Annotated in this window: 106 protein-coding genes and 1 riboswitch (2 of these 107 running past the window's edge); of the genes, 52 read left to right on the top strand and 54 right to left on the bottom strand. The window is 66.5% G+C overall.

The genetic code is table 11. The features are described from left to right. On the top strand, positions 1-337 hold the end of the coding sequence (locus AC3WLC_RS06340; protein ID WP_493683068.1) for a trans-sulfuration enzyme family protein. Its footprint begins 818 nt before the window's first position; the window shows 337 of its 1,155 coding nt (coding positions 819-1,155); its start codon lies beyond the left edge, outside the window; it ends in the stop codon at positions 335-337. 25 nt (positions 338-362) lie between these two features. Here the strand turns inward: AC3WLC_RS06340 and AC3WLC_RS06335 are convergent, their stop codons facing one another. Both AC3WLC_RS06335 and AC3WLC_RS06330 read right to left on the bottom strand, forming a co-directional pair. Beyond that, complete coding sequence (locus AC3WLC_RS06335; protein ID WP_493683067.1) at positions 363-1,577, bottom strand: GGDEF domain-containing protein; 1,215 nt, start codon at positions 1,575-1,577, stop codon at positions 363-365. 145 nt (positions 1,578-1,722) lie between these two features. Beyond that, entirely contained in the window at positions 1,723-2,325 is a 603-nt protein-coding gene (locus AC3WLC_RS06330) for a glycoside hydrolase family 19 protein (protein ID WP_493683066.1), read from the bottom strand. A 134-nt stretch (positions 2,326-2,459) separates the two neighbouring features. Here AC3WLC_RS06330 and AC3WLC_RS06325 point away from each other — a divergent pair, with 134 nt between their 5' ends. Further along, positions 2,460-3,752, top strand: a complete 1,293-nt coding sequence (locus tag AC3WLC_RS06325; RefSeq protein WP_493683065.1) for an aminotransferase class V-fold PLP-dependent enzyme — start codon at positions 2,460-2,462, stop codon at positions 3,750-3,752. Between the two features lie 115 nt (positions 3,753-3,867). On the opposite strand, the gene AC3WLC_RS06320 is transcribed toward AC3WLC_RS06325, so the two are convergent. From AC3WLC_RS06320 to argH, 4 genes are all read right to left on the bottom strand, one after another. Further along, the gene (locus AC3WLC_RS06320) at positions 3,868-6,546 is read right to left on the bottom strand and encodes a TIGR02302 family protein (protein ID WP_493683064.1); all 2,679 of its coding nucleotides are present in this window, start codon (positions 6,544-6,546) and stop codon (positions 3,868-3,870) included. Between the two features lie 133 nt (positions 6,547-6,679). After that, positions 6,680-7,969: a diaminopimelate decarboxylase gene (lysA, locus tag AC3WLC_RS06315; protein ID WP_493683063.1), complete on the bottom strand. Its 1,290-nt coding sequence runs from the start codon at positions 7,967-7,969 to the stop codon at positions 6,680-6,682. 18 nt (positions 7,970-7,987) lie between these two features. Continuing rightward, a complete protein-coding gene (gene lptM, locus AC3WLC_RS06310) occupies positions 7,988-8,248 on the bottom strand; it encodes an LPS translocon maturation chaperone LptM (RefSeq protein ID WP_346358460.1) in 261 nt (86 codons plus the stop codon). Positions 8,249-8,324: 76 nt separating this feature from the next. Continuing rightward, positions 8,325-9,725 (bottom strand): argininosuccinate lyase, encoded by a 1,401-nt coding sequence (gene argH / locus AC3WLC_RS06305; RefSeq protein WP_493683062.1) that lies wholly within the window; start codon positions 9,723-9,725, stop codon positions 8,325-8,327. 31 nt (positions 9,726-9,756) lie between these two features. Here argH and tlpA point away from each other — a divergent pair, with 31 nt between their 5' ends. From tlpA to AC3WLC_RS06290, 3 genes are all read left to right on the top strand, one after another. Further along, the gene (gene tlpA, locus AC3WLC_RS06300; RefSeq protein ID WP_493683061.1) at positions 9,757-10,386 is read left to right on the top strand and encodes a thiol:disulfide interchange protein TlpA; all 630 of its coding nucleotides are present in this window, start codon (positions 9,757-9,759) and stop codon (positions 10,384-10,386) included. 170 nt (positions 10,387-10,556) lie between these two features. After that, positions 10,557-11,549, top strand: coding sequence for a hypothetical protein (locus AC3WLC_RS06295; protein ID WP_493683060.1), 993 nt, complete (start codon positions 10,557-10,559; stop codon positions 11,547-11,549). Between the two features lie 76 nt (positions 11,550-11,625). Beyond that, positions 11,626-13,356 carry a carbamoyltransferase family protein gene (locus tag AC3WLC_RS06290; protein ID WP_493683136.1) on the top strand — a complete coding sequence of 577 codons (1,731 nt, stop codon included), beginning with the start codon at positions 11,626-11,628 and terminating at the stop codon, positions 13,354-13,356. 88 nt (positions 13,357-13,444) lie between these two features. Here AC3WLC_RS06290 and grxD read toward each other — a convergent pair whose 3' ends face one another. From grxD to AC3WLC_RS06260, 6 genes are all read right to left on the bottom strand, one after another. Beyond that, positions 13,445-13,780 (bottom strand): Grx4 family monothiol glutaredoxin, encoded by a 336-nt coding sequence (gene grxD, locus AC3WLC_RS06285; RefSeq protein ID WP_091836387.1) that lies wholly within the window; start codon positions 13,778-13,780, stop codon positions 13,445-13,447. 47 nt (positions 13,781-13,827) lie between these two features. Then, positions 13,828-14,064, bottom strand: a complete 237-nt coding sequence (locus tag AC3WLC_RS06280; RefSeq protein WP_110491483.1) for a BolA/IbaG family iron-sulfur metabolism protein — start codon at positions 14,062-14,064, stop codon at positions 13,828-13,830. A gap of 137 nt (positions 14,065-14,201) precedes the next feature. After that, positions 14,202-16,412 (bottom strand): phosphoribosylformylglycinamidine synthase subunit PurL, encoded by a 2,211-nt coding sequence (gene purL, locus AC3WLC_RS06275; protein WP_493683059.1) that lies wholly within the window; start codon positions 16,410-16,412, stop codon positions 14,202-14,204. Positions 16,413-16,507: 95 nt separating this feature from the next. After that, entirely contained in the window at positions 16,508-16,948 is a 441-nt protein-coding gene (locus AC3WLC_RS06270) for an acyl-CoA thioesterase (protein WP_493683058.1), read from the bottom strand. After that, on the bottom strand, positions 16,945-17,832 hold the full coding sequence (locus tag AC3WLC_RS06265; protein ID WP_493683057.1) for a methyltransferase domain-containing protein: 888 nt from the start codon (positions 17,830-17,832) through the stop codon (positions 16,945-16,947). Before AC3WLC_RS06265 ends, AC3WLC_RS06270 begins: the two co-directional genes overlap by 4 nt. A 261-nt stretch (positions 17,833-18,093) precedes the next feature. Continuing rightward, a complete protein-coding gene (locus tag AC3WLC_RS06260) occupies positions 18,094-19,935 on the bottom strand; it encodes a M3 family oligoendopeptidase (RefSeq protein WP_493683056.1) in 1,842 nt (613 codons plus the stop codon). A 202-nt stretch (positions 19,936-20,137) separates the two neighbouring features. On the opposite strand from AC3WLC_RS06260, the gene AC3WLC_RS06255 reads away from it, so the two are divergent. From AC3WLC_RS06255 to AC3WLC_RS06245, 3 genes are all read left to right on the top strand, one after another. Then, positions 20,138-21,628 carry a sigma-54-dependent transcriptional regulator gene (locus AC3WLC_RS06255; RefSeq protein ID WP_493683055.1) on the top strand — a complete coding sequence of 497 codons (1,491 nt, stop codon included), beginning with the start codon at positions 20,138-20,140 and terminating at the stop codon, positions 21,626-21,628. A 149-nt stretch (positions 21,629-21,777) separates the two neighbouring features. Further along, positions 21,778-23,661 carry a L,D-transpeptidase family protein gene (locus tag AC3WLC_RS06250; RefSeq protein ID WP_493683054.1) on the top strand — a complete coding sequence of 628 codons (1,884 nt, stop codon included), beginning with the start codon at positions 21,778-21,780 and terminating at the stop codon, positions 23,659-23,661. A 188-nt stretch (positions 23,662-23,849) separates the two neighbouring features. Beyond that, the gene (locus AC3WLC_RS06245) at positions 23,850-25,670 is read left to right on the top strand and encodes a peptidoglycan L,D-endopeptidase MepK (RefSeq protein WP_493683053.1); all 1,821 of its coding nucleotides are present in this window, start codon (positions 23,850-23,852) and stop codon (positions 25,668-25,670) included. A 180-nt stretch (positions 25,671-25,850) separates the two neighbouring features. Here AC3WLC_RS06245 and AC3WLC_RS06240 read toward each other — a convergent pair whose 3' ends face one another. Next, entirely contained in the window at positions 25,851-26,459 is a 609-nt protein-coding gene (locus AC3WLC_RS06240; RefSeq protein ID WP_493683052.1) for a glutathione S-transferase family protein, read from the bottom strand. 78 nt (positions 26,460-26,537) lie between these two features. Then, positions 26,538-27,518 (bottom strand): LysR family transcriptional regulator, encoded by a 981-nt coding sequence (locus tag AC3WLC_RS06235; protein WP_493683051.1) that lies wholly within the window; start codon positions 27,516-27,518, stop codon positions 26,538-26,540. 184 nt (positions 27,519-27,702) lie between these two features. Between AC3WLC_RS06235 and AC3WLC_RS06230 the strand changes: the two genes are divergently transcribed. From AC3WLC_RS06230 to AC3WLC_RS06210, 5 genes are all read left to right on the top strand, one after another. Continuing rightward, the gene (locus AC3WLC_RS06230; protein ID WP_493683050.1) at positions 27,703-28,290 is read left to right on the top strand and encodes a nitroreductase family protein; all 588 of its coding nucleotides are present in this window, start codon (positions 27,703-27,705) and stop codon (positions 28,288-28,290) included. A 312-nt stretch (positions 28,291-28,602) separates the two neighbouring features. Then, positions 28,603-30,177 carry a Re/Si-specific NAD(P)(+) transhydrogenase subunit alpha gene (locus AC3WLC_RS06225; RefSeq protein ID WP_493683049.1) on the top strand — a complete coding sequence of 525 codons (1,575 nt, stop codon included), beginning with the start codon at positions 28,603-28,605 and terminating at the stop codon, positions 30,175-30,177. 10 nt (positions 30,178-30,187) lie between these two features. Next, positions 30,188-31,621 (top strand): NAD(P)(+) transhydrogenase (Re/Si-specific) subunit beta, encoded by a 1,434-nt coding sequence (locus tag AC3WLC_RS06220; RefSeq protein ID WP_493683048.1) that lies wholly within the window; start codon positions 30,188-30,190, stop codon positions 31,619-31,621. Between the two features lie 99 nt (positions 31,622-31,720). Further along, positions 31,721-32,062 (top strand): hypothetical protein, encoded by a 342-nt coding sequence (locus tag AC3WLC_RS06215; RefSeq protein WP_493683047.1) that lies wholly within the window; start codon positions 31,721-31,723, stop codon positions 32,060-32,062. Between the two features lie 431 nt (positions 32,063-32,493). Next, positions 32,494-32,829 (top strand): hypothetical protein, encoded by a 336-nt coding sequence (locus AC3WLC_RS06210; RefSeq protein WP_493683046.1) that lies wholly within the window; start codon positions 32,494-32,496, stop codon positions 32,827-32,829. Positions 32,830-32,962: 133 nt separating this feature from the next. Here AC3WLC_RS06210 and AC3WLC_RS06205 read toward each other — a convergent pair whose 3' ends face one another. The 3 genes from AC3WLC_RS06205 to pcaF are packed head-to-tail and all read right to left on the bottom strand — an operon-like array spanning position 32,963 to position 35,589. Then, entirely contained in the window at positions 32,963-33,625 is a 663-nt protein-coding gene (locus tag AC3WLC_RS06205; RefSeq protein ID WP_493683045.1) for a 3-oxoacid CoA-transferase subunit B, read from the bottom strand. Next, complete coding sequence (locus AC3WLC_RS06200) at positions 33,625-34,335, bottom strand: CoA transferase subunit A (protein ID WP_100963521.1); 711 nt, start codon at positions 34,333-34,335, stop codon at positions 33,625-33,627. Before AC3WLC_RS06200 ends, AC3WLC_RS06205 begins: the two co-directional genes overlap by 1 nt. Positions 34,336-34,380: 45 nt before the next feature. Then, positions 34,381-35,589 (bottom strand): 3-oxoadipyl-CoA thiolase, encoded by a 1,209-nt coding sequence (gene pcaF, locus AC3WLC_RS06195; RefSeq protein WP_493683044.1) that lies wholly within the window; start codon positions 35,587-35,589, stop codon positions 34,381-34,383. A gap of 187 nt (positions 35,590-35,776) precedes the next feature. On the opposite strand from pcaF, the gene pcaQ reads away from it, so the two are divergent. Next, positions 35,777-36,739 (top strand): pca operon transcription factor PcaQ, encoded by a 963-nt coding sequence (gene pcaQ, locus AC3WLC_RS06190; protein ID WP_493683043.1) that lies wholly within the window; start codon positions 35,777-35,779, stop codon positions 36,737-36,739. 113 nt (positions 36,740-36,852) lie between these two features. On the opposite strand, the gene AC3WLC_RS06185 is transcribed toward pcaQ, so the two are convergent. Next, the gene (locus AC3WLC_RS06185) at positions 36,853-37,095 is read right to left on the bottom strand and encodes a DUF2312 domain-containing protein (RefSeq protein WP_377799637.1); all 243 of its coding nucleotides are present in this window, start codon (positions 37,093-37,095) and stop codon (positions 36,853-36,855) included. 79 nt (positions 37,096-37,174) lie between these two features. Continuing rightward, the gene (locus AC3WLC_RS06180; RefSeq protein ID WP_493683042.1) at positions 37,175-37,960 is read right to left on the bottom strand and encodes an N-formylglutamate amidohydrolase; all 786 of its coding nucleotides are present in this window, start codon (positions 37,958-37,960) and stop codon (positions 37,175-37,177) included. A 234-nt stretch (positions 37,961-38,194) separates the two neighbouring features. Between AC3WLC_RS06180 and AC3WLC_RS06175 the strand changes: the two genes are divergently transcribed. The 5 genes from AC3WLC_RS06175 (at position 38,195) to AC3WLC_RS06155 (ending at position 43,977) form a co-directional block, all read left to right on the top strand. Next, positions 38,195-39,514 carry a glycerate kinase type-2 family protein gene (locus AC3WLC_RS06175; protein WP_493683041.1) on the top strand — a complete coding sequence of 440 codons (1,320 nt, stop codon included), beginning with the start codon at positions 38,195-38,197 and terminating at the stop codon, positions 39,512-39,514. Next, a complete protein-coding gene (locus AC3WLC_RS06170) occupies positions 39,511-39,948 on the top strand; it encodes a DUF1036 domain-containing protein (RefSeq protein ID WP_291676458.1) in 438 nt (145 codons plus the stop codon). The genes AC3WLC_RS06175 and AC3WLC_RS06170 overlap by 4 nt, the downstream gene beginning before the upstream one ends. A gap of 93 nt (positions 39,949-40,041) precedes the next feature. Further along, positions 40,042-41,481 carry a pyruvate kinase gene (gene pyk, locus AC3WLC_RS06165; protein ID WP_493683040.1) on the top strand — a complete coding sequence of 480 codons (1,440 nt, stop codon included), beginning with the start codon at positions 40,042-40,044 and terminating at the stop codon, positions 41,479-41,481. Positions 41,482-41,825: 344 nt separating this feature from the next. Next, positions 41,826-43,325 (top strand): SLC13 family permease, encoded by a 1,500-nt coding sequence (locus tag AC3WLC_RS06160; RefSeq protein WP_493683039.1) that lies wholly within the window; start codon positions 41,826-41,828, stop codon positions 43,323-43,325. Between the two features lie 46 nt (positions 43,326-43,371). Further along, positions 43,372-43,977 (top strand): histidine phosphatase family protein, encoded by a 606-nt coding sequence (locus tag AC3WLC_RS06155; RefSeq protein ID WP_493683038.1) that lies wholly within the window; start codon positions 43,372-43,374, stop codon positions 43,975-43,977. Here the strand turns inward: AC3WLC_RS06155 and AC3WLC_RS06150 are convergent. Beyond that, positions 43,932-44,894: a LysR substrate-binding domain-containing protein gene (locus AC3WLC_RS06150; RefSeq protein WP_493683037.1), complete on the bottom strand. Its 963-nt coding sequence runs from the start codon at positions 44,892-44,894 to the stop codon at positions 43,932-43,934. The genes AC3WLC_RS06155 and AC3WLC_RS06150 overlap by 46 nt on opposite strands. Positions 44,895-45,081: 187 nt before the next feature. Here AC3WLC_RS06150 and pncB point away from each other — a divergent pair, with 187 nt between their 5' ends. Both pncB and AC3WLC_RS06140 read left to right on the top strand, forming a co-directional pair. Continuing rightward, the gene (gene pncB / locus AC3WLC_RS06145) at positions 45,082-46,386 is read left to right on the top strand and encodes a nicotinate phosphoribosyltransferase (protein ID WP_493683036.1); all 1,305 of its coding nucleotides are present in this window, start codon (positions 45,082-45,084) and stop codon (positions 46,384-46,386) included. 68 nt (positions 46,387-46,454) lie between these two features. Then, on the top strand, positions 46,455-46,880 hold the full coding sequence (locus AC3WLC_RS06140) for a hypothetical protein (protein WP_493683035.1): 426 nt from the start codon (positions 46,455-46,457) through the stop codon (positions 46,878-46,880). A 132-nt stretch (positions 46,881-47,012) separates the two neighbouring features. On the opposite strand, the gene AC3WLC_RS06135 is transcribed toward AC3WLC_RS06140, so the two are convergent. Then, entirely contained in the window at positions 47,013-47,543 is a 531-nt protein-coding gene (locus AC3WLC_RS06135; protein ID WP_493683034.1) for a dihydrofolate reductase family protein, read from the bottom strand. Positions 47,544-47,799: 256 nt separating this feature from the next. Here AC3WLC_RS06135 and AC3WLC_RS06130 point away from each other — a divergent pair, with 256 nt between their 5' ends. Both AC3WLC_RS06130 and AC3WLC_RS06125 read left to right on the top strand, forming a co-directional pair. After that, the gene (locus tag AC3WLC_RS06130; RefSeq protein WP_493683033.1) at positions 47,800-48,420 is read left to right on the top strand and encodes a LysE family translocator; all 621 of its coding nucleotides are present in this window, start codon (positions 47,800-47,802) and stop codon (positions 48,418-48,420) included. 88 nt (positions 48,421-48,508) lie between these two features. After that, positions 48,509-48,653: riboswitch (FMN riboswitch) on the top strand. A gap of 76 nt (positions 48,654-48,729) precedes the next feature. Then, positions 48,730-49,164 carry a 6,7-dimethyl-8-ribityllumazine synthase gene (locus AC3WLC_RS06125; RefSeq protein WP_493683032.1) on the top strand — a complete coding sequence of 145 codons (435 nt, stop codon included), beginning with the start codon at positions 48,730-48,732 and terminating at the stop codon, positions 49,162-49,164. Positions 49,165-49,217: 53 nt separating this feature from the next. Here the strand turns inward: AC3WLC_RS06125 and AC3WLC_RS06120 are convergent, their stop codons facing one another. From AC3WLC_RS06120 to ykgO, 5 genes are all read right to left on the bottom strand, one after another. Further along, positions 49,218-50,018 carry an endonuclease/exonuclease/phosphatase family protein gene (locus AC3WLC_RS06120; protein ID WP_493683031.1) on the bottom strand — a complete coding sequence of 267 codons (801 nt, stop codon included), beginning with the start codon at positions 50,016-50,018 and terminating at the stop codon, positions 49,218-49,220. Between the two features lie 19 nt (positions 50,019-50,037). After that, the gene (locus AC3WLC_RS06115; protein WP_493683135.1) at positions 50,038-50,751 is read right to left on the bottom strand and encodes an RES family NAD+ phosphorylase; all 714 of its coding nucleotides are present in this window, start codon (positions 50,749-50,751) and stop codon (positions 50,038-50,040) included. Continuing rightward, entirely contained in the window at positions 50,745-51,158 is a 414-nt protein-coding gene (locus tag AC3WLC_RS06110) for an MbcA/ParS/Xre antitoxin family protein (RefSeq protein WP_493683030.1), read from the bottom strand. Before AC3WLC_RS06110 ends, AC3WLC_RS06115 begins: the two co-directional genes overlap by 7 nt. 178 nt (positions 51,159-51,336) lie before the next feature. Then, positions 51,337-51,978, bottom strand: coding sequence for a tetratricopeptide repeat protein (locus AC3WLC_RS06105; RefSeq protein WP_493683029.1), 642 nt, complete (start codon positions 51,976-51,978; stop codon positions 51,337-51,339). A gap of 166 nt (positions 51,979-52,144) precedes the next feature. Then, entirely contained in the window at positions 52,145-52,270 is a 126-nt protein-coding gene (gene ykgO, locus AC3WLC_RS06100; protein WP_038363015.1) for a type B 50S ribosomal protein L36, read from the bottom strand. A gap of 278 nt (positions 52,271-52,548) precedes the next feature. Between ykgO and AC3WLC_RS06095 the strand changes: the two genes are divergently transcribed. Then, on the top strand, positions 52,549-53,442 hold the full coding sequence (locus AC3WLC_RS06095) for a tellurite resistance TerB family protein (RefSeq protein WP_493683027.1): 894 nt from the start codon (positions 52,549-52,551) through the stop codon (positions 53,440-53,442). A 70-nt stretch (positions 53,443-53,512) separates the two neighbouring features. Beyond that, positions 53,513-54,826, top strand: coding sequence for an MFS transporter (locus AC3WLC_RS06090; RefSeq protein ID WP_493683026.1), 1,314 nt, complete (start codon positions 53,513-53,515; stop codon positions 54,824-54,826). On the opposite strand, the gene AC3WLC_RS06085 is transcribed toward AC3WLC_RS06090, so the two are convergent. After that, positions 54,827-55,159 carry an NIPSNAP family protein gene (locus tag AC3WLC_RS06085; protein ID WP_493683025.1) on the bottom strand — a complete coding sequence of 111 codons (333 nt, stop codon included), beginning with the start codon at positions 55,157-55,159 and terminating at the stop codon, positions 54,827-54,829. Between the two features lie 2 nt (positions 55,160-55,161). Then, positions 55,162-56,346: a pyridoxal phosphate-dependent aminotransferase gene (locus tag AC3WLC_RS06080; protein WP_493683024.1), complete on the bottom strand. Its 1,185-nt coding sequence runs from the start codon at positions 56,344-56,346 to the stop codon at positions 55,162-55,164. A 337-nt stretch (positions 56,347-56,683) separates the two neighbouring features. Here AC3WLC_RS06080 and AC3WLC_RS06075 point away from each other — a divergent pair, with 337 nt between their 5' ends. The 8 genes from AC3WLC_RS06075 (at position 56,684) to denD (AC3WLC_RS06040) (ending at position 63,967) form a co-directional block, all read left to right on the top strand. Beyond that, positions 56,684-58,519 carry an IlvD/Edd family dehydratase gene (locus AC3WLC_RS06075; protein ID WP_493683023.1) on the top strand — a complete coding sequence of 612 codons (1,836 nt, stop codon included), beginning with the start codon at positions 56,684-56,686 and terminating at the stop codon, positions 58,517-58,519. Between the two features lie 367 nt (positions 58,520-58,886). Further along, the gene (locus AC3WLC_RS06070) at positions 58,887-59,726 is read left to right on the top strand and encodes an isocitrate lyase/PEP mutase family protein (protein WP_493683022.1); all 840 of its coding nucleotides are present in this window, start codon (positions 58,887-58,889) and stop codon (positions 59,724-59,726) included. Beyond that, positions 59,723-60,049 (top strand): immunity protein CdiI family protein, encoded by a 327-nt coding sequence (locus AC3WLC_RS06065; protein ID WP_493683021.1) that lies wholly within the window; start codon positions 59,723-59,725, stop codon positions 60,047-60,049. The genes AC3WLC_RS06070 and AC3WLC_RS06065 overlap by 4 nt, the downstream gene beginning before the upstream one ends. Further along, entirely contained in the window at positions 60,046-60,720 is a 675-nt protein-coding gene (locus AC3WLC_RS06060; protein WP_493683020.1) for a GNAT family N-acetyltransferase, read from the top strand. Before AC3WLC_RS06065 ends, AC3WLC_RS06060 begins: the two co-directional genes overlap by 4 nt. Before the next feature lies 1 nt (position 60,721). Then, entirely contained in the window at positions 60,722-61,168 is a 447-nt protein-coding gene (locus tag AC3WLC_RS06055) for a GNAT family N-acetyltransferase (protein ID WP_493683019.1), read from the top strand. 26 nt (positions 61,169-61,194) lie between these two features. Beyond that, positions 61,195-61,941, top strand: coding sequence for an SDR family oxidoreductase (locus AC3WLC_RS06050; protein ID WP_493683018.1), 747 nt, complete (start codon positions 61,195-61,197; stop codon positions 61,939-61,941). Between the two features lie 19 nt (positions 61,942-61,960). Next, positions 61,961-62,953, top strand: a complete 993-nt coding sequence (gene denD, locus AC3WLC_RS06045) for a D-erythronate dehydrogenase (protein WP_493683017.1) — start codon at positions 61,961-61,963, stop codon at positions 62,951-62,953. 30 nt (positions 62,954-62,983) lie between these two features. Then, positions 62,984-63,967, top strand: coding sequence for a D-erythronate dehydrogenase (denD, locus tag AC3WLC_RS06040; RefSeq protein ID WP_493683016.1), 984 nt, complete (start codon positions 62,984-62,986; stop codon positions 63,965-63,967). Positions 63,968-64,057: 90 nt separating this feature from the next. Here the strand turns inward: denD (AC3WLC_RS06040) and AC3WLC_RS06035 are convergent, their stop codons facing one another. The 3 genes from AC3WLC_RS06035 to AC3WLC_RS06025 form a co-directional block, all read right to left on the bottom strand. After that, positions 64,058-64,873, bottom strand: a complete 816-nt coding sequence (locus tag AC3WLC_RS06035; RefSeq protein ID WP_493683015.1) for an AprI/Inh family metalloprotease inhibitor — start codon at positions 64,871-64,873, stop codon at positions 64,058-64,060. Next, on the bottom strand, positions 64,858-65,832 hold the full coding sequence (locus AC3WLC_RS06030; RefSeq protein ID WP_493683014.1) for a 2-hydroxyacid dehydrogenase: 975 nt from the start codon (positions 65,830-65,832) through the stop codon (positions 64,858-64,860). The genes AC3WLC_RS06035 and AC3WLC_RS06030 overlap by 16 nt, the downstream gene beginning before the upstream one ends. Before the next feature lie 177 nt (positions 65,833-66,009). Next, positions 66,010-66,771 carry a FadR/GntR family transcriptional regulator gene (locus AC3WLC_RS06025; RefSeq protein WP_493683013.1) on the bottom strand — a complete coding sequence of 254 codons (762 nt, stop codon included), beginning with the start codon at positions 66,769-66,771 and terminating at the stop codon, positions 66,010-66,012. Between the two features lie 246 nt (positions 66,772-67,017). On the opposite strand from AC3WLC_RS06025, the gene AC3WLC_RS06020 reads away from it, so the two are divergent. From AC3WLC_RS06020 to AC3WLC_RS06000, 5 genes are all read left to right on the top strand, one after another. Further along, positions 67,018-68,070 (top strand): ABC transporter ATP-binding protein, encoded by a 1,053-nt coding sequence (locus AC3WLC_RS06020; RefSeq protein WP_493683012.1) that lies wholly within the window; start codon positions 67,018-67,020, stop codon positions 68,068-68,070. 106 nt (positions 68,071-68,176) lie between these two features. Next, positions 68,177-69,484: an ABC transporter substrate-binding protein gene (locus AC3WLC_RS06015; protein ID WP_493683011.1), complete on the top strand. Its 1,308-nt coding sequence runs from the start codon at positions 68,177-68,179 to the stop codon at positions 69,482-69,484. Between the two features lie 61 nt (positions 69,485-69,545). Next, on the top strand, positions 69,546-70,499 hold the full coding sequence (locus AC3WLC_RS06010; protein WP_493683010.1) for a carbohydrate ABC transporter permease: 954 nt from the start codon (positions 69,546-69,548) through the stop codon (positions 70,497-70,499). Continuing rightward, entirely contained in the window at positions 70,492-71,397 is a 906-nt protein-coding gene (locus AC3WLC_RS06005) for a carbohydrate ABC transporter permease (protein WP_493683009.1), read from the top strand. Before AC3WLC_RS06010 ends, AC3WLC_RS06005 begins: the two co-directional genes overlap by 8 nt. Before the next feature lie 43 nt (positions 71,398-71,440). Then, positions 71,441-72,337: an NAD(P)-dependent oxidoreductase gene (locus tag AC3WLC_RS06000; RefSeq protein WP_493683134.1), complete on the top strand. Its 897-nt coding sequence runs from the start codon at positions 71,441-71,443 to the stop codon at positions 72,335-72,337. A 7-nt stretch (positions 72,338-72,344) separates the two neighbouring features. On the opposite strand, the gene AC3WLC_RS05995 is transcribed toward AC3WLC_RS06000, so the two are convergent. Then, positions 72,345-73,430, bottom strand: coding sequence for a LacI family DNA-binding transcriptional regulator (locus tag AC3WLC_RS05995; protein WP_493683008.1), 1,086 nt, complete (start codon positions 73,428-73,430; stop codon positions 72,345-72,347). A 104-nt stretch (positions 73,431-73,534) separates the two neighbouring features. On the opposite strand from AC3WLC_RS05995, the gene AC3WLC_RS05990 reads away from it, so the two are divergent. Further along, positions 73,535-74,437 (top strand): NAD(P)-dependent oxidoreductase, encoded by a 903-nt coding sequence (locus AC3WLC_RS05990; RefSeq protein ID WP_493683007.1) that lies wholly within the window; start codon positions 73,535-73,537, stop codon positions 74,435-74,437. A gap of 135 nt (positions 74,438-74,572) precedes the next feature. On the opposite strand, the gene AC3WLC_RS05985 is transcribed toward AC3WLC_RS05990, so the two are convergent. The 5 genes from AC3WLC_RS05985 to AC3WLC_RS05965 all read right to left on the bottom strand — a co-directional run bounded on the left by AC3WLC_RS05985 (position 74,573) and on the right by AC3WLC_RS05965 (position 79,509). Further along, positions 74,573-75,490, bottom strand: coding sequence for a DMT family transporter (locus tag AC3WLC_RS05985; RefSeq protein WP_493683006.1), 918 nt, complete (start codon positions 75,488-75,490; stop codon positions 74,573-74,575). 109 nt (positions 75,491-75,599) lie between these two features. Then, positions 75,600-76,073 (bottom strand): MarR family winged helix-turn-helix transcriptional regulator, encoded by a 474-nt coding sequence (locus AC3WLC_RS05980; protein ID WP_493683005.1) that lies wholly within the window; start codon positions 76,071-76,073, stop codon positions 75,600-75,602. Between the two features lie 93 nt (positions 76,074-76,166). Continuing rightward, on the bottom strand, positions 76,167-76,748 hold the full coding sequence (locus tag AC3WLC_RS05975) for an NAD(P)H-dependent oxidoreductase (protein WP_493683004.1): 582 nt from the start codon (positions 76,746-76,748) through the stop codon (positions 76,167-76,169). 8 nt (positions 76,749-76,756) lie between these two features. After that, positions 76,757-78,184, bottom strand: coding sequence for an FAD-binding oxidoreductase (locus AC3WLC_RS05970; protein WP_493683003.1), 1,428 nt, complete (start codon positions 78,182-78,184; stop codon positions 76,757-76,759). Beyond that, entirely contained in the window at positions 78,181-79,509 is a 1,329-nt protein-coding gene (locus tag AC3WLC_RS05965; RefSeq protein WP_493683002.1) for a cytosine deaminase, read from the bottom strand. Before AC3WLC_RS05965 ends, AC3WLC_RS05970 begins: the two co-directional genes overlap by 4 nt. Positions 79,510-79,732: 223 nt before the next feature. On the opposite strand from AC3WLC_RS05965, the gene folD reads away from it, so the two are divergent. Both folD and AC3WLC_RS05955 read left to right on the top strand, forming a co-directional pair. Further along, entirely contained in the window at positions 79,733-80,587 is an 855-nt protein-coding gene (gene folD / locus AC3WLC_RS05960) for a bifunctional methylenetetrahydrofolate dehydrogenase/methenyltetrahydrofolate cyclohydrolase FolD (protein ID WP_493683001.1), read from the top strand. Positions 80,588-80,688: 101 nt separating this feature from the next. After that, positions 80,689-81,480 (top strand): class I SAM-dependent methyltransferase, encoded by a 792-nt coding sequence (locus tag AC3WLC_RS05955; RefSeq protein ID WP_493683000.1) that lies wholly within the window; start codon positions 80,689-80,691, stop codon positions 81,478-81,480. A 145-nt stretch (positions 81,481-81,625) separates the two neighbouring features. On the opposite strand, the gene lpdA is transcribed toward AC3WLC_RS05955, so the two are convergent. The 12 genes from lpdA to AC3WLC_RS05895 all read right to left on the bottom strand — a co-directional run bounded on the left by lpdA (position 81,626) and on the right by AC3WLC_RS05895 (position 94,963). After that, positions 81,626-83,026 carry a dihydrolipoyl dehydrogenase gene (gene lpdA, locus AC3WLC_RS05950; RefSeq protein WP_493682999.1) on the bottom strand — a complete coding sequence of 467 codons (1,401 nt, stop codon included), beginning with the start codon at positions 83,024-83,026 and terminating at the stop codon, positions 81,626-81,628. Between the two features lie 21 nt (positions 83,027-83,047). Beyond that, positions 83,048-83,476 carry a VOC family protein gene (locus tag AC3WLC_RS05945; protein WP_493682998.1) on the bottom strand — a complete coding sequence of 143 codons (429 nt, stop codon included), beginning with the start codon at positions 83,474-83,476 and terminating at the stop codon, positions 83,048-83,050. Between the two features lie 8 nt (positions 83,477-83,484). Then, a complete protein-coding gene (locus AC3WLC_RS05940; RefSeq protein WP_493682997.1) occupies positions 83,485-83,889 on the bottom strand; it encodes an MAPEG family protein in 405 nt (134 codons plus the stop codon). Between the two features lie 100 nt (positions 83,890-83,989). Then, positions 83,990-84,373: a hypothetical protein gene (locus tag AC3WLC_RS05935; protein WP_493682996.1), complete on the bottom strand. Its 384-nt coding sequence runs from the start codon at positions 84,371-84,373 to the stop codon at positions 83,990-83,992. 12 nt (positions 84,374-84,385) lie between these two features. Then, positions 84,386-85,669 (bottom strand): 2-oxoglutarate dehydrogenase complex dihydrolipoyllysine-residue succinyltransferase, encoded by a 1,284-nt coding sequence (odhB, locus tag AC3WLC_RS05930; RefSeq protein ID WP_493682995.1) that lies wholly within the window; start codon positions 85,667-85,669, stop codon positions 84,386-84,388. Positions 85,670-85,765: 96 nt separating this feature from the next. Then, complete coding sequence (locus tag AC3WLC_RS05925; RefSeq protein WP_493682994.1) at positions 85,766-88,723, bottom strand: 2-oxoglutarate dehydrogenase E1 component; 2,958 nt, start codon at positions 88,721-88,723, stop codon at positions 85,766-85,768. A gap of 133 nt (positions 88,724-88,856) precedes the next feature. Continuing rightward, on the bottom strand, positions 88,857-89,741 hold the full coding sequence (sucD, locus tag AC3WLC_RS05920; protein ID WP_092156813.1) for a succinate--CoA ligase subunit alpha: 885 nt from the start codon (positions 89,739-89,741) through the stop codon (positions 88,857-88,859). 9 nt (positions 89,742-89,750) lie between these two features. Further along, positions 89,751-90,947, bottom strand: coding sequence for an ADP-forming succinate--CoA ligase subunit beta (gene sucC, locus AC3WLC_RS05915; protein WP_493682993.1), 1,197 nt, complete (start codon positions 90,945-90,947; stop codon positions 89,751-89,753). 73 nt (positions 90,948-91,020) lie between these two features. After that, a complete protein-coding gene (gene mdh, locus AC3WLC_RS05910; RefSeq protein WP_291680556.1) occupies positions 91,021-91,983 on the bottom strand; it encodes a malate dehydrogenase in 963 nt (320 codons plus the stop codon). Positions 91,984-92,227: 244 nt separating this feature from the next. Further along, positions 92,228-92,830, bottom strand: a complete 603-nt coding sequence (locus tag AC3WLC_RS05905; RefSeq protein ID WP_493682992.1) for a TetR/AcrR family transcriptional regulator — start codon at positions 92,828-92,830, stop codon at positions 92,228-92,230. A gap of 2 nt (positions 92,831-92,832) precedes the next feature. Then, the gene (gene zapE, locus AC3WLC_RS05900) at positions 92,833-94,011 is read right to left on the bottom strand and encodes a cell division protein ZapE (protein ID WP_493682991.1); all 1,179 of its coding nucleotides are present in this window, start codon (positions 94,009-94,011) and stop codon (positions 92,833-92,835) included. Positions 94,012-94,099: 88 nt separating this feature from the next. Then, positions 94,100-94,963, bottom strand: coding sequence for a LysR family transcriptional regulator (locus AC3WLC_RS05895; RefSeq protein WP_493682990.1), 864 nt, complete (start codon positions 94,961-94,963; stop codon positions 94,100-94,102). 97 nt (positions 94,964-95,060) lie between these two features. On the opposite strand from AC3WLC_RS05895, the gene AC3WLC_RS05890 reads away from it, so the two are divergent. Together AC3WLC_RS05890 and AC3WLC_RS05885 are read left to right on the top strand one after the other, a co-directional pair. Further along, a complete protein-coding gene (locus tag AC3WLC_RS05890; protein WP_493682989.1) occupies positions 95,061-95,657 on the top strand; it encodes a LysE family translocator in 597 nt (198 codons plus the stop codon). Positions 95,658-95,819: 162 nt separating this feature from the next. Continuing rightward, on the top strand, positions 95,820-96,437 hold the full coding sequence (locus AC3WLC_RS05885) for a GNAT family N-acetyltransferase (protein WP_493682988.1): 618 nt from the start codon (positions 95,820-95,822) through the stop codon (positions 96,435-96,437). Between the two features lie 157 nt (positions 96,438-96,594). Here the strand turns inward: AC3WLC_RS05885 and AC3WLC_RS05880 are convergent, their stop codons facing one another. After that, positions 96,595-97,311: an AprI/Inh family metalloprotease inhibitor gene (locus AC3WLC_RS05880; protein ID WP_493682987.1), complete on the bottom strand. Its 717-nt coding sequence runs from the start codon at positions 97,309-97,311 to the stop codon at positions 96,595-96,597. A gap of 175 nt (positions 97,312-97,486) precedes the next feature. Between AC3WLC_RS05880 and AC3WLC_RS05875 the strand changes: the two genes are divergently transcribed. Next, complete coding sequence (locus tag AC3WLC_RS05875; RefSeq protein WP_493682986.1) at positions 97,487-97,915, top strand: RidA family protein; 429 nt, start codon at positions 97,487-97,489, stop codon at positions 97,913-97,915. 10 nt (positions 97,916-97,925) lie between these two features. Here the strand turns inward: AC3WLC_RS05875 and AC3WLC_RS05870 are convergent, their stop codons facing one another. Beyond that, entirely contained in the window at positions 97,926-99,503 is a 1,578-nt protein-coding gene (locus tag AC3WLC_RS05870; RefSeq protein WP_493682985.1) for an OpgD/OpgG family glucan biosynthesis protein, read from the bottom strand. Positions 99,504-100,165: 662 nt separating this feature from the next. Between AC3WLC_RS05870 and AC3WLC_RS05865 the strand changes: the two genes are divergently transcribed. From AC3WLC_RS05865 to AC3WLC_RS05850, 4 genes are all read left to right on the top strand, one after another. After that, positions 100,166-101,311 (top strand): type III PLP-dependent enzyme, encoded by a 1,146-nt coding sequence (locus tag AC3WLC_RS05865; protein WP_346357010.1) that lies wholly within the window; start codon positions 100,166-100,168, stop codon positions 101,309-101,311. 231 nt (positions 101,312-101,542) lie between these two features. After that, positions 101,543-102,079 (top strand): GNAT family N-acetyltransferase, encoded by a 537-nt coding sequence (locus AC3WLC_RS05860; RefSeq protein WP_493682984.1) that lies wholly within the window; start codon positions 101,543-101,545, stop codon positions 102,077-102,079. A gap of 124 nt (positions 102,080-102,203) precedes the next feature. Then, complete coding sequence (locus AC3WLC_RS05855) at positions 102,204-103,004, top strand: phosphodiesterase (RefSeq protein WP_493682983.1); 801 nt, start codon at positions 102,204-102,206, stop codon at positions 103,002-103,004. A 93-nt stretch (positions 103,005-103,097) separates the two neighbouring features. Further along, positions 103,098-104,534, top strand: a complete 1,437-nt coding sequence (locus AC3WLC_RS05850; protein WP_493682982.1) for a homospermidine synthase — start codon at positions 103,098-103,100, stop codon at positions 104,532-104,534. A gap of 169 nt (positions 104,535-104,703) precedes the next feature. Here AC3WLC_RS05850 and AC3WLC_RS05845 read toward each other — a convergent pair whose 3' ends face one another. Together AC3WLC_RS05845 and AC3WLC_RS05840 are read right to left on the bottom strand one after the other, a co-directional pair. Next, positions 104,704-105,009, bottom strand: a complete 306-nt coding sequence (locus AC3WLC_RS05845; protein WP_493682981.1) for a hypothetical protein — start codon at positions 105,007-105,009, stop codon at positions 104,704-104,706. A gap of 122 nt (positions 105,010-105,131) precedes the next feature. Next, complete coding sequence (locus AC3WLC_RS05840; protein ID WP_493682980.1) at positions 105,132-106,211, bottom strand: hypothetical protein; 1,080 nt, start codon at positions 106,209-106,211, stop codon at positions 105,132-105,134. A gap of 448 nt (positions 106,212-106,659) precedes the next feature. Between AC3WLC_RS05840 and AC3WLC_RS05835 the strand changes: the two genes are divergently transcribed. Together AC3WLC_RS05835 and AC3WLC_RS05830 are read left to right on the top strand one after the other, a co-directional pair. Then, the gene (locus AC3WLC_RS05835) at positions 106,660-107,694 is read left to right on the top strand and encodes an aspartate-semialdehyde dehydrogenase (protein WP_346358188.1); all 1,035 of its coding nucleotides are present in this window, start codon (positions 106,660-106,662) and stop codon (positions 107,692-107,694) included. Between the two features lie 173 nt (positions 107,695-107,867). Further along, entirely contained in the window at positions 107,868-108,794 is a 927-nt protein-coding gene (locus AC3WLC_RS05830; RefSeq protein ID WP_493683133.1) for a DMT family transporter, read from the top strand. Positions 108,795-109,082: 288 nt separating this feature from the next. Here AC3WLC_RS05830 and AC3WLC_RS05825 read toward each other — a convergent pair whose 3' ends face one another. Continuing rightward, positions 109,083-109,751, bottom strand: coding sequence for a TetR/AcrR family transcriptional regulator (locus AC3WLC_RS05825; protein ID WP_493682979.1), 669 nt, complete (start codon positions 109,749-109,751; stop codon positions 109,083-109,085). A gap of 149 nt (positions 109,752-109,900) precedes the next feature. Between AC3WLC_RS05825 and AC3WLC_RS05820 the strand changes: the two genes are divergently transcribed. Both AC3WLC_RS05820 and AC3WLC_RS05815 read left to right on the top strand, forming a co-directional pair. Beyond that, the gene (locus tag AC3WLC_RS05820; RefSeq protein ID WP_493682978.1) at positions 109,901-111,094 is read left to right on the top strand and encodes an HlyD family secretion protein; all 1,194 of its coding nucleotides are present in this window, start codon (positions 109,901-109,903) and stop codon (positions 111,092-111,094) included. A gap of 167 nt (positions 111,095-111,261) precedes the next feature. Then, a protein-coding gene (locus AC3WLC_RS05815) for a DHA2 family efflux MFS transporter permease subunit (protein ID WP_493682977.1) crosses the window boundary here: on the top strand, positions 111,262-111,754 show its beginning. It continues 1,100 nt past the right edge of the window; only the first 493 of its 1,593 coding nucleotides appear in the window; its start codon is at positions 111,262-111,264; its stop codon lies beyond the right edge, outside the window.

Genomic DNA, 111,754 nt, shown 5'->3' with positions numbered 1-111,754 from the left:
GGCTCACCCGCTGGTCTCGCGCGTGCTCTATCCCGGCCTGCCGCAGCATCCCGGCCATGACATCGCCGCCCGCCAGATGGAAGGCGGCTTCGGCTTCATGCTCTCCGTCCAGGTCAGCGGCGGCGAGGCGGCGGCGGTCAAGTCGGCTGCCCATGTCGAGCTCTACAAGCGCGCCACCTCGCTCGGCGGCGTCGAGAGCCTGATCGAGCACCGCGCCTCGATCGAGGGCGCAGGCTCGCCCTGCCCGCCCGATCTGCTGCGCCTCTCGACCGGCATCGAGGATGTCGAGGACCTCTACGCTGATCTCGACCAGGCGTTGAAGGCCGGGCACGCCTGAGCGGCTCGGCTTTCGCGCCAATGCTCTAGCCGGCCTTGAGTCGAACGAGGTCGGCAGCATCGCGCCCATCCGGCGACGGCCAGCTGTGGGCCAGGAATTCCGTGTCGTCCGCGCTGACCGCAACTTGGTCGCGGCCGGCGCGCTTGGCTGCATACAGCGCCTTGTCGGCGTCGCGCAGGAGCGCGTCGAAATCGATGACGACGTCCTTGGAATAAGCGACGCCGGCGCTTGTCGTGCTTGTGAACGGGCCGCTATCCCCACTGAAATGGCGCTTGGCCAGGCGCCTGCGCACGCGATCGGCGAGTTTTGCTGCCGTGATGAGCGAGGCTCTCGGCAACAGCAGCGCGAATTCCTCGCCGCCAAGCCGCGCGGCAAGACCCTGCGATCGGCAAGACAGCGCCAGGATATTCCCGAAGCTTCGCAGCACGTCGTCGCCCGCCGGATGACCATGGACGTCGTTCGTCGTCTTGAAGTGGTCCATGTCGAACACGATCAGCGCAGCGGGGCCTTTGATGTCTTCCGCGATCCGGTTGAGCAGTGCCCGCCGGTTGAGCAAACCGGTCAGTGGATCGGTCTCGGCATCGCGCTTGTGGCTGCGTGCCAACCGCGCCTGGTTGAGCGCCAGGGAGAGAGCGCCGATCCCGGACAGGGTGATGAGGCAGACGACGATATTGAGATCCTCGGCCCAATTCGACGGCGCCTGCGACAGGCGCCACTCGCCGTCCTGCAACAGCAGGACGGCGCAGGGGACGAAGGAGAACCCCGTCACAACATAGAGAGCCGTCAGCAGCGGGATGGCCAGCCGGGCTTCGGCGCGCCCGAGCCAGTAGTCCCAGGCCGTGATGAGAAGGATGATCGTCGCTGCCGCATTGAGCATGACGATGGCGGCGCCGTTGTAGCCGGCCAGCATCGGCACGGCCATGACGAGCGACGATGCGGTGGTCATGATGGCCATGCTGCGCCAGGGCAGAATGCCGGTGCGGAACTCCCGGCCGGCGCCGAACACGAAGGCGAGGCCGGCCAGCAGGATCGTGTATCCGGCGGCACCGACGGCCGGCGACATGGTCTGGGCGTACCAGCTGTAGACGAGCACGCCGAGCGCCATGAACGCCACGCCGAAAGTCCAGGCGATCAGGAAGCGTTCCGTCCTGGAGGCAAGCCAGCTGACGAAAAAGGTGATCGCCAATCCACAGCCGGAAAGAGCAAAGGCCGTCAGCAGCGAATGGTAGTCCAGCGGCAAGGCATACTCTGCGGCAGTTGGCGGCGGGCGCGCAGGTTATGGACCGGCGGCAGTTGCAGAAAATTTAAGCCGATCGTGCGGATTCCGAACTATCGCGGTGGGAGCGATCAGGATCGGCTTCGGCGATGGGCTTTCCTGGCCTGGATTAAAACCAGATGCCCTTCGCCGTCGTCAGCAATTGCCGGCGCTCGGCGAGGCCGTTCAGGCCACCATTGATCAGCTGGGTGACCCGGGCCGCATCGTCGCGGTCGGCGGCGGCGTTGATCTTGCGGTCGCGCCAATAGGCGAAAGCGATCTGCACCGAGATGCGCGGATCAAGCGCCAGCTCCGGCCGCCCCTCCAGATCGACGTTCAGCATCCGGCCGATGCGCTTGTAGTTGGCCCGGCCGGTGAGCTGAAAGATGCCGCGCCCGTGATAGCGTGCGCCGTCGCCGGGCTCGGTGTTGCCGAGATCCTCGCGGCCTTCGTATTTGGCGAACTGCTTCTTCCCGCCCTTCTCTTCCAGCGTGCGGAAACGGTCAGTCTCGAAGGCCGCCTGCGCCAGGAAATGGCAGACGCGCAGCGGCGTCGTCAGGTCGGCCTCGGCGGCGAGCCGCGTGAAATGCAGGGCGATATTGCCCATGATATCGGCCTTGCCGATCGGCGCGAGGCGTGAAAGCCGCTCGAAGGTGACGGCGAGATCCGGCTGTCGCGGAGCCTGCGGCTCCTCGACCGGTACATCTTCGGCGGGCGATCCCTGCATCGACATAGCGGCACTCCTGTTGCGCGTTTGCGCGAGTATGCATCGGTTTCGCAGCGCGGGGATAAGTTCGCCCGCAGTACCGTCATGGCCCTGAAACAGCCGGCGTTTAGCGAGGTACACCGCCTCGGGGACAATCCGCCATGACCGACCACACCGCTCTCAGCCGCCGCACGCTGCTCGCCGCGCTCGGCACCGCCGCCCTCGCGGCGCCCGCCCTTGCGCGCTCGCTCCCGCCCGTGCCGGCAAACAACCTCGCCACCGACACCGGCTATTGGGATGCGGTCCGCCGCCTCTACAGCGTCACGCCCGAGATGGTGAACCTCGAAAACGGCTATTGGGGCATCATGGCTGAGCCGGTGAAGGCCGAATACAAGCGCCTCACCGACTTCGTGAACTTCGAGAATACCGTCTACGCCCGCAGCAAGATCGGCCAGGACCTCGACAATGTCCGCACGCCGCTGGCCGATTTCCTCGGCGTAGCGCGCGAGGAGATCGCGCTGACCCGTGGTGCCACCGAGGCGCTGCAGACGCTGATCGCCGGCTACAACAAGCTGAAGCCCGGCGACGGCGTCCTCTATGCCGATCTCGACTATGACTCGATGCAGTACGCCATGAACTGGCTGAAGAACCGGCGCGGCGCCGAGGTCACCAAATTCGACATCCCCGAGCCGCCGACCAAGGCCAATGTGCTCGAAGCCTATGAGGCCGCGCTCAAGGCCAATCCGAAGACCAAGCTCCTGCTGCTGACCCATATCAGCCACCGCACCGGGCTGATGATGCCGGTCAGGGAGCTCGCCGCCATGGCCAAGGCGCGTGGCATCGACGTCATCCTCGACGCCGCCCATAGCTGGGGCCAGGTCAACTTCAAGGCCAGGGATCTCGGCATCGACTTCATCGGCTTCAACCTGCACAAATGGATCGGCGCACCGCTCGGCGTCGGTCTGATCTATATCGCCCGCGAGAGGCTGGCCGATATCGACACCCATTACGGCGACGAGGATTTCAAACCGGACGATGTCCGCTCGCGCATCCACACCGGCACGCCGAACTTCGCCGCCCAGCTCACCATCCCGGCCGCGCTGGCCCTGCATCAGGAAGTCGGCCCGCAGGCCAAGGAGGCGCGCTACCGCCATCTGCGCAACTACTGGGTCGCGAGGGCCCGCGAGCTGAAAGGCGTCGAGATCCAGACGCCGGACGATCCCGAGATGGTCGCCGGCATCACCTCGTTCGCCCTGACGGGCAAGCGCTCGGCCGCCGACTGCAACACCGTCGTCGCGGCGCTGCGCGACCAGCACAAGGTGATGACGGTGCGCCGCGGCGGCGTCGCCAAGGGCAACACCATCCGCATCTCGCCGGCGCCCTATCTGACGGAAGCCGATCTCGACCGCTTCATCGCGGCGCTTGCGATCGTCTCGGGCAATCGGGCGGGGTAACTCTTGCCGTCATTCTCGGGCGGCGTGGAGCGCCGACCCGAGAATCTCATGACAAGAAGGCACTGGTTTCTGAGATGCTCGGGTCAAGCCCAAGCATGACGCGAAACCATCGCGTTCAATTCCGCCGCAGCAGGCGCTCGAGATAGTCGAGCTCTTCGGTCGGCCGCAGCGGGTCGCCGAGGCGACGCCTGAGCTCTTCGAGGATGCGCCGCGCACGCTGCGTCGCACTCTCGTCGGCGCCGGGCACCCGCACGCGGCCATCGGCCCAGTCGCGCTGGCGTTGCGGCCGTCCAAGCGGGTCGTTGTTGTCGCGCTGCTGGGCCGAGGGCCGGCCGGCCGGGCGTCCGTCCGGATCGCCATAGGCGTTGTCGTTGCCTTCGCCCTCGCCGGGCTCGCCTTGCATCTGCTGGGCGAGGTTCTGGCCGCCCTTGCGCAGCGCTTCCAGCGCCCGCCCTTGCGAGTCGACCGCCTGCCCCTCCTGGCCCTGGCCAAGCTGGCCTTCCGCCTCGCGCATGGCATCCTCGGCCTCGCCGAGCTCGCCGGGATCGGCGCCCATGCCGCGCATGCGCCGCTGCAGGTCCTGCAGCCGCTCGCGCAGGGCCTGCTGGCGCTGCGACAGGCCCTGCTGCCCCTGGCCCTGCCCACCTTCGGCGTTCTGGCCGTCCTCGCCCTCGCCATCCTCGCCCGGCTGCTGCCCGGGTTGCTGGCCGCGCTGCCCACGTTGGCCCTGCTGCCCTTGCTGGCGCTGGCCCTGCTGGCCGGGGCGCGCCTGCTGCTGGCCCGGGCGCTGGCCGCGCTGGGTCCGGTTCTGGTTCTGCTGGTCCTGCTGATAGGTCTCGTCGCGCAATTGCTGCTGCTCGCGCGTCATCTTGTCGAGATCGCCCAGCGCCTGGTTCATCTCGCGCTGGCGCGGGTCCTGCTGGCCAGGACGCGCCGTCTTGAGGTTGTTCAGGAGATTGTTGAGCTCCTCCATCAGGCGCTGCGCCTCGGCCATGTCGCCGCGCTTGGTCAGCTCCTCGATGCGGTTGAGCATGTTCTGCAGGTCGCGCGGCGTCACCGTGCGGAAATTCTCCGGCAATTGCGCCTGGTTCTGCTCGCCGTTCTGCTGCTGGCGCTGCCATTGCTGCGCGAGCTCGCGCATGTACTGATCCATGGCGCGGCGCAGATCCTCGGTGAGCTTCTTCATCTCCTCTTCGGAGGCACCGCGCTCCAGCGCCTGCGCCAGGTTCTCCTGCGCGGCCCGCAGCGCCTTCTCGGCATCCGAGAGGTCGCCATCCTCGAGCTGCAGCGCGAAGGCCCACATCATCTCGGCGGTATCGCGCAGCTGGTCGTCGCTGGCGGCCCGCCGCAGCCGTTCGCCGATCATGCGCATGCCCAAATAGACGCCGGTCTCCTTCATGAAGCGATCGGGCTCGATCATCAGCGCATCGAGCGCGAGCTGGACCTTCCTGCGGTTGTCGACGTCCATGACGAGCTTGCGCCGCTGCTCGACCAGCGCCTTGGCCAGCGGCTTGGTGAAGGTCCGTTGCGGCAGCACGACCTCGACGGTCTCGCTGCGCCCCTCCTGCCCGGTCTCGTCGCGCGCCAGGAGGCTCATATTGACCTTGGCGCCGGCCCAGGGATGGGCCGAGAAATCGACCGTGCTCTTCATCTCGTCTTCGCCGGAGCCGGAAGGCGGCACCGGCAGCACTTGCTTGGGCGCCTCGACCAGCGAGCGGCCGCCCGTGATCGGTCCGACTCGCGAGACCAGCACCTCGGCCGAGGCGATGCCGTAATCGTCCTTGGCGCGGTAGCTGAGGCCGAGCCCGCCTTGGACGCCGCTGACGGCCTTCGGCGGCTGGGTGAAGGCGATCTCCGGCTTCTGGTCGATGATCGCGTGCAGGCTGAGCGTCTGCGCCGGCGCGCCCGAGCCGGTGATGCGCAAGGTGCCGTCGCCGGCGACGAGATAGCGCTTCTCCGTCACCGCGACCGTATTCGTCGGCACGGCCTTGGTCTCGCCGGGCTTGCCCTCGACCGGGACGGCATCGAGCCGGCCGGTGGTCGCGACATCCATGCCGCTCTTGCCGGCGATGCGCACCACCACCGTCGACTTCTCGGGCACGTTGAAATTCGGACCGGCGAGCCTGCCGAAATCGATCAGGATCGGCGGCATGCGCGTATAGGACGGCGGATCGATCCAGGCATCGATCCGGACCGCGGCGGCCGCAAGCGCCGGACCGCGCCAGTCGAAGGCGGCGGTCAGCCGCGGCAGGGCCTCATGCCCGGCGACGAAGAAGCCGGCCACGGCCGCGACCAGCGGTGCCGCACGCAGGGCGCGCCTGTCGCGCCCGGCCATGTGCGGCTGCGGCGGCGCGACTTTCAGCGCCGCGACATGGGCGCTCTGGCGCTGCAGGTGCAGCGTCCACAATGCCTGCGAGACCGGGTCCTTGCCGCCGACCGCGAGCGTATCCTCCAGCGCGGTCGCCGGGCGATGCGCCCCGTCCATGGATTGGTCGAGCCGAGCCAGCGCCTCGCGGCGGCTGGGCCAGCGGCCGGTGACGGCCGGCCAGAAACTTCCGAGCAGGGCCAGGGCGAAGATGGCGGAACCGGCAGCCCGACCCCACCAGGGCAAATGCAGCCAGAGCCCGAACCAGGAGACGGCAAGGAAGGCGAGGACGACGCAGAGCGGCGCCCACAGCTTCGGCCAGAGACGCTCCCAGGCAAGAGACAGCCGCGACGCCGCTGTGAGGCGCTCCAGCCTCTTGCGGATCATACCGACCGGATCAAGCGCCGTGCGGCGCGGTGCTTCGCTCATCCGCTGCTCCGGGCCGCCCCCGCGGCGCCTCTCCTAGCTTCATCGATCGAAGGGAGAGGCTAACACGGGAATGTGGCGTGACCAGCGTCGAAGCGCCGAACCCACAGCTCGCTCCGGGGATTGTGAAGCAGGCTCAGGGCAGCCAGGGCGGCGCGCGATCCGTGCCGATCAGCTCTTCATAGCTCTGGCGCGGCCGCGTCACCGCGAATTTGTTGCCCTTCACCAGCACTTCGGCGACGAGCGGGCGCTGGTTATAGGTCGAGGACATGCTGGCGCCGTACGCTCCGGCAGTCATGAAGGCGATAAGGTCGCCGGGCTTCAGCGCTGAGAGTTCGCGCCCGGTGGTGAAGGTGTCGCCTGATTCGCAGATCGGCCCGACCACGTCATAGGCGATCGTCTTGCCGCCTTCCGCCGGCTCCGCCACCGGCCAGATCTCGTGATAGGCCTCGTACATGGCCGGCCGCATCAGATCGTTCATCGCGGCGTCTACGACGAGGAACTCCTTGGTCGGGCGCGGATTGAGGTGCAACACCTTGGTCAGCAGGATGCCGGCATTGCCGACGATCAGGCGTCCCGGCTCAAAGCCGAGCTCGGCGTCGAGCCCCTTCGTCACCCTGGCGACCATCGCGGCATAGGCCTCGATCAGCCCCGGGCCATGGTCGAACTCCCTGGGGATCTCATAGGGAATGCCGAGCCCGCCACCAAGGTCGAGCCGGTCGACGCGATGCCCTTCGGCCCGCAGCGCCAGCACGAGGTCGCGCATCTTGGTATAGGCCGCCTCGAAGGCGTCGACCTCGCGGATCTGGCTGCCGATATGCACGGCGAGCCCCATGATCCGGACGCCCGCCATGTTGGCGGCGCGGGCATAGAGCCGATGCACCTCCTCGAAGGAGACGCCGAACTTGTTGGCAGAAGAGCCGGTGGTGATCTTGGCGTGGCCGCCTGCGCCGATGTCGGGATTGACCCGGAACACCGCCTCCTGGCGCTTGCCGAGCCGCTGAGCCACCTTCGACAGGAGGTCGAGCTCGCCCTCGGTCTCGATATTGACCTGGTAGATGCCCGCCTCGACCGCAAAGGCAAGCTCGCTCTCAGCTTTGCCGACGCCGGAGAAGACGATCTTGCTGGCCGGGAAACCGGCGGCGAGCGCCTTGCGGATCTCGCCTTCCGAGACGGTATCGGCACCGGCGCCGAGCGCCGCCAGCGTCTTCAGCACGCCGAGATTGCTGTTCGCCTTCATGGCGTAGAAGACATGCGCCGGCTTGTCCGGAGCGATCGAGGCCATCGCCGCTTCATAAAGGCGGTAATGCCGCTCGATCGTCGCCGAGGAATAGACATAGACCGGCGTTCCGACCTCTGCCGCGATCTCGCGCAGGTCGACATCCTCGGCGAAGAGCGCGCCGTCGCGATAGGCGAAGTGATGCATCGAAGGTCCGGAAGACTGTCAGAGCAGCGGATCGAGGACGAAGGGCTTCTCGGGAATCTCGATCGCCTTGTTGCGCTTCGGCGCCTTGCCGAGCGGCGAAGCCTCCGTCGCGTTGAAGGTATTCTCGACCGCGCCGGTCTGCTGATCCGGCAGGTCGATCGCGTTCTTGGCGTTCGGCGGCGGCTCCAGCGGTCCGCGGCGGCCGCAAGCCGCAAGGGCGAGGCCGAGCAGGCCGACCACCAGAACGGTGCGGCCGAGTTTCAGGCGGGATTGCAGCACGAACGGTGATCCTTAGGCGAAGCTTCGAGACGAGTGTAGCGAATGGCGCGCAAGCTTGCGAGCCTTTGCGCCGGGATCATGACTGCGGCTTCGCGTCCTTGGCGAGCTGCTTCAGCCAGCGCTTGGCTTGCCGCTTCACATTGGCGGGAGCGGTGCCGCCATAGCTGGTCCGGCTCTTCACTGAGCGCTCCACGCCGAGCACGGCGAAGATCTCGTCGGAAATCTTCGGTTCGACCTCCTGCATCTCGGCGAGCGAGAGCTTCTCCAGTCCGACGCCCTTGGCCGAAGCGATGCCGACGAGGCGGCCGGTGACGTGGTGAGCGTCGCGGAACGGCATCTTCAGCACTCGCACCAGCCAGTCGGCGAGGTCGGTCGCAGTGGCGTAGCCGAGGCCTGCGGCCTTCTTCATCGTCTTCAGGTCCGGCTGCATGTCGCGGACCATGCCGGCTGAGGCGGCAAGGCAGAGCGACAGGGTCTGCACCGCATCGAACGTGCCTTCCTTGTCTTCCTGCATGTCCTTCGAATAGGTCAGCGGCAGGCCCTTCATCATCGTCAGCAGGCCCTGCAGCGCGCCGAAGACGCGGCCCGCCTTGCCGCGCACCAGTTCGGCCGCGTCGGGATTGCGCTTCTGCGGCATTATCGAGGAGCCGGTCGAGAACTTGTCGGAGAGCTTGACGAAGCCGAACTGCGGCGTCGCCCACAGCACGATCTCCTCGGCCAGGCGCGACAGGTGCATGGCGCAGATCGAGGCCGCGGAGAGCGTCTCCAGCACGAAATCGCGATCCGAGACCGAATCGAGAGAGTTCGCCGTCGGCCGCGCGAAGCCGAGCGCCTTGGCGGTCAAGTGCCGGTCGATCGGGAAGGAGGTGCCGGCGAGCGCGGCGGCGCCGAGCGGGCACTCGTTCATGCGCTCGCGCGCATCGCGCAGCCGGCTGCGGTCGCGCGCCAGCATCTCGACATAGGCGAGCAAATGATGGCCGAAGGTGACCGGCTGGGCCGACTGCAGATGGGTGAAGCCCGGCATCACCGCCCCGGCATAGGTATCCGCCTTTTCGGCGAGCGCGAGCTGGAGATCGGCGACCTGCTCGTCGAGCTGGTCGAGCGCGTCTCGCACCCAAAGGCGCATATCGGTCGCGACCTGGTCGTTGCGCGAGCGCGCGGTGTGCAGGCGCCCGGCGGCAAGGCCGATCCGGTCCTTGAGATTGCTCTCGATGTTCATGTGGATGTCTTCGAGCGCGCGCGAGAACGTGAAGCGCCCCGCCTCGATCTCGGCCTCTATGCCCTTGAGTCCGGCCGAGATGACGTCCACGTCGTCCTTCGTCAGGATGCCGGTCTCAGCCAGCATGGCGGCGTGTGCCAGCGAGCCGCGGATATCCTGGCGCCACAGGCGCTGGTCGAAATCGATGGAGGCGTTGATCTCCTCCATGATGGCGTCGGGACCTGTGGCGAAACGCCCACCCCACATGCGGTTGCTCACGGCGGTCTTTCCTGCTCTTCAAGGACGCGCGATGACGTCTCGGTCGAAAATAGTGGTGGCCTGCGGGGCTCTAGCGCTGCTGGTGTTCGGCGGCGCTGGCGCCTTCTACTCCGTCCGGGGTGGAGCCGGCAATTCCGTCTGCAGCGCTGCCGCGACGAAGGTTGAGACATTGCGCCCGCTGGCAAAGGGCGAGGTCGCGGCCGTCGAGGTCGCCAAGCAGCCGGCGCTCCTGCCCGATCTTGCCTTCAACGGCCCGGACGGCAAACCGACGACGCTGTCCGCCATGCGCGGCAAGACCGTTCTGGTCAACCTCTGGGCGACCTGGTGCCTGCCCTGCCTCACCGAGATGCCGGCGCTCGATGCGCTCCAGGGCGCGCTCGGCGGCCCCAATTTCGAGGTGGTGGCGATCAACATCGACACGCGCCACCCCGACAAGCCGAAGAAGTGGCTGGCCGACAAGAGCATCACCCGCCTCGCCTACTATGCGGACCCGCAGGCCAAGGTCTTCCAGGACATCCGCTCCGTGAAGAAGGTCGAGGGCATGCCGATCAGCCTGCTGGTCGATCCCGCCGGCTGCGAGCTCGCTTTGCTCCAGGGCCCGGCCGAGTGGGCCGGCGCCGACGCCAAGGCGCTGATCACCGCCGCGATCGGCCGGCGCTGAGCTCCCTCACCCGTCGATCACGGCCCTGACATCCACAAGAGTGACAAGCGGCTTCAGGCCTCATCCTTCGATCGAAAGGTCGCGGGATGTGAATCTGTATCCGCTCGAACCAGTTGCAGCATGACCCGCGTCGGCAACGCCGACACCACCGATCGTACAGGAGCGATGCGATGATCCGATTCGACTTGGGCCCAGTGCGCCACGTCGCCAGAACAGCCCTTCGACTGGCCATGGGCGGCTTGCTCGCCGCCGGGTTGACCGTGACGGCGCAGGCGCAGGATCGCACCGCGATCTCCGGAACCACGGTCTCGCTGGCACCGCTGAAGGGTTTCGTGCCGTCGAGCAAATTCGCCGGCCTCGAACATGCCGAAGCCAAGGCGTCGGTCCTCGTCGTCGAGATGCCGCCCGAGGCGCATGCGCAGTTGCAGGCGCTGTTCGGCAATGCCGAGGCCGCCAAGACCAATTTCGCCAAGCAGAACATCGTGATCGACGAGGCCGAGGACATCGAGACGGGCAGCGGCAAGGGCCGCATCCTGACCGGCCAGCAGAACGTCGCCGGCACCACCTTCGACAAGTGGATCGTGCTGCTCAAGGGCGCCAAGACCGTGATGATCACCGTGCAGGCGCCGGAGGATTCCGATCTCGACGGCGACGACGTCGTCGCCATGCTGAAGAGCGTCTCGCTCGGCGCCGAGCCGACGATCGAGCAGAAGCTCGCCGCCCTGCCCTTCCGCATCCGCGCCGCCGAGCCTTTCCGCGTCGTCGACACCTTCGGCGGCCTCGGCCTGCTGATGACCGTCGGCCCGCTGAACGTCGATCCCAAAGGCGCGCAGCCCATGCTGATCGTCAGCTACCAGACCGGCGGCCAGGTCCCGGCCGGCCAGTTGGCAGCCGTCGGCGAGAAGCTGCTGCAGACGACGCGCGGCTTCGAGAAGGCCGAGATCACCAAGCGCGACACGGTCGCCTTCGCCGGCAGCAAGGACGGAGTGCTGCTCTCGGGCAAGACGGCTGAGGGCGGCGCCGGCAAGCGCTTCGTCCAGTATATCGGCCTGGGTGCCGACGGCCGCTTCGTGCGCATGATCGTCAGCGCCGACGAAGCGACCTACCCCTCGCTCGAGCCGGCGATCAAGGCGATCGCCGACAGCATCGCCTTCGCCCAGTAATCGGCGATGCCGTAGCCAGCGTCACCGATCTGCAACATTTGCCATGGCCGGCCGGCTGCTCCATACGCTGCCGGCCATGAGCTACACGATCGGCCTCGCCACCACCTTCCACGATCCGGCCATCGCCATCGTCGACCCAAGCGGAGAGGTCCTCTTCGCTGAGGCGGCCGAGCGCTACCTGCAATACAAGCGCGCGCCGAACTGTGAGCCGGATACGGCGGCGCGGATGGAAAGCCTGGTCAAGCGCTACATTCCGAAGGGTGCGGAGATCCGACTCGCAACCAGCTGGGGCGAGGAGTTCACCGGCTTCCTCGACCAGATGAGCCGCGCCGGCTCCTTCAGCCTCGATTCGCTGCTGAAGCTTTCGCCCGCCTTCAATCGTTCGCTCGTGCCCGAGCGCAGCGAGCGCGCTTTGATCGCCAACCTGCACCATCAGCAGCAGCGCGCCGGCCTCGGCACCCTGCTCGGCCTCGACCGTGCCTTCGGCGAGGCCAAAATCACCGGGATGAAGCGCTATGGCCATCATCTCAGCCATGCCGCCTATGCTTCCTGGTCCTCGCCCTTCCGCGACGCCGCCTGCCTCGTCGTCGACGGCATGGGCGAGACCGGCGCCTCCGCCATCTTCGCGCTCAAGGACGGCCGCCTCACCGAGCTGAAGCGCCATCGCGGCCGCGAATCGATCGGCTTCTATTTCGGCTTCGTCACCGACCTCGCTGGCTTCGACCAGGCCAAGGGCGAGGAATGGAAGATCATGGGGCTCGCGCCCTATGGCCAGCGCGATCCTGAATTGCTCGCGCTGCTGCGCAAGCTCTATCGCGTCGAGGGCACCAAGCTCAGCTTTGCCGACGCCGCGACGGTCCAGAGCGTCGCCGACGAGATCCTGGCTCGCCGCCCGGCTGATGCGCTCGACAAGGGCTGGGCCGATCTCTCGCGCTGCGGCCAGGACGTCTTCGCCGAGATGATGGAGGCGCTGCTCGCCGAGACCGCCGCCCTCTGCCCGTCGGAGAATCTCGTGCTCGCTGGCGGCTGCGCGCTGAACTCCTCCTTCAACGGCAAGATCGTCGGCAGGCACGGCTTCAAGCAGGTTCACGTCCCCTCCGCTCCGGCCGATGACGGCAACGCGGTTGGCGCTGCCTGGCTCGCCCATGCCGAGGCGAATCCGGATTGGCAGGCGCCGAAGGGCCCGATGAGCCCCTATCTCGGCTCGTCGCTCTCGACCGAGCCGTTCGAGCGCATGGCCGCCTGGGAGCCGAGGCTGCAAAAGCTCTCGCCGGACGAGATCATTACCGCGACAGCGAAGCTCCTGGCGGACGGCAAGCTGATCGGCTGGGCGCAGGGGCGCGCCGAGTTCGGGCCGCGGGCGCTCGGCAACCGCTCGATCCTGGCCGATCCGCGTCCCGCCGACGCCAAGGACGTCCTCAACGCCAAGGTGAAGTATCGCGAGGCCTTCCGGCCCTTCGCGCCCTCGATCCTGGCCGAGCACGGCCCCGACTGGTTCGAGAACTACCAGGATGCGCCCTATATGGAGCGCACGCTGACCTGGAAGGAAGCGGTGCGCGACCGCGTCCCGGCGGTCGTCCACGAGGATGCGACGGGGCGCCTGCAGAGCGTCACGGCCGAACGCAATCCGCGCTATCACGCGCTGATCTCGGCCTTCCACGCGCTCACCGGCGTGCCGGTGATCCTCAACACCTCGTTCAACATCATGGGCAAGCCGATCCTGCACAGCAGCGAGGACGCGATCCTGATGTTCTATACGAGCGGGCTCGACGCGCTGGTGGTCGAGGACTGGCTGCTGGTGAAGTGATCGCCCGCTTCAGCGGCAGACGTATCCGGACATGAAAAAGGCGGCGCTCACGCGCCGCCTTTTCGATTCCATGATGGTGAAGAGAGGCTCAGCTCGCCTGCTTGACGGCGATGCCCTTCTCCTCGAGCAGCGCCTGCAGCTCGCCGGCCTGGAACATCTCGCGGGTAATGTCGCAGCCGCCGACGAACTCGCCCTTGACGTAGAGCTGCGGGATGGTCGGCCAGTTCGAATAGGCCTTGATGCCTTCGCGGATCTCCTGATCCTCGAGCACGTTGACGCCCTTGAAGGGCACGCCGACGTAAGAGAGAATCTGCACGACCTGGCCGGAGAAGCCGCACATCGGGAATTGCGGCGTACCCTTCATGAAGAGCACCACGTCGCTTGACTTCACTTCGGCGTCGATACGGGCGTTCACATCGCTCATGGCTTTATCTCCAAATGCGGGTTCAAGGCCCGCCGGATGAACTCGTTCTAATCTTGGGGAACCGTCGTCGTCAGCGCAAGGGCATGCAGCACGCCGCCCATGTTTCCTTGCAAGGCGGCATAGACCATCTGGTGCTGCTGCACGCGTGACTTGCCTTTGAAGGCGGCCGAGGTCACCGTGGCAGCATAGTGGTCGCCATCGCCGGCGAGATCCTTGATCTCGACGACGGCGTCGGGGAACGCCGCCTTGATCATGCGCTCGATCTCGCTCGCTTCCATCGCCATGATGCGTCTCCTCAAATCCGAACCGTTTCCGTCATTGCGAGGAGCGGAGCGACGAAGCAATCCAGGAGCGGCAGAGCTCTACGTCTCCTGGATTGCTTCGCTCCGCTCGCAATGACGGTGGTGTTCCTCGCAATCGATCAAGCAGCCTTGCCGGCCATGTAGTCGGGCAGCCAGCTTTCATGGGTCTTGCGAAGGGCGGCGACCGAGACGGCGGCTTCGCCCGGCAAGGCAAGCTCGCTGCCGCCGGTCTTGCCGATGATCTCAGCCGGCACGCCCGCGGCCTTCGCCTCGGCGACGACCGCCTCGGCGGCGCCAGCCGGCAGCGCAAGCAGATAGCGGCCCTGGTCCTCGCCGAACAGCACGGCATGGGCCGGCCCTGCCGGCAGCGCCTCGACCTTGGCGCCGATGCCCCTCGCCATCGCCATCTCGGCAAGCGCGACGGCAAGGCCGCCATCCGAGAGGTCATGGCAAGCGCTGAGGCGCCCCGCCGTGATCAGCGAGCGCACGAATTCGCCATTGCGGCGCTCGACAGCCAGATCGACCGGCGGCGGCGCGCCTTCCTCGCGGCCGCAGACCGTCGCGAGATAGGCGCTCTGGCCGAGCCAGCCCTTGGTCTCGCCGATCAGGACGATCGCCTCGCCCTCGGCCTTGAAGCCGACGGTCGCGTGCTTGGTGACATCGGCGAGCACGCCGACGCCGCCAATGGTTGGGGTCGGCAGGATCGAGACGCCATTGGTCTCGTTGTAGAGCGAGACGTTGCCGGAAACGACCGGGAAGTCGAGCGCCCTGCAGGCCTCGCCGATGCCGCGGATGCAGCCGACGAGCTGGCCCATCACCTCGGGCCGCTCCGGGTTGCCGAAGTTGAGATTGTCGGTGATGGCGAGCGGCAGGGCGCCGACCGCGGTGAGGTTGCGCCAGGCTTCGGCCACCGCCTGCTTGCCACCCTCGAACGGATCGGCCTCGCAATAGCGCGGCGTCACGTCGGCGGTCATGGCGAGGCCCTTCGGCCCATCCTCGATCCGGACGATGCCGGCATCGCCGCCCGGCGTCACCGCCGAGTTGCCGAGGATCAGCGTGTCGTACTGCTCGTAGATCCAGCGCTTCGACGAGAGGTCGGGCGAGCCGACCAGCGCGAGCAGCGCCTCGGCATTCGACATCGGTGGCTTGACGCTGGCGGCCTCAACCACCGGCCGCTTCGGCGTCTCGACCCAGGGCCGGTCATATTCGGGAGCCTCGTCGCCGAGTTCCTTGATCGGCAGGTCGGCCATCGTCTCGCCGTCATGCTTGACGACGAAGCGCAGCGTGTCGGTGGTCTTGCCGACGACGGCGAAATCGAGGCCCCATTTGCGGAAGATCGCCTCGGCCGGCTCCTCATGGCCCGGCTTGATCACCATGAGCATGCGCTCCTGGCTCTCCGAGAGCATCATCTCATAGGCGCTCATCTGCGCTTCGCGGCAGGGCACCGCGTTGAGATCGAGCTCGACGCCGAGATCGCCCTTGGCGCCCATCTCGACGGCCGAGCAGGTCAGGCCGGCGGCGCCCATGTCCTGGATCGCGTCGACATGGCCGGCGGCCATGATCTCGAGGCAGGCTTCGAGCAGCAGCTTCTCGGCGAAGGGGTCGCCAACCTGCACGGTCGGGCGCTTCTCCTCGGCGCCCTCGTCGAAGGCGGCCGAGGCCATGGTCGCGCCATGGATGCCGTCACGGCCGGTCTTCGAGCCGAGATAGACGATCGCCTTACCGACGCCCGAGGCCTTGGCGTAGAAGATCTCGTCAGCCCGGGCGAGGCCGACCGCCATGGCGTTGACCAGGATGTTGCCGTCATAGCGGCGATGGAAGCCAGTCGCGCCGCCGACATTGGGCACGCCGAAGGAATTGCCGTAGCCGCCGATGCCGGCGACGACGCCAGAGACCAGATGGCGGGTCTTCGGGTGCGACGGGTCGCCGAAGCGCAGCGCGTCGAGCACCGCGATCGGCCGCGCGCCCATGGTGAAGACGTCGCGCAGGATGCCGCCGACGCCCGTGGTCGCGCCCTGATAGGGCTCGATGAAGGACGGGTGGTTGTGGCTCTCCATCTTGAAGACCACGGCGAGCCCGTCGCCGATGTCGATGACGCCGGCATTCTCGCCCGGGCCCTGGATCACCCAGGGCGCCTTGGTCGGCAACGTCTTCAGATGGATCTTCGACGACTTGTACGAGCAATGCTCGTTCCACATCGCCGAGACGATGCCGAGCTCGGTGATCGACGGCTCGCGCCCGATCAGGTGCAGGAAGCGCTGATATTCGTCCGGCTTGAGGCCGTGCTCGGCGACCAGCTGCGGGGTGATCTTGATGTCGTTGGGAATCACGCGGCCTGTTCCTGACGGAGGGGGCGAGCCAGGGGCTCGATCTCAAGCGGGGGCAATAGCCTGAAAATGGCCGCTGACACAATCGCAGGCGACGCCTACCCCACCCCGATCTCCGCCATGGCCGCCCGCAGCTTGGCCGGGATCGGCACCGGCGTCTGCGGATCGCGCTCGACATAGACATGGGTGAAGAGGCCCTGTGCCGCCGTGAGCTGCCCGCCCTGCCGGAAGATGCCGATCCGGTAGGTCACCGAGGAGCGGCCGAGCTTCTCGACCGCCAGCGCCCCCTCGACGATCTCGGGGAAGGCGACGCTCTCGAAATAGTCGCAGCGCGTACCGACCACGAGGCCGACGATCTTGCTCTCCTTCGCGTCGAGGAAGCCCTGCTCGATCAGCCAGGCGTTCACCATCGTGTCGAACCAGTTGTAGTAGATCACATTGTTGACGTGGCCGAAGACGTCGTTGTCAGCCCAGCGCGTCGGGATCGTGCGGAACAGGCGGAAATCGGCCCGCCCCAGCCTGACTGGCTTCTCGCTCATGGCTTCTCCCCGCCCGCCTTGTCGCCCGTGCCGATCTCGGGAACGCCGAGCGCATCTGCCAGCCGCGCCTTGGCCGAGCCGGGCCGCAGCGGTTTCTGCTGGCTCTCATGCGGCGCCCAGCCGGAGAGCCAGACGATCTCGAAGGTCGCGCGCAGGCGCCCGTCCGGATCGGCGAAGCGCTCGGCATAGAGCTCGGCTGCCCGCAGCAGCACGGACCGCCGCAGCGGCTTGCGGCTGCGTTCGCTCAGCGCATTGGCCCAGCCCATGGCGCGCAGATCGCGCAGCAGGCCGAACATGTCGCCATAGCGCACGGTGACGCTCTCGCTGTCGATCACGGGCAACGCAAAACCCGCACGCTGCAGCAGCCCACCGAGATCGCGCAGATCGGCGAAGGGCGCGACACGAGGGCTCGCGCCGCCGGTCAGTTCGACTTCGGCCGCGAGCAATGATTGGCGCAGTTCGGTCAGGCTCTGGCCGGCGAGCAGGCAAGCGATGAAGAGCCCGTCGGGCCTGAGCGCCCGCTTGATCTGGATGAGGGCGCCAGGCAGATCGTTGACCGCGTGCAGCGCCAGCAGCGAAGCCGCGAGATCGAGTGATTCCGCCGCGAAAGGCAGCGTTTCGAGATCACCGACGACAGCCGCGCTGCCATCCGCGACCTCCGCCATGCGCAGCAGATCGCCCGCCCTCACCTGCAGCACCATCCCTGCCAATGGCAGCGGGGTGCCGAGATCGGCCGCCCGCTCGAAGCGCCGCAGCACGGCCGAAAGCCGCTCGTCGAGATCGCCGACGCAACGCGTCAGCAGGAAATCGGGATAGCCGGCAGCGAGCGCAGCCGAGAGGCGGCGGCGATAGAGCGAACGGTCGAAAACATGATGATCAGGCATGGCCGGGCGCCGCCGAGATGAAGAAGGCGCGAGGAACCCCTCCCCCTTGTGGGGAGGGGTAGGGGTGGGGGTCGCAAAGCCGGAGCGGGCGGAAGATCGCCATGGCGCTGTCGTAACTGCCAAGCCCTTCTTCCTGCCAACCATCACCAGGCGGAACCACCCCCATCCCCAACCCTTCCCCAAAAGGGGGAAGGGAGGCGCTCAGGCGATCAACCTTTCGCGGAATCCACACGGGAGAGAACTCCTGCGCCAACCTTCGCCCTACTCCATCCCCTCCAGCTCGATGATCAGCCCCTCGATCATCTTGAGCCCGATCTGCCAGAAGGCCGGATCGCGCGCATCGAGGCCGAACGGCTTCAGCAGTTCGGAATGGTGCTTGGTGCCGCCGGCCGAGAGCAGCGCGAAATAGCGCTCCTGAAAGCCCGAGGCCGAGTTCTGGTAGACGCCGTAAAGCGAGTTCACCAGGCAGTCGCCGAAGGCATAGGCGTAGACATAGAAGGGCGAGTGGATGAAGTGCGGGATATAGGCCCAGAAGGTCTCGTAGCCCGGCCCAAGCCGGATCGCCGGCCCCAGGCTCTCCGACTGCACGCTGAGCCAGAGATCGCAGAGATTCTCGGCCGTCAGCTCGCCCTGCCGGCGCGCCTCGTGGACCTTGCGCTCGAAGGAATAGAACGCGATCTGGCGCACGACCGTGTTGATCATGTCCTCGACCTTGGCCGCCAGCATCGCCTTGCGCTGCGTCTGGTCGCGCGTCTCGTCGAGCAGCTTGCGGAAGGTCAGCATCTCCCCGAACACGCTCGCCGTCTCGGCCAGCGTCAGCGGCGTCGGCGCCATAAGCGCGCCGTTCGGCCCGGCCAGGACCTGGTGCACGCCATGGCCGAGCTCATGCGCCAGCGTCATCACGTCGCGCGGCTTGCCCTGGTAGTTGAGCAGCACATAGGGGTGCGCCGACGGCACGGTCGGGTGCGCGAAAGCGCCAGGCGCCTTGCCCGGGCGGGCCGGCGCATCGATCCAGCTTTCGTCGAAGAAGCGCCGCGCGATCCCCGCCATGTCGGCCGAGAAATCACCATAGGCCGAGAGCACGGTGTCGCGCGCTTCGGTCCACGGAATCGTGCGCTGCTCGACCTTGGGCAGCGGCGCATTGCGATCCCAGTAGTCGAGCGACTCCTGCCCGAACCAGCGCGCCTTCAGCTTGTAATAGCGGTGCGACAGCCGCGGATAGGCCTCGCGCACTGCTGCGACCAGCGCATCGACGACCTCGCGCTCGACCCTGTTCGCCATGTGCCGGGAATCGGCGACGTCCTCGAACTTGCGCCAGCGGTCGGAGATCTCCTTGTCCTTGGCCAGCGTGTTGGTGATCAGGCCGAAGGTGCGCAGATGCTGGCGGAAGACGGTGCCGAGCACCTCCGCCGCCTCCTTGCGCACCGCGCCGTCGGCGTCCTGCAGCCGGTTCAGCGTGAGCTCGAGGGTGAGGTCGTCGCCGCCGACCTTGAAGCGCAGCGAGGCGATCGTCTCGTCGAAGAGCCGGTTCCAGGCGCCATGGCCGGTGACCGACTTCTCGTGGAACAGCTCCTCGATCCGGTCCTCGAGCTGGTGCGGCTTGTCCTTGGCGAGGTCTTCGAGCCACGGCTTCCAGTGGCTGAGCGGCGCCTGCGCCGCTGCCTTGGCCAGCAGCGCCTCGTCGATCCGGTTGAGTTCGAGCCCGAAGAACAGGAGCTCGGTCGAGATCGCGGTGACCTTGTCCTGCGTGTCGCCATAGAACTTGGCGCGCTGCGGGTCGGTGGTGTCGCCGGAATAGACCAGGCCGGCATAGGACATGATCTTGCCGACCAGATCCTCCAGCCCCTCATAGGCCTTGACCGCTTCGGCCAGAGCGACGCTGGCATCCTCACGCGCGGCGAGCGCTGCGAGCTTGCCGCGATAGAGCTCGGCGAAACGCCGCGCCTCCACCGCCGCGCGCTCGAGATCGGCGATGAAGGCCGGCGAATCCATCGTCGGGTAAAGATGCGTCAGATCCCACTCCGGCAAGGCGCCGAGCGCCTCGGCCGTGCCTCCGGCATGGGCGGCGCGTGCGATTGCGGGACGGTCGAAGGGGCGGGTCATGTCGTCTCTGCCTCGGCCTGTCGGGATCGGTTGTGGCCCCCTCATATGCGCGGCCTGCCGCTTCCGATCAACGGCAGCGCTGCCACAGGCGCCCGATTTCCCGCAGGCTTCGCCGGCTTAAGCGGCGCTTAACCGTTCTCCCCGACAGTGACCCGAAACGGAACAGCCGATTCCGGCTAATCGCCTGGCCTGCCGAGGTTTCATGTCCGCAACAATCCTCGTCGTCGACGACGATCCCGTCCAGCGCCGGCTGCTCGATGCGATGCTGAAGCGCTTCGGCTACGAGGTCGCGCTGGCGGAGGGCGGCGAGCAGGCGCTGGCGGTTCTCGTCGACGAATCGCGGCGCATCGACTGCCTGATCCTCGACCTCGTCATGCCCGGCCTCGACGGCATGGGCGTGCTCGCGGCGCTGCGCGAGCGTGGCAATGAGGTGCCGGTGATCGTGCAGACCGCCAACGGCTCGATCGAGACCGTCGTCGCGGCGATGCGTGCCGGCGCCGTCGATTTCGTCGTCAAGCCGGCCGGCGCCGAGCGCCTGCAGGTCTCGCTCAAGAATGCGCTCAAGCTCGGGGCACTCGAGCACGAGATCCGCTACATGAAGCGGCGCGCCTCCGGCCAGCTCGGCTTCCGCGACCTCGCCAGCAAGAGCCAGGACATGGGCCGCGTCGTCCAGCTCGCCGAGCGCGCCGCCCGTTCCAATATCCCGATCTTGATCGAGGGCGAATCCGGCGTCGGCAAGGAGGTGCTGGCCCGCGCCATCCAGGGCTCCAGCGACCGCAGGGGCAAGCCGTTCGTCACGGTGAACTGCGGCGCGATCCCGCACAACCTCGTCGAATCCATCCTGTTCGGCCATGAGAAGGGCGCCTTCACCGGCGCGACCGAGCGGCATATCGGCAAATTCGTCGAGGCCAATGGCGGCACCCTCTTCCTCGACGAGGTCGGCGAACTGCCGCTCGATGCGCAGGTCAAGCTGCTGCGCGCCATCCAGGAGAGCGAGGTCGATCCGGTCGGCGGCAAGAAGTCGGTGCGCGTCGACATCCGCATCATCTCGGCGACCAACAAGAGCCTACTGGAACAGGTCAAGCGCGGCGAGTTCCGCGAGGACCTGTATTACCGGCTCAACGTCTTCCCGATCACCCTGCCGCCGCTGCGCCGCCGCCGCGAGGACGTCGCCGACCTCGCCCGCGGCTTCCTCGCCCGCTTCGCCGCGGAAGAGGGCCGCAAGCTGCGCGGCATCAGCGCCGAGGCGTTGACCCTGCTCGCCGACTATGACTGGCCCGGCAATGTCCGCCAGCTCGAGAACGCGATGTTCCGCGCCGTCGTGCTCTCCGATGGCGACGAGCTCACCGTCGCCGAGTTCCCGCAGATCGCCGCGCAGATGGACGGTTTCGATGTCCGCATCCCGCCGGCGCCCGCCTCGATCGCCAGCGAGCCGCGCGGCGAGGCGCCGCCGCGCGTCATCCAGGTGCCGGTGCGCGATCCCAATGCGCTCGACCTCGTCGCCGGCTCCGACATGCGCACGCTCGACGAGCTGGAGCGAGAGATCATCAAGTTCGCACTGGCCCATTACCGCGGCCACATGTCCGAGATCTCGCGCAAGCTCGGCATCGGCCGCTCGACGCTCTACCGCAAGCTCAAGGATTACGGGCTGATCGAGGGCGAGGACGCCGCCGACGGCGTCGACGCCGCCTGATCGGACCGCATCGAAACACCGTCTGCAACCCACAGGGGACGGGTTGCAGAGGGCGAATATCGGCCGCTGTTGCAGGGCGGCATCTTGTCGAAACAGGCCGAGTCACGCAGTTATCGGCGTGGATCGGCCAGGGACCGGGGAAGTTATCGATGCGCCTTCGCCGCCTGGCGGAAACCGTCTCAGCCACCACGCTTGGCCTCTCGCTGCTTCTCGCCTCCGCGACTGCCCAGGAGGCCACGGGAGACATCAGTGTTCCGCTGCCCGAGCAGCCGGCTCTGGTCATCCTGAGCAGCGAGACCGGTCCGCAGAAGCTCGACATCCCCGCTCCCGCGGAGGTCACGCTCGACCTGCGCCCGTCCGCCGGCCCGCAATCGGCCGATGCGGCCGAGACCAGGGAGATCGTCACCGGCGCGCTCTCGACCAGGCCGGACAACAGCCCGGCAGAGCTTGAGCTCGACCTGCCCGAGCCGGAGATGCCGCCGGTCGATCCGGCCCTGGTTAAGCCGATCGAGCCTGCGCCGCAGCCGCAATTGGCCAAGCCGGCGCAGATCGACCTGCCGCCGATCCCCGACGTTGCGGTCACCATGCCGCCGAGGCTCGAACTCTCCGGCCGGATCGCGGCGCAGGCCGAGATCGCCGCCGCGCTGCCTCGCCTTTCCGCCCGCGAGCGCGCCGATATCGTCGCCGCCTATGCCGCCAACGAGAACCGGCCGTTCTGGATCGACGGCAAGGAACTCGGCGCAACCGGCAAGCAGATCGTCGCGCAGCTCGGCCACGCCGGCGATGACGGCCTGCGCGCCGGCGACTACCTGCTTCCGGTCTTCGAGGGCAGCGACAAGGATAGTCTTGCCGCTGCCGATATCCGGCTTTCGGCGCTCGCCGTGCTCTATGCCCGCGACGCCCGCGGCGGCCGCATCGACCCGCGCCGCCTCTCCAAGCTGATCACGCCGAAGCTCGAACTGCCCTCGGCGACCGAGGTGCTGTCCGAACTCGCCGGTGCCGCCGACGCCGGCGCCGAGCTCGCCGCCTATAATCCCCGGCACGCGGGCTATCAGCATCTCAAGGCCAAGCTCGCCGAACTGCGTGCCCACAAGCCGGAGACACCGGTCGCCCGCATCCCGGCCGGCCCGGCCCTCAAGGTCGGCATGCGCGATGCCCGCGTGCCGCTGATTCGCGCCCGGCTCGGCCTCGGCAGCAGCGAGGAGCCGGTCTATGACCGCTCGACCGCGCTGGCTCTGGCAGATTTCCAGAAGCAGGCCGGCCTGCGCGCCGACGGCGTGCTCAGCGACCAGACTGTCGCCGCCCTCGCCATGCCACGCTCGACCCGGCTGGAGAGCGACATCGTCGCCCAGATGGAGCGCTGGCGCTGGCTGCCGAGCGATCTCGGCGAGAACCGCATCGTCGTGAACATCCCCGAATACAAGATGCGCGTCATGCACGGCGACAAGCTCGCCTACGAGTCGCGTGTCATCGTCGGCAAGGCGGAATCGGCGACGCCGGTGTTCTCGCACCGGATGGAGCACGTCGTCGTCAATCCGTCCTGGTATGTGCCGCCCTCGATCCTGAAGAAGGAGTTCCTGCCCGGGCTCGCCAACGATCCGAACTACGCCGCCAGGCGCGGCTATGTCGTGACCCGCGGCAAGAACGGCAGCATCTCGGTGCGCCAACCGCCGGGCGAGCGCAACGCGCTCGGCTGGATCAAGTTCATGTTCCCGAACGACCATGCCGTCTATCTGCACGACACGCCCAACCGCGGCCTGTTCGGCGCCGGCAAGCGCGCCTTCAGCCATGGCTGCGTGCGTGTCGAGAACCCCTTCGCCCTCGCCGACCAGGTGCTCGGGCCGGAGTGGACGAGCGAGCGGCTGAAGCGGCTGATCGGCTCCGGCGAGCGCACCATCAAGCTGCCGCAGCCCCTGCCGATCCACTTGGTCTATGAGACCATCGTCGTAAACGAGGCCGGTGCCGTCACCACCTTCGACGATATCTACGGTTTCCACAGGCTGGTCAGGAACGCGCTCGAACAGCGGTCCTGACCGTTCCGGCCTGAAAAAAGTCCCATTCGGCACGGTTTCGCCACGATCTGCCGGTAGCGAGCAATCTTGATTGCCGAATTCCGGCGGGGAGTTGTCTCGCCGGTAACCTCCCGTTAAGCCTTCTCGGCAACTGTTCCTTCACGTTTATCGCTCCGGCTCGCCCGGCGCTTCGAGACGGGTCTGGCAGAGTGAGCAGGTCGAAAGCCGAGATTGCAGCACGGCTGCCGCGTTCTTTGCGGCTGAGCGCGCATGCCGGCTTCCTGCTGGTCGCCAGCGCGAGCTTCCTTGTCCTCGGGGTACGCAGCACGCAGAATGCCGTCGCCAACGGCGACACCCGCACGATCACGATCAAGCATATGCACACCAAGGAGGAGACGACCGTCACCTTCAAGCGTGACGGCCGCTACGACTCCGCGGCGCTGGAGAAGCTGAACTGGGCGCTGCGCGACTGGCGCATCGACGAGCCGATCCGGATGGATCCGCGCCTGTTCGACCTCGCCTGGGAAGCCCATCGCAAGGTCGGCTCCGACCAGCCCTTCCACGTCGTCTCCGCCTATCGCTCGCCCGGCACCAATTCGATGCTGCGCCGGCGCTCGCGCGGCGTCGCCAAGCACAGCCAGCACATGCTCGGCAAGGCGATGGACTTTTATTTGCCGGACACCCCCACCGCCCGCATCCGCGAGGTCGCGATGCGGATGCAGCGCGGCGGTGTCGGCTTCTATCCCGGCGCCCACACTCCCTTCGTCCATCTCGACGCCGGCTCCGTCCGCTCCTGGCCGCGCATGACCCGCGACCAGCTCGTCCGCCTCTTCCCCGATGAGCGGACCGTGCACCTGCCGGCCGACGGCAAGCCGCTCAGCGGCTACGAGGTCGCCAAGGCCGAGATCCTCTCCAGCGGCGGCTCGGTGATGGGCTATGGCGCCGGCGATTACGACGAGGGCGCGATCATGGCGTCCAGCAGCGGCGGCAAGAGCTTCTGGGCCGCGCTGTTCGGCGGCGACGACGAGGAAGCCGACGCCCGCCCGGCTCGTGGCCGTGCGGCCGCAGCCCGTCGCGCGCCGACGCCGCAGCCGACCGTCATGGCCTATGCCGGCGACAGCAACAGCGGCGATGGCGGCCGCTTCGCCGTGTTCAATGCGCAGCCGGCCCAGCCCGAGCCGAGCGGCCGTTCCGTGCTGCGCGAGCGGTCGAACCGCGCGACCACCACCGCGCCGCCCGCGCCGCCGCCTGAGGAGACGCAGGTCGCAGCACTGGCCCCAGCCCAGGTTGCACCGCCTGAGCCGCCGAAGCCCGCCCCGATCGCCACCGCCCTTCCCGTCGCGCGCCCGAGCGGCCTGACGCCGCCCGTGCCGAACCCGCCGGCCGGCTCGCCGCAGCTCGCCGCCCTGGCCGCAGAGGCGACGGCCCTGCCGCTGCCCGCATCCGAGCAGAAGCTCATCCTCGCCTCGCTGCCGCCGCGCCGGCCGACCGACCTGCCGGGCCCGTCGCTTGAAACCATCCTGACCGGCAAGGCCGTCTCGGCCCCGCTGCCGCCTTCCCGCCCGGTGGCGCTGGCGAGCCTGTCGACCGAGGGCCTGCGTCTCAACGACGACGCCGAGGATGCCGTAGCCCCTGTAGTCCCTGCCGGCGCGAAGCTGGTCGCGGTCAACCATCCCCTGCCGCCGATCCGGCCGCGCCCGCCGGGCGCCGCCCCGGAGCAGGCCGGCACGACGCAGATCGCCGCGCGGCCGCGCAGCACCCCGATCGCCGCCGAATACAACGCCGACCGGGCGGGCCTCGACTCGCTCTTCGCCGCCGTCTCGGCGCCGGAAGCGCCGCCCGCACGCCGTGCCACGGTCGCGACCGCCAAGGCGAAGGCCGGTTCGGAGGCGCATGCCAAAGGCTGGGTCGCCGGCGCGAGCCCGGCCGCCTCGCTCGGCTTCTCCGCCGCCGAGCCCAGCGATGTCGGCACCAGCGGCTTCAGCGGCCCGGCGGTCAAGGCGCTACCGACCACCTTCGTCCAAAACTGAGCGTCATTCCGGGGCAAGCGCGCAGCGCTTGAGCCCGGAACCCAGAACCGATGAACCTGATCGGGAGGCAAACCGGCTCATGAGCCCTTTGCGGGCACGCGCATCGGTTCTGGGTTCCGGGCTCGGCCCTGCGGGCCGCCCCGGAATGACGGCGCGGTTCATTGCGGATATCCCGCCCGCCTATTCCTTGTCGATCGGCCAGGCCTTGAACACCGGAAGTGCCTCGCAAGCCGCAGCCTGACGCGCCAGCGCCGGCCAGCGCTCCTCGGGGGCGAACTCCGGAATGACGAAGCGGCAGAAGCCCCAGGCGATCGCGGCAGCGATGTCGCCCGGCCTCGGCTCGGGTCCCGCAGCGATCTCACCGCGCTCGGCGGCCTGATCCAAAAGGTCCAAGGCCGTGTGGAGCTGCGCCAGGATGCGCTCCTGCCAGTTGTCATAGCGCTTCTCTTCCGGCCGCTTGCGTTCGTACTCGACCGAGACCGCCTTGTCGGCAGCGACGATGCCGATGCCGGTCAGGCTGAGATCCCTGACCCGCGCCGCCTTGTCGGCCGGCCGCAGCGAGCGCCCGGCGACATCCTCGAAATGCTGGATGATCAGCAGGGATTCGCTGAGCACGGTGCCGTCATCGGCGACCAGCGTCGGCGCCTTGATCAGCGGGTTGATCTTGCGGAACTCGGGCATATGCCGGAACACCGAGACCGAGCGATGCTCGAAATCGAGGCCGAGCAAGGTTCCGGTGATGGCGGCGCGCCGCACATAGGGGCTGTCGAGCATTCCAACCAGCAGCATGGCATTCTCCCGTTGTCGTCAGCGGAACACTGGAGGCTTGCAGCGGCATTGCCACGCGAATTCGGGTGAAGCTCGACTTCACGCCATTTGATGCTCGTCGGCGGGATAGTCCTCCGGTGCCAGTTCGCCGGCCGCGATCCTCGCCTGGACAGCCGCCTGGCAGGGATCCCAGGACGGCGTGTTGCCGAAGTGCTCGAGCATGAGATCGATCAGCACCCGCACCTTGCCGGGCACGTAAGGCCCGGGCGGCCGCACGACATGTAGCGCACTCTCCCGCATCGGATAGCGCCAGAGGATATGCTCGACCGTCCCGGCGCGGATCGCGTCGCTGGCGATGAAGGTCGGCAGCACGACGATGCCGAGCCCCGCCTCGGCCCATTTCAGCAACGTGTCGCCATTGTCCGAGCGTAAGCGGCCGGAGGGACGCACGGAGACCCAGCGCCGGCCCATGCAGAAGCCCCAGTCGACGACGCTGTTGCCGGAATAGACCAGGCATTCGTGCCGGGCGAGGTCGAGCGGCGTCTCCGGTCGGCCGCAGCGAGCAAGATAGTCGGGGCTGGCGAGCACCGCGGCCTTCACCGGGGCGATGCGCCGCGCCACCAGGGTGGAGTCCTTCAGCGCACCGATCCGGATCGCAGCATCGAAGCGCTCGCCGATCAGGTCGACCTGGCGGTCGCTCGCCTCCACGTCCAGTTCCAGCCGTGGGTACCGCTGCGCCAGCTCCGCCAGCACCGGCGCGAGATGCCGGTAGCCGAAGGAGAGCGGCATCGACAGCCGCAAGCGCCCCGCGACACCCTCCGACTGCTGCGCCACCGCCTCGCGCGCCTCGGCGAGCTCTGACAGGATGCGCTCGCCACGCGCCTTGAACTCCAGCCCCGCCTCGGTGGCGGCGACACCGCGCGTCGTCCGGCTGAGCAGGCGCGTGCCGAGATCGGCTTCCAAACGGGTAATACGGCGGCTGACGATCGATTTCGCCAGGCCGAGGCTATGCGCGGCCCGGCCGAAGCCGCCCGCGTCGACGACGGCGACGAAGCTCCTGATATCGTCGATCTCGGACATGAAGCGTTCCTGGATGAGCAACAGATTGGTGCCCAATATGGGCATTCTGGTGCGGCAAGTGAACCGCTACCTCTCCCTCATCAAATCCCGCTCTCGCAGGAAGGGCGCCTGAAGGAGGCGCTCCGAGACAACAACCCGTTTCATCGGCCTGCCAGCGCCACACGCGTTCACAGATGAGGAAGCCATGCTCGACAAGCTCAAGAAGCGCCGCACGCAATATGCCCTCGGCAAGAACCTGCCGATCTCCGAAACGCAGGTCGATGCCCTGATCCGGGAAGCGATCCGCCTCTCCCCCTCCAGCTTCAACTCGCAGAGCTCGCGCGCCGTGATTCTCTTCGGCCGGGAGAGCGACAAGTTCTGGAGCATCGCCAAGGAAGCGCTTCAGGCGATCGTGCCTGCAGCCGATTTCGCCGGGACAGCCAAGAAGATCGAAGGCTTCGCCAGCGGCGCGGGAACCGTGCTGTTCTTCGAGGACCAGGAGCCGGTCAAGGCGCTCCAGGCCAATTTCCCGCTCTACGCGCACAACTTCCCGATCTGGTCGGAGCACTCGACCGGCATGGCGCAGCTGGCGGTGTGGACCGCACTGGCAGACGCCGGCATCGGCGCGAGCCTCCAGCACTACCATCCGCTCGTCGACGCCGAGGTCGCCAAGACCTGGAACATCCCTGCGTCCTGGAAGCTCACCGCGCAGATGCCCTTCGGCTCGAATGAGGCGCCCTTCGGCGAGAAGACCTTCATCGACGACGAGGTCAGGTTCCGGACCCATCGTTGATCGGGCGCGGCTCGGGCTGATCGCCTGAAGCAACACCCCGAAGAATAAAGCGCCGCCCGGGAGGCATTCTCCGGGCGGCGTTTTTTTGGTGCGATGCACACCGATTCCGGCTGAAATGGGGCTGCTCTCGCCCGGATTGCGCGCGCCAGATGCTGGTCCCGGGCCCGCCGACCAGGCGGCTCGATCTGCCCGGTGCTCGCCTCGGCGCTTGCAAAGACGCCGCGCCTGTCGGATGCCATAGGGAAAGGGCTGCACGTTTCGCAGTTGCTCGCTAGGCTGAATGGCCGGGCTCACAGCAGGAGGGGGAGCATAGTGAAGATCGGTTCGCCTAAGGAACTCTTCGCGGGTGAGGCACGCGTGGCGATGACGCCCGACAGCGCGCTGCAGCTGCAGAAGCTTGGCTATGACTGCCTCATCGAGACCGGAGCCGGCATTGCCGCAGGCTTCACCGACGAGGCCTACCGGACCGCCGGGGTCACGGTGGTCGACAGCGCCGCCGCGCTCTGGGACGAAGCCGACATCATCGCCAAGGTGCGCCCGCCCGAGACCTCGGAAGTCGAGCGCCTCAAGGCCGGCAAGACGCTGATCTCGTTCTTCTATCCCGCGCAGAACAAGGAGCTCTTGGAGCTTTGCAAGGATAAGGACGCCAACGTCATCGCCATGGACATGGTGCCGCGCATCTCGCGCGCCCAGAAGATGGACGCGCTCTCGTCCATGGCCAACATCGCCGGCTACCGCGCCGTGATCGAGGCCGGCAATAATTTCGGCCGCTTCTTCACCGGCCAGATCACTGCGGCCGGCAAGGTGCCGCCGGCCAAGGTGCTGGTGGTCGGCGCCGGCGTCGCCGGCCTTGCCGCCATCGGTACCGCGACCTCGCTCGGCGCCATCACCTATGCCTTCGACGTCCGCCCGGAAGTCGCCGAGCAGATCGAATCGATGGGTGCGCAGTTCGTCTTCCTCGACTTCAAGGGCCAGCAGCAGGACGGCGCCGCGACCGGCGGCTATGCCGCCCCCTCCAGCCCCGAGTTCCGCGAGGCCCAGCTCAAGAAGTTCCGCGAGCTCGCTCCGCAGATCGACATCGTCATCACCACCGCGCTGATCCCCGGCCGCGACGCGCCGGTGCTGTGGACCAGGGACATGGTCGAGGCGATGAAGCCCGGCTCAGTCATCGTCGACCTCGCCGCCGAGCGCGGCGGCAATTGCGAGCTGACCAAGCCGGACGAGAAGATCGTCACGCCCAATGGCGTGACGATCGTCGGCTACACCGACTTCCCGAGCCGGATGGCGGCCCAGTCCTCGACGCTCTACGCCACCAATATCCGCCACATGATGACGGACCTGACGCCGGCCAAGGACGGCAAGCCCGTCCACAACATGGAGGATGACGTCATCCGTGGCGCGACGGTGACCTTCGAGGGCGCCATCACCTTCCCGCCGCCGCCGCCCAAGGTCGCCGCGATCGCGGCGCAGAAGCCGAAGGAAAAGGCCAAGGAGCTGACGCCGGAGGAGAAGCGGGCGCAGGAAGCGGCCGTCTTCAAGGCGCAGACCCAGTCCCAGCTGATGCTGCTCGGCGTCGGCACGGTGCTGATGCTGATCGTCGGCGCCTATGCGCCGGTGAGCTTCATGAGCCATTTTATCGTCTTCGCCCTCGCCTGCTTCGTCGGCTTCCAGGTGATCTGGAACGTGTCGCATTCGCTGCACACGCCGTTGATGGCCGTCACCAACGCGATCTCCGGCATCATCGTGCTCGGTGCGCTCTTGCAGATCGGCTCATCCAGCTGGCTCGTCACCTTCCTGGCGATGATCTCGGTGCTGATCGCCTCCATCAACATCGTCGGCGGCTTCCTGGTCACGCGCCGGATGCTCGCCATGTTCCAGAAGTCCTGAGGGGGCCGCAGTGAGCATCGGTATCGTTTCTGCGGCCTACATCTCCGCCGCCATCCTGTTCATCCTCTCCCTCGGCGGCCTCTCGAACCAGGAAAGCGCCAAGCGCGCGGTCTGGTACGGCATCGTCGGCATGGCGCTCGCCGTCATCGCCACGGTCTTCGGCCCCGGCAGCGGCAAGCTCTGGCTCGTCATCGTCATGTTCGCCATCGCCGCCGCCATCGGCTGGCAGGTGGCGATGAAGGTGCAGATGACCGAGATGCCGCAGCTGGTCGCAGCGCTGCACTCCTTCGTCGGCCTCGCGGCGGTGCTGATCGGCTTCAACGCCCATATCGAGCTCGCAGCGGTGATGAAGCTCGACGCGGCCGCCCGCGAGGCGCTGACGGGCTTTGCCGGCGTGCTGGCACACAAGACCGGGGTCGAAATCAGCATTCTGAAGGTCGAAGTCTTCCTCGGCGTCTTCATCGGCGCGGTCACCTTCACCGGCTCGATCATCGCCTTCGGCAAGCTCGCCGGAAAGGTCGACGGCAAGGCCAAGAAGCTGCCCGGCGGCCATATGCTCAACGCCGGCGCCGCAGCGCTCTCGCTGCTGCTGCTGATTGTCTATGTGAACGGCGCCGGCTTCTGGGCGCTGTTCCTGATGACACTGCTCGCCTTCTTCATCGGCTACCACCTGATCATGGGCATCGGCGGCGCCGACATGCCGGTCGTGGTCTCGATGCTGAACAGCTATTCGGGCTGGGCGGCGGCGGCGATCGGCTTCACACTCGGCAACGACCTCCTGATCGTCGTCGGCGCACTGGTCGGCTCGTCGGGCGCGATCCTCAGCTACATCATGTGCAAGGCGATGAACCGCTCCTTCATCTCGGTCATCCTCGGCGGCTTCGGCAACACCACCGGACCGGCGCAGGCGATCGAGGGCGAGCAGATCGCGATCGACGTCGACGGCGTCGCCACCGCGCTGAACGATGCCGACAGCGTCATCATCGTGCCCGGCTACGGCATGGCGGTGGCGCAGGCGCAGCAATCGGTCTCGGAGCTGACCCGCAAGCTGCGCTCCGCCGGCAAGGAGGTGCGCTTCGCCATCCACCCGGTGGCCGGCCGCCTGCCGGGCCATATGAACGTGCTGCTCGCCGAGGCGAAGGTGCCCTACGACATCGTCATGGAGATGGACGAGATCAACGAGGACTTCCCGTCCACGGACGTCGCGATCGTCATCGGCTCGAATGACATCGTCAATCCGGCGGCGCAGGAGGACCCGAACTCGCCGATCGCCGGCATGCCGGTGCTCGAGGTCTGGAAGGCGAAGCAGGTCTTCGTTTCCAAGCGCGGCCAGGGCACCGGCTATTCCGGCATCGAGAACCCGCTCTTCTACAAGGAGAACACACGGATGTTCTATGGCGACGCCAAGAAGAGCCTCGACGAGCTGCTGCCCAAAATCGCCTGATCGCACCCACCGTGCAGCCCGGTCTCATCGGGCTGCACGGTGTCCTGCTCGCTGGCTGATAGGTTGGGAGCGACCGGCAGAAACAAAAAAGCTCGGCAGATGATGACTGCAGATATCGCTGATCGCGTACGCGTCATTCGAGCGCTACCCGGATTCGATGTTCCAGATTGGTGGCTTACCTTCTACCTAACCGGCTCGCAGCCGCGCCTTGCATTGATGGCCGAGAAGTTGATGGCAATTAATGCGGTCAACCTTGAGGACATTGAGGGCGGGTTTCTGTACCCCAAGCTGGCTGTGCAGAGCCATCCAGACGCCGTCATTGCACTCGTCCGGCATATCCAAGAGCTTGCAGCAGCATCCGAAATTGAGATCCTCAACGTCGACGTGGACATCGCTGCCGACGTCCACTGCTCAGGATTCCAGGAGTTGATCCGCTCCTAGCTGGGAAATCTGCCTTCGACTCACAGTTGCCGTTTGAAAGTCGGCGTCTCGATTTTTCGTAGTATAAGAGGTGCATTGCATCAGACAGGTCTTGGATTGCTGAAATGCGATTTAACGTCGAGCTACATGACCTTGCCATTTTGCTTCCGATATATCTCGTAAGTTTTGCCTTCAGGAAACGCATTGGCGCATGGCTTCGTAAGGCAACCGGCCCTAGTCTAGAAACTTGGAATGAAACGGAATCCGGAAAGCCGCCTTCCGCGGAAAATTTGATGAAGGCATACTGGATTATATTATTTTTCGTATCTACTTTGATTGGGCTTTTAGTTTCCGACACGCTATTCAAGCCTTGGCAATCAAACTATATATCTCTCGATGAATACCGACGGCGATGGCCTGGTACCTAAAGGACCGAACGGGAACAGCAACACGTGAGGCTCGGCATCAACCTTCGGGGCGACCTCGCCAAACTCAGCGATGAAGCGTTAGCCTCGCATCTCGAAAAGAGCATCGCTTATCGCGAATGGCTTTCACCCCACGCCGGCGATGGTGCGAATCGATGGCTGTATAAGACCGGGGCTGCGATGCCCTTCGGCAGAGGTCCATTGCACGGTCGAATTTTTTATCGGGCCATGGGTCTCATGTATGGCGGGCCGTTAAATGGGCGCTCGCTGGGCGACCTTTATGTTCTGGATTGCGAGATCAAGGACATCATGGATGAGTTGGAGCGCCGAGTGCGTGCCGCTCAGCGGCATCGGCGTGGCTGACGCTCAAGGCCCGCATCCAACCCAATTGAGCCATTCGTAATGTCGTGCAGCCTGACACCCATGGCCCGATAGAAAAGCCCGCCCGGCGCAATCGCCGGGCGGGCTTTTCTGTTTCTTGCGCGAAGGTGCTGGTTCAGGCGGCCTTTGCCAGCTCCGGCGCCACAGCAAACGGGGCAGCCGTCTTGGCCTTGACCTCGTCGAGCGTGACGTCGGGTGCCAGTTCGATCAGGGTCAGCCCGCCGCCCTTGGCCTTGTCGCAGGCCATGACGCAGAGATCGGTGATGATCAGGTCGACCACGCCCTGCCCGGTCAGCGGCAACGAGCAGCGCTCCAGCACCTTTGATTCCCCCGCCTTGTTGGCGTGATCCATCACGACGATGACCTTCTTGACGCCTGCGACGAGATCCATCGCGCCGCCCATGCCCTTCACCATCTTGCCGGGAATGGTCCAGTTGGCGATGTCGCCATTCGCCGCCACTTCCATGGCGCCGAGGATGGTGAGGTCGATATGGCCGCCGCGGATCATCGCGAACGAGTCGGCCGAGGAGAAGAAGCTCGAGCTGGGCAGGACCGTGATCGTCTGCTTGCCGGCATTGATCAGGTCGGGATCGGCCTCGCCCTCATAGGGAAAGGGACCGATGCCGAGCAGGCCGTTCTCCGACTGGAGCGTCACGTCGACGCCTTCGGGGATGTAGTTCGCCACCAGCGTCGGGATGCCGATGCCGAGATTGACGTAGAAGCCGTCCTGCAGCTCCTTGGCGGCACGGGCGGCCACCTGTTCACGGGTCCAGGCCATCAGGCGGTCTCCCTTTTGCGCTCGGTGAGCTTCTCGATCTTCTTCTCGTTGATCGTGCTCTTGATCAGGCGGTCGACATAGATCCCGGGCGTATGGATCGCCTCAGGATCGAGCGAGCCGACCGGGACGATCTCCTCGACCTCGGCGACGGTGACCTTGCCGGCGGTCGCCATGTTCGGGTTGAAGTTGCGGGCAGTGCGCCGGTAGACGAGGTTGCCGGCGGTGTCGGCCTTCCAGGCCTTGACGATGGCAAGGTCGGCGCGCAGCCAGGTCTCGCGGACGTAGAGCTGGCCCTCGAACTCCTCGACCGGCTTGCCCTCGGCGACGACGGTGCCAACGCCGGTGCGAGTGTAGAAGGCCGGAATGCCGGCGCCGCCGGCGCGGATGCGCTCGGCCAGCGTGCCCTGCGGGTTGAGTTCGAGCTCGAGCTCGCCGGAGAGGTATTGCTGCTCGAACAGCTTGTTCTCGCCCACGTAAGACGCGATCATCTTCTTGATCTGCCGGGTCTGCAGCAGCATCCACAGGCCGAAGCCGTCGGCGCCGGCATTGTTCGAGATCACGGTGATGTTCTTCACGCCGGAATCGCGGATCTGCGGGATCAGGCTCTCGGGATTGCCCGACAGGCCGAAGCCACCCGACATGATCGTCATCCCGTCGAACAGCAGCCCATCGAGGGCCGCCGCCGGACTGTCATAGACCTTCTGTGTCATTCAGTTTCACTCCCGTTGTCGTTTGGTTGCCTTGGCAGCTAGCTGTCAGGCGCGTTCGAGTCCGATGGCGATGCCCTGGCCGACACCGATGCACATGGTGGCGAGCGCGCGGCGCTTGCCGGTGAGCGACAGTTCCAGCGCGGCGGTGCCGGCGATGCGGGCGCCGGACATGCCGAGCGGATGGCCAAGCGCGATCGCGCCGCCATTGGGGTTCACGAAATCCCCGTCTTCCGGGATGCCGAGTTCGCGCAGCACGGCGATGCCCTGGCTGGCGAAGGCCTCGTTCAGCTCGACGATGTCGAAGTCGCCGGGTTTGATGCCCAGCCGCTCGCAGAGCTTGCGCGTCGCCGGGATCGGCCCGAGGCCCATCACGCGCGGCGCGACGCCGCCGGTGGCACCACCAAGGACGCGCGCCAGCGGGGTCAGGCCGTATTTCGCCACGGCCTTCTCGGAGGCGACGATCAGCGCCGCGGCGCCGTCATTGACGCCCGAAGCGTTGCCGGCGGTGACCGTGCCGCCTTCCTTCCTGAAGGGCGTCGGCAGCTTGGCGAGCTTCTCCAGCGTGGTGTCGCCGCGCGGATGCTCGTCGCTCTCGACGCGGATCGGGTCACCCTTGCGTTGCGGGATGACGACCGGCACGATCTCCTTGCCGAGACGGCCGTTCTGCTGGGCTGCCACGGCCTTGAGCTGCGAGCGCAGCGCGAAGGCATCCTGATCGCCGCGGCTGATCTTGCAGTCGGCCGCGACGTTCTCGCCGGTCTCCGGCATGGAATCGACGCCGTACTGCGCCTTCATCAGCGGGTTGATGAAGCGCCAGCCGATGGTGGTGTCGTGGATCTCGGCATGGCGCGAGAAGGCGCTGTCGGCCTTGGGCAGGACGAAGGGCGCCCGCGACATGCTCTCGACGCCGCCGGCGATCATCAGTTCGGCCTCGCCGGCCTTGATCGCCCGGGCCGCGGCAATGACCGCATCCATCCCTGAGCCGCAGAGCCGGTTCATGGTCGTGCCGGGCACCTCCTTCGGCAGGCCGGCGAGCAGCAGCGACATCCGCGCAACGTTGCGGTTGTCCTCACCCGCCTGGTTGGCGCAGCCGAAGATCACGTCGTCGATGGCACCGAAATCAACGCCCGGATTGCGCTCGATCAGGGCCTTCAGCGGCACGGCGCCGAGATCGTCCGCCCGCACCGAAGACAGGGAGCCGCCGAAACGGCCGATCGGCGTGCGGACATAGGCGCAGATGAAGGCTTCGCTCATGCGGGAAAACCCTTGTTGTTTCCTCGAAGTCCACTCGTCGCCGGATGCGACGAAGGCGATCGTCTTTTTGCCTGGGCCGCCGGTGCCAAAGCTGCCGGCCTCTGCTTGTGCCGGGAATATGCAGCAGCGAAACTCTTATGTTAAATGAAATCACTGCCTAAGATAATAACCAGGGGGTTATCGAGCCATGGCCGAGCCGCTCCTGTCGGCGATGGATCGGCGCATCAAGTTCCGCCATTTGCGCTGCTTCATCGAGGTTGCGCGGCTGAAGAGCGTCGTCAAGGCGGCTGCGGTGCTTCATGTCAGCCAGCCCGCGATCTCCAAGACCGTGCAGGAGCTCGAATGTGTTCTCGGCATCGCCCTGTTCGAGCCCAATCGCCGGACCATGCTGCTCACCAGTTCGGGCGAGATCTTCCTGCGCTATGCCAGCGCCAGCGTCACGGCGCTGAAGCAGGGCGTCCGGATGGTGGGCGGCGACGAGATGTCGCCTGAGCACGCCCTCACCGTCGGCGCCCTGCCGACGGCGTCGGCCCGCATCCTGCCGGCCACCATCGCCCATCTGACGCAGCGCTATGAACGCCTGAGGCCCCGGGTCGTGACCGGGGCGAACGACGTGCTCATGACGCAGCTGCGGCTCGGCGATGTCGATCTCGTCATCGGGCGCATGGCCGCGCCGGAGACGATGACCGGCTTCAATTTCGAGCACCTCTATTCCGAGCGGATCGGCCTGGTGGTCCGGCCGGAGCACCCCTTGCTTCATGCGGAGGCTTTCGCCCCGACTGCGATCGCGCAGCATCAATTGCTCATGCCGCCGCCGGGCTCGGTGATCAGCTCGACGGTCGAGCGCTACATGATCGCCAATTCGATCCAACCACGCTCGGGCGTGATCGAGACCGTCTCGGACTCCTTCGCCCGCGGCTATCTCAGGCAGACCGATGCGATCTGGTTCATTTCAGAAGGTGTGGTCGCCGAGGACGTCGCCAGCGGCCTGCTGGCGTTGCTACCGGCCCATACCGAGGACACGCTGGGGCCGGTCGGCCTGACGACGCGCGCCGACGCCGTCCTGTCCCTGTCGGCCCAGATCTTCATCGCGGCGCTGAGGGAGATTGCCGCCGGCTGGCGCGCGGGGGAGCTGCCGGGCGGGCTCTAAGGGCGAGCCAGCTCGCCAAGGCGACCGGAACCGTCTTCCCTGCCCGTCAGTCGCGAGGTCGAGACGATTCCGGTTTGATCATGGCTGGTGCGCGAAAGCTCGCGCACTCCGCCTCAGGCGCTCTCGCCGACCGCCTGCAGATAGAGGTCGAGGATCGCCTCTTCCTCCTTGCGCTCGTCGAGGTCGCGCTTGCGCAGCGCGATCACCTTGCGCAGAACCTTGACGTCGTAGCCGTTGCCCTTGGCCTCGGCATAGACCTCCTTGATGTCGTCGGCGATCGTCTTCTTCTCTTCCTCGAGCCGCTCGATGCGCTGCACGATGCTCTTGAGCTGATCGCCCTGAACCGGATCGTCCATTCTCAAAACCCTTCTTCGGAAATTGGCCGCAGGGGTTCGCAAGGATGGGCGCCGAGGTCAAGCAGGAACGGCCCGAAGTTCACATCTCTCGCGCTGCAGCGAGCGCTCCCGGCAGCAATCGCGCCAGCCTGAAGCCCCAGGCACGGGCCGCATGCGGCTCGCCGATCAGGTCCTGCCTGATCTCGATCAGCGCATCGAGCAGGCCGCGGCGCGTGGCATGGCGGTCGATCGTGTCGCCCGGCAGGCCGCCGTTGTAGGGCTCGTTGTCGCCGACGATCAGATCGCCCTCCGCCTGCAATGCCGCGATCAGCGCCTGCGCGAGCCGCCCTTCCCTGTCCCAGAGAACGCCTGCATGCCAGGGCCGCGGCACGCCCTTCCAGAACGGCGTGAAGGAGTGCAGCGAGACGATCGCCGGCGGATGGCCGGCGGCGATAGCCGTCTCGATCGCGCCATCGATCGCTGCGTCATAGGGCGCGTAATAGCGCACGATCCGCTCGGCGATGCCGGCCTCGTCGATGCGGGCATTGCCCGGCACGATCGCGCCGTCCGAGATCCGCATCACCAGGGTCGGATCGTCGCGGCCACGATTGGGATCGATCAGCAGGCGCGAGAAATTGCTGAGCACGGCGGGAGCGCCGAGCGCCTGCGCCATCGCGCGCGTCATCTCGGCCGCGCCGATGTCATAGGCGATGTGGCGTTCGAGCTGCTGCGGCGGCAGGCCGAGCAGGCCGAGCTCGGCCGGAATCGCATTCGTCGCATGGTCGCACAGCAGCAGGATGCCTGTCGCCGGATCGCCGGGAATGATCTCGACATCGCCAGGCTGCCGCACCGGAACACCGCCCTGCAAGCCCTCGTCCGCACGCATCATGACCTCGGACCACCCCGTCACATCGCGAGCTGTGCCCGCGCCGGCGCGGCATAGCGCGCTTTCGGCTTGCCCGGAACGGCACGCGACAAGAATTCGCGCGACCACAACATCCTGGAACATATCCTGATCGCAAATGCGGTATCCACTTTCGCCGGACATGCTCTAGTAAGAGGCCGATAAGCGGCTAAGACGAAAGTCGATGCCACCAGCAGATTCGCACGGGGACGGCGCTTGGAGCAGCGGCAGGATGCAATCGCGGAGCGGCATCGGATCGCCCGCCGGATCTTCGACGCGGCCGTGGACAGAGCCCATCCGCGCAGCTGGCTTGCAGCGCATCTGCCGCCCCCGCCGCCGAACGGCCGCCTGATCCTGCTCGCAGCCGGCAAGGCCGCCGGCAGCATGACCCAGTTGGCGGAAGCCCATTACCTCGACACGCTGAAGCTCTCGCCGGACCGGTTCCTCGGCCATGCCGTCGCCCGCCACGGCTACGAGGCGCCGACCCGCCACATCCCGATGCTGGCCGCCGGCCATCCCGTGCCCGACGAAGGCAGCATCGCCAGCGCGACGCGGGCGCTCGAGCTCGCCGCGTCAGCCACCGCCGACGATCTCGTCCTGGTGCTGCTCTCCGGCGGCGGCTCGGCCAACTGGGTCGCGCCAGCCGGCACGCTCACGCTCGCCGAGAAGCAGGCGGTCAACAAGGCACTGCTGCGTTCCGGCGCGCCGATCGGCGAGATGAACATCGTCCGCAAGCGGCTGTCGCGCATCAAGGGCGGCCGGCTCGCCCTCGCCGCGGCACTGGCGAAGCTGCTGACCCTCGCCGTTTCCGACGTGCCGCATGACGACCCCGCTGCGATCGCCTCGGGCCCGACCGTGCCCGATCCGAGCACGATGGCCGATGCCCGCGCCATCGTCGCCCGCTATGGGTTGACGCTGCCTCCGGCCGCGCAGGCCCTGCTCGCCGACGATGCCAGCGAGACGCCCAAGCCCGGCGATCCCGCCTTCGCCGGCAGCGAGTACCGCATCGTCGCCCGTCCGGCCGACGCAATCGCCGCAGCGGTCAAGGCCGCGGCCGAGGCCGGCTACGAGCCGATCGATCTCGGCCCCGATCTCGAAGGCGAGGCGCGCGACGTCGCCGCCGCCCAGGCGAAGCGCGCGCGCGAGCTGAAGGCTGCCGGCCGCCGCGCCGCGCTGATCTCCGGCGGCGAGCTCACCGTCACCATCGCCGGCAATGGCCGCGGCGGACCGAACCAGGAATTCGCGCTGGCCCTGGCGATCGCCCTCGCCGGCGAGCCCGGCATCGTCGCGCTCTCTGGCGACACCGACGGCACCGATGGCGGCGGCGGCGAGGCGACCGACCCGGCCGGCGCGGTGATCGACGAGACGACGCTGGCGCGCGCCAGCGCTCTTGGCCTCGATCCTGCCCAATCGCTGGCCCAGAACGACTCGACCGGTTTCTTCTCGGCTCTCGGCGACCTGTTGCAGACCGGCCCGACCCTGACCAATGTCAACGATTGCCGCGTGATTCTGATCGATCCAAGAACCAATTCATGAGCCGAAGCGCACGTCTCCATTCGATCCTGCTCGCAGGAGGGCTGCTCCTGGCCGGCGCCGGCCCGGCGCTGGCGGATTTGCGCATGTGCAACACGACGGGCAGCCGCGTCGGCATCGCGCTCGGTTATCGCGATGCCCAGGGCTGGGTCACCGAAGGCTGGTGGAACCTGGCGCCGCGCGCCTGCGAGACCCTGCTGCGCGGAACGCTGGCGGCGCGCTTCTACTACGTCCATGCCGTCGACTACGACAAGGGCGGCGAATGGACCGGCAAATCCGTCATGTGCACGCGCAACAAGGAATTCACCATCCGCGGCATCGAGGATTGCCTGGCGCGCGGCTATGAGCGCTCCGGCTTCTTCGAGGTCGACACTGGCGAGCAGAAGGGCTGGACGATCCAGCTCACCGATACGGCCGGCGCCGCGCCGCGTCCGTGATGCGGTGCAGCAAATCGCTTGCCCTGATCGTTTGAATCGGCGAGGCCTGCCGGAAGCGGGCCCAAATGAGTTTTTTGAAGGGGGAATGACGTGATGAGGCGGGAACGGCGGATCAAGATCATCGCGACGCTGGGGCCAGCCTCGTCCACTCCCGAGATGTGCGCCGCCCTGTTCAAGGCGGGCGTCGACGTCTTCCGCATCAATATGAGCCATACCCAGCGCGAGGACTTGCCTGCCAGGGTCGCGATGCTGCGCGGGTTGGAGAAGGAATTCCGCCGCCCGGTCGGCATCCTCGCCGATCTGCAGGGGCCGAAGCTGCGCGTCGGCCAGTTCGGCGGCGATGGCGGCGTGATGCTGGAGAAGGATGCCCGCTTCATCCTCGACGCCGACCCGGCGCCCGGAACCGTCAAGCGCGTGCACCTGCCACATCCGGAGATCCTGTCGGCACTGGAGCCCGGTCATCACCTCATCCTCGACGATGGCAAGATCCGCCTCGTCGTCGAGAAGGCTTCGCCGAAGCAGGCGGTGACCAAGGTGATCGTCGGCGGCCGGCTTTCCTCGCGCAAGGGCGTCAGCCTGCCCGACACCACGATCCCGGTCTCGGCCATGACCGAGAAGGACCGCTCCGACGCCGAAGCCGCGGCCGAGATCGGCGTCGACTGGATCGCAGCCTCCTTCGTGCAGCGGCCGGAAGACATGGCGGAGCTGCGCAAGATCGTGAAGGGCCGGGCGCTGGCGCTCGCCAAGATCGAGAAGCCGCAGGCGGTGGCCCGGCTCGAGGAGATCATCGAGGCCTCCGACGCGATCATGGTGGCGCGCGGCGATCTCGGTGTCGAGATGCCGATCGAGAAGGTGCCGGGCACGCAAAAGCGCATGACCCGGATGGCACGGCGCATGGGCAAGCCGGTCGTGGTTGCAACCCAGATGCTGGAGAGCATGATCACCGCGCCGGTCCCGACCCGCGCCGAGGTCTCCGACGTCGCCACCGCCGTGTTCGAGGGCGCCGACGCCGTGATGCTCTCGGCCGAGAGCGCCGCCGGCCAGTACCCGATCGAGGCGGTGACCATGATGAACCGCATCGCCGAGGAGGTGGAGAGCGAGTCGATCTACCGCTCGATCCTCGAGTCGCAGAAGGCCGAGCCGGAGGCGACCGGCGCCGACGCCATCGCCAAGGCCGCGCACGAGATCGCCGACGCGCTCCATCTCAAGGCGATCGCCGCCTGGACTTCCTCGGGCTCGACCGCTTTCCGCATCGCCCGCGAGCGGCCGAACTCGACCGTGGTCGCGCTGACGCCGAACGCCGCCACGGCGCGCCGCCTCACTCTGGTCTGGGGCGTCCATTCTGTCGTCACCAAGGACGCCAGCGACGTCGACGACATGGCCTTCCGCGCCTGCAAGTTCGCGGTGCGCGAGGGCTTTGCCAAGGAAGGCGACCGGCTGATCGTTGTCGCCGGCGTCCCCTTCGGCACGCCTGGCGCGACTAATATGGTCCGCATCGCCTTCGTCGCCAAGGAGCATGTCGAGCAGGCGTGAGCCGTCCACCACCCGTCATTCCGGGACTTCGCGGAGCGAAGGGCCCGGAATCCAGAACCGATACCGGTTGCTGAGAGGCGCGGCGGCTGGTGTGGCTTGTTCCCGATCCCATCGGTTCTGGATTCCGGGCTCAGGCCTGTCGGCCTGCCCCGGAAAGACGCGAGACTAACATGCAGAAAGCGCCCGGATCGCCATCGATCCGGGCGTTTTTCATTGCCTCAGCCGCACCGAGGCTCCGCCCACAAGTTCATAGAGATCTATTATCAAGTAAATAAAGATATTAAATTTTTGTTTTGAATGCGCCACAGCTATCGTCCCGCAAAAGATGCTCCGGGGAGGGACGCATGAGCGGCGAGGCAGTGAAGAGCTTAGGCTCCGCGGATTTCTCCGGCGGCACTGAGGCCGGCGGCGGAAAGACCGAATCTGTTCTGAAGAAGATCGGCATCCCGCTCGCGATTGCTGTCTTCGCCTTGCTGTTGCTGATGCCGACACCGACGGGCCTCAGCTATTCCGGCCAGAAGGCGCTGGCGATCTTCTGCGCTGCCCTGACGCTCTGGGTTGCCGGCTCGATCCCGATCTACCTCACCTCGATGCTGGCGATCATCGCGCTGACCCTGACCGGGACGGTGAAGGAGCGCGTCGCCTTCGAGACACTCGGCTTCGACGTGATCTGGCTGATGGTCTCAGCCTTCGTGCTGACCGCGGCGATGGTCAAGTCCAACCTCGCCCGCCGCTTCGCCTTGTGGATGATCACCTCCTTCGGCGGCACGCCGAAGCGGACCTTGCTGGTCCTGATCTTCATCAATTTCGCGCTCGCCTTCTTCGTGCCTTCGACCACGGCGCGCGCCAGCCTGATGGTGCCGATCTGCGTCATCCTGCTGGAGATCTATCGCGCCGTTCCAGGCCAGAGCAATTTCGGCCGGCTGATGATGCTGCTCGGTGTCCAGGCCGACGCCGTCGCCACCTCCGGCGTGATGACCGGCACCGCCGCCAACATGATCGCGGTGAAGTTCATCAAGGAGCAGGCCGGAACCGACATCGGCTACATGGACTGGCTGCTCGCCGCGATGCCCTCGGCGATCCTGACCATGCTGCTGACCTTCTTCGTCGGCCTGAAGCTGTTCGACTTCCGCAGCGAGACCGGCTTCTCGGAGGGCATGGCCAAGCTCAAGGAACAGCTCGCCGACCTCGGCAAGCTGACCGTCGCTGAGAAGAAGGCGATGGTGATCTTCGTCCTGACGCTGCTGCTCTGGGCGACCGAGGACTATCAGGAAGCCTGGTTCAACGGCTTCGGCCTCTCCGTCTACATGACCGCCGTCATCGCCGCCACGCTCTGCCTCATGCCCGGGATCGGCCTGATCACCTGGAAGGAGGCCAACATCAAATGGGACCTGATGATCTTCGCCGCCGGCGCCTATGCTGCCGGCAACGCCCTCGAATCGACCAAGGGCGCGCAGTGGATTATTGGCAAGCTGGTCTACGGGCTCGGCCTCGAGACGATGGCGCCAGCGACCGTCTATGTCGTCGTGATCTTCATGAGCATGTTCAGCCACATGATCTTCACCTCGAAGACCGTGCGCACCACGATCATGATCCCGGCCTTCATCGCGCTGGCCAAGACGCTCGGCATGAACCCGGTGACGCTCGCCCTCGCCGCCTCCTTCACGCTGACCTACACGATCACCCTGCCGCCGCACTCGAAGGTCAACACGATCTACTTCGCGACCGGCTATTTCTCGGTGCTCGACCAGCTGAAATACGGGCTGGTGACCTGCTTCATCGGCGCCGTCCTGATCTCGCTGTCGGTGTTCACCTGGTTCCGGCTGCTGGGCTACGGCCTCTGACGCTTCGACGAACCGCAGCCAATCTCCCGACGACAGAGCCGATCCGATGAGACTGATCCTGCTTCGCCATGGCGAAACCCTCTGGAACACGCAGAAGCGTCTGCAGGGCCATGACGACTCGCCTCTCTCGGAGCGCGGCGTCGCCCAGGCGCAGGCGATCGCGTCGAACCTGCGCACGCTTGCCCCGGCCAGGGTCGTCTCCTCCGATCTCGGCCGCGCCCGCCAGACGGCCCGGCTCGTCGGCTATGGCGACGCCGTGCTGGAGCCGCGCCTGCGCGAGCTCGACATGGGTGCCTGGACCGGCCGCGCCAAGGACGAATTGATCGCCAGCCAGCCCGACGACTATGCCGCCTGGCGCGCCGGCCGCCTGACCCCGGCCGGCGGCGAAAGCTGGCAGCAGTTCACGACGCGCATTCGCGATGCGCTCGCCGACTGGGTCGGGCGCGGCGGCGGCGATCTCCTCGCCATCGTCCATAGCGGCGTCGTCCGCGCCGCCTGCAACGTGCTGCTCGGCCTCGCCCCCCACCAGATCCTGCCGGTGACGCCGGGCACGTTGACCATCTTCGATTTCGCCAATGGCAATGCGGCAGCGCCCCGGCTCGAAGCCTATAACCTCGGCGCCTTCACGCCCGATCTGGACGTGGCCGACTGATCACAGCGCAGCGCCGCGAACCGCCCCGGCAAGGGCTCGCTGACCAGAAGGTCGAGGAAGCGCGCCGTCGCCGGCGAGAGCAATTTGCCACGATGGTGCACGATCCTGATGCCTCGCTCGAAGGTAGCGCCCGCAACCGGAACTTCGGCAAGCAGGCCGCCGGCGATCTCCTGCGCCACCGCCATCCGCGAGACGATCGAGACGCCGAGACCGTGCATCACGCCCTGCTTGATCGCCTCCAGGCTGGAGATGTGCATCTCCGTGCCGAGCCTGATCCCGCAGCGGCGCATCCGTTCCGTCAGGAATTGCCGTGTCGCCGAAGGCTCGGGCTTGATCAGGAAGGTCTCCTTGGCGAGTTCCGTCGGTGTGACCTCGCCGCGCCGCGCAAAGGGATGGCCTGGCGCCGTGATCAGCACCTGCTCATCGCGGCAGAGCTCGCGGAACAGGAAGCGCTGTGGATCGAGCTCGATCTGGTCAGAGACGATCAGGAACTCGACGCTGTTGGCCTCGAGCCGGCGGATCAGCTCGGAGGAGGAGGCGATGTCGAGCTCGAAGGCCAGCTTCGGCGCACGCTGCTTGTGCTGGGCGATGATCGCCGGGACGAGATAGACGCCGATGAAATTGCTGGCGCCGAAATGGATGGTACCGCTCATCGGGTCGCCCATCTGGCGCAGATGCTCGCGCGCCGCGCCAAGTGCATTGACGACCTGCAGCGCATAGTCCCGGAAGGCCGTGCCCTGCTGCGTCAGGTGCATCCGCTTGGCGATCCGGTCGAACAGCACCGTGTCGAGTTCCTGCTCGAGCATGCGGATGCGCATGGTCACGGCCGGCTGCGTGCAATGCATCCTCCTGGCGGTCTCGGTGACGCTGAGGCACTCCGCCAGCACCAGGAAGGCTTCGATCTGGTTGATGTTCACCGGCTCGTCCCGACGGCTGCACGATGCTCCATCGTTGTTTATCAACCGAAGAAGATCAATCAGGGATGATTATGACCTGAACGGCCCCCGCCGAGACCGGAAAGTCCCGGCCTCGCCGGCCACCATTCCCCTTGGCCCTCCCCTGCTCTACTGCTGGGATAGTCAGCCTCTGCGAGCCAGCGAACCCATGGCCCTCACCGACATCGCCACCCGGACCTACAACCACAGCTGGCGGCTCGATCCGATCATCCGCAGCCTGCTCGACACCGATTTCTACAAGCTCTTGATGCTGCAGATGATCAGGAGCTTCCATCCGGAGGTGCAGGTCACCTTCGGCCTGATCAATCGCTCCAAACAGATCCGCCTCGCCGACGTGATCGAGGAAGCCGAGCTGCGCGCCCAGCTCGACCACGCCCGCGGGCTGCGCTTCACCAAGAAGGAGCTGATCTGGCTCGCCGGCAACAGCTTCTACGGCAAGACCCAGATGTTCACGCCGGACTTCATCGCCTGGCTCGCCGAATTCCGCCTGCCGGACTACGAGCTGCGCAAGGTCGACGGCCAGTACGAACTGACCTTCGCCGGCCCCTGGACCCATTCGATGATGTGGGAGATCCCGGCGCTCGCCATCGTCAACGAACTGCGCTCGCGCCAGGCGCTCAAGACCTGGGACCGCTTCGCCCTCGACGTGCTCTATGCCCGCGCCAAGTCGAAACTCTGGGACAAGGTCGAGCGGCTGAAGAAGCTGCCCGATCTGCGCATCTCCGATTTCGGCACGCGCCGCCGCCATGGCCATCTCTGGCAGCGCTGGTGCGTCGAGGCGCTGAAGGAGGGCCTCGGGCCGACCTTCACGGGCACCTCGAACGTCCTGCTCGCCATGGAGAACGATCTCGAGGCGATCGGCACCAACGCCCATGAATTGCCGATGGTGCTGGCGGCGCTGGCCGACAGCGACGAGGAACTCAAGCGCGCGCCCTATCGCGTGCTCGACGAATGGCGCCAGGTCTATGGCGGCAACCTCCTGATAGTGCTGCCGGACGCCTTCGGCACCACCGCCTTCCTGCGCGACGCGCCCGCCTGGCTCGCCGACTGGACCGGCTTCCGGCCCGACAGCGCCCCGCCGATCGAGGCCGGCGAGCAGATCATCGCCTGGTGGAAATCCCAAGGCCGCGATCCGAAGAGCAAGCTGCTGATCTTCTCCGACGGCATGGACATCGACTCGATCGAGGAGGCCTATCGCCATTTCCACGGACGGGTCCGCACCGGCTTCGGCTGGGGCACCAACCTGACCAACGACTTCGTCGGCTGCTCGCCGGTCGGCACGCCCGATCTCGACCCGATCTCACTGGTCTGCAAGGTCGTCAGCGCCAATGGCCGCCCGGCGGTGAAGCTCTCCGACAACCCGAACAAGGCGACCGGCGACCCCGCCGAGATCGCACGGTATCTCAGAGTGTTCGGTGGGGCGGATCGGAAGGCGAAAGCGGTACGGGTTTAGGGCGGACTCTTGCGCGGTTGCTTTTGGCCGATGTCGGACATTGAGAAGGTCTGCTAATGGATTCGCTGATGAGCGCGAAAGCCGACTGCGAAGAGCTGATGAATGCCGGCCTACCCTTCGCGGGGGAAATGCTCAGCAAACACGGCGAGTTCTTCCCATTCGGAGGTGCGATGCGCCTTGATGGTGAGCTCGTGTCGGTGACCGGATATGATGGTCGGGAACAGCCTCCCTCACTAGACATCATTCGACTGATCAAAGAGGCGTTCATCAAAGGCGCGGTCGAGGAAAACTACAAGGCGACAGCCTTGTTCTATGGCGTGCGCGTCGCATTGCCCAGGGACAGAGTAATGTCCGACGCCATTGCGGTTTCTCTGAATCACCGGGACGCGTACTCGGTGATAGTGATGTTTCCCTACACGCTTAAGGGACAAGAGGTCCTGTTTGGCGAAGCGATTGCCCAAGTCGGCAAAGCCGACGTCTTTTCGCCCCCATAGGCGTCACGCTAGCGGCAAATCATCGCCTGAGAACCCGCCGATAGGTCCGGTTACGAGAGCTATCCCAACTTCCGCATTTGACCCGAATTAGGCCTGCCGTGGAGACACACACCAGCAAGCGCTGGGGTGCAGCTAGCCAGGAACATACGTCAACCTGATCACGCTCTCGCCGATGCGATCGCTGGCGACGAGGCGGAGCGGCGGCCGGGGACCTGCGAAGAACGGCGCGCCGTGGCCGAGCACATGCGGGTGGAAGTAGAGCCGATACTCGTCGATGAGGCCAAGCTCGGTCACGCTTTGCGCCAGCTTCGGCCCGGACACCGTGATCTCGCCGGCCAGCTCATCCTTCAATCTGCGGATCGCCGTCGCCAGGTCATCGGCGACGAGTGTCGCGTTGGGGCCGACCGACGTCAGCGAGCGCGACACCACCCATTTCGGCAGGCGCTGCCATGCCGCGGCGAAGTCGCGATGATCTGCGGTCCATTCGGGCTGGTCCTCGTCCCAATAGCGCATGATCTCGTACATGCGGCGACCATAGATACTGCCCGCCAGGCCCCGCACATGCTCGATCCAGTGGCGGAAGAGCACGGCATCGGGCGCAAAGGCCTCGTGATCGACATAGCCGTCCAGGGACAGGTTCATTCCGAAGATGAGCTTGGCCACGCTGCAAAACCTCCGCTCCAGGTCTTTCGGAACAGCTCGAGCCGCGGCGGCTCCGAAGCGAGCTTCGACATGATCCTGGCATGGCTGGCGTCGCCAGGATGACAGCAGCAAGGGCCTGGGCCACGACGAACTCAAGCCCCGCCGATGCGGGAACGGCCCCGCCGGCCACGCAGTCGACGCTGCCGGTCCCAAGGCTATGTTGCCTCATGACAGCAGCCGGCCACGCGCCGCACGATGCGACAGAGGAAGCACGACGATGGATTGGCTGGTCTGGTCTTCCTTCGCCCTGGTCTGTGCGGTCAACATCGTCACGCCCGGGCCGGCGATCCTGAACACGGTCCGCCGGGCGACGCAGCTCGGCTTCCGCAGGGTCCTGCCGACCATTTTCGGCAATACCGCCGGGCTCATCATCGCCGGGTCGTTCTGCGCCGGCGGCGTCGCCACCTTCGTGCTCGCCTCCGAACTGCTCTGGACACTGTTCCGCTGGCTCGGCGTCGCCTATCTCGCCTTCCTCGGCCTGCAATTGATCCTGAAGCGCGAGACGCTCGATCTTGGCGGCAGCGTGGCGCCGCAGATTTCCGGCAAGAACCTCTTCGGCGAGGCGATGCTGCTCGCGGTCGCCAATCCCAAGGCGGTGCTGTTCTTCGTCGCGCTGTTCCCGCAGGTCATCGATCCCGCCAAGCCGATCCTGCCGCAGGCGGCGCTGATGATCGCAACCTATTGCGCGATCTCGATCCTGTCGCTGAGCTCCTATTCGGCACTGGCGAGCATCCTGCGCACCCGCTTCATCACGCAGACACGTTACCGCGTCTTCCGTATCGTCTCCGGCGTGATCCTGCTGGGCTTCGCCGGCAAGCTCGCACGCGAGGTGCGGTGAGGCTGGAGGCCACGCATTCACCGCGATGCTCCCGCTTCCAGCGCATGGCGGCTGTTCCTTGCCGCGGCGTGCCAGTCGGGTAACGTGGCTCCGTTCTCAGGGCGGGGCGAAATTCCCCACCGGCGGTATGCGGCCTCGGCCGTGAGCCCGCGAGCGCCTTTCGCGAGAAAGGGTCAGCAGATCAGGTGCGATGCCTGAGCCGACGGTCATAGTCCGGATGAAAGAGAACGTGCTGTCGTCCGCGCCTTCCGGCGCGGCGCGCAGCCGTGATCGCCTTGGGTGACGTGTCTGTCGCGAAAGGAGATCACTGTGACACTCGCCCGTTATGCCTTCATCAAAGCTGCCTGGCACGCCGATGTCGTCGGCCAGGCCCTCAAGGGCTTCCTCGAGGTCATCCCTCCCGGTCAGGTCGATGTGTTCGACGTGCCGGGAGCATTCGAGATGCCGCTGCTCGCGCGCGACCTTGCCTCGACCGGCCGCTACGCCGCGGTCGCCGCTGCGGCCCTGGTCGTGGACGGCGGCATCTACCGCCACGAGTTCGTCGCGCAGGCCGTGATCGATGGATTGATGCGAGCCGGGCTCGATACCGGCGTGCCCATTCTTTCGGTCTCGTTGACCCCACACCACTACCGGGAGGGGCCGCATCACGCCGAGATCTTCAGGGCGCATTTCGTGACCAAGGGTCGCGAAGCGGCAGAAGCCGCATTGATGATCGGGCGCACGCGCGCCCGCCTCGCAGCCTAATCGCATCAATGCATGGGCTGCCTCCCACGCGATCGGGAGGCAGCCTCGAACGCCTAGATGTGGAGCAGCAGCGGCCTATGGTCGGAAACCTCGGGCTGCCCGACGACCGCGAAGCCGAGGACATCGACCGCTTCATTCACCAGCATGTAGTCGGCATAGCGGCCCGGCTTCCTGTAATGGGATGTCCGCGTGTCGGAATGGCCGCGGCCGACGACGAGGTCCGCCAGTCCCATCCCAGCCAGAACCTCGAAGGTCCGGCTGCCGGGCTCGACATTGAAGTCGCCACAGACGACGAGCCGATCTCCCGGCTGTACCACCGTCTCGATCAACGCGACGAAGCGATGGGCCTGTTGGAGACGCTCCGGCGTGTCGATCTTGCCCTTCAGGTCTCTCAAACCGTGCATATGCGCGATGGTGATCGGCCAGCCGCGGTCGAAATCGTGGATCCGGACGACATGAGCGCTGCGCGAGCGCGGATGCTCGCCATAGCCGTCCGGAGAAAATCCCTTGTGCACGAAACCCTGCACCTGCCCGATGATGGGAAAGCTGCGGTGAACGAACGTCGCGAGCCCCCATTGCGATGGCACGGTCTCATCGCCATCCCACAGAACGCCCTGAGCCGCTGGGCAGAAGGTCGCAACATGCTCCGGCAGCGCTTCCGACACGTCCCGGAAGAAGTTGGCGCGCTGCGGCAGGACATGATCGCCGTCGCGATAGTCCAGCCATTCCTTCGACGTCGCTGGCGTATGGACGACCTCCTGAAGGCAGAGGACATCCGGCGCTTCCCGCGCGAGATAGGCTTGCGCCTCCTCGTGCAGCGTTCCGCCCCAGCCGTTCAGGCACATGATACGCAAGACGATCCTCCTCGGCCGTCTACCCGATGCGAAAGACCTTGCCGGTCCCCGCCTCGCGGTAGAGATCGACCCGCTCGCCGTCCCAGTGATAGTCGAGATGCCGGCCCTGCATGGGATTGCCGGCGAGGTCGGGCCAGAACAGCCCGGCGCACTCCCCGCCTGGCCGGCGCACGCTCGGATAGGCGACGCCATCCGAGCCGGCAGCGCGCAGCCTCGAACCCAGCGCCTGGCTTTCCGCATAATCATCAGGCCGCAGCAGCGCGCTCTCGCCTGCCCGCTCGCCGCGCAGATCGTGCAGGGCAGCGTCGATCGACAGGACGAGTTCCCGGAACTGCGAGGTCCAGCCGGGTGGCTCCTTCGTCCGCGCCATGAAGCGGCCATGGTGGTGGATCGTCTCGAACAATGCCGTCTCGAAGCCCTCGGCGACATAGAGCACGCCGAAGGAACCGTCACTGAACCGGCTCGGCCGGTCGCGGCTGACATGGGTGAACGGCGCCATCAGCCAGCTCGCCCCCGCCCCGGAGACGCGGCGGGACGCCGGCACCAGATCGAGATTGCCGATCGTCTCCATCAACCGCGGATTGGTCTTCATCTCCGCCAGGATCAGCAGCGGCCAGTCGGCGGGGTCGGCGATGTCCTCGAACAGGTCGATCGGCGGAAAGGCGCTGCGGATGATGCGAACCGCGCCAGGCCACTGGACCTGCGCGACCGGAAAGTCGCCGGGGCTCACCAGAGCCCGCGCTCCGCGTCGAGATAGCGCCGCACCCGCATCAGGTCGGTGAGCTCGCCGCCGAGCATCACGTCCAGCGCCGACTTGCCGGCGAAGGCCTCGTTGCCCGCCTTGATCCAGGCATAGCCGCGCTGCGGCTCGCGGAAGATCAGGCGCAGCGCCTTGTGGATGCCCATCAGGTTGGAGAGCCGGGCCCGCGCATCGCGGTCGATGCGGCCGATCTCGCCAGCCTTCCAGCGCCGATAGCTGCGCACCGGCTGGTCGAGCAGCACCGCGGCCTCCTCGTCGGTCAGCCCCCAGAGGCGAAAGAGGTTCACCGACGCGCGGAACATCGCCGCAGCCTCGGCCTCCGTGATCGCGGCGGGCGAGAAGGCATCGGGCGAGGTCGGAACCGGCGAGAGCTGGCTCATCGGGCAATCTCCATTTGGCAGAAGATAGATAAAATGCTGCCAAATGGCAAGAGCAAGTACGCGCGTCATTCTCGGACGCAGCGAAGCGGAAATCCGAGAATCTCAGGATGAGAAAGCGCTATCGGAGTTTCATTCGGCCGGGGGTGCTCGGGTCAAGCCCGAGCATGACGCCAAAAACTCAGGCGTCGCGGCCGTCGACCTCGAGCTTGAGCGATTCGACCGCGTCCTTGACCCCCTCCAGCTGCGGATAGACCGCAAGCGCCCGCCGATAGGCGACCATGGCGCGCTTGTCGTCGCCCTGCTGGCGCAGGATCGTGCCGAGCCCCATCATTGCGCCGTAATGGCGCGGCTCGCGCTTCAGCGTCTCGGCAATGTCGAGCAGCGAGCGAATCGGATCACCCGCGAGGAACAGCGCATTGGCCCGCTGATTCCACCCTTCCGCCCAGTCGGGTTCCAGGGTGATGACGCGGTCGAGCAGTTCGATCGCCAGGGGCAGCTCGCGCGCCTTCAGCGCGTCCTGCGCCCGCGTCATCAGCAGGTCGGCCGTATCCGAGCCCGAACGGGCCCAGCGCCGCTGGATCAGATTGGCGATTCCCTTGGCCTCTTCCGCGGTCTTGGCGGCGGCAAGACGCTCGAACAGCTTGTCGAGCGTCACGGCCTGACCGCGCGGCGGCGCTTCCGGCAGATTCGGCTTGTCGTCGCGATCGGCGTTTGGAACCGCGCCATCGCGCAGCGGCTTGTCCTGTGCGAGCGCGACCGGCGCAACCGCGAGGAGCAGCCCCGGAATCAGTGCGATACGGGCAAGGCGAAAGAACCTCATGCTCTCAAGGTGGGCCTGATGCAGCCCGAGGTCAATTCACGGCCCAGCGAGATCGCTGGAGAACACGGCCATGTGCAAGCCAAAAAAGCGGGCCGCACAATGTGCAGCCCGCTTTTTCAAACTCGACAAGGAAGCTTCCAGCGCGGCCTAACGGCCGCGCGAAACCTCAGCCCTGACGCGCCTTGAAGCGCTTCTGGACCTTGTTGATGATGTAGACGCGGCCCTTGCGGCGCACGAGCTGGTTGTCGCGATGGCGCGCGCGCAGCGACTTCAGCGAATTGCGGATCTTCATAGCCCGTACTCCCATCGGCCCGCCCTGCGGCGAAACCGGTCAAAAAACTGAAGGCGACGCGAGCCGGCGGGCCGGCCCTCATCGAGCAAACGACATGCGTGCCTGATGCGATGGCCGGCTGTATAAGGATTTTGCCGGGATTGGCAAGGCCCCGGCGCGTTTTTCCGCCACGCGATCGCATGCGTCATGCTCTCGTCGCAATCGCATGGCGGCCCTAGCGTCCCGGCCGGTGCATACCTAGATTGCGGCGGCAGCAGACCTATCAGGGAGCTCTCTCGATGTTCAACGCCAAGTCCCTCCTCGACGCCCTCGTCAATGCGGGCAGCCAGGCTGGCGCCCAGGGCGGGCAGGCCGGCGGGCTGGGCGGCGTGCTCGGCAATCTCGCCCAGCAGGTCCAGCAGGCTGGCGGCGCCGGCGGCCTCGCCGGCATGGCCGGCCAGATCTTCGGCCAGGCCAGCCAGGGCGTGCAGGACGCCGCCCGCAACACCGGCCTGCAGCAGGGCGCCACGGACATTGTCGGCCAGCTCTCCGGCGGCAAGACGCCCGAGCAGTTGATCGAGCAGGCCAAGGGCATGCTCGGCGGCAACCAGCTCGCGGCCGGCGCCGTGCTCGGCGGCCTGGGCGCGCTGATCTTCGGGACGTCCGCGGGCCGCTCGATCGCCGGCTCCGCAGCCAAGCTCGGTGGGCTGGCCTTGGTCGGCGGCCTCGCCTACAAGGCCTATCAGAACTATCAGGCTGGCAAGCCGTTGCTCGGCGCCGATCAGCAGCCCGCGCTGCCGGCTCCCGCCGGCTCCGGCTTCGAGCCGGAAGCGGCGAAGAACGAGCATGCGCTGCTCTTCATCCGTGCCATGATCGCGGCTTCCGCCTCCGACGGCCATATCGACGACGCCGAGCGCAACGCTATCCTCGGTGGCCTGCGCGAGGCTGGGCTCGACGCCGAAGCCAATCAGTGGCTGACTAATGAGCTTGCGAACCCGGCGAGCGTCGATGCGCTGGTCGAGGGCGCCGAGACGCCCGAGCTCGCCGCGCAGATCTATACGGCCGCCCGGATCGCCATCAATCCGGACACCCCGGCCGAGAAGGACTTCCTCGCCGGCCTCGCCGGCTCGCTGGGCCTCGATGCCGAGCTGGTCGCCAACATCGACGCCGCGGCGAGCGCCGCGAAGGCCTGACCTGTAACGCAGGTCTGCAGTGCGCCGGGCGCGGATTGACCGCCCGGCGCGCCCAGCCATCCAATGCGGGATGCAATCACCAAACCCGCATTGGTCGGCGCGCCTGCCGTTCTATTATGGCTGGCTCGTCATCGGCATCGCCTTCGTCACCATGGCGGTGGCCGTCAACGCGCGCACGGCGTTCTCGCTGCTGCTGCCGCCGCTGATCGACGAGTTCGGCTGGGATCGCGGACTCGCCTCCGGCGCCTTCTCCTTCGGCTTCCTGCTCTCGGCCGTGACCAGCACCTTCGTCGGCCGCGTCATGGACCGGCACGGCCCACGCGTCGTCATCGAGATCGGCGTCGCGATGCTGGCGGCGGGCCTATTGATCGCGCCCGCGATCGGCGCCGCCTGGCACCTCTATCTGACGCTCGGCGTCCTCGTCGGCTGCGGCGCCAATCTGATGAGCTTTTCGGCGCAGTCGCTGTTCCTGCCGAACTGGTTCGTGCGCCGTCGGGCTTTTGCCATCAGCATCGCGTTTTCCGGTGTCGGGGTCGGTGCGTTGCTGCTGCTGCCCTGGCTGCAATCGATCATCAGCCGGGATGGCTGGCGCGCCGCCTGCTGGATCATGGGCCTGCTCGTGCTCTTCCTGCTTGGCCCGCTCAACCTGCTGGTCCGGCGCAAGCCGCAGGATCTCGGCCTGCAGCCGGATGGCGAAACCGGCCCGGCTGGCGCCGTCGCCGCGCAGCGCAAGGCGGCGGTGGTCGATCCGGCCTGGGTCGCGGTCGAATGGACACTGGCGCGGGCGCTGCGCACGGCGCGCTTCTGGTGGATCATGATCGGCTATTTCTGCGCGCTGATCGCCTGGTACGCCGTGCAGGTCCACCAGACCAAGTACCTGATCGAGGTCGGCTTTTCTCCGCTGATGGCCGCCTGGGCGCTGGGCCTGGTCAGCGCCGTCGCCATCCCCGGCCAGATCGGCCTCGGCGCCCTGTCGGACCGCATCGGCCGCGAATGGATCTGGATGGCGGGCTGCCTGGGCTTCGCCATCTGCTATGCCGCCCTGATCGCACTGGAGCACACCCCCTCGCCCGTGCTGCTCTATGTGATGGTGATCGCGCAGGGCTTCCTGGGCTATGCGATCACCTCGGTATTGGGTCCGATCGTCTTCGAGATTTTCGAAGGGCCGCATTTCGGCGCGATCTTCGGGACGGTCACGGTGGCGCTGCTCGGCGGCGGCGCGGCCGGGCCCTGGCTCGCCGGCACGATCCATGACGCGACCGGCAGCTATCGCTTCGCCTTCCTGCTGGTCATCGCCTGCTGCGTCGTCTCGGCGGCGGCGATCTGGCTGGCGGCGCCGCGCAAGGTGCGGCTGGTGCCGGGCCGCGTGAAGCCTTCAAGTTGATCAGGGCGCGCGCTTGACGCCCTGGTCGTCCTCGAACACCGGCCGGAAGAAGCTGCGCTCATAGCTGATGATGAAGCGGTGCTTCTCGTTCTCGGCGACCACTGCAAGGCACTCGGCGTCCTTGAACGAGGCCTCGCGATAGGCCTCGTATTCCGCGAAGGACGGGAAGCTGAACATCGCCAGCGCGACGTTGGAGGTCCCTTCCGACGGCATGAAATAGCCGTGGTGCTTGCCGCCGAACCGCTCGACCAGCCGGATCCAGGCCTTGCCATAGGCCTCGAAGGCTGGGAGCTGATAGGGGTCGACGACGTAGCGCAGATGGCAGGTGATCATCCTCAGGCCGCCTTCGCGCTCTTCAGGAACTCGCCCATCCGCCCCAATGCCCGCTCGATATTCTCCAGCGAATTGGCATAGGAGAGCCGGATATAGCCTTCGCCATGGACGCCGAAATCCGGCCCGCCGATCGTGGCGACGCCGGCCTCGTCCAGCAAGGCGGAAGCCAGCTTCTTCGCCTTCCAGCCGGTCTGCGAGACGTTCGGGAAGGCGTAGAAGGCGCCCTTGGGCACGATACAGGAGACGCCCGGCAGTCCGTTCAGACCGGTGACCACCGCCTTCCGGCGCCGGTCGAATTCCGCCAGCATCATCGCGACCTCGTCCTGCGGGCCGGTCAGCGCAGCGAGGCCCGCCCATTGCGCGGGAGCGTTGACGCAGGAATGCGAGTTCACCGCGAGCTTGCGGGCATTGTCGTAGAGCGGCTTCGGCCAGACCGAGAAGCCCATACGCCAGCCGGTCATGGCATAGGTCTTCGACCAGCCATTGAGCAGGATCAGCCGGTCGCGGATCTCCGGATAGCTCAACAGGCAGACGTGCTTCTCGCCGTCATAGAGCATCTGGTCATAGATCTCGTCCGACATCACGGCGACATCGGGGAACTTCGCGAGGCCGGCGACGAGCTTGTCGACCTCGGCCTTGGGCGTGACGCCGCCGGTCGGGTTCGCCGGCGAGTTGACGATCAGCAGCCGCGTCTTCGGCGTGATCAGCGACAGCGTCTCCTCCGCGGAGAAGGCAAAGCCGTTCTCCTCGCGGATCGGCACCGGCACCGGCGTCGCGCCGGTATACTCGATCATCGAGCGATAGATCGGGAAGCCGGGATCGGGATAGAGAATCTCGGCGCCGGGCTCGCCGAACATCAGGATCGCCATGAACATGGTGACCTTGCCGCCCGGCACGATCATCACCTCCTCCGGCGAGACCTCGACCTGGAAACGCTTATGCAGGTCGGCGGCCACCGCCTCGCGCAAGGGCAGGATGCCGTTCGCCGGCGTATAGCCGTGATGGCCGTCGCGCAGTGCCTTCACCGCCGCCTCGACGATGTGCTCCGGCGTCGGAAAATCCGGCTGGCCGATGCCGAGATTGATGATGTCCTTGCCCTGGCGCTGCAATTCGGTGGCCCGAGCGAGCACGGCGAAGGCGTTCTCCTCGCCGATCCGGCCGAAAGATGGGACGACGTGCAGCGTCATGGCGGTTTCCTCTTCGCTCGCGGCAGATCTTTCGTCGCCGCGCGTTCAATCTGTCTTGGCCGCAAAGCCGGCAACCGCGCAAGCCCGCCGCGTGCGTCCCGGTCGCGACGGGGACGCATTTGGAACACTTGCAAACTGCGCCGCAGCGACCTTTGCTGGCGAAGGCGCCGACCAAGCGATTGGCACGGCACCTCAAGTCGTTGTATGCAGCATACAGCAACTGCGGCAAGTGTTCTTGCCACTTCGCTTGCGATCGGCATGATCTGCCGATCAAATCGATTTAAAGACGATGCCGAAGCGGCGCGAACGCCGCCTGGCTGCGAGAGGGAATGACGGGATGGCCAAGACGCCGACGAGCAAGACGCCTGGGAAGAAGCCGGTCCGCAAGATCAAGCCGGAGCAGTTGCGCTCGAAAGCCTGGTTCGACAATCCCGCCAATGCCGACATGACCGCGCTCTATATCGAGCGCACCATGAATTTCGGCCTGTCGCGCGAGGAGTTGCAGTCCGGGCGCCCAATCATCGGCATCGCCCAGACCGGCTCCGACATCGCCCCTTGCAACCGCCACCACCTCGAACTCGCCTCCCGCGTCCGCGACGGCATCCGCGAGATGGGCGGCGTGCCCTTCGAGTTCCCGATCCATCCGATCCAGGAAACCTGCAAGCGGCCGACCGCTTCGCTCGACCGCAATCTGCAATATCTTTCGCTGGTCGAGATCCTCTACGGCTACCCGATCGATGGCGTCGTGCTGACCACCGGCTGCGACAAGACCACGCCGGCCCAGATCATGGCGGCCGCGACCGTCGACATCCCGGCGATCGCATTGCCCGGCGGCCCGATGCTGAACGGCTCCTTCCGCGGCGAGCGCACCGGCTCGGGCACGATCGTCTGGAAGGCGCGCCAGATGATGGCCGCCGGCGAGATCGACTATCGCGGCTTCGTCGACCTGGTCGCTTCGTCCGCGCCATCCGCGGGCCATTGCAACACCATGGGCACGGCCTCGACCATGAACGCGCTCGCCGAGGCGATGGGCATGACCCTGCCCGGCGCCGCCGCGATCCCCGCGCCCTATCGCGACCGCTACGAGATGGCCTATCTCACCGGCCGCCGCATCGTCGAGATGGTCTGGGAGAACCTGATCCCCTCGAAGATCCTGACGCGCGAGGCCTTCGAGAACACCATCGTCATCAATTCGGCGATCGGCGGCTCGACCAATGCGCCGATCCACGTCAACGCCATCGCCAAGCATATCGGCGTCAAGCTCGACAATGAGGACTGGACCAAGATCGGCTACGACACGCCGCTGCTGGTCAACATGCAGCCTGCCGGCGAATATCTCGGTGAGGATTACTACCGTGCCGGCGGCCTGCCCGCCGTGATCGCCGAGCTGATCGCCAAGGGCAAGCTGAAGCCGGCGATCACCGCCAACGGCAAGACCCATATCGAGAACTGCGAAGGCGCCTTCTCGGGCGATCGCGAGGTCATCAAGGCCTATGACGAGCCGATGAAGAAGGAAGCCGGGTTCCTCAACCTCTCCGGCAACCTGTTCGACTCGGCGATCATGAAGACCTCGGTGATCACGCCGGAGTTCCGCAAGCGCTACCTGGAGAACCCGAAGGACCCGATGGCCTTCGAGGGCAAGGCCGTCGTCTTCGACGGGCCGGAGGACTATCACCATCGCATCGACGATCCCGCGCTGGCGATCGACGAGCACACCGTGCTGTTCATCCGCGGCGTCGGCCCGGTCGGGTATCCCGGCGCGGCCGAGGTCGTGAACATGCGGCCGCCGGATTACCTGATCAAGAAGGGTGTCACTGCCCTCGCCTGCGTCGGCGATGGCCGCCAGTCCGGCACCTCGGGCTCGCCCTCGATCCTCAACGCCTCGCCGGAAGCGGCGACCGGCGGCGGTCTCGCGCTGCTCAAGACCGGCGACAAGGTCCGCATCGACCTGAAGAAGCGCACTGCCAACATGCTGATCTCGGACGAGGAGCTGGAGAAGCGCCGCGCCGAGCTCAAGGCGGCCGGCGGCTACAAGTATCCGAAGAGCCAGACGCCCTGGCAGGAGATCCAGCGTAAGATCGTCGACGAGCTCTCCGAGGGCATGGTGCTGAAGCCGGCGGTCAAGTACCAGAAGATCCACAAGAAGTTCGGCATTCCGCGCGACAACCACTGACGTCGTCCTTTCGGAAGATCGCGCGGAATCCCCTCCCCCTTGTGGGGAGGGGCAGGGGTGGGGGTCGCAAAGCCGGAGCGGTCGGCAGAAGCTGATGGCGCTGTCGCTGCTGCCAAACCTTGTTTCTGCTGCCGGTCGCCAAGCGGCACCACCCCCATCCCCAGCCCTTCCCCACAAGGCGGAAGGGAGGAGCCAGGGCGATCGGCCTGTCGCGGAGACGCGCAGGGAAGAAGTTCTCCGGTTCCAACCGTTGCGGGACATGAAGCCCGCGCATTGGCGTCACCCCCGAGATGCGCGGCAGTAGGGCTGACAAAACCGTTCAATGCGGCCAGTATGACGCCCCTGAGCTCATTTGAAACGATTTAAAATGACTTACAGCCCGCAAGTCGACGCGTTTCGCAAACTCCACGAATCCGGCTGCTTCGTCATGCCGAACCCCTGGGACGAGGGCTCGGCCCGCTGGCTGCGCGGCCAGAGCTTCAAGGCGTTGGCCTCGACCAGCGCCGGCTTCGCCTTCACGCAGGGGCGGGCCGACCAGGACGTGCCGCGCGACATGATGCTGGCCCACCTCGCAGAATTGGTGAAGGCAGTGCCCGATCTGCCGGTCAACGCCGATTTCGAGAACGGCTATGCCGATACGCCCGACGGCGTCGCGGCCAACGTCAAGCTCTGCATCGCGACCGGTGTCGCCGGCCTCTCGATCGAGGACGCGACCGGCCGCAGCGACGAGCCGCTCTATCCCTTCGAGCTCGCCGTCGAGCGCATCAAGGCGGCCCGTCGCGCTGTCGACGAGACCGGCACCGGCGTCGTGCTGACCGCGCGCGCCGAGTGCTTCCTGACCGGGCATCCCGATGCGCTGAACGAGTCGGTGCGGCGCATCAGGGCCTATGCCGAGGCCGGCGCCGATGTGCTCTACGCCCCCGGCCCGAAGACGGTGGCCGACATCAGCGCCATTGTCGCGGCGGCCGGCGGCAAGCCGGTCAACACGCTGGTCTATAATGATGCCGGCCTCAGCGTCGCCGATATCGCCGCGACCGGCACGCGCCGCATCTCGATCGGGGCGGCCCTCGCCCGCGCTGCCTGGGCGGCCTTCATCGAGGCAACACGCCTGATCAAAGACGAAGGCAGCTTCAAGGGCTTCGCCGGCAACGGCGCCTCGGCGCCACTCAATCCGTTCTTCAGCGCTGATCTCAAGGCGCGCTCGTGAGCGGGCAGCTTCTCATTGCCCCGGAATGGCTCGGCAAGAGCGGGCTCTGGCAGATCGACGCCAAGGGCAAGCGCAAGCCGGTCGATGCCGACGATATCGACCTCTCCGACGAGCTCGCCGACCGGCTGGAAAGCTGGATGGACACCTTCGACGCGATCTATGACGAGGCGAACGAGGCCGCCTCCGACTTCGCCGGCGAGGCCGAGCGCAGCGCTTGGGAAGCGGAAGGCGCGGCGCTCGCCGCGGCCATCGCCGCCGAGCTCGGCCCGGACTGGCAGATTACCCACGACTTCACCGCCTGGCGCAGGACGATCAAGGCATGACGACGCTGAACTGGACGCCCCGCTCCTTCCCGCCGGCCAAGGTGCTGAAGGGCCGCTATTGCCGGCTGGAACCGCTCGATCCCGCCCGCCATCTCGACGATATCTGGCAGGCCATGGAGGGCCATCCTTCCGTCTGGGACTGGCTGCCCGCAACGCTTCCGCCGAGCCGCGAGGCGTATCGCGAACTGCTGACGATGATGGCAAGCAAGGCCGGCATCATCGCCTTCGCCGTGATCGACGAAGCCGACGGCAAGGCCAAGGGGCATCTCTGGATGATGGAGATCAGGCCCGAGCACGGCGTCTTCGAGGTCGGCTGGATCACCTATTCCCTGTCGATGCAGCGCACCCGCATGGCGACGGAAGCGGTCTATCTCGTCGGCGAATACGGCTTCTCGCTCGGCTATCGCCGCTATGAGTGGAAGTGCAATAACCGCAACGAGCCCTCCAAGCGCGCTGCTCTGCGCTTCGGATTCCAGTACGAAGGCCTCTTCCGCCAGCACCAGGTGGTCAAGGGCGAGAACCGCGACACCGCCTGGTTCTCGATCCTCGACAGCGAGTGGCCGAAGGTCGGACAAGCCTTCCGCAACTGGCTCGCACCGGAGAACTTCGACGCGCAAGGCCAGCAGAAGAGCTCGCTGGGCGACCTGATGAAAACCGCCGGGGCTGCCTGAGATGGCCCTGCGTCGCGCCACGACCGAGGATATTCCGGCGATCGTCGCGCTGACTGAGGCCGCTTATCTGCCGAACGAGAGCATCATCGGCGTGCCCTCGCTGCCGCGCATCGCCGACTACCGGCAGGTGCTGGCAGAGCACGAGGTCTGGCTCGCCGAAAGCGAGGGGACGCTCGACGGCGTCCTCGTGCTCGAGGAGGAACCGGCGAAGTTCACGCTCTGGAGCATCGCCGTCTCGCCCGCCGCCACAGGCAGGAAGATCGGCTCGCAATTGATGGACTTCACCGAGGAGCGGGCCAGGGCGCTCGGCCACGACGCGGTCCATCTCTACACCCACGTCAAGCTGGCCGACCGCATCGGCTGGTATGAGCGGCTCGGCTACCGGACCACCCATTACGAGGATCTGCCGGATCGCCGGCTGATCCATATGCGCAAGAGCCTTCGATAATTGGAAAACCAAAGGGAAGAAACGACATGGCAGGACGTTTGAAGGGCAAGGTCGCGGTCGTCACCGCCGCCGGCCAGGGCATCGGGCGCGCGATCGCCGAGGCCTTCGTTGCCGAGGGCGCGACCGTCTGGGCGACCGACAAGGACGTCGCCCTGCTCGACGGCATCCCGAAGGCGAAGAAGCGCAAGCTCGACGTGCTCTCGACCAAGGCGGTCGAGGCCTTCGCCGAGAAGGTTGGCCCCATCGACATCCTCGTCAACGCCGCCGGCTTCGTCCATCACGGCACCGTGCTGGAGTGCGACGACAAGGCCTGGGAGTTCTCCTTCGACCTCAACGTCAAGTCGATGCACCGCACGATCAAGGCCTTCGTCCCCGGCATGCTCGCCGCCGGCAAGGGCTCGATCGTCAACATCGCCTCGGGCGCCGGCTCGGTGCGCGGCATCCCGAACCGCTATGTCTACGGCGCGACCAAAGCGGCGGTGATCGGCCTGACCAAGGCGGTCGCGGCCGACTTCATCAAGAAGGGCATCCGCGCCAACGCGGTCTGCCCCGGCACGATCCAGTCGCCCTCGCTCGACCAGCGCATCGTCGACCTCGCCAAGGCGACCAAGACGACCGAGGCCGCCGCCCGCCAGGCCTTCATCGACCGCCAGCCGATGGGCCGGCTCGGCACAGCCGAGGAGATTGCGTGGCTTACGGTCTATCTCGCCTCGGACGAAGCGAGCTACAGCACCGGCCAGATCTATCTCGCCGATGGCGGCTTCGCGCTCTGAATAGCGCAGGAGAAGTGCCATGCACGTCCTGATCAGCGGCGCCGCCGGCATGATCGGCCAGAAGCTCGCCGCGCGCATCGCCCGCGAGGGTGCCTGTGCCGGCAAGCCGCTGACTCGGCTGACGCTGACCGACGTCGTGGCGCCGCCGCGGCCGGCCGGCTTCGACGGGCCGATCGAGGCCCGTACCGAGGATTCGAGTTCGGCTGCGGTCGCATCCGAGCTCGCGGCCTTGCGGCCCGACATCATCTTCCACCTCGCCGCGATCATCTCCGGCGAGGCGGAGCGCGATTTCGACAAGGGCTACCGCATCAATCTCGACGGCATGCGCAACCTGTTGGAGGCGATCCGGCAGGAGAGCGCGAAGAATGGGCCTTATGTACCCAAGCTCGTCTTCTCCTCATCGAGCGGCATCTTCGGCGCCCCCTTCCCGCCGGCGATCTCCGACGAATTCCATGTCACGCCGCTGACCAGCTACGGCGCGCAGAAGGCGATCGGCGAATTGCTGCTCACCGACTATTCGCGCCGCGGCTTCGTCGATGGCGTCGGCATCCGCTTCCCTTCGATCGTGATCCGGCCGGGCAAGCCCAATGCCTCGGCCGGCGGTTTCTTCTCCGGCATCATCCGCGAGCCGCTGCAGGGGTTGGAGGCGCTGCTACCGGTCGACGATAGCGTCATCTTCACCCATGCCTCGCCGCGCTCGGCCGTCGGCTTCCTGCTGCACGGCGCCTCGCTGACCCGCGAAGAACTCGGGCCGCGCATCAACCTCAGCATGCCCGGCGTCTGCGTCACCGTCGGCGAGCAGATCGAGGCGCTGCGCCGCATCGCCGGCGACAAGGCGGTGAAGCTGATCCGGCGCGCACCCGACAAGGCCGCGGCCGACATCGTCAAGGGCTGGCCGACCCGCTTCGATGCGAAGCGCGCGCTGTCGCTCGGCTTCAAGGCCGAACGGGATTTCGACGAGATCATCCGCGTCCATATCGAGGACGACCTCGGCGGCCGCCTCCCCAACTGAACGTTAAGAAGCGAAAGATCGGACAAAGACATGCATATCCTCGTCATCGGCGGCGCCGGCATGGTCGGCCGCAAGTTCATCGAGCGCCTGGCGCGCGACGGCGGCCTCGGCGGCAAGGTGATCGACAAGGTGACGGCGCAGGACGTCTTCCCGGCTGCGGCGCCGGCGAACGCGCCCTTCGCCTTCGAGTCGCTGACATCGGATCTGTCGCAGCCGGGCGAAGCCGAGAAGCTGATCGCCTCGCGTCCCGAACTGATCGTCCATCTCGCCGCGATCGTCTCCGGCGAGGCCGAGGCCGATTTCGACAAGGGCTACCGCATCAATCTTGACGGCACACGCTATCTCTTCGACGCGATCCGCCTCACCGGTGACGGCTACAAGCCGCGCGTGATCTTCACCTCCTCGATCGCCGTCTTCGGCGCGCCCTTCCACGACAAGATCGAGGACGAGTTCTTCACGACGCCTCTGACCAGCTACGGCACGCAGAAGGCAATCGGTGAGCTGCTGCTCAGCGACTACTCGCGCCGCGGCTTCTTCGACGGCGTCGGCATCCGCCTGCCGACGATCTGCGTCCGGCCGGGCGCGCCGAACAAGGCCGCCTCCGGCTTCTTCTCCAACATCATCCGCGAGCCGCTCGCCGGCCAGGACGCGGTGCTGCCGGTCTCCGATCAGGTCCGCCACTGGCACGCCTCGCCGCGCTCGGCCGTCGGCTTCCTCGTCCACGCCGCAACCATGGATACCGCTGCGATCGGCCCGCGCCGTGCGCTGACCATGCCGGGCTATTCCGCCACCGTCGCCGAGCAGATCGAGGCGCTGCGCAAGGTTGCCGGCGAGAACGTCGTGAAGCGCATCAAGCGCGTGCCCGATCCGGTGATCGACGCCATCGTCGCCGGCTGGCCGCGCAATTTCGACGCCAAGCGTGCGCCGGCGCTCGGCTTCAAGGCGGAATCGAGCTTCGAGGAGATCATCCGCGCCCATATCGACGACGAGCTCGGCGGGACGTTCGTCGCGTGACGTAAGGCGTCATGGTCGGGCTTGACCCGACCATCTCTTTCCAGATGAGCGAGAGATGCTCGGGTCAAGCCCGAGCATGACGACAATGGTCTAAGGCAGCTTCTTCAGCAGCAGCGGCGCGCCGACCGCAGGGTCCTTGCGCCACTGCCCGCCTTCGAAGACCAGCTCGACCTTGTGGCCCTTGCGGGCGATCAGTTCGAGCCGGCCGGCCTCATAGCGCCAGGCGACCGGCGAGAAGATCGTCAGACCGGTGTCCGGGCAAAGCCCGTCGAAGCTCGCGACCGATGCGCCGGCATTGGCCGAGGGATTGGTGGAGAGCACCAGCTTGCAGACATCGCGCCCAGTCTGTCGCATCACCGTATAGCGGCCGGGGACACTGCCTGCCGCAGGCGCGCTCGCAGGATCGACCGCAGTCGGGCGCGCCGCCGCCGTCGCTGCAAGCTCGGCCTGGCCCGGCGCCGGGCGCTGCTGCGCCCGGACATAGCCAGCCGGATCGAGCCCGTAATCCGCGCCATCGCTGCCCTTGCCGCGGCGGCCCGGGTCGGCCTTCCCGCTGAAGACGATCACCGCCTTGCCGTGGCCGTCGAGCAGCCTCGGCGCGCCGTCGGCCACATCCCAGGCGACGACCCCGGTGAGAATCGGCAGGGCGCGCCGGCAGGTCGCCGGGAATCGGACCTGCCGCCCCTGCCCGGCCACCTCCGTCCCGAAGGTCACCGTGCACTCGCGCGACGCGCCGAGCTTCTCGATATCCCAGGAGCCGATGAAAGGCTTCAGGGCCTCAGGCGCCTTTTCGGCGCCGCGCGGCAGCGATTGCGTTTGCGCTCCCACCGGCGAGCCGATGAGCAGCGCTAGCGCGGCGGCAGCCGCGCCGTGCCGTATTCCCGTCGTGATCAGGCTTTTGTCCATGGCGTCTCGGCAACCGGTGTCAAAGGACCCTTGCCATCGAACCATGAAACTAGATTGTCGACCAGAAGCTGGCCCATCTGTTCGCGCGTATGCACAGATGCCGAGCCGACATGCGGCAGCAGCACGACATGATCCATCGCGATCAGCTCGGCCGGCACGCGCGGCTCGTCCTCGAACACGTCGAGGCCGGCGGAGAGGATGGTCTTGGATTTCAGCGCCTCGATCAGCGCCTGCTCGTCGATCACCGTGCCGCGACCGACATTGACGACGATGCCGTTCGGCCCGAGCGCCTTCAGCACCTCGGCATTGATGATGTGGTAGGTCGAATCGCCGCCCGGCGCGACCGAGACCAGCGTGTCGACATCGGCCGCCATCTCGGTGAGCGAGGGATAATAGCGATAGGCGACGTCGGCCTGGCGCGAGCGGCCGTGATAGACGATCGGCACGTCGAAGGCTTCGAGCCGGCGCGCCACCGCCTTGCCGATCCGGCCGAGACCGACGATGCCGATCTTGCGCTTGCGCAGCGAAGTGGTGAGCGGATAGGCGGCCTGCAGCCACTTGCCGGCGCGCAGATAGCGGTCGACCTGCGGCAGCTGGCGCACCGTCGCCAGCAGCAGGCCGATGGCGAGGTCGGCAACCTCGTCGGTCAGCACATCCGGCGTATTGGTGACGATGATGCCGCGCTTGCCGGCGGCCTTGGCATCGACATTGTCGTAGCCGACGCCGAAATTCGAGACGACTTCCAGCTTGGGCAGCGCATCGAACAGCGCATCGTCGATGCGCACATGCGCGCCGCCGCCAGCGACGCCGCGCACCCGGTCCCTCACCGCAGCCAGCGCCGCCGGGCGATCCTGCTCCTTCCAGAGCTCGTGCACGGTGAAGCGCGCCTTCAGCTGGTCGGCGGCATAGGCCATCAGCGGCCCGGTCATGACGATCTCGATCTTGTTCTGCGCGGTCATGGTCCTGCTTTCCTGGAACGCTGCGTGGCTTGATTTCAAATTCTTAAAACGATTAGATCAACCTAGCTGCTGGAGCGCCGCCGGGGAATTACCACCGCCGCAGACTGGGGCTGCTTGCAGAGCCGGTTATGCCATCCCGGCTTGGCTGTCGATTCAGCCAGATATAGTATGATTTAATCACGCGATTTTGCTCGCATTCGCATCAGCTCGCGCCGCGAGCAGACCCAGAGTGCTGTTCAGGCTGTCGATCACCAGCCCGCTCATCCGCGCTGCCGCGAGGTCGCCGTCGCGCTGCACGATCGCATCGAAGACGCGTTCGTGATCGATCAGCGACGCCGTGAAGAAGAAGCGATCGTCAGGCGCCTTGAGGAACAGCGACCACTGGATCGTCGCCGAGACTGCCGGCGCCAGGCATTGCAGCGGCGGGTTGCGGGTCGCGGCGAAGATCGCCTCGTGGAAGGCAAGGTCGGCGCGGACCGTCGGCTCGGCATAGGGCGGGTTCTCGACCATGCCGCGAAAGGCCGTCTCGATCAGCCTGAGATCGGCATCGCTGCGCCGCTGCGCTGCCAGCCGCGCCGCGCTCGGCTCGACGAAGAGCCGAAGCTCGAACAGATCACGGATGAATTTCTCGTTGGGGTCGGCCTCGAAATGCCAGGCGAGCACATCGGGATCGAGCAGGTTCCAGGCCTCGCGCGGCGCCACCCGCGTGCCGCTCTTCGGCCTGGCCTCGACCAGCCCCTTGCCGCTCAGGAACTTCACGGCCTCACGATAGGCAGTGCGCGAGACCGAGATCTCGCCCTTCAGATCGTCCTCGTTCGGCAGCAGCGAGCCAGCAGGAGAGGCGCCAGTGATGATCGCGACCGCGAGCCTGTGCGCGACCTGGCCGAACAGCCGGTCGGGGTTGAGCCTCGTCGCGCGCGCTTTGACGTGAAGCTGCATCGGACCGCGCATTTTCCTCCGTGATCGGCGGCGCTGGAGGAGCTCTCCCGTCGCCTGCCCGGCGCTTGACACGCCTGTTTCTATCGTATGACTTTATCCGGGAACGAGGTTGACGCAACAGGCGGCTCGCCTGGGTTGCGGGGCCTCGTGTCGATCGGCCGTCAGAAGCCGATGTTCTGCAACGCCGCCGGCGGGGATCGTGTCAGGCACCCCGGGGCAAACCAAAGAGCGGGAGAAACAACCAAGATGGCATCCGTCCAGATTGCCGACGTGCGCAAGGCCTATGGCTCGACGCAGGTCATTCACGGCGTCGACATCGACATCAACGATGGCGAGTTCGTCATCCTCGTCGGCCCCTCGGGCTGCGGAAAATCGACCTTGCTGCGCATGATCGCCGGCCTCGAGAACATCTCGGGTGGCGAGATCCGCATCGGCTCGCGCGTCGTCAACGACGTGCCGCCGAAAGAGCGCGACATCGCCATGGTGTTCCAGAACTATGCGCTCTATCCGCATATGACGGTCGCCGACAACATGGCCTTCTCGATGAAGCTGCGGAAGGCGCCGAAAGCCGAGATCGACGAGCGCGTCAGCAAGGCCGCCAACATTCTCGGCCTCACCAACCTGCTCGACCGCTTTCCGCGCCAGCTCTCGGGCGGCCAGCGCCAGCGCGTCGCCATGGGCCGCGCTATCGTGCGCGATCCGCAGGTCTTCCTCTTCGACGAGCCGCTCTCGAACCTCGACGCCAAGCTGCGCGTGCAGATGCGCACCGAGATCAAGGAGCTGCATCAGCGCCTCAAGACCACCACGGTCTACGTCACCCACGACCAGATCGAGGCCATGACCATGGCCGACAAGATCGTCGTGATGCATGACGGCATCGTCGAGCAGATGGGCGCCCCGCTCGATCTCTACGACAACCCCGCCAATCTCTTCGTCGCCGCTTTCATCGGTTCGCCCTCGATGAACCTGCTGAAGGGCACGATACGCGCCAACGGCTTCGAGACCGAGGGCGGCGTGATCTGGCCGGTCGGCAAGCACCCGGCGGATTCGAACGATCGGGCCGCGGTGCTCGGCATCCGCCCCGAACATCTGATGCTCGATCCGAACGGCCTGTCCGCCGAAGTGGTGGTCATCGAGCCGATGGGCTCGGAGACCCAGGTCGTCGTCCGCTGCGGCGGCCAGGACCTGACCTGCATCTTCCGCGAGCGCATCGGCGCCAAGCCCGGCGAGACGATCAAGATCCGGCCCGACACCTCGGTGACCCATCTGTTCGACGCCGCGACCGGCAAGCGGATCTGATTTCCGGCGCCGCCGCACGGGGAACACCCCGGCGGCGGCGCTGTCCGACAAAAAACGCGACGAGGCTCCCATGCAGGGCCTCGCGGCAACCCGGAGGAGACAAGCGATGAGCATTTCCAGACGTGACGTATTGATCGGCGGCGCGGGCCTTGCGGCCGGCGCCACCCTTGCCGCGCCCTCGATCGCCCAGACCGCCAATATCGAGAAGGGCGCGACGCTGCGGGTGCTGCGCCCGACCAAGTTCGTCGATCCCGACCAGACGATCTTCAACGAGAACACCGAGGCTTTCACCAAGGCGACCGGCGTCCCGGTCCGTGTCGATTATGCCAGCTGGGAGGATCTGCGTCCGCAGACCGCCGTCACCGCCAACACCGGCGCCGGCCCCGATGTCGTCGTCGGCTGGGCCGATGATCCGCACATCTTCGCCGACAAGCTGGTCGACCTGACCGCGGTCGCCGAGGATCTCGGCAAGAAATACGGCGGCTGGTACCCGGTCGCCGAGAAATACGGCAAGAAGGACAAGACCAATACCTGGATTTCGATCCCGATGGGCGGCTCCGGCGGCCCCGCGGTGTACCGCGAATCCTGGGTCAAGGAAGCGGGATTCGACAAGTTCCCGACCGACCATGCCGGTTTCCTCGATCTCTGCCGCAAGCTCAAGGCCAAGGGCCATCCGCCCGGCTTCGCGCTCGGTAACGCCGTCGGCGACGGCAACTCGTTCTGCAACTGGCTGGTCTGGTCGCATGGCGGCTACATGGTCGACGAGAACAACAAGGTCGCGATCAACAGCAAGGAGACGATCGAGGCGCTGAAATACGCCAAGGCTCTCTACGAGACCTTCATCCCCGGCACGCTGTCCTGGCTCGACATCAGCAACAACAAGGCGCTGACCGCCGGCGAAATCGGCCTGACCCAGAACGGCGTCTCGCTCTACTTCTCGATCAAGAACTCGAAGGACGAGAAGACCGCCGAGATCGGCAAGGATCTCAACCACGCGCCGATGCCGATCGGCGCCGGCGTCGGGCGGCCGACCGAGACGGCGCTGGTGATCAACGCCATGGTGTTCAAGCACACCAAGTTCCCGAACGCGGCCAAGGAATATCTCCGCTTCATGATGGAGAAGGAGCAGTACGACAAGTGGCTGACCGGCTGCTTCGGCTACTGGACCCAGCCGCTGAAGGGCTATGCGCAGAGCAAGGTCTGGGAGAGCGATCCCAAGATCCTGGTCTATCGCGATACCTGGGAGCGGGCTCTGTGGAGCGGCTACAAGGGCGCGATCACGGAAGCTGCCGGCACCGTCAACGCCGAATACGTCATGGTCCAGATGGTCGCTTCCGTCTGCGCCGGCCAGGCGACGCCCGAGCAGGCGGCCGCTGAAGCCGAGCGCCGCGCCAAGCGCTACTACCGCACCTGATCCGTCGACACCGTGCCGCCGGGACGACCGGCGGCGCGGCTCCATCACGGGATAAAGCGCCATGACGATTGCGGCGGAGGCCCGGCCCAGACCCCAGCCCGAACAGAGCTGGCTGGTCAGGCTGTTCGACTACAAGCCATTCCTGATCTTCATCTGCCTGCTGCCGGCACTCGGCCTGCTTTTGGTCTTCCTGAGCTATCCGCTCGGCCTCGGCGTCTGGCTCGCCTTCACCGATACGCGCATCGGCCGCAGCGGCATCTTCATCGGCTTCGAGAATTTCGAGTCGCTCTGGAACGACCCGGTCTTCATCACCTCGGTCTGGAACACGCTGCTCTATACGGGCGTCGCGACCGTCGGGAAGTTCGGACTCGGCCTCTGGCTGGCGCTCCTGCTCAACAACAACCTGCCGTTCAAGTCGCTGCTCAGGGCGCTGATCCTGGTGCCCTGGATCGTGCCGACCGTGCTCTCGGCGATCGCCTTCTGGTGGATCTACGATCCGCAGTTCTCGATCATCTCCTATGTTCTGGTCGACGTGCTCGGCTGGCGCGACACCTATATCGATTTCCTCGGTGCCCCCTGGCCGGCACGCTGGTCGCTGATCGCCGCCAATGTCTGGCGCGGCATCCCCTTCGTCGCGATCTCGCTGCTTGCCGGCCTGCAGACCATCTCGCCAACGCTCTACGAGGCGGCGATGCTCGACGGCGCCAATGCCTGGCAGCGCTTCCGGCATGTCACGCTACCGATGCTGATGCCGATCCTGGCGATCGTGCTGACCTTCTCGGTGTTGTTCACCTTCACCGATTTCCAGCTCGTCTACGCCATCACCCGCGGCGGCCCGATCAACTCGACCCATCTGATGGCGACCCTCGCCTTCCAGCGCGGCATCCCGGGCGGCCAGCTCGGCGAGGGCGCGGCGATCGCGGTGGCGATGATCCCCTTCCTCGTTATGGCGACGCTGTTCAGCTACTTCGCGCTCGCCCGCCGCAAATGGCAGCAGGGAGAAGACAATGACTGACCAGGCCGCCCCTGCCCCGCGCCCGCATCTCGTCGACGAGGAGCGGACCGGCGTGATCGACTGGTCCTCGGGACCGCGCCGCTTCATCACGCTCTATCTGCCGCTGTCGATCTTCGTGATCGTGCTGCTGTTCCCGTTCTACTGGATGGCGATCACCGCGATCAAACCGAATGGCGAACTGCTCGACTACAAGAACAACAACCCGTTCTGGGTGAAGTCGCCGACCTTGGACAACATCAACAAGCTGCTGTTCCAGACCGACTACCCGCAATGGCTGCTGACGACGATGACGGTGGCGACGGTCGCGACCGCGCTCTCGCTCTTCGCCAGCGTGCTCGCCGCCTATGCGATCCAGCGCCTGAAGTTCAAGGGCTCGAACTATGTCGGCCTCGCCATCTACCTTGCCTATCTGGTGCCGCCCTCGATCCTGTTCATCCCGCTGGCGACGCTGATCTTCCAGTTCGGGCTGTACGACTCGCAGCTCGCGCTGATCCTGACCTATCCGACTTTCCTGATCCCGTTCTGCACCTGGCTCCTGATCGGCTACTTCAAGTCGATCCCCTACGAGCTCGAGGAATGCGCCATGATCGACGGCGCGACCCGCCTGCAGACGCTCTGGAAGATCACCTTGCCGCTGGCGCTGCCCGGGCTGATTTCGGCCGGCATCTTCGCCTTCACTTTGTCCTGGAACGAATTCATCTACGCGCTCGCCTTCATCCAGTCGGCCGAGAAGAAGACGGTTCCGGTCGCGGTGCTGACCCAGCTGGTCGAGGGCGACGTCTACCATTGGGGCTCGCTGATGGCCGGCGCGCTGCTCGGCTCGATCCCCGTCGCGATTCTCTATTCCTTCTTCGTCGACTACTACGTCGCCTCGATGACGGGTGCGGTGAAGGAGTAGTTCCCGGCGGGCGGCCAGGCCGCCCGCCTTCCAACCAAGGCAAATCGTTGTGACTTCCATCGCCTTCATCGGGCTCGGCGCCATGGGCGCGCCGATGGCCGAGAATCTCGTCAAGCGCCAGTTCCACGTCACCGGCTTCGACATGCGGGAGAGCGCCCGCGCCGCGCTCGTGACAGCCGGCGGAAACGGCGCCGACAGCGCCGCCGCAGCGGCGGAGGACGCCGAGACGCTCGTCCTGATGGTGGTCAACGCCGCCCAGGCCCGCTCCGTCCTGTTCGAGGCCGGCGCGCTCGATGCGCTGGCTCCCGGCGCGGCCATCATCCTGATGGCGACCTGCCCGCCCGGCGAGGTCGAGGCCATTGCCGAGGCCGTCACCAAGACCGGTCGGCATTTCGTCGATGCGCCGGTCTCCGGCGGCGTGAAGGGGGCTCAGGGTGGCACGCTCACCATCATGGTCGGCGCCCCCGCCGACAGCTTCGCCAAGGCCAAGCCCGTACTCGACGCCATGGGCGACAAGGTCTTCCATGTCGGGCAGAAGCCGGGCCAGGGCGCGACGGTGAAGACCGTCAACCAGCTGCTCTGCGGCGTGCATATCGCGGTCGCGGCGGAGGCGCTCTCGCTGGCGCAGAAGGCCGGCATCGACGGCGCGCTGCTGTTCGAGATCATGGGCGGCTCGGCCGCCTCGTCCTGGATGCTGAGGGATCGCGGCCCGCGCATGCTCGAGGACGAGCCACCGGTCGCCAGCGCCGTCGACATCTTCGTCAAGGATCTCGGCATCGTCCTCGATGCCGGGCGCGCCGCCAAGGCGGCCCTGCCGCTCGCTGCGGCCGCGCACCAGATGTTCCTCGCCGCCTCGGGCCTCGGCCATGGCGGACGCGACGACTCGCATGTGGTCCGCGCCTATCGGGCGCTGAACCGCAAGCCGGACAATGATGCTTGATCCAGCTTCAGCGCCGCGCCTTCGGCGGCGCCGTGGTCCCGCGCACCACCAGCTCCGGCGTCAGCACGGCGCGCTGCGGCGGCGCCGACGGATCGGCGATCCGGTTGATCAGCATCTCCGCGGTCCTGCGGCCCATCTCGTCCTGGAAATTCTTGATCGTGGTCAGCCCAGGATACCACTGCGCCGCCTCCTGCACGTCGTCGCAGCCGATCAGCGAGAAATCGCTGCCGGCCTCGAGCCCGCGATGGCGCAGCCCGAGCATGGCGCCGAAGGCGGCGAGATCGTTGAAGCAGACCGCGGCAGTCGGCGGATTCGTAGCGTCGAGCACCTTCTGGACGCCCTTCAGCCCGTTCTCGCGCGTGCCATAGGCCGAGTAGACGATCGTCGGATCGAGCGGCAGGCCATGCTTGGCCAGGGTCTCGCAATAGCCACGATAGCGGTTGCGCCCGGTCGAGATCAGCGGGCTCTCGCCGAGGAAGGCGATGCGGGTGTGGCCGAGGCCGATCAGATGCTCGACCGCCAGCACCGTGCCGTGCCGGTCGTCCGAGCCGACGAAGTCGAGCCCGATGCCGGGGATCTCGCGCGAGAGCTGCACCAGCGGCACTTGCGCCGCCATCAGGTGCTGCAAGGTCTCGGCCGTGGTACCGCCGGCCGGGCAGATGATCATGCCGTCGGGGCGATATTCCTTGAGCGTGGTGAGGACGCGGTCCTGCCGCTGCAGGTTCTCGGCATAGGTCCCGAGCAGGATCGAGCGGCCATGCGCGGCCGCCGTTTCCTCGATCGCCGCGAGCAGCTCGGCGAAATAGGGATTGGTGATGTCGTGGAAGCCGACGCCGAGGATATTGGTCCGGTCGGTCCGCAGCGAAGCCGCACTGCGATTGTAGCTGTAGCCCATCTCGCGCGCGATCTGCTGCACCCGCAGGCGTGTGCCGTCGGCGACCAGCGGGCTTTCGCGCAAAGCGAGCGAGACCGTCGCGGTCGAGACCTCCAGCCGGTCGGCGATGATCTGCAAGGTAACGCGACCTCGGCCACCCGGTTTGACGCCCGCCTTACCCGCCCCCGAAGGGTCGCGCGAGTGTCCGTCATTCGCCATCGATCGCTTCTCCTGAAGCCGGTAAGCCGATGCATTCAACCAGTTCTTGGCCAAATCGTTCCGCATTGCATTGTTCCATCTCATAGAATTCGGAGAAACTGAAGATGAGCGCGACTAAAGAATCGATCGGCTTCATCGGTGTCGGTTACATGGGTCAGGGCATGGCGAGTTGCATTCTCGCCAAGGGCTTCCCCCTCACCGTCATGGGCCACCGCAATCGCAGGCCCGTCGAAGAGCTCAAGGCGGCGGGTGCGGCGGAGGCCGCCACGCCGAAGGAGCTCGCCGGCAAGGCAAGCATCATCTTCCTCTGCGTCACCGGCTCGCCACAGGTCGAGCAGGTGATCAACGGACCGGACGGCATCGCCGCCGGCGCCAAACCCGGCACGGTCATCGTCGACTGCTCGACTTCCGACCCGGTCTCGACGATCGCTCTGGCGGAACGGCTGGCTGCCATCGGCCTGCACCTCTGCGACGCTCCGCTCGGCGGAACACCCGCCCAGGCGAAGCTCGGTCAACTCTCCACGATGATTGGCGCGGACAGTGGCGTTTTCGAGCGCATCCGCCCGGTCTGCGAAGCCTGGGCCCAGAAGATCGTGCATCTCGGCCCCGTCGGCGACGGCCACAAGATGAAGCTGCTCAACAACTTCCTCTCCCTCGGCTACGGCGCCATCTACGCGGAGGCGCTGACGCTGGCACAGAAGGTTGGCATCACCCCGCAGACCTTCGACAGCGTCATCACCGGCGGGCGCATGGAGTGCGGCTTCTACCGGACCTTCATGCAATACGTGCTGGAGCGCGATCCGGATGCGCACAAGTTCACGCTTTCCAACGCGCTGAAGGATGTGCGCTATCTGGAGAGCCTCGCCAACGCCGCCGGTGTTCCCAATCCGGTCGGCGGCGCCGTCAAGAACGTCTATGCGGCGGCCGTCGCCAGCGGCAAGGGCGAGGACTATGTGCCGATGCTCTCTGATTTCGTCGCTGCGCAGAGCAAGGTCTCGCTCGGCTGAGCCCGGCGCCTGTGCCATGGCGGGACGCGCCCGGGCCACATCTGTGCCGAACGCGGTAGCCGGTAGCCAGTTGCGGTGCCAAACCGTCATCATGGCCTCCATCCACGGATGGAGGCTTCAAGAACCGTGCCTGGGTCAGTCGAGCCGGGCCGAGCCTTCGGGCACGTGCCGCACGCGCTCGCGATAGAGCAAATAGAGGCCCGACGCGATGACGATCGCCGCTCCGATGAAGGTGAAGCGGTCGGGGATCTGGCCGAAGACGAACCAGCCGAGCAGGATCATCCAGACGATCTGGGAATAGATGAACGGCGCCAGGATCGTCGCCGGCGCCCGCTGATGCGCCAGGATCAGGAGCCAATGGCCGAGCGCGCCGAAGAAACCGGTGCCGCACATCAGCAGCCAGCTCTGCCAATCCTGCGGCCATGACCAGTACAGCGGCAGCAGCGGCAACATGATCACCACCCCGCCGATGCCGGAATAGAACATCGTCGTCTGCGGCGAGTCGCTTGAGGCCAGCATCCGCGTCGACAGGGCATAGAAGGCGTAGCAGAAGCAACCGCAGACGCTGAGCAGGGCTGCGGGATGCAGGCCGCCGAGCCCCGGCCGCGTCACTACGAGGACACCGAGGAAGCCGACGCCGATCGCGATCAGCCGGCGCGGCCCGGCCCACTCCCCGAGCAAGGGCCCCGCCAGCAGCGCGACCAGCAGCGGCGCCGCGAACATGATCGAGACCGTCTCGGCCAATTGCAGATATTGCAGGGCGACGAAGTTGAGCGCGGTCGAGCCGAGCAGCAGCAGCGAGCGGAAGCCCTGCAGCCAGGGCCGCTTGGTCCGGGTGATACCGGGATGGCTCCAGGGATTGAGCAGGAGCGACACCAGCGCGACGCTGATCACATAACGCGCCAGCACGACCTGCATCGGGTGCATCGTGCTGCCGAGCCATTTCGCACAGGTGTCGAGCAGCGAAAAGCAGACGATCGCCCCACTCATCAGGGCGATGGCGGTCAGGCGTGTCCGGCGCGTATCCGGAAGCGGAGCGGGAGCGGCCGACAAGCGCGGGTTCCGTCATGCTCTGGAGGAATGACGGACCATCAATGAACCGATTTAAGACTTGAAACCAGCCCGCCAGCGCATGCGAGTCATGCCGCTGGCGCGTTCGGTCTCAGGCCGCGTCTTCGGCCTCGTCCTCGGCATCCTCGACATCGGCGCCGGCCTTGGACAGGCCCTTCGATGCCTTGCGCAGCAGCTTGCGCAATTGCTTGCGCTCCTTGGCGTCGAGCTTTTCGAGCAGCTCTTCCTCGACCTGGTTCCAGACCGCATCGAGCGCCGCCGCGGTCTTCTGACCGTTCTCGGTCAGCGCCACCTGCACCAGCCGGCCGTCGCGGCCGCCGCCCTCGCGCGTCACCAGCCCCTGCAGCGAGAGCCGGCCGATCGTCTTGGACACGGTCGGCGGCTTGACCCGCAGCAGCGTCGCAAGCTCGCCCATCGTCATCGGGGCGCTTTGCAGGGATTTCAGCGCCTGTTCCTGGCCCGGAAAGAGCCCGAGCGCATTGAGGCGCTCGCCCATCCGTGCCCTGTGGAGCCGCGCCGTCACCAGCAAGGCACGGCCGACGCTTTTTTCGAGGGACTTGGTCATGAGCCGGCCCTTGGAAAAGGTTGCGGATACTTTTCGCCGGCTGTGCAATCGCCCGCCTTCATGACAGGCCGATGACAATTGTCAGACAGGCTCTTAAATCCGTGCGATTTCCTGCTCGACCCTGGCGAGAAAAGCCGCCCGGCTCTGCGGCGTCGACCGGTTCATGTCGTAATGCGCGAGATAGGAGACCTGCGCCGCCGGATGGCAGACCGCCCGCAAGCCGCGCTTGATCTGCCGGCGTGGCGGATCGCCCATCAGTAACGTCCGCCAGCGCGAGCCGCCATAGCTCGTCACTGTCATCAGCCGGCGAATATTCCAGAGATTCGGCCGAACCGAGCCGTCGACCAGCTTGAACGAAACGCCCGGCAGGAAGACGCGGTCAAAATAGCCCTTCATGATCGCGGGATAGCCGTAGTTCCATACCGGGAAGCACAGGAACAGCGCTTCCGCCCGCAGTAGACGCTCGACATAGCCGGCTACATTTGTCCGGTTGCTGGCGAGATCATGATAGCCGACGCGCTCCTCGCGGCTCAGCACCGGATCGAAGCCTTCGGCATAGAGGTCGCAATCATCGACCTCGTGCCCAGCCCGGCGCAAGCCGGAGACGAGCGTCTCATGCACCGCCGCCCCGAAGCTGTTGGGATCGGGGTGGGCGTAGAGGACGAGCGCGCGCATCGGCTAGCTCAGGCGCCCACGCCGGCTTCGCCGAGCGCCTTGAACAGGAAGGTCTTGCCCGAGCGGTAGTCGTAGTTCGGGTCTTCCCAGGCGATCATCTTGCCGGGATTGAGCAGCCCCTGCGGATCGGCCTCGCGCTTGAAGGCGAGCTGGACCTCGTCGGTCTGCTTCATCCCGCCCTCCTCCAGCGTGTAGCGGTGCGGGTTGAAGATCGGGGCGCCCATCTCCTCATGGATCGCCATGATCTCCTCCAGCCGCTCCTCGCTGGTGAAGCGCACCAGCGGCAGGCCGAAGCAGGTGATCTTGCCGTCGAAGCGGACGAATTCGAGATGGCAGGTGACCTCGTCGCCGAAGCGGGCATGGATCTTGTCGACGAGATCGACCTGGTTCGGGAAGGGATAGAGCACCTGCAGATAGGTGATCGACGGATCGACGCGCAGCGCCCGCAAGGTGGTGTGGTTCCAGCCGAGCTCGAAGGTCGGAGGCAACCCCTTTGCCTCCTCGGCCGTCAATTTGTCAGAGCGCATCAGCAGCTGCGAGCCGCCGAAGCGGCGGGCGAAGGCGAGCATGGATTCGACCGCGAAATCGGCGACCATGATCATGACGCAATGGCTGTCGCGCGGCAGGAACTTCCTGTGGCGCAGGAAGTAATCGTGCGGCGCGGGTGCGGCGACCACGGCAAGGTTCTTCAGCGCCAACCCGTCCTGTTCGCCGAGCGCGTTGGCAAATTCCGCCGCAGCGCGCAGATCGCCAAAACCGAGGATGACGTCGACCCAGGCATAGGCCGGGCCGAGCGGCATCTCGACCTCAGTGATGATGCCGTTGGTGCCATAGGCATGCGCGACCTTGTGCAGGTCTTCGCCCTGCAGCTCGAGGATGCGCGGCGCTCCTTCCATGGTCGCGACGCGCAGCGAGATGATGTTGCCCCAGTCGCGCAGACCGCCCCATTTGATCGAGCCGACACCGCCCGAACCACCAGCGATGAAGCCGCCGATCGAAGCGGTATGATAGGTCGAGGGATGCAGCCGGATCTCCTGGCGCGAATGAGCCCGCGTCTCCTGGTCGATCTTCGCCAGCACGGCGCCGGGCTCGGCGACATAGCGGCCAGCCTCGATGCTGGTCACCTTGTTGAAGCCGGCAAGGTCGAGCACGATCCCGCCCGAAAGCGGCATCGCCTGGCCGTAATTCCCGGTGCCGGTGCCGCGCGGCGTCACCGGAATGCCGAGGGCATGCGCGGCTGAGAGCGTCTCCAGCACCTGCGCCTCGCTCGTCGGCGAGACGATGATGTCGGCGACGACGTGGTCGAGCTGGCGCTTCAGCTTCGGCGAGTACCAGAAGAAGTCGCGGCTCTTCTGCTTGACCAGAGCCGGATTGTCCTCGGTGCGGATGCCGTTCAGGCGGCGCTTCAGGGCGTCGATGTCGTAGCGTGCGGTCATGCGGAGCGGCTCATCAGGTGATCGAGTTCACGGTAATCGGGCAAGGTTCGGTCGATCGCGCGGCCATCGACCAGGACCGTCCGGTCGGCCTGCGGCCTGGCGAAGAATTCAGTCCAGTCGCGGGCGCGGGTCAGGATCAGGTCGGCAGGACCGCCCACCGCGGTGCGACCCGCGCTCGCAAGCCCCATGATCTCGGCCGGCGTCGCCGCGACCCCCCTCGCCCAGTCGCGGTCGGAATGGTCGAGCTGGAGAATGCGAGTGCCCTCGCGCAGCGTCTCGACAAGGTCGAGATCGCCATAGGCGTAGAACGGATCACGGGTGTTGTCCGAGGCGATCGTCACCGGCACGGCCGCCGCCTTCAGTTCATGTAGCGCGGTGACGCCGCGCCAGCGTGGCGTGCGCCCACGCTGGCGGTCCTGCAGGTACATGTTGCACATCGGCAGCGAGACCACGGCGATGCCGGCTTCGCGGACCTTGGCGATGATGCGCGCCTCGTCTTGCGGCTGCTGCAATGAAAGCGAGCAGCAATGCCCCGCCAGGATCCGGCCCTGGAAGCGATGGCGCAGCGCCGCATCGGCGATGTGCTCGAGCGAGCGTGCTGAGGGATCGTTGGTCTCGTCGACATGGAAATCGAGATCGAAACCGTTTTCGATCGCCGTCCGGAACAGCGTGTCGAGGGCGGCGTCCAGCTCCGGCACCATATAGGTGACGGCGCCGAGCAGACTGTCGCCGTGATCGGTCACGGCCTTCACGATCGCCTGCATATGCGCGGGATCGGCGACAGCATCGATGCCGAACAGTGGCGAAGCCTGCAGCGCAATCCGCCCGGCCCATTCGGCGCGCAACTCGGCATAGACCGGCCAAGAGATGCCGATCTGCTTGCCGAGCGAGTCGAGATGGGTGCGGATCGCCGCCGTGCCATGGGCATAGGCACAGCGCAGGCCGAATTCCATGCGCGCCCGCACGTCGTCAGCCGACCAGTTCGCCTCTCGATCGGCCGCGACCGCGCTCAGCGCGCCCATGAAGCTGCCGTCCGGATTGGGCCGGCGCGGCCAGATATGGCCCTTGTCGAGATGGGTGTGGATATCGACCAGCCGCGGCAGCGCGATGCCGCCATTGAGATCGAACGAAGGCAAGGCATCGAGTGCAGGCGTGCCCGCCGGCAGGAGCGAGGCGATGCCGCCATCCTCGACGGCGATGTCCAGCAGCGCCAGGCCGTCGCGATCACCAGCCAGGCTGCTCGCCTCGACCAGGCAGGCAGGCGCCCTGGCATTGCGCAGCACATAGCTGCCTGAGGCCGGGATCGCTGCAAAGCCGGTGGTCACGTCAGTCGTCTCCGGCTTGCAAGCCGCCTTCTGAATCACCTGAGGACCATGCTGGCTCGGCGCGCCCCGATCAAGCGGCGCCGGCGACATCCCCGCCCGCTTCGCATTCAAGGCACGACGGCCCTTGTCCGTTCTGTCGCGATGCAGCAAGAGAGCGGCGCAGGGCATCAAACCGGAAACAAGGATCCGCTTTTCGATCCGATGCCTCACCAAGGAGTTGGTCATGACGGCACGCATCATCGACGGCAAGGCCGCGGCTGCAGAGTTGCGGGCCGAAATCGGCCGCGAGGTCGCGGCTCTCAAGGCCGCCGGCAAGCCAGTGCCCGGCCTGCATGTCGTGCTCGTCGGCGAGGACCCTGCCAGCAAGGTCTATGTCGCCTCCAAGGAGAAGCTTGCGGCCGAGATCGGCATGAACTCGGTCGCCCATCGCCTGCCGGCGGAGACGACCGAAGCGGCGCTGCTCGCCAAGATCGCCGAGCTCAACGCCGATGACGGCGTCGATGGCATCCTCGTCCAGCTGCCGCTGCCCAAGCATATCGACACCGGCCGCATCATCGATGCCATCGACCCCGCCAAGGATGTCGACGGCCTCCACCCGATCAATGCCGGCCTGCTCGCCGGCGGCAAGAACGGCCTTGTGCCCTGCACGCCGCTCGGCTGCATGCTTCTGCTGAAGCAGACGCTGCCCTCGCTGTCGGGGCTGGAAGCAGTCGTCATCGGCCGCTCCGAGCTGGTCGGCCGGCCGGTGGCGCAATTGCTGCTGCAGGCCGACTGCACCGTCACCATCGCCCATTCGCGCACGCGCGACCTGCCGGCCGTGGTGAAGCGTGCCGACATCGTCGTCGCTGCCGTCGGCCGGCCGCGCATGGTCAAGGGCGACTGGATCAAGCCGGGCGCGACCGTGATCGATGTCGGCATCAACCGCATGCCCGACGGCAAACTCGCCGGCGACGTCGATTATGCCGAGGTGGCGCAGGTCGCCGGCGCGATCACGCCGGTTCCCGGGGGCGTCGGCCCAATGACCATCGCCTGCCTGCTGCGCAACACGCTGACCGCCTATCGCACCCGGCGCGGATAGCTCGGATGTCGACGCTCGCGTTAACTATAGATTAACCAAGAATTTGTGCGGCGCCGCAGGCGGGAGCATGGTCGGGCTCTCGAACGAAGCGGAGGCGCGCCATGCACGCCACGACCATCGACATCGCCCGGCACAATGCCGACCTGTTCGACCGAAGCGAGATCGCCGAATGGTACGGCGGGCAGAGTCTGTTTGCCTCCGAGGCGGTGATCCTCGAGCGCTTCCGAGACGCCTATGCCGGCAAGCGCCTGCTCGATCTCGGCGTTGGCTCCGGTCGCACCACGGGAGCGCTGCTGCCTGACGTCGCCGACTATGTCGGGATCGACAAGGCCGAGGCGATGCTCGCCGTCGCCCGGCGTCGCTTTCCGGGTGCGACCTTTCTCGACATGGATGTCCGCGCGATCAGTGAGTTCGGGCCGGGACGCTTCGATTTCGTGCTCGGCGCCCTCGCCATCCTCAGCGCCTTCGATCACGCCGAGCGCCTCGGCGTCATCGCGAGCGTGCACCAGGTGCTGGCGCCCGGCGGCGTCTTCGCCTTCTCCTTCCACAATCGCACCTGGAGCCGCGCCGGCGGCATGCCGCTGCACGCTCGCTCCTGGCATCCGCGCGAGATCGTGAACTCGGTGCATCCGCAGAGCTGGATCAACTATCTGCGCCTGCGGCCCTTCGCGCATGAAGAGGCCGACTACGCCATCCATGTCGACCCTGCCCATCGCTGGAGCGGGCTGTTCTATTTCATCGACCTGGCGACTCAGGAGCGCCAGCTTGAGGCAGCCGGCTTCGAGATACTCTCTCGCTTCGGCGAGGACGGTCGCCCGCTCGCCGCGGGCGACGATACCAGCCGCGACGGGCTCCTGAACCTCGTCTGCAAAAAGGCCGGCGCGCCACACTGACGCGCCTGTCGCGCCGGGCGGAATTTGTAAGCTCCGTCATGGTCGGGCTTGACCCGGCCATCTCAGGACGAGAAGCCGCTCTATTCTGCACGAGATTCCCGGGTCGGCGCTGCGCGCCGCCCGAGAATGACGTGAATACCCGCGATCACATATGAATCGGGCGCTTGTCGACGGCGAGCGCCGCTTCCTTGACCGCCTCGGCCAGCGTCGGATGGGCGTGGCAGGTGCGGGCGAGGTCCTCGGCCGAGCCGCCGAACTCCATCAGCACCGTCACCTCGGCGATCAGGTCGCCGGCATGCGGGCCGATGATGTGGCAGCCGAGCACGCGGTCGGTCGTCGCGTCCGCGAGGAACTTGACGAAGCCGTCGGTGTGCCGCATCGCGCGCGCCCGGCCATTGGCCGTGAACGGGAACTTGCCGACCTTGTAGGCGATGCCTGCGGCCTTGAGCTCCTCCTCGGTCTTGCCGATCGCGGCGACCTCGGGGGCGGTGTAGACGATGCCGGGAATGGCGTCGTAGTTCACATGGCCATGCTTGCCGGCGAGGATCTCGGCGACGGCGACGCCCTCATCCTCGGCCTTGTGCGCCAGCATCGGCCCGCGCACCACATCGCCGATCGCATAGATGCCCGGGACATTGGTCTGGAAATGGTCATCGATGACGACGCGGCCGCGCTCGGTCGCGACGCCGGCCTTGTCGAGGCCGAGTCCGTCCGTGTTCGGACGCCGGCCGATCGCGACCAGCACGATGTCGGCATTGAGAGTCTTGGCTTCGCCGCCAGCGGCCGGCTCGACCGTGACGGTGGCGCCACCCTTCTTGGCCACGTCGACCTTGGTGACCTTCGAGCCGAGATGGAAGGTGAAACCCTGCTTCTGCAGGATGCGCTGGAACTGCTTGGCGATCTCGTCATCCATGCCGGGCAGGATGCGGTCGAGATACTCGACCACCGTCACCTTCGCGCCGAGCCGGGCCCAGACCGAGCCGATCTCCAGGCCGATCACGCCGGCGCCGACCACCAGCAGCTCCTTCGGCACGCCGGAGAGTTCGAGCGCGCCGGTCGAGGTCACCACCGTCTTCTCGTCGGTCGTGACGCCCGGCAGCGCCGCCGATTCCGAGCCGGTGGCGATGACGATGTTCTTGGTCTCGAGTTCCTGCGTCTTGCGGTCCTCGCTGGTGACGACGACCTTGCCGGCAGCCGGGATCGAGGCGGTGCCGTGGAACGGGTCGATCTTGTTCTTCTTCAGCAGGAAGGCGACGCCGTTGACGTTGGCATCGATGGTCTCCTGCTTGTGGACCATCATCTGCTTCAGATCGAGCTTCGGCTTGCCGACATTGATGCCGAGGCTCTCGAAGGTGTGGCCGGCCTCCTCGAACATCTCGGAGGCGTGCAGCAGCGCCTTGGACGGGATGCAGCCGACGTTCAGACAGGTGCCGCCATGGGTCTTGCGCTTCTCGACCACCGCGACCTTGAGGCCGAGCTGGGCGGCGCGGATGGCGCAGACATAGCCGCCGGGGCCGGTTCCGATGACGACGAGATCGTAGGACATGGTCTCTCTTTCAGTCTGTTCTTATGAGTTTTGCGCCAATGGCGCGTTGAAGGCCCAGATATGGCCGAAGAGGTCGCGCACGCGCGCATAACGGGCGCCCCAGAACACATCGCTCGCCGGCATGACGACATCGGCACCGACCGCCTGCGCCCGGGCGATCGCGGCATCGACATCGGCAGGCGTCGGCAGGTTGATGCTGATCGTCACGCTGGCGCCGCTGCGCGAATTCGGCGCCAGCACATCGCCGCCGAATTCGGGGAACTCGTCATGAAGCATCACCTCGCCGCCGAACAGGGCGAGGTTGGCATGCATCACGCGGTGGCCGTCATCCGCCATCGCCTTGAAAGTGCATTGCGCGCCAAAAGCCTTCTCGTAGAAGGCAATCGCATCAATGCCGCCCCTGACGCAGATATGCGCCTGGATCGGCGGCGGGTTGGGTCCGAAAGCCATGCTCCGCCTCAACCCATCAGCCTGATCAGCATCATCACCAGTCCGATGATCGAGGCGAGCCAGACGAAGGTGCGGATGACAGGAATACCGGTGGCGTAAAGCCCGACATAGACAACCCGGCACGCCAGATAGAGCCAGGCGCCGGTCGCGCCGATGCCGCCGGCCTTGCCGGTGACCGCCAGCGCCAGCGCCAACGCGACGAAGGCCGGATAGCTCTCGAGCAGATTGGCGAGCGCGCGCTTCAGCCGCCGCGCCAGGATGCTGGCGCTCTCGCGCGCTTCGTCGCGTGGGCTGAACAGATATTGCGGGCCGAGGTCTCCGGACGTCCCGGCCTGCAGCACGATCTGGAGCAGCAGGAGCACGACGCTCCAACCGAGAACCGTGATTTCCGTCGTTGCAGCGATCGCAGTCATGCCAACCTCCCCGCCTCATGCCTCACCGGCACAGTCCGCACTGACGTCGCCCACGATAGCGCTGCGATCGGATCGCGGACCATCTGGCGGTCACCCAACTTCAACGCGTCGGCATCAAACGTGTCAGGGCCGTCGGCGCGAGCGCCAGAAGTCCGACGATATCGGCGATCACGATCTTCGTAATGGCAGGGCCATAACCGCCGACCATGAACGCTATCACGATGAAACTCGCCATGCTTGCGCCCGCAACGAGCACCGCCACGGTGCGCAGCCCCGGGCGAAGGGCGGCTGCCAGCAGCAACAACCCCACAAGGCCGAACAGGACGGCACGGTGCCGCAGCAGGATTTCGAGATCGGGATTGGCGATCTCGAAACCGTAGAGCGCACGCAGCCAGCTGGCCCCGGCTACGCCGATCGTCGGCAGCAGGTTGACGATACCGGCAATGACCAGACCGATCGGGACCAGTTTCGCCGGTATTGCCATCTCAGCAAGGTCTCAGAGGTCGAGCACGAGACGCGCCGGATCCTCCAGGCCTTCCTTGACACGGACGAGGAAGGTCACGGCTTCCTTGCCGTCGATGATGCGGTGGTCGTAGGAGACCGCCAGATACATCATCGGGCGGATCTCGATCTTGCCGCCGACGACCATCGGCCGCTCCTGGATCTTGTGCATGCCCAGGATCGCCGATTGCGGCGCGTTCAGGATCGGGGTCGACATCAGCGAGCCGTAAACGCCGCCATTCGAGATGGTGAAGGTGCCGCCCTGCATCTCCTCGATCTTGAGGGCGCCGTCGCGGGCCTTCTTGCCGAACTCGCCGATCTTCTTCTCGACGCCGGCGATGGAGAGCTCGTCCGCATCGCGCACCACCGGCACGACCAGGCCCTTGTCGGTGCCGACGGCGACGCCGATGTGGTAGTAGTTCTTGTAGACGATGTCGGTGCCGTCGATCTCGGCGTTGACGGCCGGGATCTCCTTCAGCGCCTGCACGCAGGCCTTCACGAAGAAGCCCATGAAGCCGAGCTTCACGCCGTGCTTTTTCTCGAACACGTCCTTGTACTGGTTGCGCAGCGCCATCACGTTGGTCATGTCCACCTCGTTGAAGGTGGTCAGCATGGCGGCGTTGGTCTGCGCTTCCTTGAGGCGGCGCGCGATGGTCTGGCGCAGCTTGGTCATCTTCACGCGCTCTTCACGCGAGGCGTCGTCCGGAGCCGACGGGGCGCGAACCTGGACCGGAGCGGCGGGCGCCGCTGCGGTGACGGCCGGGCCGGCCGCGATCGCAGCCAGCATGTCGCCCTTGGTGACGCGGCCATCCTTGCCGGAAGCAGCGACCTTCGAGGGGTCGACGCCGCTCTCGGCGGCGAGGCGCGAAACGGCCGGGCCGGAATCGGCCGCCTTGGTTGCCGGTTTCACAGGCGTGGCACCGGCGACTTCGCCGGCCTTCTTCTGGGCGTCGGCCGAGGTCTCGGCGCCGGCCTTGCCAGCGGCCTGCGCCACGGCTGCATCCGCCTTCTTTTCGGCCGGAGCGGCTGCCGCCTTGCCGTCGCCGGCGGCGATGGTGCCGAGCAGCGCGCTGACGCCGACGGTCTCGCCTTCCTTGGCGACGATCTCGCCGAGCACGCCCGCGGCCGGAGCGTTGACTTCTAGCGTCACCTTGTCGGTCTCGAGCTCGACCAAGGGCTCGTCCGCCTTCACCGCGTCGCCGGGCTTCTTGAACCACTTGCCGATGGTCGCCTCGGAGACGGATTCGCCGAGGGTCGGAACGCGGATTTCGGTCGCCATGTCAGGCCTCTTCTCGTGTCTTTATTGTCTGAGCATGATCCCGAAAAGTGGAAACCGGTTTTCGGAAAAGATCATGCTCCGCTGAGTAAATCCGGATCAGGCCGCGAAGGCCTCGTCCAGGAAGGCGTTGAGCTGGGCGAGATGCTTCGACATCAGGCCGGTCGCGGTCGCGGCCGAGGCCGGGCGGCCGACATAGCGCGGCCGCTTCGACTTCGAGCCGGCATGGCCCAGCACCCACTCTAGATAGGGCTCGACGAAGGTCCAGGAGCCCTGGTTCTTCGGCTCTTCCTGGCACCAGACGACGTCGGCGCTCTTGAAGCGCGCCAGTTCCTGCGCCAGCGACTTCAGCGGGAACGGATAGAGTTGCTCGACGCGCATCAGGTAGACATCGTCGAGCCCACGCTTCTCGCGCTCCTCCAGCAGGTCGAAATAGACCTTGCCCGAGCAGAGCACGACGCGGCGGATCTTCGAATCCTTGACCAGCTTGGTGGTCGACTTGCCGCGCTCGGCATCGTCGTGCAGCACGCGGTGGAAGGTCGAGCCCTCGGCCAGCTCGCTGAGATCGGAGACGCAGCGCTTGTGACGCAGCAGCGACTTCGGCGTCATCAGGATCAGCGGCTTGCGGAAGTCGCGCTTCAGCTGGCGGCGCAGGATGTGGAAATAGCTCGCCGGGGTCGAGCAGTTCGCCACCTGCATGTTGTCTTCGGCGCACATCTGCAGGAAGCGCTCCAGGCGGGCCGAGGAGTGCTCGGGGCCCTGGCCCTCATAGCCGTGCGGCAGCAGGCAGACGAGGCCCGACATGCGCAGCCACTTGCGCTCGCCCGAGGAGATGAACTGGTCGAACACGACCTGCGCGCCATTGGCGAAGTCGCCGAACTGCGCCTCCCACATCGTCAGCGCATTCGGCTCCGACAGGGTGTAGCCGTATTCGAAGCCGAGCACCGCCTCTTCCGAGAGCATCGAGTTGATGACCTCGTAGCGGCCCTGGCCCTCGCGGATATGGTTCAGCGAGGTGTGACGAGCCTCGGTCTCCTGGTCGATCAGCACCGAATGGCGCTGCGAGAAGGTGCCGCGCTCGCAATCCTGGCCGGAGAGGCGGACCGGGTTGCCGTCGAGCAGCAGCGAGCCGAAGGCCAGCGCTTCGCCCGTCGCCCAGTCGATCCCCTGCCCGCTCTCGACCGCCTTGCGACGGTTGTCGAGGAAGCGCTGGATCGTCTTGTGGACGTTGAAGCCTTCCGGGACCTCGGTGATCTTCTGCGTGATTTCCTTGAGCGTCGCTTCCGGCACGCCGGTGGCGCCGCGGCGCGGATCGTCCTCGTCGGCGCGGATCGCCTTCATGCCGGCCCAGCGGCCGTCGAGCCAGTCGGCCTTGTTCGGCTTGAAGGCCTGGCCGGCGTCGAACTCGACCTCGAGCCTGTCCTTCCAGGCGGCGCGCATCTGGTCGAGCTCGCCCGGCTGGATCACGCCCTCGGCTTCGAGCTTGGCGCTGTAGAGCTCCAGCGTCGACTTGTGGCCGCGAATCTTGCGGTACATCAGCGGCTGGGTGAAGCCCGGCTCGTCGCCTTCGTTATGGCCGAAGCGGCGATAGCAGAACATGTCGATCACGACCGGCTTGTGGAACTTCTGCCGGAACTCGATCGCGATCTTGGCGGCGAAGACGACCGCTTCCGGATCGTCGCCGTTCACATGGAAGACCGGGGCCTCGACCATCTTCGCCACGTCGGACGGATAGGGCGAGGAGCGCGAATAGCGCGGATAGGTGGTGAAGCCGATCTGGTTGTTGATGATGAAGTGCAGCGAGCCGCCGGTGCGGTGGCCCTTCAGGCCCGACAGACCGAGGCATTCCGCCACGACGCCCTGGCCGGCGAAGGCTGCGTCGCCATGGATCAGCAGCGGCAGCACCTTGGAGCGCTCGACGATGTCGCCGAACTGGTCCTGTTTGGCGCGGACCTTGCCGAGCACGACGGGGTCGACGATCTCGAGATGCGAGGGGTTGGCGGTCAGCGAGACGTGGACATTGTTGCCGTCGAACTCGCGGTCGCTGGACGCGCCGAGATGGTACTTGACGTCGCCCGAGCCCTCGACGTCGTCGGGGGCGAAGGAGCCGCCCTTGAACTCGTGGAACAGGGCGCGATGCGGCTTGCCCAGCACCTGGGTCAGCACGTTGAGGCGGCCGCGATGGGCCATGCCGAAGACGATGTCGCGCACGCCGAGCGAGCCGCCGCGCTTGATGATCTGCTCCAGCGCCGGGATCAGCGACTCGCCGCCATCGAGGCCGAAGCGCTTGGTGCCGGTGAACTTGAGGTCGAGGAACTTCTCGAAGCCCTCGGCCTCGACCAGCTTGTTCAGGATCGCCTTCTTGCCCTCGCGGGTGAAGGCGATCTCCTTGTCCGGGCCCTCGATCCGCTCCTGCAGCCAGGCCTTCTGCTCGGGGTCGGAGATGTGCATGAACTCGACGCCGAGCGTCTGGCAATAGGTCCGCTGCAGGATCGCCGTCATCTCGCGGATGGTGGCGAACTCCAGGCCGAGCACGTTGTCGATGAAGATCTTGCGGTCGAGATCGGCCTCGGTGAAGCCGAACGCCGCCGGCGACAGCTCCTCCGGATCCTTCTGGCTCTCGATCCCCAGCGGGTCGAGCTGAGCGTGGAGGTGGCCGCGCATGCGATAGGCGCGGATCAGCATGATCGCCCGCACCGAGTCGCGGGTCGCCTGCTGGACATCGGCAGCGGACAGGGTCGCGCCGGCGGCCTTGGCCTTGGCGCCGAGCTTCTCGCCGACCGCCTTCTCGACCGCAGCCCAGTTGCCGTCGAGCGCCGAAACCAGCTCGCCGCCGGCCGGGATCGGCCAGTTCGGCTTCTTCCAGGACGCGCCCTTGGCGTTGTCGACGATCGCCTGCTTGTCGTCGTTCAGCGCGGAGAAGAAGCCCTGCCACTCCGGATCGACCGACTTGGGGTCAGCCTGATAGCGGGCGTAGAGATCCTCGATATAGGCCGCGTTGCCGCCATAGAGGAAACCCGTCTGCGCGAGAGCCTCGTTGATGTCCTGGCGAGCCATGGTCGTCCTGCCTTCTTCCTAACCTGCCGCTTCGTCTTGCCGTCATGCTCGGGCTTGACCCGAGCATCTCTTTGTCGAGCCTGGCTGGTCACGAGATGGTCGGCTCAAGGCCGACCATGACGCAGCCTGCTGCTCAGCCCTTCAAAACCTCGACCAAGGTCTTTCCAAGGCGCGCCGGCGACGGCGAGACCCGGATGCCGGCCGCTTCCATCGCCGCGATCTTGTCTTCGGCGCCGCCCTTGCCGCCCGAGATGATCGCGCCGGCATGGCCCATGCGACGGCCCGGAGGAGCCGTGCGGCCGGCGATGAAGCCGACCATCGGCTTCTTGCGCCCGCGCTTGGCCTCGTCCTTGATGAACTGCGCCGCGTCTTCCTCGGCCGAGCCGCCGATCTCGCCGATCATCACGATCGAGGTGGTCTTCTCGTCGGCGAGGAACATCTCGAGCATGTCGATGAACTCGGTGCCCTTGACCGGGTCGCCGCCGATGCCGACGGCCGTGGTCTGGCCGAGGCCCTCGTTCGTGGTCTGGAACACCGCCTCATAGGTCAGCGTGCCCGACCGCGAGACGATGCCGACCGAGCCTGGCTTGAAGATGTTGGCCGGCATGATGCCGATCTTGCTCTCGCCGGCGGTGACGACGCCCGGGCAGTTCGGCCCGATCAGGCGGGTCTTCGAGCCGGAGAGCGAGCGCTTGACGCGGACCATGTCGAGCACCGGGATGCCCTCGGTGATGCAGATCACCAGCGGGATCTCGGCATCGATCGCCTCGCAGATCGCATCGGCAGCGCCCGGCGGCGGCACGTAGACGACGGAGGCAGTCGCTCCAGTCTTCTCGCGCGCCTCGGCAACGGTGTCGAAGACCGGCAGGCCGAGATGGAGCGAACCGCCCTTGCCGGGCGAGGTGCCGCCGACCATCTGCGTGCCATAGGCGATCGCCTGCTCGGAGTGGAAGGTGCCGTTCTTGCCGGTGAAGCCCTGGCAGATGACCTTGGTGTTCTTGTCGATCAGGATGGACATTGGTTTACCTCAAGCCTTCTTGATCGCAGCGACGATCTTCTGCGCGGCGTCGTCGAGGTCATCGGCCGGGATGACGTTGAGGCCGGAGTCGCGGATGATCTGCTTGCCTTCGGCGACATTGGTGCCTTCGAGGCGCACGACCAGCGGCACTTCGAGGCCGACCGTCTTCACCGCAGCGATCACGCCGCGGGCGATGACGTCGCACTTCATGATGCCGCCGAAGATGTTGACCAGGATGCCCTTCACCTTCGGGTCGGCGGTGATGATCTTGAAGGCCGCGGTGACCTTCTCCTCCGAGGCGCCGCCGCCGACGTCGAGGAAGTTCGCCGGGCTTTCACCGTAGAGCTGGATGATGTCGAGCGTCGCCATGGCGAGGCCGGCGCCGTTGACCATGCAGCCGATCGTGCCGTCGAGCGCGATATAGGCGAGGTCGTATTTCGACGCCTCGATCTCCTTGGCGTCCTCCTCGGTCTCGTCACGCAGCTCCATCAGCTCAGGATGGCGATAGAGCGAGTTCGAGTCGAACGAGACCTTGGCGTCCAGGCACTTGACCTGGCCCTGCGTCGTCACGATCAGCGGGTTGATCTCGAGCATCGCCATGTCCTTGCCGACGAAGGCGGCGTAGACTTGGCCGAGCACGCTCGCAGCCTGCTTGGCCTGATCGCCGGAAAGGCCGAGGGCCTTGGCGACAGTACGGCCGTGATGCGGCATGATGCCGGTGGCGGGATCGACCGAGAAGGTCAGGATCTTCTCGGGGGTGTCATGGGCCACCTTCTCGATGTCCATGCCGCCCTCGGTCGAGACCACGAAGGCGACGCGCGAGGTCTCGCGGTCGACCAGCGCCGAGAGATAGAACTCCTTGGCGATGTCCGAGCCGTCCTCGATATAGAGGCGGTTGACCTGCTTGCCGGCCGGGCCGGTCTGCAGCGTCACCAGCGTGTTGCCGAGCATCTCCTTGGCGTGGCTCTCGACCTCTTCGATCGACTTGGCGAGCCGCACGCCGCCCTTGGCGTCCGCCGGCAGTTCCTTGAACTTGCCCTTGCCGCGCCCGCCGGCATGGATCTGGCTCTTCACCACATAGAGCGGTCCGGGCAGCTTCTTCGCGGCCTCGACGGCCTCCGCCACCGATAGCGCCGGGAAGCCGGCGGAGACGGGCGCGCCGTACTCCTTGAGAACCGCCTTGCCCTGATATTCGTGGATGTTCATGCCTGATGTCCTGTGCCGGTAAAGGGAGAGGCGATGGCGTGACGGCCGCCGGCCATCACGCCATCCGTCTGTCTCACGCCAATGACGCGTCGATGCTCTTGCAGGCGTCGATCAGGCTCTGGACCGAGGCGACCGACTTGGCCAGCATCTCCTTCTCGGCGCCGTTGAGGCGGATCTTGACGACCCGCTCGACGCCCTTGGCGCCGATCACCACCGGCACGCCGACAAACATGTCCTTGACGCCGTACTGGCCCTTGAGCGCGGCGGCCGCCGGCAGGACGCGCTTCTGGTCCTTGAGATAGCTCTCGGCCATGGCGATCGCCGAGGCGGCTGGAGCGTAGAAGGCCGAGCCGGTCTTGAGCAGGTTGACGATCTCGCCGCCGCCCTTGCGGGTACGCTCGACGATGGCGTCCAGGCGCTCCTGCGTCGTCCACTTCATCTTGACGAGGTCGGGCAGCGGGATGCCGGCGACGCCCGAGTAGCGGACCAGCGGCACCATGTCGTCGCCATGGCCGCCGAGCACGAAGGCCGAGACGTCCTTGACCGAGACCTTGAACTCATCGGCGAGGAAGTGGCGGAAACGGGCGGAGTCGAGCACGCCGGCCATGCCGCAGATCATGTTCGGCTTCAGGCCCGAGAACTTCTGCAGCGCCCAGACCATCGCGTCGAGCGGGTTGGTGATGCAGATCACGAAGGCCTTGGGAGCGTATTGCTTGATGCCCTCGCCGACCGACTTCATCACCTTGAGGTTGATGCCGATCAGGTCGTCGCGGCTCATGCCGGGCTTACGCGGCACGCCGGCGGTGACGATGATCACGTCGGCGCCCTTGATGTCCTCGTAGGAGTTCGTGCCCTTGTAGCCGGCGTCGAAGCCGTCGACCGGAGCGGACTCGGCGATATCCAAGCCTTTGCCCTGGGGAATGCCCTCGGCGATGTCGAACAGGACGACGTCGCCCAGTTCCTTGAGGCCCGCGAGGTGCGCGAGCGTGCCGCCGATCTGTCCGGCGCCGATGAGGGCGATCTTCTTGCGGGCCATTGCCGAATCCTTGTTGTTGGATGCGAAAGCAGTTGAAGCCAAAAGCCGTGGGTTCTTTGACCCAAGCCGCTCTCGGGCTCAACCCTGTCGAAAATTGGACATTGGAATGTCCCCAAGCGGCGCTTTCGGCCCTCCGATCACGGAATGCCCAGTAAAACCAAGCCGTTAGAAGCCAACCAACCGAAATGCGCCGTCAACCTGCCACGAAAACGTGCAGTTACATTTTACAAATTTTGTCATTTTTTTAGATGACCCCGGTCGCGAGCGTGCGCAGCGCCACCCTGATCAGGGTGGCGAGCCTCGTATCGACAGAGGTCTGCGGCACATCCGCCTCCAATTCCAGCGAGGCAGGATGGATGAAACGGTGGGTGGCGTCGATCACGAAGGCGATAGCGCGGTCGCGGTCGCGCGGCTCGAAGGCCCCCGTCGCGATGCCGTCATCGATCACCCGCTCGAACAGCGCGCGCACACGCGTGCGGTTGCGCCGGCTGATCGCATGGCGCTTCGCCACTGCCTGGGACAGCGCCGCGAACAGATGCGGCTCGTCGTGGAGCAGGTCGCGGTTGGCCTTGGCCAGCGCCAGGATCAGGCGCTCCAGCTTGTCCTCGGCCGGGTCCGGCCCGTCGGCGATGTCGGCGAGCGAGCGCTCGGTCGCCTTCAGCCAGACATCGACCACCGCGTCGATCAGCGCCGTGCGCGAGGGGAAGTAGCGGTAGACATTGGCATGGGTCATGCCCGCCTCTTCCGCCACCGCGACCACGGTGAAGCGGCGCAGGCCGTGCTGGCGCAGATGCTCGCCGGCGACCGAGAGGATGCGCATCTCGCTCGGTTCGCGCGGCGTCGCCACGCTCAGGTCTCCACCAGCCCGGTCGCGTCGCCGCTCGCGGCCGAGTCGGCCCGGCCGTGCGGCAGGGCGAGATATTCCTCCGAGCGCATCTCGATCAGGCGCGACACGGTCCGGTCGAACTCGAAGGCCTCGCGACCGCTATGGGCGACATAGAGGCCGGTCGGCTCCGCTGCTGCCGAGGCGACGAGCTTCACATGGCTCTCATAGAGCGTGTCGATCAGGATGATGAAGCGCTTGGCCTCGTTGCGCCGCTCGATGTCCATGATCGGGATGTCGTCGAGGATCAGCGTATGGAAGTGCTGGGCGAGGGCGAGATAGTCCGAGGCGCCATAGGCCTGAGCGCAGAGATCGGAAAAACTCGCCCGCGCCACACCGCCCGCCGCCTGCGGCAGCTTGAGCTCATGCCCCTTGATCGAGATGGTCATGGGCGCGCCCTGCGCCACGCCTGTGAGTTGGCTGAAGGCCTTGTCGAGCGCGGCTTTGGCCTTGTCGTCGGCAGGGACGTGATAGGTCGGTGCACCGCCGAGCTTCTCCAGCCGGAAATCGGTGCGCGCCTCCAGCTTGATCACGTCGACCTTGCTGGCGAGCAATTCGATGAAGGGCAGGAAGAGCGCGCGATTGAGACCGCCCTCATAGAGGCGCGACGGCTCGACATTGGAGGTCGCGACCACGGTGACGCCGTCGGCGAACAGCTTGGTGAACAATCGCCCGAGGATCATCGCATCGGCGATGTCGGTGACGGTGAACTCGTCGAAGCAGAGCAGGCTCGCCTCTTCCGCGAGTTCCGCTGCCACCGGCCCGATCGGATCCGGCTCCTTGACCGTCCCGGCCTTGAGCGCCTGGCGATAGGCATGGATGCGTTCATGGACATCGGCCATGAAGGCGTGGAAATGCACCCGCCGCCGTCGCTCGACTTGGACTGTCTCGTAGAACAGGTCCATCAGCATGGTCTTGCCGCGGCCGACCGAGCCCCAGATGTAGAGGCCCTTGACCGCATCCGCCGCCGGCTGCTTGCGGCCGAACAACCAGCCCAGCGCGCTGCTCTTCTTGGCCAGCTTGCGGCTGGCGAGCGTATCGGACAGCGCCTGCAAGCGCCTGACGACGGCGATTTGCGCCGGATCGCGCTCGATCGCGCCCGAGGCGACCAGGGCGTCATAACGTTCGGGGAGCGTGGCAGACATGGCCTGGAGGCGGGACAGCAAGAAGGGACGTCGCCTTCCGGGTTACGGCAGGGCGGGCCGGCCCGCAACCCTCGGCAGGGCCAGCAGGCTATGCGGCCTGCCGCGAGCGCAGCCAGCCGGCGCGCAGATGGCGGGCAAGCTCACGCGCCGCTTCCGAGGGCTGCGAACGCGACAGATACAGCGTGATCGCGAAGGGCGGCAGCTCCGGCAAACCCTGCTCAGCCCCGAGAATGTCGAGATCGGGCGGGACCGTGCAGGCGAGCCAGGCGGTGATGGCCAGGTCGGTCCTGACCGTCGCGGTGGTCGCGTCGATATTGCCGTTCTCGAACACGCTGCGCCACGCCCTCCCCCGATCATCGAGCGCCGTCGTCACCGCCGGGCGGAAGGCGCAGCTGTCGGCGACCAGCGACAAGGGCAGCGGCTGCTTCAGATAGGCGGAGCCGGCCCTGGCGCCGACCCAGACCAGCCGCTCGATGCCGAGGCACTCCCCGCCTGCCGTCGCGAGCGGCTCCTCGACCAGGGCAAGGTCGACCTCGCCCTTGCTTAGCGCCTCCAGCAATTGCGGCGACGAGGCGCAGACCAGCGAAATCTCGACCAAAGGGCTCGCCTCGGCAAAGCCCTTCAGGATCGGCGCGAGCGCGGTGCCGACGAGATCATAGGGCACCCCGAGCCGCACCGTGCCGGCGCAACCCGTGGTCATTTCCGCCCAGATCTCGTCATTGAGGCCGATCAGCCGGCGCGCCTTGGCGAGCAGGCGATCACCTGCCGCCGTCAGCTTCAACCCGCGCCGCTCGCGCAGGAACAGAGCCTGCCCGAGCCGCCGCTCCAGCCGCATGATCTGCTGGCTGACGGCGCTCTGCGTCAGATGCAGTGCATTGCCGGCGATCGTCATGCTGCCATGGTCGGCGACGGCGACGAAGGCCCGGATCAGTTCGAGGTCGAGATTGCGCATCGCCAGCATTATGAATGCTAATGCCAAGTCGCTTCAACATTCGTTTTCATCATTCATTCGACGAACCTAATGCGATGGCTCCGACCCGGAGCCGTCCATGTCACCAGACCAGATCCTGCCGCTCATCGCCTTTGCCGCCATCTCGACGGTGACACCGGGCGCCACCACTACGCTCGCCACCGCCTCCGGAGCGCATTTCGGCTTTCGGCGTTCCCTGCCCTTCATGATCGGCGTCGCGATCGGGCTCGCCGGAATGGCCGTCGCGGCCGCGGCCGGGCTCGCCGGCCTGCTGTTGGCGCTGCCGTCGCTCGAATTCGCGATGAAGCTCGCCGGCTCGGCCTATCTGCTCTGGCTCGCCGTCAGGATCGGGCGCAGCGGCCCCCCGCATCTCGACAGGAGCATTGCCAAGCCGACCAGCTTTCTCGGCGCGCTCTGGATCCAGCTGCAGAATCCCAAGGGCTGGGCGATGACGCTCGGCGCCGCCGCCTCCTTCGGCGAGCTTGCCCGCGGCGCCGGAGAGCTCGCCGCCCTGCTCGGCACCGTCTTCGGCATCCTCGCGCTGCTGTCGCTGATGCTCTGGTGCGTCGCCGGGCTGCTTCTGGCGCGGCTGCTGACGCAAGCCTGGCAATGGCGAGCCCTCAACATTGCGCTCGCCCTGGCGTTGGCCGCATCCATCGCGACGATGTGGCGATAGCGCGCAGCCTTAACCATTCCGGCCAATTTTACAGGCATTTAGCCGTAAATTGCCGCAATTGCGCCTCTTGCATTCCCAGATCGGGAGCGCATCTTGCTCATCGAGTTAGGGAAGACACGCCTCCTTTGGGCAGCGCAATCCGCGCTTTCACAGGAGCTGCAATTGAATCGTTCGATCAAGTCTGGCGCCAAGGCCAGGCACGGCGAGGTCAGGCGTCTCTGGCCTGCCGAGCGCGATCTCTTCACCGCCCATCTGCTTCGCCTCGACGCCGACACCAGGCGCGAGCGTTTCGGCACGGCGGTCACAGATGATTTCCTCCGGAACTACGCCGAAACCACCTTTGGTGTCGGCGGGCTCGTCTACGCCTATGTCGAGGCCGGCGAAGTCCGCGGAGCCGCCGAATTGCGGGGGCTGGAGGAAATCGTCATCCAGACCGGCGAAGCCGCCTTCAGCGTCGAGCGCCCTTGGCGCCGGCGCGGCATCGGCGGAGAGCTGTTCAGCCGCCTGGTCACGGCGGCGCGCAACCGCAACATCCGCACGCTCTACATGACCTGCCTGCCGGAAAACGCCGCGATGCGGAACCTCGCGCGCAAGTTCGAGGCCGAGATGGTCGGCGGCTACGCCGATGTCGAGGGCAGGATCGCGACCGGCGCGCCGACGCCGTTCACCTTGCTGGACGAGGCGATGGACAATGCCCGCAGCTTCGCGACCTTGTCGCTCTCGCTGCAGCGCAGTTTCTGGCCTTCCGCCCTGTTCGGCCGGAGCGCCTCTCGGCACTGACTGTCTACCCCCTCTCCCCTTGCGGGAGAGGGTTGGGGTGAGGGGTTTCGCGACGCTAAACGTCAGCGTCGCGAGACGTTCTCCAAAACGTTTGAAGACCAGCGCGCCCCCTCATCCGGCCCTTCGGGCCACCATCTCCCACAAGGGGAGAGGGGGCTCAGCGGTTCATCGAGAGTCCGGCGCCCGATTTGGTGATCGCGCCATTCATGGTGCCGGCACTGCCGACGCGCAGGCGCGCCACCACCGAGCCGCCCTTCTGGTAGAGATAGACCTCGCCGTCGCGATAATCCCAGGCGTTGACCTGCTGCAGGTCGCGATTGCTGCAGCCTGTAGCGTTGGCGCGATAGAGATCGAGCGAAGGCGAGCTCGAGAGCTGCACCCGGCAGGACCCGCCGGTCGCCTCCTGCGCCGTCCAGTTGCCGATCACGCCGTCACGGTTGGAAACCGAGCCGCTACGTGTCGAACCGCCGCCCGGCGTCGCGCCGGGATTGGCGTTGGCGACCTGAGGCGGCGCCGGCTCGATCGGGCGCTGCTGCTGCACCGGCGGCTGTTGTCCCGGCTGCGCCGCTTGCGGATCGAAGAACGGATCGTTCTGGGGCGGCGCGCCGGGCGCGGGACCGCCGGGCGGATAACCACCCGCTTGCGGCGGTGCGCTCGGGTAGCCCCCCGGCGGCGGCAAGGGCTCGGAGGTGATCGGCGCCGACTGGATCGGCGGTGCCGATTGCAGCGGCTCGCCATAGACCGGCGCACGCGCGACAGCCTGGCCCGAACCTGATCCATACCCGCCGAAGCGCTGCGATCCCGCGCAGGCAGTCAGCAGCATGAGAGGCAGCAGGCTCGCGGCCCGCAGCAGCGCAGAAGTCCTCAAGCTCATCCCCGTCGTCTCGCGCAGTCGCCGTCCGAAGGCATTGTGCCCATCCCGCCTGAACGCGGCATGAAATCTGGCATGCGCGTTCAACGCTGCAAAAGATGCGATGGTCAAGTCTCAACATGGTTTTGCAGCACGCATATGGCGTGGCAGAACGGTGCCCCGCCATCCGGACCATCAGATGAAGCCGCTCGCCCCCTCCTCGATCCGCGCCCCGTTTGCTCGCTACAGCCATGGCGTCGAACTGCCCGCCGGCCAGCGGCTCGTCTTCTGCTCCGGCCAGCTCGGCATCGCCGCCGACGGCACGATTCCGGAAGGAGCCCGGGAGCAGGCCGATCTCTGCTTTGCCAATATCGCCGCGATCCTGGGCGAAGCCGGGATGGCGCTGAAGGACATCGTCCGGATCAACGCCTACGTCACCGACCGCGCCCATATGAAAGGCTACATGGAATCGCGCGACGCCCATGTCGGCACCCCGCCGCCGGCCTCAACCCTGATGATCGTCTCCGGCTTCACCCTGCCGGAGTTCAAGGTCGAGATCGAAGTGGTCGCGGCTGCGCCCGAGAAGCGGCGCAAGGCCGCGCGCAGCAAGAGTGCGCCGCAGTTCTAGTCGGCCGCCGTCAGCTTGCGTCGGGCGCCCGCCAGGGGAAGCTCCAGGTCTCGGTCAGGGTCTTGCTGCCGCTCTTCAGGAAGGCGCGCATCTCGGCGAGCTGGCCCGGCTCGACCACGATGTCGATGAAGGCGCGGAAGCCCTCGGTCTTCGGGTTCGGCACCAGGAAGGCGCGGTTGATCCGACCATAGGCGATCGAGGGCACGATCTCGACCTTCTCCGGCTGCTTCAGATGATAGCCGAGATCGCCACCGGCGAAGTCGACGATGAAGCGGCGGGTATTCTCGGTGACGGCCTCGCCCGAGCCGAGCGCCTTGGGCTTGGCCTGGTAGGTGTTGATCGCCCGCCCGCCCGGATGCAGCTCGCTGGAATCGAGCATCGCGGTGAGCTTGTAGCCGAAGCGGAACTCGCGGCCCGGCTCCAGCGCCAGCTTCGGCGCCCAGAGCGCGACGATGTTGTCGTTGGTCTCGTCAGTGGTCGGCAACTCGATCAATTCGACCACGCCCTCGCCCCAGTCGCCCTGCGGCTCGATCCAGTAGGATGGCCTGAGCTCGTAATTGAGGTCGAGGTCCTGATAGTGCTCGAAGACGCGGTCGCGCTGCATCAGGCCGAAGCCGCGGACATTGCGCTCGACGAAGGAGGAAGCTGCCGGGACACGGGCGTTGCGCAAAGGGCGCCAGATCCACTCGCCAGTCGAGGAATGGATCAGCAGCCCGTCCGAATCGTGCAGCTCGGTGCGGAAATCGTCGTGGAAGCGCCGGTCGTTCTCGCCGGTGAAGAACATCGAAGTCAGCGGCGCCAGACCCAGCTTCTCGATCGGCTTGCGCGGGAACAGCACCGCGCCGACATCGACCACGCTGTCGCCGTCCGGATAGATATGGAAGCGATAGGCGCCCGCGACGGACGGAGAATCGAGCAGCGCATAGACCGTGATACGGTCGGCATCCGCGGCCGGCGTCTCGACCCAGAATTCGCGGAAGATCGGGAACTCCTCGCCGCCCGGCACGCCCGCACCGATCGCAAGGCCACGCGCCGAGAGACCGTAGCGCTGGCTGCGCCCGAGCACGCGGTAATAGCTCGCGCCGATGAAGGAGATCAGCTCGTCGAAGACGCGCGGGTCGTTGAGCGGGTAGTGCAGCCGGAAGCCGGCGAAGCCGAGATTGACCGGCAGGGGCTTCTCGAACTTGGTCCGCCCGTAGTCGAAGAGGTTGGCCGAATAGGGCACTGGCGTCGGTACGCCGTCGCGGATCACGTTGACTGTCACCGGCCGGGTGAACAGGAAGCCGGGATGGAACATCTGCATGCGGAAGCCGGAATTCGACTGGGCGAGCAAGGCTCGCTCCGGCCGGAAGCGGATTTCGCGCCAGGCGTCGAAATCGAGCCGCGTCAGGGCCTCCGGCAGCGCCGGCCCCGCTTCATAGGGAACGGCGGCGACCTCGCGAGCCCGGCGCACCACCTCGTCGAAGCCGAATCGCGGCTGCGGCGGCGCCTGTTCGGGCTGCTGCGCCAGCAAAGCCTGCGGCGCGGCGGTGGCGCACAAAGCGGCGCTCAGCCCGGCCAGAACCCGGCGGCGATCGGTAACCGTCATGATCGAAGCTTGCCCCTTGGATATAAGCGCGCGAAGGCGCGCTGCGCCAACGACTTAGGCGATGAAATGGGGCTGGTCTAGGGCACTGCCCTGGCCTGCGCGAGCCAGCGTTAAAAGGAAATGAGAGCAGCGCCCTGCCTCCCTGCTCTCGTCCTGTAAAAAATCCGGTCCCGGCCGTCAGAAAAAACTTGAAGCAAAGTGCACCCGTCCGTATATGGGGCTCACCCAATTCGCACGTGCCTGTGGCCGCGTGCTGGTCGGTGGGCATCCGGACAAGAGGCCGGACAGCCGCCAGGGATGGGAAACGGATGGAGGGGGATGGACATCCCCTCAAATCACGCTCCCGGCGCTCGCAAGAGGGCCGCTCCCGAACAGCGACCGGCAGCCGGAGGCAAAACCGGCGAACCCCGAATCTCCACGGGGGACGCAGCTTAAAGCAACGACGGAGCGGGCTTTTTTGGTCTCGCCGGCTTTCCACAGGCCGGCACCGAAGAGGCTTGTCCTTCATTGCCGGCCGTGCGGGGTCTCCCCAATCGACGGTGTTTCGGGTCCGGACGTTTCGTCCGCTGTCCTTAGGCGTCTCCACAGCGCCTCGGGTCGCGAACGTTTCAACCGGCTACACGTCGTATCGGCGCCGCTTGCGCCGAAGGGAGCTGCGTCTCATGACCGAGCGCATCCGTGAATTTCTGCGTGACCGCCGCGAGGACGGCCCCTGCGTCGTGATCGACCTCGAGGTCGTTCGCGAGAATTATGTCGCCTTCTCCCGGGCGCTGCCGGACACCCGTGTCTTCTACGCGGTCAAGGCTAACCCGGCGCCGGAAGTGCTGCGCCTGCTGGCCAAGCTCGGCTCCTGCTTCGATTGCGCCTCGGTTGTCGAAATCGAGCTGGCGCTGTCGGCCGGTGCCACGGCAGATCGCATCTCCTTCGGCAACACCATCAAGAAGGAGCGCGACGTCGCCCGCGCCATGGAGCTCGGCGTGCGCCTGTTCGCCGTCGACTGCCAGGCCGAGGTCGAGAAGATCGCCCGTGCCGCCACTGCCACCAAGGCCGAGGGCGCGCGCATCTTCTGCCGCATCCTCTGCGACGGCGCCGGCGCCGACTGGCCGCTCTCGCGCAAGTTCGGCTGCGTGCCCGAAATGGCCGCGGACGTGCTCGAGCATGGCCATCGCCTCGGCCTGCAGGCCTATGGCATCTCGTTCCATGTCGGCTCGCAGCAGGCCAATGTGAACGCTTGGGATTCGGCCCTGGCCTCGGCCTCGGCCGTGTTCAAGGAATGCGCCACCCGCGGTCTTTCGCTGTCGATGGTCAACCTCGGCGGCGGCTTCCCGGCGCGCTACCTGAAGCCGATCCCGGGCGTCCCGGCCTATGGCGATGCGATCTTCCAGGCGCTGTCGAAGCATTTCGGCAACCGCCTGCCGGAGACCATCATCGAGCCGGGCCGCGGCATGGTCGGCGAAGCCGGCCTGATCGAGGCCGAGGTCGTGCTGATCTCGAAGAAGAGCGAGGACGACCAGGTTCGCTGGGTCTATCTCGACATCGGCAAGTTCAACGGTCTCGCCGAGACGATGGACGAGGCGATCCGCTACCCGATCCGAACGATCCGGGACGGCGACGCCACGGTTCCCTGCGTGCTCGCCGGCCCGACCTGCGATTCGGTCGACGTCATGTACGAGAAGACCCCGTACATGCTGCCGTTCAGCCTGGAGATCGGCGACAAGGTCCTGATCGAGGGCACCGGCGCCTATACGACGACCTATGCGGCCGTCGCCTTCAACGGCTTCCCACCGCTGAAGCAGTACGTCATCTGACGAAACGGGAGGGTTGAGAGACCCTCCCTCACTCATCGGGTCCGGCGAAGCGCCCTGCCATCGATCGGCAGGCTGCCCGTGGAAACCGGGCGGAGCGTTCGTGCCTCCAAGAATGGAGCGCGAGCGTGGCTCCCGCCGGACCCTCTTCCACACAATCCCTTGTTTGTGGCCGCGTCCGCGCGGCGCCGGGAAGGTCCGCGCGATGGCGGGCGCTCCGGCAGGAGGTGCGTCATGATCACGATCCGCGACGAGATCGAGACCGATATCCCGGCCCGCGAGGCCCTGCTCGACCGCTGCCTCGGCGAGCGCCGCACGGTGAAGTCGAGCGAGCGCCTGCGCGAAGGCCGCCTGCCGGCTGCAGGTCTGGCCCTGACGGCAGAACGCGACGGCGCCATCGTCGCGACCGTGCGGCTCTGGCATGTCGAGGCCGCCGGCAAGCCGGCGTTGCTGCTCGGCCCGCTCGCGGTCTCGCCGGAGCTGCAGGGCGAGGGTCTCGGCAAGGCGATGATGCGCGAGGCGATCTGGCGCGCCGCCTGCCGCGGCCATGGCGCGATCCTGCTCGTCGGCGACGCGCCCTATTACGAGCGCTTCGGCTTCACGGCCCAGCCGATGGCCGAGCTTTCCATGCCTGGCCCGTTCGAGCGCGAGCGCTTCCTCGGCCTGGAACTGCGCGACGGCGCGCTCCAGGGCGCGAGCGGCGTGCTGAAAGCCACGGGGGCGCTCGCCCCGGCCGAGGGAATGGACGGACTCCGACGTCGCGCAGCCTGAGCTTCTCTCGGGATCGTAGTCGATCCGTCATCAAATCGCGTCATTGAAGCCCGCGCAGCCTTGGCTGCGCGGGCTGCCGTCAGGTAAGGCGGCCTGCAACGCCTTCCCTGACGAAGAAGACAAAATGCTGATCGCCCATCTCTCCGACCTGCACATCTGCCCGCCCGGCCGCCTCGCGCTCAAGGTCTCCGACACGATCGGCATGACGCAGCGCGCCTTCGAGGCCGTCACCGCCCTGCCTGTCCGCCCCGACGTCCTCGTCATCACCGGTGACCTGACCGAGAGCGGCCTGCCGGAGGAATACGCGCTCGTCCGTTCGATGCTGGAGACGCTCGGCCTGCCGGCGCTGCTGATCCCCGGCAACCATGATGTCCGCGAGGCGATGATCGCCGGGCTCGACCTCGGCCCGCATGCCGATCTCGGCGGCGGCTTCATCCAATTCTCAGCCGATCTCGGCCCCCTCAGGCTGATCGGCCTCGACACGCTGCTGCCCGGCTCCAGCGCCGGCGCGATCTGCGATGCGCGCCTCGATTTCCTGGAGCGGTCGCTGGCGGAAGCCGCGGGCCGGCCCGTCGTGCTGTTCACGCACCACCCGCCCTTCTCCTGCGGCCTCGGCTACATGGATGCGGTCATGCTCAAGGACGGCGCGGCCCGCCTCGCCGAGATCGTCGCACGCCATCCCAACATCGAGCGCGTGCTCAGCGGCCATCATCACCGCTCGGTCCAGGTCCGCTATGCCGGCACGATCGGCCAGGTCGTGCCGGGCGTCGCCCACCAGGTCATCCTGGACCTGACGCTGGGGGCGCAGGCGCGCTTCCTGATGGAGCCGCCGGCCTTCATGCTGCATATGTGGCAGCCCGATGCCGGCCTGATCTCGCATACCGCCTATGTCGGTGCCTTCGAAGGGCCGTACCCCTTCACCTGAGGCGGCCAGCAAGCCGCCGCCATTGACGCCGGATGGCCCGCCCCATACCAGCGTCCGCTTATCCTCAACCAGACCACCCAGGAGTGAAAAAGAATGACGGATTGGCCCGTATACGGCGAGATCAGCGGCCCGATCGTGATGATCGGCTTCGGTTCGATCGGCCGCGGGACACTGCCGCTGATCGAGCGGCATCTCAAATTCGACAAGAGCCGGTTCGTGGTGATCGCACCCGACGACGACAACCGCGCTTTGCTGGACGAGCGCGGCATCCGCTTCATCCAGGAAGCCGTGACGCTCGAGAACTATAAGACCATGCTCACGCCCCTGCTGACCGCGGGCGGCGGCCAGGGCTTCTGCGTCAACCTCTCCTGCGACACCGGCTCGCGCGACATCATGGAGCTCTGCTCCAGCCTCGGTGCGCTTTATATCGACACGGTCAACGAGCCTTGGCTCGGCTTCTATTTCGACGAGACGAAGGGTCCGGGCGAGCGCTCGAATTATGCGCTGCGCGAGATGACGCTCGCCGCCAAGCGCGCGCGGGCGCCGGGCTCGACCACGGCGGTCTCCTGCTGCGGCGCCAATCCCGGCATGGCCTCCTGGCTGGCCAAGAAGGCCCTGCTGAACATCGCCTCCGACATGCGCCTCAACGTGCCGCAGCCGACCACCCGCGAGGAATGGGCCGGGCTGATGAAGCAGGTCGGCGTCAAGGGCATCCATATCGCCGAGCGCGACACGCAGCGTTCGAAGAACCCCAAGCCGCCGGGCGTCTTCGTCAACACCTGGTCGGTCGAGGGCTTCATCTCCGAAGGCGTGCAGCCGGCCGAACTGGGCTGGGGCACCCATGAAAAGTGGATGCCGGACAACGCCCGCACCCACGAGACCGGCTCGCAGGCCGCGATCTACCTGATGCAGGCCGGCGCCGAGACCAAGGTGCGCAGCTGGTGCCCGACCCCGGGCCCGCAATACGGCTTCCTGGTGACGCACAACGAGTCGATCTCGATCGCCGACTATTTCACCGTGCGCGACGAGGCCGGAAAGGCGATCTACCGGCCGACCTGCCACTACGCCTATCACCCGGCCAACGACGCCGTGCTCTCGCTGCACGAGATGTTCGGCAATGCCGGCCGCCCGCAGGAGGAGCACCATATCCTCGAGGAGAACGAGGTCATCGACGGCATCGACGAGCTCGGCGTGCTGCTCTACGGCCACGACAAGGGCGCCTACTGGTTCGGCTCGCAGCTCTCGACGGAGGAGGCGCGCAAGCTCGCCCCTTACCAGACTGCGACCGGTCTGCAGGTCACCTCGGCCGTGCTCGCCGGCATGGTCTGGGCGCTGGAGAACCCCAAGGCCGGCATCGTCGAGGTCGAGGAGATGGATCTCGATCGCTGCCTTTCGATCCAGATGCCCTATCTCGGACCGGTGCAGGGCTACTACACCGACTGGACCCCGCTCGATGGCCGCCCGGGCCTGTTCCCGGAGGATATCGACACCACCGATCCCTGGCAGTTCAGAAACATCCTGGTGCGGTAAGTCCGTCATTCTCGGGCGGAGCGAAGCGCAGACCCGAGAATCTCAGAACGAGAAGGCGCTACAAGGTGCCTCCTCCGGCCAGAGATGGCCGGGTCAAGCCCGGCCATGACGCACAGAACAAAAAAGGCCCGCCTCACGGCGGGCCTTTTCGATTCAAGCTTGCAATCGCTCAGAAGCGCGGCGTCGAGAAGCTGTTGGCGAACGGGTTGGCGCCCGATCCGATACGCGAGGGCAGCGTGCCTTCGCCATAGAGCTCGCCGACGGACGAATAGACCGGGCTCGCCACGATGTTCTGCGTCGCATAGCGGTTCATGCTGCCGACCGGCACGACATTGCCCGCGTCGAAATAGCTGCGCTTCTGCACAGTAACGCGCAGCGGACGGCGCTGCTGCTGCGCCTCGGCCACCGAGACCGCGAAGGTGACGGCTGCAACGGAGAGGGCCAGGCCGGCGGCGAGACGGGAAAGCGAACGCATGACGATCTCCTGAGGCGGTTGCCCCGCCGAAGCTGCCGGCGGATCGGCTGTCGCTGACGATACAAGTCCAGAGTTAATGCTTTTGCTGCGCTCCGCCAGTGCGGCGCCGCAACACGAGGCCGTTACCGCGCCTGCGCCTGCTTGCTGCTGGTCGGCCGCAGGGCCGGCGCCTTGCCGTCGGCATCGAGCCAGGAGCCCTTGCGGCCGGTCGCGGCGAGCCGCGGCACCGAGCAGCCCTGCCGGCGGTTGAGCTCGGTGCGGGCGAAGCTGGCGCGCAGCTCGGGATCGTCGCCGGCGCTCAGCAGGTCGATCCGGTCGATCAGGCAGATCAGTTGCGCCCGGTCGGCCGGCCGCGCCTCGCTGCCGCACCACCAGCCGGAGAAGGAGAGATGCGCCGCCCCGTCGAGATGGCGGAAGGCGATGCAGGCGCGCCCGGCGCTGCCGTCGCTCAGGCCGATATCGGCGGTCTCGACGATGCCGAACTTGGTCTCGATCGTAGTCGCCGCACCGCTGCGCCCGACCGAGAGCCCACGCGCTGCGCTCTCGCGCACCAGCGTGATCACGAAGGGCTGCGACATCCCGGCGAGCGCCTTCTGCACCTGCGCATCGCGGTTGACCTGGAATTTGAGCGCCAGGAAGGATTTGCCGTCGCCGAATTCGCCGAAGCTCAGCATGTCCTCGCGGCGCTGGCCATCCTGGCTGCGCCGCGCCTCATAGGCGCTCCGCTTGTCGAGTTCGGGCGATTCCAGGCCGAACAAGGCGATCGGGCGGCCGATCGTCACCCAGCCATCCTGCCCGGCAGCCATCGGCAGCGCCTGCAGGCGAACGTCGCGGACGAGCGGAGCAGCCGAAGCCTCGGCCGGTGAGGCGAGGCTCGCCAACGCAGGTTCCGAAGAACCCGAGGAGAGGCCAGCAACGAGCATCGCGGTCAGGCTGATCCCGGTCAGCGCCGCGAGGCCGCGCCAGACGAGGCCGCCGGTCAATCCGATCGCGCCCGAGCGCAGGGCACGCCGCATCGGCCGCAGGATCCGCGCGAAGCCGGCCTCGGTCGCGTCGGCAAGATCGACAAGCCGCGCGGCGAGGTCGAAGCGGCCCGGCGTGGCGTCTGCCAGGCCCTGCAGGCGCGGCTGAAGGCGCTGCCCGCTTTCCTGAAGGCGCAGTTTGACTCGCTGCCAGATGGCGCTGATCTCGTCCCCGGACACGACAGAACCCAACCCGTTGCGCGGCCCGCACCCCTGCCAGCCGCCTCATCCCACTCGCCAGCGAGCTTTCGCCGGCCGCGATGAGCAGGCCGTTACCGCGCGTCTTCCATCGTGAAACAGGGTCAATGGCCGGTAAGGAGGCAGGGTTAATGCCGGAGCGGTAGCAGGACGATTGACTTTTTATCGCGGCTTGTGTTTGGGATTGCGCGCCGGATGCCTATCTCCCGGCTTCGCGATGATGCTCAGGTTGGCTCAGTGACGTTCCGTCTGACGACGAAAACCACGACCAAAACGACGGCCGGGAAAACCCGGACGTCGCACTGACACGTCGCCTCGATTCCGGGCTCTCCCCCCCGGCCGGGGTCAACCGGCCGAACCCGCAAGCGAGATCAGCGGCGACGGCTCCCCGGGGAGGCACAACCGGTTTCGCCAGAAGGAATTCACGAAGATGAGCTTCAAGGTCGCGGTCGTTGGCGCCACGGGCAATGTGGGCCATGAAATGCTCGACATCCTTGCCGAGCGCGCTTTCCCCGTCAGCGAGGTCGTCGCCCTCGCCTCCTCCCGCTCCGTCGGCACCGAGGTCTCCTTCGGCGACAAGACGCTGAAGGTGAAGGCGCTCGAGCATTACGACTTCTCCGACACCGACATCTGCCTGATGTCGGCGGGCGGCGCGGTCTCGAAGGAATGGTCGCCGAAGATCGGCGCGCAGGGCGCCGTCGTGATCGACAACTCCTCGACCTGGCGCATGCATCCCGACGTGCCGCTGATCGTGCCGGAGGTGAACGCCGCCGCAGCCGCCGGCTTCAGCAAGATGAACATCATCGCCAATCCGAACTGCTCGACGGCGCAACTCGTCGTGGCGCTGAAGCCGCTGCACGAGCGCTTCGGCGTCAAGCGCGTCGTCGTCTCGACCTATCAGTCGGTCTCCGGCGCCGGCAAGGAAGCGATGGACGAGCTCTTCAACCAGACCCGCTCGGTCTTCGCCGCCGGCGAGGTCGAGGCGAAGAAGTTCCCCAAGCGCATCGCCTTCAACCTCATTCCGCAGATCGACGTCTTCATGGAGGACGGCTTTACCAAGGAAGAGTGGAAGATGATGGCGGAGACCAAGAAGATCCTCGATCCGAAGATCAAGCTGACCGCGACTTGCGTGCGCGTGCCGGTCTTCATCGCCCATTCCGAGAGCGTCAACATCGAGTGCGAGAAGCCGATCACCGCCGATGAGGCGCGCGAGGTGCTGCGCACCGCTCCGGGCATCCTCGTCATCGACAAGCACGAGCCCGGCGGCTACATCACCCCGCACGAGGCGGCCGGCGAGGATGCGACCTATATCTCGCGCATCCGCGAGGATGCGACCGTCGAGAACGGCCTCGCCTTCTGGTGCGTCTCGGACAATCTGCGCAAGGGCGCCGCGCTCAACGCGGTCCAAATCGCCGAGGTGCTGGTCAACCGCAAGCTGATCCAGCCGCGCAAGCAAGCCGCCTGAATTCAGGCCAGCTGATTTAAAGAAAATTTCAAGGCGGGCCTCGTGCCCGCCTTTTTCTTGCGTCGACGCATGGCGACCGTGCCGGATTTGCGCAAGGGATCGCCCCGATCATCGGCTAGGGTCGCCACGCCCATCGAGATTCGCTGAAAACCTTGCCCGATACCTTGACCAGAGTGCCTCTGCCGGTCGAACCAGCCCCGGTCGAGCCGCCGCAGCGCCCTGCGCCGCGGCGCGACAACAGCCTGCGCGGCATTGGCCTGATGCTGCTCGGCAGCATCTTCCTCTCTGCCGCCGACGTCGCCTCGAAATATCTCACCGCGACGACCCCGGCGATCCAGGTCGTCTGGCTGCGCTATGCCGCTTTCGCCCTGATCATGCTGGCTGTCGCCGCTCCCGGTGGCTTCAAGCAGTTGAAGCCACGGCGAGCCAGCATGCAGATCCTGCGCGGCGTCGCCGTCACGGTCTCGTCGATCCTGTTCGTCTCGTCGCTCAAATATCTGCCGATCGCCGACGCGACCGCGACGAGCTTCGTCTCGCCGCTCTTTGTCACCGCGCTGTCGATCCCGATCCTCGGCGAGAAGATCGGCTGGCGGCGCTGGACCGCGACGGCCGTCGGCCTGATCGGCGTGCTGATCGTCGTGCGTCCCGGCGGCAGCGATTTCCAGCTCGCCTCTATGCTGCCGGTGCTGTCGGCCGTGACCTGGGCCTTCGCGCTGATCGTCACCCGCATGATGAGCGCGACCGAGAACCCGGTGACGACCCTCGCCTGGTCGGCAGTCGTCGGCTGCATCGTGCTCTCCGCCCTCCAGCCCCTCACCTGGCAGCCGCTGTCGGCCGAGGCGCTGCTGGTCGGCCTGTTCATCGGCATATCCTCGACCGTCGGCCACTGGTTCGTGATCCAGGCCTTCCGGCATGCCGACGCCTCGCTGCTGGCGCCCTTCTCTTATGTGCAGCTGCTCTGGGCCTCGGCCTTCGGCTTCATCCTGTTCTCGGTGCTGCCCGACGCCTTCACCTGGTTCGGCTCGGCCATCATCATCGCGTCGGGCCTCTACACCGCCCATCGCGAGCGCATCAGGGCGCGCAAGGTCACCGGCCACTGAGTTTTCGGTACCGGCAGAGCGTCTTTCCGGGGCATGGCGAAGCCATAAGCCCAGAACCCTTGAACACTGCTGTTGCAAGAGGAGCTCTGTGAGCTGGCCCGGCCATACGCCAGCGTCGTGGTCATGGGTTCCAGGCTCGGCCCGAGGGCCGCCCCGGAATGACGCCAGCGGCTATAGCATCGGACCGAAAAGTGGAATCCACTTTTCGGAATAATCCGATGCGATAGCAAGGTGATCGATCATCGTGACCGCGTCCATTCGGACGCGCGATGATCTAGCGGAGCTGCCTCAGGCCTTCTTCGCCCTATAGCGCGCCATGAAGGTCGCCACCGCCTCGCCGACGACATGAGCGATCTCGTCCTCGCTCGGCGGCGTGCGCTCCGCATTGAACAGACGCGGGCGCATCAGGGTCGACTGCGAGAGGTCGACGAACTGCGCTGCCGCCAGGGCTGGATCCGCGATCGCCAGCTCGCCCTGCGCCACGCGGCGGGCTAGGAAGGCGGCAAGCTGCTGTGCGCCCTGCATCGGGCCGCGCTCGTAGAATTCGCGGCCGAGATCGGGCATGCGCTCGGCGACCCCGAGCACGATGCGATGGGCGCTCAGCGCGAAGGGATTGGTCAACAAGCGCACCAATCCGCTGCCGAAATTCATCAGCGCCTGATTGAGATCGGGCTCCTCGGCGAGGGCCTCATACATGCCCTGCTTCTGCTTCTCGCGCTCGCGCTCGATCAGCGCGACGAAGAGATGCTCCTTGTCCTCGAAATAGACATAGAGCGTGCCCTTGGAAACGTTCGCCGCCGCGGCGATGTCGTTCATGCTGGCCGCATCGAAACCACGCGCCGTGAACACGGCATGCGCCCCTTCGAGGATCTGGTGGCGCTTCTCCGGATCGGCGCCGGCGACCCGCCGGTTGCGGGAGATCGCCTTGACATGTCGCGGCTCGAGCGTCGCGCTCATTATGTTCCATCCGTCCCGCGCATGATCGCGCTTGCAAAAATAATCGAACCGACCGGTTCGATTTCCTCTTGATATGCACCTCGCACAGCGCTATTTCAAGCGCAATCGAACCGGACGGTTCGAAACCAGATTGTCAGGGCATTGTCACCATGACTGCCGAATCCACCCTTGAAAAGCGCCGCGACCGTTTGAAGCTGGTCGATCCCGTGCTGGAACAGACCCCCGCCCCCGCCGAGGCCCGCAAGGCGAGCGAGGACGTCGCCGCTCCGGAGCAGGCCGCCGAGAAGCCGGTGCGCAAGCGCAGTGGCGTCAAGCGCGTCGCGCTCATCCTCGTCGCCGGCACGGCGCTCGCCGCCGGCCTCTGGTACGGCGTCGACTGGTGGCGCAATGGCCGCTTCATCGTCTCGACCGACGATGCCTATGTCGGCGCCGAGATGGCGACGATCTCGGCCAAGCTGCCCGCCAACATCGCCACGATCGCGGTGACGCAGAACCAGGAAATCAAGGCCGGCCAGCCTCTGGTCAAGCTCGACGATGGCGACCAGCGCATCGCGCTGGAGAGCGCCCAGGCCAAGAGCGCCACCGCCAAGGCGACGCTCTCGCGCATCGATGCACAGATCGAGGCCGCCCGCGCCAGCCTGCAGCAGGCCCAGGCGCAGCAGACCTCGGCCGAGGCCGCCGTCACCCGCACCGCTGCTGATTTCGACCGCGCCCACAACCTCGCCGCCAAGTCCTATGGCTCGCAGGCGACGCTCGACGCCGCTACCGCCGCACGCGACCAGGCCGTCGCCTCGCTCGCCAGCGCCAAGGCCGGCGTCGTCCAGGCGCAGGCCAATATCGAGGTGCTGAAGGCTCAGCGCGTCGAGGCCGCCCGCCAGATCGACGAGCTCAAGGTCGCCGAAGACAAGGCCGCGCGCGACCTCTCCTTCATGTCGATCTCGGCGCCGATCGACGGCCTCGTCGCCAACACCAACATGCAGCTCGGCGATCTCGTCAGCGCCGGCAAGCGCCTGATGTCGATCGTCCCGCTCGACAAGGTCTATGTCGACGCCAACTTCAAGGAGACGCAGGTCGGCCCGCTGAAGATCGGCGACAAGGCGAAGATCACCGTCGACGCCCTGCCCGGCCAGGTCTTCGACGGCACCGTCAGCGGCATCGCCGGCGGCACCGGCTCGGTCTTCACCTTGCTGCCGCCCGACAACGCCACCGGCAACTTCACCAAGATCGTCCAGCGCGTGCCGGTCCGCATCGCGATCTCGCCTGAGTCCGCGGGCAAGCACGTGCTGCGCCCGGGCATGTCGGTCGTGGTCTCGATCGACCCGCGCCCGAACGCGCAGAAATAGAAGATAACCGGGCCCTCGACCCGAGGAGCCGTTCCCGACCGGGGAATGGCGATGCGCAAAGGCTCAATCGCCCCTTCTGGGCCAATGCGCACCGCGCCTCACGGCGCTCCTCGGGCCGGGGGCCCGGCCCCGTAATCAGACAAAGATCTTCTGTCGAGGAGGCCGGCATGGCCACCGCCACGACTGCCCTGCCCGCCGGGCCTGCGCCGGCCGCAGACGCCATCCCGCTGCGCCGGATCTTCGCCTTCATGGCGATGGTCTTCGGCATGTTCATGGCGATCCTCGACATCCAGATCGTCTCGGCCTCGCTCGCCGAGATCCAGGCCGGACTGTCGGCCTCCAGCGACGAGATCGCCTGGGTCCAGACCGCCTATCTGATCGCCGAAGTCATCATGATCCCCTTGTCCGGCTATCTCAGCCGGGCGCTTTCGACCCGCGTCTTCTTCTCGATCGCCGCCGCCGGCTTCACCGTCGCGAGCATCCTCTGCGCCACCTCCAGCTCGATCAACGAGATGATCCTCTGGCGCGCGATCCAGGGCTTCATCGGCGGTGGCATGATCCCCGGCGTCTTCGCTGCGGCCTTCACCATCTTCCCGGCCTCGAAGCGGCCGATCGTCTCGCCTCTGATCGGCCTGATCGCCACGCTCGCCCCGACCATCG

The sequence above is a fragment of the Allobosea sp. GW821-FHT03A12 genome (assembly GCF_058986765.1).
This window is presented reverse-complemented; position numbering and strand designations above follow the sequence as displayed.

Excerpts from the sequence above, each read along its gene's own strand:
- AC3WLC_RS06330 (WP_493683066.1), bottom strand. The coding sequence starts at position 2,325 with ATGTCGATGCAGGGATCGCCCGCCGAAGATGTACCGGTCGAGGAGCCG.
- AC3WLC_RS06325 (WP_493683065.1), top strand. The coding sequence starts at position 2,460 with ATGACCGACCACACCGCTCTCAGCCGCCGCACGCTGCTCGCCGCGCTC.
- AC3WLC_RS06320 (WP_493683064.1), bottom strand. The coding sequence starts at position 6,546 with ATGAGCGAAGCACCGCGCCGCACGGCGCTTGATCCGGTCGGTATGATC.
- lysA (WP_493683063.1), bottom strand. The coding sequence starts at position 7,969 with ATGCATCACTTCGCCTATCGCGACGGCGCGCTCTTCGCCGAGGATGTC.
- tlpA (WP_493683061.1), top strand. The coding sequence starts at position 9,757 with ATGACGTCTCGGTCGAAAATAGTGGTGGCCTGCGGGGCTCTAGCGCTG.
- AC3WLC_RS06295 (WP_493683060.1), top strand. The coding sequence starts at position 10,557 with ATGATCCGATTCGACTTGGGCCCAGTGCGCCACGTCGCCAGAACAGCC.
- AC3WLC_RS06290 (WP_493683136.1), top strand. The coding sequence starts at position 11,626 with ATGAGCTACACGATCGGCCTCGCCACCACCTTCCACGATCCGGCCATC.
- grxD (WP_091836387.1), bottom strand. The coding sequence starts at position 13,780 with ATGAGCGATGTGAACGCCCGTATCGACGCCGAAGTGAAGTCAAGCGAC.
- AC3WLC_RS06280 (WP_110491483.1), bottom strand. The coding sequence starts at position 14,064 with ATGGCGATGGAAGCGAGCGAGATCGAGCGCATGATCAAGGCGGCGTTC.
- AC3WLC_RS06270 (WP_493683058.1), bottom strand. The coding sequence starts at position 16,948 with ATGAGCGAGAAGCCAGTCAGGCTGGGGCGGGCCGATTTCCGCCTGTTC.
- AC3WLC_RS06265 (WP_493683057.1), bottom strand. The coding sequence starts at position 17,832 with ATGCCTGATCATCATGTTTTCGACCGTTCGCTCTATCGCCGCCGCCTC.
- AC3WLC_RS06260 (WP_493683056.1), bottom strand. The coding sequence starts at position 19,935 with ATGACCCGCCCCTTCGACCGTCCCGCAATCGCACGCGCCGCCCATGCC.
- AC3WLC_RS06255 (WP_493683055.1), top strand. The coding sequence starts at position 20,138 with ATGTCCGCAACAATCCTCGTCGTCGACGACGATCCCGTCCAGCGCCGG.
- AC3WLC_RS06250 (WP_493683054.1), top strand. The coding sequence starts at position 21,778 with ATGCGCCTTCGCCGCCTGGCGGAAACCGTCTCAGCCACCACGCTTGGC.
- AC3WLC_RS06240 (WP_493683052.1), bottom strand. The coding sequence starts at position 26,459 with ATGCTGCTGGTTGGAATGCTCGACAGCCCCTATGTGCGGCGCGCCGCC.
- AC3WLC_RS06235 (WP_493683051.1), bottom strand. The coding sequence starts at position 27,518 with ATGTCCGAGATCGACGATATCAGGAGCTTCGTCGCCGTCGTCGACGCG.
- AC3WLC_RS06230 (WP_493683050.1), top strand. The coding sequence starts at position 27,703 with ATGCTCGACAAGCTCAAGAAGCGCCGCACGCAATATGCCCTCGGCAAG.
- AC3WLC_RS06215 (WP_493683047.1), top strand. The coding sequence starts at position 31,721 with ATGATGACTGCAGATATCGCTGATCGCGTACGCGTCATTCGAGCGCTA.
- AC3WLC_RS06205 (WP_493683045.1), bottom strand. The coding sequence starts at position 33,625 with ATGGCCTGGACCCGTGAACAGGTGGCCGCCCGTGCCGCCAAGGAGCTG.
- AC3WLC_RS06200 (WP_100963521.1), bottom strand. The coding sequence starts at position 34,335 with ATGACACAGAAGGTCTATGACAGTCCGGCGGCGGCCCTCGATGGGCTG.
- pcaF (WP_493683044.1), bottom strand. The coding sequence starts at position 35,589 with ATGAGCGAAGCCTTCATCTGCGCCTATGTCCGCACGCCGATCGGCCGT.
- pcaQ (WP_493683043.1), top strand. The coding sequence starts at position 35,777 with ATGGCCGAGCCGCTCCTGTCGGCGATGGATCGGCGCATCAAGTTCCGC.
- AC3WLC_RS06185 (WP_377799637.1), bottom strand. The coding sequence starts at position 37,095 with ATGGACGATCCGGTTCAGGGCGATCAGCTCAAGAGCATCGTGCAGCGC.
- AC3WLC_RS06180 (WP_493683042.1), bottom strand. The coding sequence starts at position 37,960 with ATGCGTGCGGACGAGGGCTTGCAGGGCGGTGTTCCGGTGCGGCAGCCT.
- AC3WLC_RS06170 (WP_291676458.1), top strand. The coding sequence starts at position 39,511 with ATGAGCCGAAGCGCACGTCTCCATTCGATCCTGCTCGCAGGAGGGCTG.
- pyk (WP_493683040.1), top strand. The coding sequence starts at position 40,042 with ATGAGGCGGGAACGGCGGATCAAGATCATCGCGACGCTGGGGCCAGCC.
- AC3WLC_RS06160 (WP_493683039.1), top strand. The coding sequence starts at position 41,826 with ATGAGCGGCGAGGCAGTGAAGAGCTTAGGCTCCGCGGATTTCTCCGGC.
- AC3WLC_RS06155 (WP_493683038.1), top strand. The coding sequence starts at position 43,372 with ATGAGACTGATCCTGCTTCGCCATGGCGAAACCCTCTGGAACACGCAG.
- pncB (WP_493683036.1), top strand. The coding sequence starts at position 45,082 with ATGGCCCTCACCGACATCGCCACCCGGACCTACAACCACAGCTGGCGG.
- AC3WLC_RS06140 (WP_493683035.1), top strand. The coding sequence starts at position 46,455 with ATGAGCGCGAAAGCCGACTGCGAAGAGCTGATGAATGCCGGCCTACCC.
- AC3WLC_RS06130 (WP_493683033.1), top strand. The coding sequence starts at position 47,800 with ATGGATTGGCTGGTCTGGTCTTCCTTCGCCCTGGTCTGTGCGGTCAAC.
- AC3WLC_RS06110 (WP_493683030.1), bottom strand. The coding sequence starts at position 51,158 with ATGAGCCAGCTCTCGCCGGTTCCGACCTCGCCCGATGCCTTCTCGCCC.
- AC3WLC_RS06105 (WP_493683029.1), bottom strand. The coding sequence starts at position 51,978 with ATGAGGTTCTTTCGCCTTGCCCGTATCGCACTGATTCCGGGGCTGCTC.
- ykgO (WP_038363015.1), bottom strand. The coding sequence starts at position 52,270 with ATGAAGATCCGCAATTCGCTGAAGTCGCTGCGCGCGCGCCATCGCGAC.
- AC3WLC_RS06095 (WP_493683027.1), top strand. The coding sequence starts at position 52,549 with ATGTTCAACGCCAAGTCCCTCCTCGACGCCCTCGTCAATGCGGGCAGC.
- AC3WLC_RS06090 (WP_493683026.1), top strand. The coding sequence starts at position 53,513 with ATGCAATCACCAAACCCGCATTGGTCGGCGCGCCTGCCGTTCTATTAT.
- AC3WLC_RS06085 (WP_493683025.1), bottom strand. The coding sequence starts at position 55,159 with ATGATCACCTGCCATCTGCGCTACGTCGTCGACCCCTATCAGCTCCCA.
- AC3WLC_RS06080 (WP_493683024.1), bottom strand. The coding sequence starts at position 56,346 with ATGACGCTGCACGTCGTCCCATCTTTCGGCCGGATCGGCGAGGAGAAC.
- AC3WLC_RS06075 (WP_493683023.1), top strand. The coding sequence starts at position 56,684 with ATGGCCAAGACGCCGACGAGCAAGACGCCTGGGAAGAAGCCGGTCCGC.
- AC3WLC_RS06070 (WP_493683022.1), top strand. The coding sequence starts at position 58,887 with ATGACTTACAGCCCGCAAGTCGACGCGTTTCGCAAACTCCACGAATCC.
- AC3WLC_RS06060 (WP_493683020.1), top strand. The coding sequence starts at position 60,046 with ATGACGACGCTGAACTGGACGCCCCGCTCCTTCCCGCCGGCCAAGGTG.
- AC3WLC_RS06055 (WP_493683019.1), top strand. The coding sequence starts at position 60,722 with ATGGCCCTGCGTCGCGCCACGACCGAGGATATTCCGGCGATCGTCGCG.
- AC3WLC_RS06050 (WP_493683018.1), top strand. The coding sequence starts at position 61,195 with ATGGCAGGACGTTTGAAGGGCAAGGTCGCGGTCGTCACCGCCGCCGGC.
- denD (WP_493683017.1), top strand. The coding sequence starts at position 61,961 with ATGCACGTCCTGATCAGCGGCGCCGCCGGCATGATCGGCCAGAAGCTC.
- denD (WP_493683016.1), top strand. The coding sequence starts at position 62,984 with ATGCATATCCTCGTCATCGGCGGCGCCGGCATGGTCGGCCGCAAGTTC.
- AC3WLC_RS06035 (WP_493683015.1), bottom strand. The coding sequence starts at position 64,873 with ATGGACAAAAGCCTGATCACGACGGGAATACGGCACGGCGCGGCTGCC.
- AC3WLC_RS06030 (WP_493683014.1), bottom strand. The coding sequence starts at position 65,832 with ATGACCGCGCAGAACAAGATCGAGATCGTCATGACCGGGCCGCTGATG.
- AC3WLC_RS06025 (WP_493683013.1), bottom strand. The coding sequence starts at position 66,771 with ATGCAGCTTCACGTCAAAGCGCGCGCGACGAGGCTCAACCCCGACCGG.
- AC3WLC_RS06020 (WP_493683012.1), top strand. The coding sequence starts at position 67,018 with ATGGCATCCGTCCAGATTGCCGACGTGCGCAAGGCCTATGGCTCGACG.
- AC3WLC_RS06015 (WP_493683011.1), top strand. The coding sequence starts at position 68,177 with ATGAGCATTTCCAGACGTGACGTATTGATCGGCGGCGCGGGCCTTGCG.
- AC3WLC_RS06010 (WP_493683010.1), top strand. The coding sequence starts at position 69,546 with ATGACGATTGCGGCGGAGGCCCGGCCCAGACCCCAGCCCGAACAGAGC.
- AC3WLC_RS06005 (WP_493683009.1), top strand. The coding sequence starts at position 70,492 with ATGACTGACCAGGCCGCCCCTGCCCCGCGCCCGCATCTCGTCGACGAG.
- AC3WLC_RS05995 (WP_493683008.1), bottom strand. The coding sequence starts at position 73,430 with ATGGCGAATGACGGACACTCGCGCGACCCTTCGGGGGCGGGTAAGGCG.
- AC3WLC_RS05990 (WP_493683007.1), top strand. The coding sequence starts at position 73,535 with ATGAGCGCGACTAAAGAATCGATCGGCTTCATCGGTGTCGGTTACATG.
- AC3WLC_RS05980 (WP_493683005.1), bottom strand. The coding sequence starts at position 76,073 with ATGACCAAGTCCCTCGAAAAAAGCGTCGGCCGTGCCTTGCTGGTGACG.
- AC3WLC_RS05975 (WP_493683004.1), bottom strand. The coding sequence starts at position 76,748 with ATGCGCGCGCTCGTCCTCTACGCCCACCCCGATCCCAACAGCTTCGGG.
- AC3WLC_RS05970 (WP_493683003.1), bottom strand. The coding sequence starts at position 78,184 with ATGACCGCACGCTACGACATCGACGCCCTGAAGCGCCGCCTGAACGGC.
- folD (WP_493683001.1), top strand. The coding sequence starts at position 79,733 with ATGACGGCACGCATCATCGACGGCAAGGCCGCGGCTGCAGAGTTGCGG.
- AC3WLC_RS05955 (WP_493683000.1), top strand. The coding sequence starts at position 80,689 with ATGCACGCCACGACCATCGACATCGCCCGGCACAATGCCGACCTGTTC.
- lpdA (WP_493682999.1), bottom strand. The coding sequence starts at position 83,026 with ATGTCCTACGATCTCGTCGTCATCGGAACCGGCCCCGGCGGCTATGTC.
- AC3WLC_RS05945 (WP_493682998.1), bottom strand. The coding sequence starts at position 83,476 with ATGGCTTTCGGACCCAACCCGCCGCCGATCCAGGCGCATATCTGCGTC.
- AC3WLC_RS05940 (WP_493682997.1), bottom strand. The coding sequence starts at position 83,889 with ATGACTGCGATCGCTGCAACGACGGAAATCACGGTTCTCGGTTGGAGC.
- AC3WLC_RS05935 (WP_493682996.1), bottom strand. The coding sequence starts at position 84,373 with ATGGCAATACCGGCGAAACTGGTCCCGATCGGTCTGGTCATTGCCGGT.
- odhB (WP_493682995.1), bottom strand. The coding sequence starts at position 85,669 with ATGGCGACCGAAATCCGCGTTCCGACCCTCGGCGAATCCGTCTCCGAG.
- AC3WLC_RS05925 (WP_493682994.1), bottom strand. The coding sequence starts at position 88,723 with ATGGCTCGCCAGGACATCAACGAGGCTCTCGCGCAGACGGGTTTCCTC.
- sucD (WP_092156813.1), bottom strand. The coding sequence starts at position 89,741 with ATGTCCATCCTGATCGACAAGAACACCAAGGTCATCTGCCAGGGCTTC.
- sucC (WP_493682993.1), bottom strand. The coding sequence starts at position 90,947 with ATGAACATCCACGAATATCAGGGCAAGGCGGTTCTCAAGGAGTACGGC.
- mdh (WP_291680556.1), bottom strand. The coding sequence starts at position 91,983 with ATGGCCCGCAAGAAGATCGCCCTCATCGGCGCCGGACAGATCGGCGGC.
- zapE (WP_493682991.1), bottom strand. The coding sequence starts at position 94,011 with ATGTCTGCCACGCTCCCCGAACGTTATGACGCCCTGGTCGCCTCGGGC.
- AC3WLC_RS05895 (WP_493682990.1), bottom strand. The coding sequence starts at position 94,963 with ATGCGCAATCTCGACCTCGAACTGATCCGGGCCTTCGTCGCCGTCGCC.
- AC3WLC_RS05890 (WP_493682989.1), top strand. The coding sequence starts at position 95,061 with ATGTCACCAGACCAGATCCTGCCGCTCATCGCCTTTGCCGCCATCTCG.
- AC3WLC_RS05880 (WP_493682987.1), bottom strand. The coding sequence starts at position 97,311 with ATGAGCTTGAGGACTTCTGCGCTGCTGCGGGCCGCGAGCCTGCTGCCT.
- AC3WLC_RS05875 (WP_493682986.1), top strand. The coding sequence starts at position 97,487 with ATGAAGCCGCTCGCCCCCTCCTCGATCCGCGCCCCGTTTGCTCGCTAC.
- AC3WLC_RS05870 (WP_493682985.1), bottom strand. The coding sequence starts at position 99,503 with ATGACGGTTACCGATCGCCGCCGGGTTCTGGCCGGGCTGAGCGCCGCT.
- AC3WLC_RS05865 (WP_346357010.1), top strand. The coding sequence starts at position 100,166 with ATGACCGAGCGCATCCGTGAATTTCTGCGTGACCGCCGCGAGGACGGC.
- AC3WLC_RS05860 (WP_493682984.1), top strand. The coding sequence starts at position 101,543 with ATGATCACGATCCGCGACGAGATCGAGACCGATATCCCGGCCCGCGAG.
- AC3WLC_RS05855 (WP_493682983.1), top strand. The coding sequence starts at position 102,204 with ATGCTGATCGCCCATCTCTCCGACCTGCACATCTGCCCGCCCGGCCGC.
- AC3WLC_RS05850 (WP_493682982.1), top strand. The coding sequence starts at position 103,098 with ATGACGGATTGGCCCGTATACGGCGAGATCAGCGGCCCGATCGTGATG.
- AC3WLC_RS05845 (WP_493682981.1), bottom strand. The coding sequence starts at position 105,009 with ATGCGTTCGCTTTCCCGTCTCGCCGCCGGCCTGGCCCTCTCCGTTGCA.
- AC3WLC_RS05835 (WP_346358188.1), top strand. The coding sequence starts at position 106,660 with ATGAGCTTCAAGGTCGCGGTCGTTGGCGCCACGGGCAATGTGGGCCAT.
- AC3WLC_RS05825 (WP_493682979.1), bottom strand. The coding sequence starts at position 109,751 with ATGAGCGCGACGCTCGAGCCGCGACATGTCAAGGCGATCTCCCGCAAC.
- AC3WLC_RS05820 (WP_493682978.1), top strand. The coding sequence starts at position 109,901 with ATGACTGCCGAATCCACCCTTGAAAAGCGCCGCGACCGTTTGAAGCTG.